Genomic DNA, 114,503 nt, shown 5'->3' with positions numbered 1-114,503 from the left:
GCGGACGGCCCCGGGCCAGGGCCCGCACCCGCCCGCCCCTGGGGTGAGCGGCCCCGCACCGAACCGGGCAGCCGCCCCCTCACAACCCCGCAGCCACCCGCGTCCCGCCATCGATCGCGCGCTTCGCGTCGAGTTCGGCCGCCACCTCCGCGCCGCCGATCAGATGGACGGAGTGCCCGGCCCGTACCAGCGCGTCGTACAGGTCGCGCCGCGGTTCCTGGCCGGTGCACAGCACGACCGTGTCCACCGGCAGTACCTGCCGCTGCCCGTCGACCGTCAGGTGCAGCCCCTCGTCGTCGATGTGGTGGTACGTGGCGCCCGCGACCATCGTCACGCCGCGGTGGCGCAGTTCGGTGCGGTGGATCCAGCCGGTGGTCTTCCCGAGGCCCGCGCCGACCTTGGTGGTGCTGCGCTGGAGCAGATGGACCCGGCGCCGCGGTGCGCTCCGCTTCGGTGCGGTCAGCCCGCCCGGGGCGCCGTAGCCGGTGTCGACGCCCCACTGCCGGAAGAAGACCTCCGGGTCGCGGCTCGCCGGTTCGCCCCCGTCCGTCAGGAACGCCGCCACGTCGAAGCCGATGCCCCCGGCGCCGATGACCGCGACGCGCTCGCCGACCGGTGCCCCGTCCCGCAGCACATCGAGGTAGCCGAGCACGCTCGGATGGTCGGTGCCGGGGATCGGCGGGGTGCGCGGGGTGACGCCCGTGGCCAGCACGATCTCGTCGTATCCGGCGCCGTCCAGCGTCTCGGCGGTGACCGGCGTACCGAGGCGGACGTCGACCTTCCACCGCTCCAGCGCATGGCGGAAGTACCGCAGCGTCTCGTCGAACTCCTCCTTGCCGGGGATGCGGCGGGCGATGTCGAGCTGCCCGCCGATCGTCGCGGCGGCGTCGAACAGCGTGACGGCGTGGCCGCGTTCCGCCGCCGACACCGCGCAGGCCAGCCCGGCGGGCCCGGCGCCCACCACGGCGATGCGTTTGCGCCGCCGCGTCGGCGACAGCACCAGCTCCGTCTCATGGCAGGCCCGCGGGTTGACCAGACAGGAGGTGATCTTCCCGCCGAAGGTGTGGTCGAGGCATGCCTGGTTGCAGCCGATGCAGGTGTTGATGGCCTCCGGCTCGCCCCGCCCGGCCTTCGCCACGAACTCCGGGTCGGCGAGGAACGGCCGCGCCATCGCGACCATGTCGGCCGCCCCGCCGGACAGCAACTCCTCGGCGACGTCGGGGGTGTTGATGCGGTTGACGGCGACCAGCGGCAGCGACACCGCGCCGCGCACCCGCCGGGTCACCCAGGCGTACGCGCCGCGCGGCACGGACGCCGCGATGGTCGGGATGCGCGCCTCGTGCCAGCCGATCCCGGTGTTGATCAGCGTCGCTCCGGCCGCCTCGACCGCCTCGGCCAGCGCGATCACCTCCGGCAGAGTGGAGCCGCCCGGCACCAGGTCGAGCATCGACAGCCGGTAGATGATCAGGAAGTCCGGCCCGACCCGCTCCCGCGCCCGGCGGACGATCTCCACCGGGAACCGCATCCGGTTCTCGTACGAGCCGCCCCACCGGTCCGTACGCCGGTTGGTGGCGGTCACCAGGAACTCGTTGATCAGATAGCCCTCGGACCCCATGATCTCGACGCCGTCGTACCCGGCGGACCGCGCCAGCTCCGCGGCGCGCACGAAGTCCTCGACGGTCCGCTCCACCTCGTCGTCGGCCAGCGCGTGCGGGGTGAACGGGCTGATCGGCGCCTGGAGCGCGCTCGGCGCCACCAGGTCCGGGTGGTGCGCGTACCGGCCGAAGTGCAGCAGTTGCAGGGCGATCCGGCCACCCTCGCGGTGCACCGCCTCGGTGATCTGCCGGTGCTCGGCGGCCTGTTCCTCGGTGGTCAGGGTGGCCCCGCCCTCGTACGGCCGCCCGGCGTCGTTGGGCGCGAACCCGCCGGTGACGATCAGCCCGACCCCGCCGCGCGCCCGCTCGGCGTAGAACGCGGCCATCCGCGCGAACCCGCCGGGCGCCTCCTCCAGGCCGAGGTGCATCGACCCCATCAGGACGCGGTTGGGCAGCGTCACGGAGCCCAGCGCGAGCGGGCTCAGCAGATACGGATACGGGCTCGGGCTCATCGGGCCTCCTGGCGCAGCGGCGGTCGTCAGGGACGTTCTAGGGCACCGGGGCAGGGTTGTGCAACAAGTTGCATAAAAGAGTGACCCAGGCGACGGCCCGCCCCCCCTCCCGTATCCGGCCCCGGCGCCGCCCGCGTGGTGCCTGCCTCTGGCGCCGCCCGCCCCGCACCTGGTTCCGCCCCGCACCGCCGCCCCACGCGCCCCCGGCGCCCGCGCCCCGCTCGCGCGCCCCCGCCCCGGCCGCCCGGGGCGGGGGCGCCGTGGGCCGTTTCACAGTGAACTTCCCGTGCACGCGACCCCAACTTGGTTACCTGTCAGTAGAGTTGCCGCACTCCGAGGGGCGGCCAGCGGCGCGCCCCATCCGGGAACGACGACGCGCGCCGTGATGCCCGCCCGCCCGCACACAGAAGGGACCGCATGAGCACACCGCCCACGACGCTCACGCTCGACCACGTGGTCGACACCGACCGCTACCCCCTCGCCGCCCCCGAGGCCCCCGCCGCCCGGACCGTCATCGACCGGGCCCGCCGCGACCTGCGCACCCACGGCTGCACCGTCCTCGCCGACTTCCTCCGCCCGCCGCAGCGCGACACCCTCCGCGAGGAGTGCGCGGACCTCGCGCCCCGCGCCCACTTCGCCACCGAGACCGTCAACGTGTACAACATCGCCACCGACGCCCCGCTGCCCGACGGCCACCCCGGGCGCCGCACCTTCCGGCGCGGCAACGCCTTCGTCCCCCGTGACCGCATCCCCGCCGACGCGCTCATCAGCCACCTCCACACCGACCCGGACTTCCAGCGCTTCCTCGCCGCCTGCTTCGGCCTGCCCCGGCTGCACCTGCTCGCCGACCCGCTCGCCGGACTCGTCCTCAACGTCGTCGAACCGGGCATGGACCACCCCTGGCACTTCGACACCAACGAGTTCACCGTCAGCATGCTCACCCAGGAGGCCACGGACGGCGGTGACTTCGAGTACTGCCCCGGCATCAGGTCCGCGGCCGACGAACGTTTCGACGACGTCCGCGCCGTCCTCGACGGCCACGGCGACCACCTGGTCCACCGCCTCCCGCTGCGCCCCGGCGACCTCCAGCTCTTCCGCGGCCGCTACTCCCTGCACCGGGTCAGCCCGGTGCGCGGCGCCCGGGCCCGCCACTCCGCGATCTTCGCCTACAGCGAGCGGCCCGGCGTCATCGGCAGCGTCGCCCGCACCCGCCAGCTCTTCGGCCGGGTCCTCCCCGCCCACCTGGCCGCCGCCCGCCGCACCGTCCGCGGCGACACCCTCCTGGACTGACCCAACTCCCGTACGATTCCGGCTCGTTGAGCCCGTTGTCCCGTACGCCCCTGTCGAAACGAGAGCCGCCATGCCCACACCCGAGGACACCGCACCCGGCACCACCTTCGCCCACGACGACCAGCTCCCGAAGGTGCCGCTGCCCACCCTTGAGGAGAGCTGCGCCCTCTTCCTGGAGTGGTGCCGCCCGCTGCTGACCGACGCCGAACGCGCCGCGACCGAGGCCGAGGTGGCGGCCTTCCTCGCCCCCGACGGCCCCGGCCCCGCCCTGCACGCCGCCCTCGCCGCCTACGACGCGCTCCCCGCCACCCACAGCTGGCTCGACACCTTCTGGCCCTACCGCTACCTGGGGCGCCGCGACCGCATCGCCCTCAATGCCAACTTCTTCTTCCTCTTCCGCGACGAGGAGCCCACCGGGCCCGGGGGCGACCCCCAACTCGACCGCGCCGCCGGTCTCATCGCGGGCGCCCTCCACCACAAGCGCCTCCTCGACGAGGAACGCCTCCCGCCCGTCGTCCAGCGCGGCCGCCCGCACTCGATGGACCAGCACCGCTACCTCTTCTCCACCACCCGTATCCCCGGCACCGTCCAGGACACCGTCCGCGCCCCGTACTCCGCCGAGTGGCCCGGCCCGTCCCGCGCCCGCCACATCGTGGTCTTCTTCCACGGCCGGATGTTCCGCCTCGACGTCCTCGCCCCCGACGGCACCCCCTACGGGCTCGACGACCTCCGCGCGGGGCTCGACGCCGTACGCGAGGCGGGCGCCGCCCCCGCCGCACCGGGCACCTCCGTCGGCCACCTCACCACCCTGGCCCGCGCCGAATGGGCCGACGCCCGCGCCGCCCTCCTCGCCGACCCCGGCAACGCCGCCGCCCTCGACACCGTCGAAACCGCCCTCTTCTGCGTCTGCCTGGAGGACGTCGCGCCCGACGGCACCCAGGAGGCGTGCGACGAGCTGCTGTACGGCGACCGCGGCAACCGCTGGTTCGACAAGGCCGTCTCCCTCATCGTCTTCGCCGACGGCCGGGCCGGCATCAACATCGAGCACTGCGAACTCGACGGCACCACCGTCCTCGCCTTCGTCGACGGCCTGCTCGCCACCACCCCCGAGGAACACGCCCGCCTCGCCGGTGCCCGTACCCAGGGCCCGCCCGCGCCGTCCCCGCTCACCTTCACCACCGACGACGCCACCCGCGCCCGTATCCGCGCCGCCGCCGACGCCTTCACCGCGTACGGCCGCGCCACCGCCACCCGCACCGTCGCCTTCGACGACTTCGGCGCCGACACCGCCAAGGCCCTCGGCGTCTCCCCGGACGCCTTCGTCCAGCTCGCGTACCAACTCGCCCACCACCGCGCCAAGGGCCGCCTGGGCGCCACCTACGAATCGATCGCCACCCGGCAGTGGCGGCGCGGCCGCACCGAGGCGATGCGGGTGGTCACCGAGGAGATCCCGCACTACGTGGCCGCCATGGAGGACCCGGCCACCGACCGCACCACCCGCCGCGCCGCCTTCCGCGCCGCCGCCGAGGCCCACGCCACCCGCGCCAAGGACTGCCAGGCGGGCCGCGCTCCCGAACAGCATCTGTGGGAACTGGAGCTGATCCAGCGCCGCCGCGGCCCGGAACTCGGCCTCCCCGACCAGCCCGCCCTCTACCGCTCCCCGGGCTGGCTGACCATGCGCGACGACTACCTCAGCACCAGCTCCGCCCCCTCCACCCACATCCAGTACTTCGGCTTCGGCTCCACCAGCAGCCGCTGCATCGGCGTCGCCTACGTCCTCCTCCCCGACCGCTTCCACCTCTACCTCAGCACCCCGGAGGCGGTCGCGGCCCCCATGCACGCGTTCGCGGAGGAGCTCAGGGGGGCGGTGGCGGAGCTGCGGGAGCTGATGGGGGAGGGGTGACCCGGGGCGGTCGCGCCGTGGCGCCTCCTCGGCCGGGGGGCTGACCGGGGCGGTTGACGGGGCTGGGTGGGTTACCGGTCCCGCCCGGCTTCCGGGGCCCGGCGCCAGGCCGGGCCGGTCACCTTTCGCCGGGCGCCGCATGTCGCCGCGCGGCGCCCGGCCGGGTGCCGGGGACGCTCCCGGCCCCCGGACGAGGCCGGGGCCCGGGGCGGCGCCGTCCCTCTGCCGATCTTGAGTGAGAGTGTTACCGGCTCCAGCCGGTAGGTGAATCGCCCCACCTACCGGCTGGAGCCGGTCCAGGCCGCTGCTGTGCCTCGATGTACCGCTCGACCACTGCCAGCGGTGTTCCACCGCAGGAACCAGCGAAGTAGGAGCCGGACCAGAACCGGCCGTGCAGGATGGACCGGTTGACGTTGTAGGTGAACTCCTGGCGCAGACGTCGCGAGGAGACGCCCTTGAGGCTGTTCACCAGGCGGGACAGGGCGACCTTCGGCGGGTAGTGCACCAGCAGATGGACGTGATCGTGCTCGCCGTTGAACTCCACCAGCTCGGACTCGAAGTCGGCGCAGACGGCGCGCATGATCTCTTCGCACCGCGTCAGCATCTCCGGCGTGAATACTTTCCGCCGGCGTTTCGTGATGAACACCAAGTGCGCGTGAAGGTTATAGGCGACGTGTGCACCCCTGCGCACGTCCGGGCTCTGTTCCCATCGTGGTGACATGAACACCCAAATGCATCACCAGACGCAGCCCCCCGACCCCCACATCCAGAAACTTCCCCCACCGCACGACGTCCCCGCACACCCGCCCCTCCAGCTCCGTCACCGCGGGCTCATACGTCTTGAGCACACTGACCGCCACCGGAAACACCCGGTCCACGGTCCTCCCCCCGACCCGCCCCCGCAGGTACCGAACAAGCGACTCAACTTCCGGCAATTCGGGCATGGGGCCAGTGTGCCGCGTACGGGGCCGTACGGCCCGGCCGTAGCGGCGCCCGGCCAAGGAATCACCGCCCGCCCGGGGCGACGGGCGCATGTGCCGCCGCCGTGTGCCCGCCGTGTACTCGGACATACTCATGCAGGAGTCGTCCGGGTGCAGCCGGAGACCGGTCGAAGGGGGCGCATGCCGGTGGACGAGCGAAGCGTTCACAACGACATCAGCGGGCAGGTCCTGGGCCCCAGCGTGCAGGCGGGGATCATCCACGGCGATGTGTACATCGGGAGCCAGGAGCCCGTCCTCCCGCCGATACCGTGGCAGTTACCACCCGCCGTGCCGCTCACCGACCGTTCGGACGAGCTGCTGTTCCTGAAGCGCCGCCGCGACCACTGCGTCCACCGCGGGCACCCCTTCCTGGCGGCGATCAGCGGCCTGGGCGGAGTCGGCAAGACCGCCCTCGCCCTGGACTGGCTGCACTCCCTGCGACCGTCCCTCCCCGGCGGACAGCTCTACGCCGATCTGGGCGCGCGGTCGCCGAGCGGCCCGGTCGACCCGGCGGAGACGCTCAGCCGCTTCCTGCGCGGACTCGGCACCCCACCGCAGCAGGTGCCGCACACCCTCGCCGAACGCGCGGCGCTGTACCGCTCCCTGACCTCCCGCCGCCCGGTCGCGGTGCTGCTCGACGACGCCGAGAGCGCGGCACACGTCCGCCCGCTGCTGCCCGGCGGGAACAGCGTCACCCTGGTCACCAGCCGCGGACACCTGACCGGCCTCACCCTCGAAGGCGGCCACCAGCTCCACCTCGAACCGCTCGCACCGGACGACGCCGTACAGCTGCTCGCGGACACCCTCGGGGACCGCCGCGTGGCCGAACGCCCCGACGAGGCCCGCGCCCTGGTCGGTCTCTGCGCCGGTCTCCCGCTCGCCGTACGCGTCGTCGGCGCACGCCTCGCCGCCCGGCCGCGGCGCAGCATCGCCATGATGGTCGGCGCCCTGTCCGAGGAACGCGGACGCCTCGACGCCCTGGCCATCGACGGGGACCGCAGCGTGCGCGCCGCCCTGGACCTGTCCTACCGGGGCCTGCCCGCCGAGGCCGCCCGGCTCTACCGGCTGCTCGGCACCCACCCGGGCAGACACTTCGACGACGGCCTCGCGGCGGCCCTGCTGGCCCCCACCGGGGCGACGGTCGGCGTGGCCGCGGACCTCCTCGACGTCCTCCACGACACCCATCTGCTCACCGAAACGGGTGAGGACCGCTACCGCTTCCACGACCTCGTACGGCTGCACGCCCTGGCACGGGCCGAGGAGGACGAACCGGCGGCCGAACGCGCCGGGGCGCTGCGCCGCATCGCCGGGCACTACCTCGCCCTCGCCACCCGCGCGGAGCACGCCATCGAGCCGCGGCGGCCCGCACTGGAGCGCGACCCGGCCTCCCGGGAGGTGCACTCCGCACCGTTCGGCGACCGGGACGCGGAGGCGGCGCTGGACTGGCTGGAGCGGGAACTGCCCGACCTCGTCGCGGTCATCCGGCGCGTCGGAACCACCGATTTCCCGTGGTTCGGCTGGCAGTTGGCCGACGCCCTGTGGCCGCTCTTCCCGCGCCGCAAGCACTACGACCAGTGGCGCGCCGTGCACGGCGAAGGGCTGGCGGCGGCCGAGGAGTGCGGGGACCGGGCGGCGCAGGCCAGGATGCTGACCTCCGGCGGCCTGGGCGAGCTGGGATGCGGCGAGCACGACCGGGCCCTGGAGATGTTCGAGGCGGCGGCGGGGATCCTGGCCCGGGACGGCGACGCCCTGGGGCACGCCCGGACGCTCAACTACCGCGGCCTCGCCCTCCAACGGCGCGGCGAACCGGAGGCGGCCGCGGCCCTGTTCGCCCGCGCCGCGGCCGAACTGCCCCGCCACGGAGATCCGCGCGCCGGTGGCCTGGCCCGCCTCAACGCCGCGGGCATCGCCCTCGACGCCGCCCGCCCGGAGGAGGCCGCGGCCGCCGCTCGGACGGCACGCGAGGTGCTGCGCGAGGCGGACGACCCGTACAACGCGGCCCGCGCGACGACCCTTCTCGGGCGGGCCCGCCTGCTCGCCGGGGCGGCGGAGGAGGCGGAGGTCCTGCTCTCCGAGGCACTGGCCGTGCTCCGCGGCGTCGACGCGGGCTACGAGGCCGCGCGGGCCCTGGAGGCCCTGGCCGAGATCGCCGGGGACCGCGGGGAGACCCCCGTGGCCAGGGCCCGCTACGCGGAGGCGCTGGACCTCTACGTCGGTGTGAACCGCACGGAACGCGCCGACGCCGTACGGGCCCGGCTGGCCGCGCTCGACGCCGCCGGATGACCGCCCGGAGCCGCCCGCACCGCCGCCAGCGCCCGCACCGGCAGACCGGCCACCAGCCAGGCGTGCGCCAGCGAGGCCCACACCTCCCACGGCGCCACGGCGGCGTGCCCGGAGCCCAGCTCCACCCAGGCGTTCCGCCGCGGGCCGCACCGCATCCGGCATTCCGTGGGCCCCTGGGGGAGGGCCAGTACGGCGGCCCCGGGCGCGAGGTGTGCCGCCCCGGCCCGTCCGGGGTCCCGTACCACCAGCACATCGGCGAGCAGCGGCCACGGGCGCGGCGCCGGAGGCGCGACGCGCAGATGGTGATCGGTCACCCGCCCGCCGTCCGGCAGCCGGAGCCGCACCGCCGTCCGCACCGCCGTCACGGTCTCGGGCACCGGCGTCTCCTCGACGGCGGCGAGCAGCACACAGCCGTCGGGTCCGTGGAGGTTCAGCCGCCGCGCCGTCATGTCTCCACCCCGCCCGGTACGCGGAAGTCCAAGGTGACCGGCAGCGACGCCGTCTCCGGCACCAGCCGCGCGGCCGGTGCCCGCAGCCGCAGCGTCCGGTAGATCAGCGACCGCATCCGCCGGGCGAACCGTCCGGGCTCCGACGTCAGCCGGGCGGCCACCCGGGCGTACAGTTCCGGCCGTGCCGCCGCGGCCGGAGCGCGCAGCTGCCGCCGCAGCGGACGGTCGGCCCGCAGCCGGGGCGCGAAGGACCGCAGTTCGGCCATGGGGGATCCCGGGTCCAGGTCCGCCTTCGCCGAGCCCGTGGTCAGCACCCGGGCGCCGGTCATCGTCCCGTAGAGGGCGGCGGAGCCGTGGTCCCCGACGATGATGTCGGACGCGGCGACGGCGCCGCACCAGTCCGAGTACTGGCTGATCACCTGCACCCCGGACCGTCCGAGCCAGGTCAGCCAGCTCTTGATCTGCCACTCCCCGTGCGCGTTCCAGACGTTCGGGTGCAGCATCAGCGCGATGCTGTACTCGTCGCGCGGAAGATCCGCCGCCAGCCGCTCCAGCAGCTCCCACTCCTCACCCAGCAGCGACTGCGGGCCCCACGTGGAACAGGCGAGCAGCAGCTCCTGGTGCGCCCCGGTGCGCAGCGCCTTCCGGTACAGCGCCCGCGACGGCATGCTCGCCCTGATCCGGTCGTAGCAGGGGTCCCCGACCACATGGGCCGCCGGTACCGCCTCCGGGCACTCGCGGCCGAGCCTGGCCAGCTCCTCGGCGTGGGAGAGCACGATCGCCGCCGGGATGACCGCGCCGTCCCGGACCAGCCGCTGCCTGCTGAGCCCGTAGACACCGCGCTCCGCCGGTCCGGCCGCCGGGGTGGCGTGCCCGGCCGGCGACGACACGACCTTGTTGTGTCCCACGCCGTGCGGCAGCACGATCACCGGCGCGTGCAGCTCGTGCAGGCTGCCGTGGCTGGCCGCCAGCGCCAGGTCGAACGGGATGTTCACCGCCTGCGCCCAGGGCAGCACCAGCGCCCGGGTGCCCTCCAGGAAGGCTTCCACGCCGTGGCTGAAGACGTCGGGTGCGACGGTGAAGATCACCTGCACCCGGGGGTCGCCGTCGAGCAGCCGCACCGCGTCCAGCAGCCGCTGCCCCGCGGTGACGGTGTGCACCACCGCGAGGATCTTCTTCCGGACCTTGCGGGTGGCCCACCGTTCGACGTCCAGCCGCAGCGGCACATGCCGCCACTCGAATCCCGATACCGTCACGCTCATCCGAACTCCCCCATGTCCCGGCCGAGTTGACCGGTCCCTGTGATGTGGTCGCGGTATCCGCCCCCGTCGGCCGGTCCCGCGTGTGCGACCCCTTCCGCCGCGGTGCCCACTGTGCGGGGGAGACCTGTCGCCGGGCCTGCAGAATCCTTGTGCGATTCCTGAACCGCCGGTCAGCGCCGTGCGGAAGCTGCCAACGGCACGTGCGCCCCTGGCGCGACGGTGCGCCCCTGCCCGCCCCGTCCGGTCTTTCCGGTGCCGGGCAACAGTGAGGAGAGCCTTGCCCAGGTGCCCGGTGACCTCCGGGCGGGGGTGGGAAGGCGAACCATCAGGGGGCGATGGTGGAACTTCTGTTGCTGGGGCCGCTCGAACTGTGGCACGACGGCCGCCAGTGGCCGATCGGCTCACCCAAGGCGCGCCATGTGCTCGCCTCCCTGCTGTACGCGCAGGGCGAGCCGGTGGGTGTGGAGACACTCCTGGACCGCGTCTGGGGTGAGGACGACACCCTGGAATCTCCCGTCGCCACCCTGCAGAGCTATCTGTCGCGGCTGCGCACCCGCCTCACCGAGGCGGTCGGCGACCGGGCCCGCATCGATCTCGCCTCCCCGCGCCGCTACCGGCTCCGCGTCGCGGACCCCGACGACGTCGACCTCTACCGCCTCCGGCGGATCCGCGCCGAGGCGCGCGCGGCGGTGGCCCACGGGGACCGGGAGGCCGCCGTCGCCCAGCTGCGGCGCGCCCAGGCGCTGTGGCGGGGGGAGCCGCTCGCCGAGTTCCCCGGAGCCTGGGCCGCGGCGGCGGGCGCCCGGCTCACCGAGGACCGCCGCTCCCTCCAGGAGGAACGCATCCGCCTGGAGCTGGAACTGGGCCGCCACACCGACCTCATCGGCGAACTCCGCGACCTCGTGGCGGAAAACCCCCTCGCCCAACGGGCCGTCGCCGCCCTGATGCTGGCGCTCTACCGCTCCGGCCGCGACGGCGAGGCCCTGGAGCTGTACGGCATCACCAGGCGCCAACTCAACGACCAACTCGGCATCGACCCCGGAGCCGACCTGCGGACCCTCCAGCGCCGCATCCTCGCGCAGGACACCACGCTGGACGCGCCCCCGCCGCCCGCGGTACCCACCCCACGCCTCGGACCGGCACCCGCCGCGGTGTCGCGCCCCGGGGCGAGCAGCACCCTGCCCCGCGACACCAAGGACTTCACCGGCCGCACCGGCGAACTGCGCACCCTGCTCGCCACCCCGACGCGCGAGGGCCACGCCACGGCCCTGCCGCTGTCCGTCGTGCACGGCATGCCCGGGGTGGGCAAGACCGCCCTCATCGTCCACGCGGCCCACCGCCTGCGCACCAGCTACCCGGACGGCCTGTTCTACGTCGACCTCCGCGCCTACAGCGACCAGCCTGCGTACGAGCCCGCCGAGGCGCTCGCCTTCCTCCTGCACAGCGCCGGTCTCCCCGATCCGCTCCCGGACACCCTCGACGAACGGGTGGCCCGCTGGCGGGAGTGGACCGCCCACCGGCGGGTGCTGGTCGTGCTGGACAACGCCAGGGACGCCGACCAGATCGTCCCGCTGCTCCCCGGCGCCGCGAGCTGCCGGGCGATCGTGGCCAGCCGCAACCGCCTCGCCGAACTCGACGGCGCCACCCCCCTGTTGCTCCACGAACTCTCGCTCTCCGAGGCGTCCGCCCTGTTCACCCGGGTCGCCGGACGGAGCAGCTCCTCGGACGCCGCGGCCCTCCGCCGCATCATGCGGATTTTCGGCGGCCACCCGCTCACCCTGCAACTCCTCGCCGCCCGATTACGGCACCGGGACACCTGGGACCTGGAGTACGTCGCCGGACGCCTGACCCGCGCCGACGACCCCCTGGACGAGGTCGGCGAACGCGTCACGGCGGCCTTCCAGCTCTCCTTCGCCGAACTCCGCCCCGCGGCCCGGCGGCTCTTCCGGTACGCGGCGCTGCACCCGGGCCCGGACCTCACCGTCGACGCGGCGGCGGCCCTGTGCGCCGCGCCGCCGGACGAGATCCGCCGCGCCGCCGACGAGCTGCTGGACCGGCACCTCATCGAGGAACCCGTACGCGACCGCTACCAACTCCACGACCTGTCACGGGCGTTCGGCCGCCGCCTGTGCCGCGTGGAGGTACCCCGGTACGCGCGCCGCCAGGCGATGGGCGGCCTCCTGTCGTACTACCTGACGGCCGCCGACCGCGCGGAGCGCGCCGCCCACCCGGGGCGGCGGGCCCTCGCCCTCGACCGGGAGTCCCCCTACGCGCCGGACTTCGCCGCGACCGACGACGGGGCCGCGGACCGCGCCACCGTATGGCTCACCGTGGAGCGCGCCAACCTCCTGGCCGCGGCGCGCACCGCGGCGGCCGAATTCCCGGAATTCGCCGTCCTGTTCCCGCTCGCCCTCGTCCACTCCCTCAAGCTGTGGGGCATCAGGGAGGTCGCGGCGGAGCTGCTGGACGTCGCCGTCACCGTGCTGCGGGGCACCGACGACCCGGCCGCGCTGGCCCGGTCCCTGGTGGCGCGCGCCGACGTCCTGGCCCAGACGGACCACGCACAGGCCCTGAGCTGCGCCGCCGAGGCGTACGTGCTCTTCGAGACCGTCCGCGACGACCACGGTCGCGCCGACGCCTCCCTGCAGACCGGCCGGGCACATCTGGCGGCCGGCCGCGACGGCGACTGCCTGCGCGCACTGGAACAGGCGCGGGAGCTCTACCGGGGAACCGGCGACCGGTACGGGGTGGCCGAGAGCCTCAACGTCCAGGGCGCCTCGCTGATCTTCGGGGCCGACTACCCGCGGGCGATGCGCTGCTTCGTCGCGATGCTGGACATCCACCGTGGTTTACGGGACCTGCACGGGCAGGCGAAAGCGCTGAACAACATGGGCGAGATCTATTCGCATGAGGGGAGGACGGAACAGGCTCTGCACCACTACGAACAGTCCCTGAAGCTGGTCCAGAGCTTCGGCGGACGACAGGAGGCCGCGATCCTCGACAACAACCTCGGCGACGTGTATCGGGACATGGACCAGATCGATCAGGCTTCTGCCTTCTTCCGCCGGGCGCTGTCCAGCAACCGCGCCCGGGGCGACGCCGTCGGGGAGATGAACTCGCTGATCGGGCTGGGCCGGGTGCACGCCGCGGCCGGGCGGACGCAGGAGGCGATGCGTCACCTCCGCGCCGCGGAGGCACTGTCCCTGCGGCTCGGCAACGTCTACGAGCGGCAACGCGCCCTGGTGGGACGGGCCGACGCCCACCGGATGGCCGGGGAGTACGCGGCGGCTCTGGAAACCTACGACGACGCCCGGCGCCTCGCGGAGGACTTCACCTTCCCGCTCGGCACCGCCCGCGCCCTGGCGGGAACCGCCCGCACCCACCTGCGACTGCGGGACAGCGAAACGGCCCGCTCCTACGCGGAACGGGCCTTGATGCTCTTCCACCGCCTGGGCGCCCGAGGCGAGGTCGAATCCCTCCGCCACCTCCTCGGCCGCCAACGCCCCTCGGCTCCCGGCCCGACGTCACACGGCCGGGAGCCGATGACCGACGGGGCTTAGCTGGTTGTCTGTTCCTGCTTCGGGCCGGTCAGCCACATCACTTGGCCTGGGGCGGCCGCGAGGACAGCGGTTGCGACGATGCCGAACAGCGCCACCGTTGCGGCGCGGCGGAGTATGTACTTCAAGAGTGGGCGTCTTTCGATCTCGATCGACCAACGAACGTGCCGAGAGTAGAAGCTTGAGGGCTCCGACGATCACCGGCGGACGGGGCTAGATATACATGATCTTCTGCCTCTTGTCGAAAAAGTGTTCGAAATATGTCTCAAGCATATGCCCCCACCCAAACAGTGGAGGGCCACCCCCATCCGGGGTGGCCCTCCGCCATGAAACCGTTACCCGCCGAGGCTCATCGAAGCCCCCGGCAGCCGCTCACAGGTCGTAGTAAAGCTCGAACTCGTGCGGGTGCGGGCGGAGCTGGATCGGGGCGATTTCGTGGGTGCGCTTGTAGTCGATCCAGGTTTCGATCAGGTCGGGGGTGAAGACGCCGCCCTGCTGGAGGTACTCGTTGTCGGCCTCCAGGGCCTCAAGGACGGCCGGGAGGGAGGTCGGGACCTGCTGGACGCTCGCGTGCTCCTCGGGGGCCAGCTCGTAGAGGTCCTTGTCGATCGGCTCGGCCGGCTCGATCTTGTTCTTGATGCCGTCCAGGCCCGCGAGGAGGAGTGCGGAGAACGCCAGGTACGGGTTGGACGACGGGTCCGGCGCGCGGAACTCGACGCGCTTGGCCTTCGGGTTGGCGCCCGTGATCGGGATGCGCATCGCGGCGGAACGGTTGCGCTGCGAGTAGACCATGTTGACTGGGGCCTCGAAGCCGGGGACCAGGCGGTGGTAGGAGTTCACCGTCGGGTTGGTGAAGGCCAGCAGCGACGGGGCGTGCTTGAGGATGCCGCCGATGTAGTAGCGGGCGGTGTCGGAGAGGCCCGCGTAGCCCTGCTCGTCGTAGAAGAGCGGGGTGCCGCCCTGCCACAGGGACTGGTGGACGTGCATACCGGAGCCGTTGTCACCGAAGATCGGCTTGGGCATGAAGGTCGCGGTCTTGCCGTTGCGCCAGGCGACGTTCTTCACGATGTACTTGAAGAGCATCAGGTCGTCGGCGGCGGCGAGCAGCGTGTTGAACTTGTAGTTGATCTCCGCCTGGCCGCCGGTGCCGACCTCGTGGTGCTGGCGCTCGATCTCCAGCCCGGCGGCCTCCAGCTCCAGCGACATCTCGGCGCGCAGGTCGGCGTGGTGGTCGACCGGCGGGACGGGGAAGTAGCCGCCCTTGTAGCGGACCTTGTAGCCGCGGTTGTTCTCCTCGGAACCGGTGTTCCACGCGCCGGACTCGGCGTCGATGTGGTAGAAGGACTGGTTCGCGGAGGTGTCGAAGCGCACCGAGTCGAAGACGTAGAACTCCGCCTCGGGGCCGAAGTAGGCGGTGTCGGCGATGCCGGTGGAGGCGAGGTACGCCTCGGCCTTCTTGGCGATGTTCCGCGGGTCGCGGCTGTACTGCTCGCCGGTGATCGGGTCGTGGATGAAGAAGTTGATGTTGAGGGTCTTGTCGCGGCGGAACGGGTCCAGCCGGGCCGTCGACAGGTCGGCGCGGAGCGACATGTCGGACTCGTGGATCGCCTGGAAGCCGCGGATCGAGGAGCCGTCGAACGCCAGCTCCTCGTCCGGGTCGAACGCCTTCGCCGGGATCGTGACGTGCTGCATCACACCGGGCAGGTCGCAGAACCGCACGTCGATGAACTTGACGTCCTCGTCGGCGAGGTATTTTTTCGCGTCGTCGGCGTTCTGGAACATACCTACTCCTCCTAGCCCGGTCACCGGTCGGCGGACACGGGGCTGATGCACGGAGCGCGACCCTCTGGAGTGGCGCGCTAGCCCGACCATAGGCAGCCGTGATTTCCCAAGCATGACCCATTTGTTTCGTCGGGGTTAACCGGGGCGCGGCCTGCCTCACTACCGATCATGCCTGGTCATGCCGCATCCGGCCCCTCGGCGGCGCCCCTCGGCCGGGGAACGTACGTGGCCGCAGTACCGTGGGCGGGTGGACAACAGGCAAGCAATCGGATCGTGGATCTCCGGGCCCCGCGCGGCCGCCGAGGACATGGGCGTCGAGTTCGGTCACCGTGGGGCGCAGCTCGGTCTGCCCGAGGAGGGCCCCGGGTCGATCGCCCGTCCGGGCCGCCGCTTCGCCGCCCTCTTCATCGACTGGGCGCTGTGCATGCTCATCGCGTACGGGCTGCTCAGCGGCGGTCACGCGCAGGCGGCGAGCAACTGGGCGCTGGCCGTCTTCGCGGTCCTGAGCGTCCTGACCGTCGGCACCGTCGGCTTCACGCCCGGCAAGCGGCTGCTGGGCCTGCGGGTCGTCGCCGAGGGCGGCGGCCGCCTCTCGCTGCCGCGCGTGGTGGTGCGCACCGTCCTGCTGGCGATCGTCATCCCCGCCGTCATCTGGGACCGCGACGGCCGGGGCCTCCACGACCGCCTGAGCCGCGCGGTGCAGATCCGCATCTGAGCCCCGGGCGGGCGCGCGCCGCCCGCCGCGCGGACACCTCCGCGTATACGAAACGGCGGCGACGGCCGCACGGCCCGTGACCGTCGGCCATATGCAGAACGCCCCGGAGCCCAAGGCTCCGGGGCGTCGTGGTCGGTGGGGGAGGCGGGCCGGGACGCTCAGCGCATCTTGCCGCGGGGCGGGCGGGTGCCCATGGGCCCCTTCGGCACCGGCATGTTGCTCATCAGGTCGCCGAGCGCGCGCAGCCGGTCGTTGACGGCGGTGACCTGCGCACCGGGCAGCACCCGCGGCAGCTTCATCAGCCGGGTCCGGAGCTTCTTCAGCGGGACCTCGCCCTCGCCCTCGCCGACCACGAAGTCGTGGACCGGGGCATCGGCGACCGTACGGGCCATCCGCTTCTTCTCGGCGGCCAGCAGACCGCGCAGCCGGTTCGGGTTGCCCTCGCCGACCAGCACGATGCCCGCCTTGCCGACGGCGCGGTGCACCACGTCCTGGTTACGGTTCATCGCCACCGCGGGGGTGACCGTCCAGCCGCGGACGTTCTCCAGCACCGCGGCGGCCGCGCCCGGCTGGCCCTCCATCTGCCCGAAGGCCGCCCGCTCGGCGCGGCGCCCGAAGACGATCGCCATCGCGAGGAAGGCCAGGACGAAGCCCAGGATGCCCGCGTAGAGGGGGTGGCCGATCGCGAAGCCGACGGCGAGGAGTACGCCGAACACGACGATGCCCACGCCAGCGACGACAAGACCGACCTTGGAGTCGACCTGACGGGTCATCTTGTAGGTCTGGGCGATCTGCTTCAGCCGCCCGGGGGTGCCGGCGCCAGCGCCGTCTGTGTTTGCCTTCCTCGCCATACCAAGAAGTTTACGTGGCCCGCGGGCGGCGGGTCGCCGCGGCCTCCAGTACGTACTGCGCCTCCTGCCGGTCACTGGCCCGGCGGCGGTCCTCCAGGACCGAGTTCCAGGCGTTGCGGCGGGCGGTGCGCTGCCCGCCGCCGAGCAGCAGCGCCTCGACGGCGCGGAGCGCGCCGGTGACGGACGGGACGGGACGTGCGGTGGCGCGGAGCGGCGCGGCCTGCATGGTGTGGGTCTCCCTCGGGGAGGTCGGCGGGACGCCCGGGACGGACGCGGTGCGTGGGTCCATCGTCACCGACGGGTGTGACCGCCGGATGACCCGCAGGTCACACCTGGGCGTGACGACGGAGCGGCCCGCGCCACCCCCGGCCTGGGGGAGTGCGGGCCGCGTCCTCCCAGCATGTGCCAGGATTCACACATCGGCGCGCCGGGGCGGGTCAGACCGCCTGAGTGGAGGCGTCGACCTCGCGCCGCTCGATCGCCTGCTGGTAGAGGCGGCCCGCGCGGTACGAGGAGCGGACCAGCGGGCCGGACATCACACCGGCGTAGCCGATCTCCTCGGCCTCCTCCTTCAGCTCCACGAACTCCGCGGGCTTGACCCACCGCTCGATGGGGTGGTGCCGCACCGACGGCCGCAGGTACTGGGTGATCGTGATCAGCTCGCAGCCCGCGTCGTAGAGGTCCTGCAGCGCCTCGCTGATCTCCTCGCGGGTCTCGCCCATGCCCAGGATCAGGTTGGACTTGGTGACCAGCCCGGCCGCGCGGGCCTCGGTGATGACCTTGAGGGAGCGCTCGTAGCGGAAGCCGGGGCGGATGCGCTTGAAGATCCGCGGGACGGTCTCGACGTTGTGCGCCAGCACCTCGGGGCGGGACGAGAAGACCTCGGCCAGCTGCTCGGGCACCGCGTGGAAGTCGGGGATCAGCAGCTCGACGCCGGTGTCCGGCATCGCGGCGTGGATCTGGCGGACCGTCTCGGCGTACAGCCAGGCGCCGCCGTCCTCCAGATCGTCGCGGGCGACGCCGGTGATCGTGGCGTAGCGCAGCTCCATGGTCTGCACGGACTCGGCCACGCGGCGCGGCTCGTCGCGGTCGAGGGCCTGCGGCTTGCCGGTGTCGATCTGGCAGAAGTCGCAGCGCCGGGTGCACTGGTCGCCACCGATGAGGAAGGTCGCCTCGCGGTCCTCCCAGCATTCGAAGATGTTGGGGCAGCCCGCCTCCTGGCAGACCGTGTGCAGGCCCTCGCTCTTCACCAGGCCCTGCAGATGGTTGTACTCGGGGCCCATCTTCGCCCGGGTCTTGATCCACTCGGGCTTGCGCTCGATGGGGGTCTGGCTGTTCCGGACCTCCAGGCGCAGCATCTTGCGTCCGTCGGGTGCGACAGCGGACACGTCGGCGCCCCTTTCTGCTATCGCGGCATTCGATTCAGCGGCGTACACCAGGGTACGCCCGGGATTTCGCACGTCTTTACGCGCTCACCAACCCCCGATACGAGGCCGGCATTCCTTGACGGCGCTCAGACCGCGCGGGGGAGGAGCTCCACGCCCTCCAGGACGTCCCGCAGGTGCTTCTCGACCGAGGGCAGCACCTCGGCGATGGTGAGGTCGCGCCCCAGCTCGCCGGAGAACGAGGCGACGCCGGCGTCCCGGATGCCGCACGGCACGATCTTGTCGAACGAGGTGTTGTCCGGGTTCACGTTCAGCGCGAAGCCGTGCATCGTGACGCCCTTGGCGACGCGGATGCCGATCGCGGCGAGCTTGCGGTCCTCACCGCGCTGACCGGCGTTGGACGGCGCGTACTGGGGACCGCGCAGCCGCGCGTCGTACGTCTCGTCCGCGTCCGCACCGGCCTGCGGGGCGAGGTCGAGCTGGAGACCGCCGAGCGACGGGCGCTGCTCGACCGGGTCGCCGAGGATCCACACCCCGCTGCGCCCCTCGATGCGGGTGCCCTCGATGCCGAAGTCGGCGCAGACCCGGATCAGCGCCTCCTCCAGGCGGCGGACGTGCGCGACGACGTCGACCGGGCGCGGCAGCTTCTGGATCGGGTAGCCCACCAGCTGGCCCGGGCCGTGCCAGGTGATCTTCCCGCCGCGGTCCACGTCGATGACGGGCGTGCCGTCCAGCGGGCGTTCGTCGTCGGCGGTGCGGCGGCCCGCGGTGTAGACCGGCGGGTGCTCCAGCAGCAGACAGGTGTCGGGGACCTCGTCGGCGAACCGGGCGGCGTGCACCCGCCGCTGCTCCTGCCAGGCCGCCTCGTAGGGCACGGCGTCGGAGCCGAAGCCCAGATGCACAAAGCGCAGCCCCTCGGGTGCGGGGGTGTCCCCCCGAGAGATCGCAGTCACGGCAGCTCCTCTTCGCACTTCTGTCGCAGCGGGCTGCGACGTTTGATGCAGTACCTCCGCATCCGTTCGATACGGGGCTCCTGCATGTCGATGCCACTTCGCGCCCAGGCCACTGTACGGCCGGGGGGCAGGTCGGCCGGTGGCCGGGGGACCCTGCGCGGCCGGGCCGGGAAACCGGTCGACGGGTCGGGAAGGCGGGGGCGTGAGCCGGGTGAACCTCGGTGTGGAGCGCATGCGCCCTGCTCACACGATCGGATGAACGCGGTGCTCAGGCGGCCAGAAGAGCCCCGAAGGCCGTTACATTCGCGCCGTTCCACAAGGGCGACGAGCGTGCCGGACAGGGTCAGCCGGGCCCGGCGGCCCGGCCCGGAAGGCAGGAGACCGGTAAAGCTGATGACGGAACGACCCCCGCACCGCACGCCCAATCGCCGGCTGGCCGCCCTCATCGCCGAGGCAGGGTTCTCCAACGCCGGACTCGCCAGGCGCGTCGACCAGCTCGGCATCGAGCACGGCCTCGACCTCCGCTACGACAAGACATCCGTGACCCGCTGGCTGCGCGGCCAGCAGCCCCGGGGCACCACCCCGGCGCTGATCGCCGAGGTCTTCACCCGCAAGCTGGGCCGCCGCCTGTCGGCCCAGGACCTCGGCCTGGACGCCTGCGCACCGGTCTACGCCGGACTCGAATTCGCCGGGACGCCCACCGAGGCCGTCGACATCGTCAGCGGTCTGTGGCGCAAGGACTCCGGCAGCCATGTCGAGCTGCGCAAGATCGCCTTCACCCCGGCGGGGCTGGTGGTGCCCAGCCGGGACTGGCTCATCGGCCGCCCCGACGAACGGGTGGCCCGCGGCGAGCTGGGCCCCGACGGCACCGGCCGGGTCCCGCTCCAGGGCCGGATCACGGTCCCCCGCCAGCGCCGCACCGACCACGTCGACCGGGTCGGCGGCGCCCGCGTCACCGCCGGGGACGTCGCGGCGCTGCGCTCGGTCGGTGAGCTGTTCCGCGCGCTGGACCACGCCTACGGCGGCGGCCACGCCCGTCAGGCCCTGGTGCGCTATCTGGAGCACGAGGCCGAGCCGATGCTGCGCGGCACGTACGGCGAGGCGACCGGCCGCAAACTCTTCGCCGCGGCCGCCGATCTGACCCGGCTGGCCGGGTGGACGTCGTATGACATCGTGGCGCACGGTCTGGCGCAGCGGTACTTCGTCCAGGCGCTGCGGCTGGCGCAGGCGGCGGGCGACCGCGCGTACGGCTCGTACGTGCTGGTCACGATGAGCCGGCAGGCCGTCTACCTCGGACACGGCCGGGAGGCGGTGCAGCTGGCGCGGGTGGCGCAGCAGGGCGTCGGGGCCGCGGCGCCGCCCGCGGTGCTGGCGCTGTTGCACGCGGCGGAGGCGCGCGGCCACGGCCTGATGGGTGAGGTGCGGGCCTGCACGGCGGCGCTGTCGCGGTCCGAGCGGGCGCTGGAGTGCGCCCGGCCCGGCGACGAGACGCCGCACTGGGCGCGCTTCTTCGACGAGGCGCAGCTGGCCGACGAGCTGGCGCACTGCCACCGCGATCTGCGGCAGTTCCGTGCCGCCGCCCAGCACGCGGAGCGCTCCCTGGAGCTGCGGGCACCGGGCTTCGCCCGCAGCCGCCTCTTCTGCCGGGTGGTGCTGGCCACCTCCCGGCTGGCCCTGGGCGAGCTGGAGCAGGCGTGCTCGCTCGGTGCCGAGGCGGCGCTCCAGGCGGCCGATATGCGGTCGGTGCGCGCCCATGAGTACGTCGCCGAGTTCGAACGGCGGCTGGAGCCGTACCGCGATGCGGCGCCGGTGCGGGGGTACCGGGACCGGGTGGCGGCGTTGGGGTGAGGCGCCGGGGCCTCGGCTCCTGTGGGGCCGTGCCTCGGACCCTGTGCCTTGTGCCTCGGGCCCCGGGGCTGCGGGGCCCCGGCCGCGTCCGGTGGAAGCCCGTTCCCCGTCCGGCGCCCCGGCCCGCACCCGCCCTCTCCGAGCCGGTGCGGGCCCGCCGTATCAGGCGGCCGTGTGCAGGGCGGCCGGTTCGGCGGTGGGCAGGCCGAGGTCGGTCAGGAGGGCGCGGGCGGCGCGGCGGCCGGAGTCCAGGGCGCTCTGGACGGTGCTGAGGCCGCGGTGGTCGCCGCACACGTACAGCCCGGAGAGCACCCGGACCGGCCGCTCCGGGTCGTGCGGCGCGGGCATCGCCGGGATCGCCGCCGGGGTGTGCCGCACCGTCAGCAGCTCCCAGTCGGTGGTGGCGGTGCCGTACACCCGGGCCAGCTGGGGCCGGACCGCCGCGTCCAGGGCGGCGGCCGGAAGCGCCGCGGGGGCGCCCAGCACCACCGTCGTCAGCAGCGTCCGGCCCGCCGGGGCGCGCGACGGGTCGATGGCCCCGGCCGCGTAGCTACAGGCCAGCGGGGACTGCGTGGTCAGCAGCAGCGGCGTCTCGCGCGGCCCGGCCGGGTGCGGGCCGTGGCCGGGCGGGGTGGTGTGGTGCAGCACCGTCGCCGGATGGAACGGCGGTACCCGTAGCCCCGGCAGCAGCGCCGCCGCGTCCCGCGCGCCGGTCGCGACGATCACCGCGCGGCAGGTCACCTCGCCGTGGTCCGCGGTGGTGGCGGAGGTGGTGGCGACGGACGTGACGCGGACGCCGGTGCGGACGGTGCCGGGCGGCAGGCCCGCGGCGAGCGCGGTGGGCAGCGCGGCGGCGCCCCCGGCGGGCAGGCAGAGCCGCCCCTCCGCGAACGCCCGCAGGGTCAGCGCGGCGCCGCGGCTGGAGCCGCCGAGCCGCGGATCGCCCAGCAGCACGCCGAGCAGCGGCCGCAGGAAAGCGTCGTGGGCGCGCGGCGCGAAGACCGGACGGACGGACAGCGCGTCGGCCGCCGGGCGGTCGGGGGCCGTACGGTCGCCGAGGCGGTCCATGCGCCGGTCCTGGGGGCGCGCCGGATGGCGATCGGCGCGCGAAAGGGCGCGCGCGGCGGCGAGTGCGCCCCTTGTGCTCCGAAGTGCGCTGACCCGCTGCGCGCGCCGCCCGTTGTGCAGCCCGATCCACGGTGCGAACCGGCAGAGTTTCAGCGTCTCCAGGCCGGGAGTGCGCAGCAGGCCGGGCGTGGCGACGAGCGGCCTGCCGCCGTGGTCCAGGAGGAAGCCGTCGACGTCGTCGGTGGCCGACCGCCCGCCGATCCGCTCCGCCGCCTCCAGCACGGTGACCGTGAGTCCCGCGGCGGTCAGTTGACGGGCGGCGGCCAGCCCCGCAGGGCCGGCCCCCACGATGACCGCGTCCACGGCCGATGAGGTGCGCTGCACGTGCCCCTCCTCAGATCGGTCCCGCCCGCCCGCGCCGGGCCGGTACACGGGACGCCGGATGATGTGTGGAGGCACGGTAGGGACGGCCCGCCCCGGACGGCCAGGGATCGCGCGGGGCGCGTCGGAGCGGGGCGGGCGCCGTTTTCCGCCGGACGCGGGGTCGTGCCCACGGGCGGGGGCCGGGGCCCGGTGCCCCCTCGCGCGGGCGAGGCGCGGTGCGAGACCGCCGCGCGGGGCCCGGCGCCACGCCTCGGCACCCGGGTGCCGTACGAGGTCCGGTGCCGCCCCGTGCGGCCGGGCGCGGGCCGTACGGGGCGGCGCCCGCCGCGCGAGGCCGCCGACGCCCGGCCCGCAGGGCCCGCCGCGCGAGGCCCGCCACGGCCTTCCGCCCGCGTACCCCGCCCCGGGCCGCGCTCCGCATCCCCCCTCAAGCCGCCCGAATAGCCCCCTCGATGCCCGGATGCGCGAAGGTGAACCCGCTCTTCAACAGGCGACGCGGGATCACCCGCTGACTCCCGAGGACATCCCCGGCGAACTCGCCGAGGGCCAGCTTCAGGGCCGCCGCCGGTACCGGGAACGGCGTCGGGCGGTGCAGCACCCGGCCCATCGCGGCCGTCACCTCACGGTTGGTCACCGGCTCGGGGGCGGTGAGGTTGACCGGACCGGCGAGGTCGCCGTCGATCAGGTGGCGGAGCGCGGCGATGTGGTCGTGCAGGGAGATGAAGCTCCAGTACTGGCTGCCGTTGCCCAGGCGGCCGCCAAGCCCCAGCCGGAACAGCGGGAACAGCCGTCCCCAGGCGCCGCCCGAGCGGGCCACCACCAGGCCGGTGCGGGCGAAGGCCGTCCGGATACCGGCCTCCGCGGCGGGCGCCGCCGCGTCCTCCCAGTTGACGCAGACTTCCGGCAGGAACCCTTCACCGGCCGGTGCCGTCTCGTCCGTACGCCGGCTGCCGGTGTCGCCGTAGTAGCCGATGGCGCTGCCGCAGACGAAGACCCGGGGCGGGGCGTCCAGCGACGCGAGGGCCGTGGCGACGGCGGCGGTGCCCCGTACCCGGCTGTCGCGGATCTCGCGCTTGTACGCGGCGGTCCAGCGGTGGTCGCCGACGCCCGCGCCCGCCAGGTGCACCACCGCCTCGCACCCGGCGAGCCCGGCGACGTCCACCTCCTGACGGCGCGGATCCCAGCGCACCTCGTCCGGTGCCGCGGGCGGCCGCCGCACCAGCCGGACGGGGGTGTGCCCGTCCGCCCGCAGCGACCGGACGAGAGCTGAGCCGATGAGACCGGTCGAGCCGGTGATCGCGATCCGCATGGCGCCATACTGCCCGCCGCGCGCCCGCCCCGTACGGACGCGCGCCCCGGGGGACGCGGCTATGCGCGAAAGCGTTCCCACAGCCGGGGCAACCGGGTCTCCAGGGCCGCGTCGTCGTCGACGTCGACATAGCCGCCCAGCGGTTCGGCGGGCTGCGGTGGCAGGCCGAGGCCGGGCAGTTCGGCGCCGGTCAGCTGCTCGTAGGCATCGTCGGCGGCGTACCCCAGCTCCTCGCCGTCGCCGTCCGTATCCTCATCGAACTCACCGACCAGCACGGCGAGTTCGTCGGGATCGTGCAGCGCGCCCTCGAAGACCTCCCGGCCCTGGCCGATCAGCCAGCAGCGGAACGCGTCGAAGACATCGTCGCTCGCGCCGTCCAGCAGCACCGCCGCCGCGGCCCACAGGTCCCAGGTGTACGCGCGGTGGTAGCGGGCCTCGAAGTGGCGGGCGAAGTCCAGGACGGATTCCGGGTCGCGGCTCAGTAGCCGCTCGGTCAGCTCGTCGGCGTGGTCCACCGGATCGCCCCCGGCGGCCGCGCGGGAGGCGTCGATGAGCTCCCAGAACTCCGTCTCGTCCATCACCGCTCCAGCATCGGGCCTGCCGGGGCCGTACGCATGTGGAACGGTCCGCCGCCACCCGCGCGGCGGCGCCCGTCCGGACGCGCAGGTGGAATGCCCCGGATGCGGCGTACGCGGCTCCCGGGCACCGGAGTTGTTGATCAACAGCGGGGTGACCGGTGCAAGAATCACTCGTTGGAAGGCTGGCCCCCTACGGCACCTTCCCGTACCCGATCGGCAGACCCCATTCCTGAAGGGCGCTTCCACGCCATGCCCATGGACGAACGAACCCGCGCCGATGTCGAGCGGGCCGAGGCGGCCATCGTCGAGCACTACCCGCGTCTGGTGCGCCTCGCCCACCTCGTCCTGCCGCCCGCGATGGGCCGCCACCGCCGGGTGCTGACCGCACACGGGATCGTCCAGCGCGCCCTGCCGTCCACGGGCCGCGAGCGCGCCCGCGCCGTTCTGCCCGGCCAGCGCGGCCCGCGGCCCGAACCGGGCTATCCGCTCGTCCGCTCGCGCGTCCTGGAGCTGGCGCTCGCCCAGGCGAAGCCGCCGCGCTGGCGGTCGCCGCTGCCGGTCGTGTGGGGGCTGCGGCTCTTCCCCCGAGCCGGTGGCGCCGACGAACTCGCCCTGGACCAGGCGCTGTCCGCGCTCTCCGCCCCCGCCCGTGCCGCCGTCGCCCTGTGGCATCTGGAGGAGCTGAACGAGGACGAGGTCCTCGCGGTCCTCGACGCGGCGGGTGTCGCCGACCCCGGTGCCGCGCAGCGCGCCGCCGTCGCCCTCGGCCGCGACCTCGGCCCGGGGACCGCCGCGCTGCTGAACTCCGGCGAGTTCGACCCGTGCACCGTCCAGGCCCGCCCCACCGATCTGCTCCGGCGCCGCCAGGGCAGGCGGGCGGCGGTCGCCACCGCCGTGGTACTGACGGCCGGTGCGGCGCTGCTCACCGCCGCCGGCGGGCCGGACGGCACCCCGCCGCCCGCCCAGCCGGACCCGGCCACCGTGCGGGCCCGCCAGGCCCTGGACCCGCAGCGGCTGGTGCGCGCCCCCGACGATGCATGGGCCGACACCTCCCGGGTGGACTTCACCGCCTGGTCGCCGCGGGGCGAGTACGCCGGGGACACGGCGCTGCTCGGGCGCGCCCTGCGGGTCTGGGGCGCACCGGGCCGCGACGTCCGCGTCACCGCCGCCGACGGCACCTCCACCCGGCCGCCGGACCAGCCGCCCCGGCTGCTCTACGGCGGGGTGATCGACGGGGTGAGGGTGGTCGTCCTCCACGACGGTGACCGGCTGGTGCGGTACGCGGAGCCCGAAGGGGCCCCGGCGGAACTGGAGTTCGCCCGCGTCGACAACGCCGATCTGACGACCGCCGGGGCGCTGGTCATCGGGCGCGGCACCGGGTGGATGCGCTACCTCATCGCCCCGTGGATCACCGACACCACCACCCGCGACCTGCTGCGGCCCGCGGCGCCCGAGAAGGCGCTGCACGTCGCCCCGGACGGTGTCACCGACCGCGTTCCGGAGCCGCCCGCGGACGGCGCCGTCTGCGGGCAGTGGCCGGTGGCGCGCCTGCGCTCCTCGGCGCGGGTCACGGCTCAGCACAGCTTCCTGCTCACCGACCTCGGCGACCTCACGCCCGTCCACCTCACGTACGGCCCGGCCGCGAGCGGCGGGCCCTCGGCCGCACCCCCGGCCGAGGCCACCACCCCCGCGGCGCTGCTGAGCTGGGCCCACACCGCCTGCTCGCTGCGCGGGGAGCGGGGCGCGGGCGTCCGGTCGGTGAACAACTGGGCCTACGCCCGCCAGCGGCTGCCGGAGAGCGGCGCCGGCGCCACCTGGGTGTGCAGCCGCGCCGACACCTGGCGCGGGCCGGGCCGGGTCACCGTGCAGTTCCACCCGACCGTGGCCCGGCCCGAGCGGCCCGCCCGGGTCGTCGGCCGCGCCCGGGACACCGCCGCGTGCAGCCCGTACGGCCCGGAGGTCGTCGGCGAGACCCGCTGGCGCGCCGGTTCCGGCCACTGGTACCTGCTCGCGGCGGGCAGCCCCGCGGTGCGCGGCCTCGACGTCACCGGCGCGGTGCGCCGCACCACCCGCGCCACCACCCTCGCCGTCGGCGTCCCGGCGTCCGCCCCGGTACGGGTCGCCGGGGTGCTGGCCTCCGGGGGGTTGCTGCACGCGATGCGGAGGTGAGGGGGGATCGGTGAGCCGGGCCCGGCGGACACCGGGGCCGGATCCGGCGGCGGCCGGGCCGCGCGGGGCCGCCGCGCCGGACGCCCGGCCACCGCTTGCGGCCCTGTACGCCCTCCCCGTGAACGTCCGCCAGGTCCGCAGGAAACCTGACAGAAGATGTCGGGTATCGCTGGCACGGTCGCCGTGTACGTACACCGCACACGGCGAGGAGTGGCACGGATGACGACGGAACGGAACGGTACGGCGGGCGCGGGGAGCCTGGCGGGGCGGGTGGCGCTGGTGGCCGGGGCGACCCGGGGCGCGGGCCGGGCGATGGCCGTGGAGCTGGGCCGGGCGGGGGCGGTCGTCTATGTCACCGGCCGCACCACCCGGGACCACGTCAGCGAGGTGGGCCGCCCCGGCGAGACGATCGAGGGGACCGCGGAACGGGTCACGGCCGCGGGCGGCACCGGCATCGCGGTCCCCTGCGACCACCTCGTACCGGAGCAGGTCGCCGACCTCGTCGCCCGTATCGACCGGGAGCAGGGCCGCCTGGACGTCCTGGTCAACAGCGTGTGGGGCGGCGACCACCTCCTCCAGTTCGACACCCCGCTGTGGGAACTGGACCTCGCCGGGGGCCTGCGGATGCTCCGCCTCGGCGTCGAGACGCACCTCATCACCAGCCACCACGCGCTGCCGCTGCTGCTGCGCGCCCCCGGTGGCCTGCTGGTCGACATGACCGACGGCACCGCCGCGTTCAACCGCACCTACCGCGGCAACCTCTGCTTCGACCTCGCCAAGAACGCCCCGCACCGCATGGCGTTCGGCCTCGCCGCCGAGGTGGAACCGTACGGCGCGACGGTCGTTTCGCTCACCCCCGGCTTCCTGCGCTCCGAGGAGATGCTGGACCACTTCGGCGTCACCGAGGAGAACTGGCGGGACGCCATCACGCAGGAACCGCACTTCGCGGTGGCCGAATCCCCGGCCCTCGTCGGCCGCGCCGTCGCCACCCTCGCCACCGACCCCGACCGCGCCCGCTTCACCGGCCGGTCCCTCTCCAGCGGCCAACTCGCCAAGATCTACGGCTTCACCGACGCGGACGGCTCCCGCCCCGACGGCTTCGGCTACTTCGAGGACGTCGTCCTCGGGGGGAAGGAGGGGAGGGCGGAGGACTACCGGTAGGAGTACCGGTAGTCCGGTGTGGCGCGGGCAGGCCGCGGAAGGGGGCGCCTGCGGCCGGTCCCGCCCGCGGCACCTGGCGGCCGTCCGCCGTACGGGGCCGCCGCGCGGCGAGCGGTGCCGGTCCCGGCCGGTGGTCACCCGCCGTACCGCTCGGCCATCCGGCGGGCCGCCGCCGTGAACCGGGCGCGCAGCGGCTCGGGCGCCAGCACCTCGCACTCGGGGCCCAGCCCGAGCAGCTGCGCGTAGGCGACCTCGGCGTTCTCCACCGCGAGGGTGAGCGTCCACCGGCCGTCGGCCTCGGGGCCCTGCGCGTCCGCCACCGCCTCGCGCGCCGCGGCGGGCTCCGTGACGTACGGCAGTCGGCGTATACCGCCCTCCGTGAGCCGGAGCACCACCTCCGCCCGCAGCAACGACCGCGCGAACTGCGCGGCCCGCTCCGCCCAGAACGCGGGCAGATCGAACCCGGGATCCCGGACGAAATGCCCGTCCTCCGCCGCCGTCACGGCGGTGAAGCGGTCGACGCGGTAGATACGGAACGGGGGGACGGGCGGGGCGGGGGAGTCCGGGGAACCCGCGGAATCCGGCGGGGCCGAGCCCGCACCCTTCGGCGGCCCCGAGGCCTCCGGCGGCCCGCCGCCCGCACCACCCGGCGGGCCGGGCATGCCCGCACCGCCGGGCATGCCCGCGCCCGCACCGGACGCCTCCGCCGCACCCGCTCCACCCCTCGCAGTCGCCGCCGGGCCCTCCCGCCGCGCACAAGCCGCCAGATACCAAACCCCGGCCTTCAACACCAGCCCGTACGGCTCCAGCTCCCGCTCCACCTCGCGGTCCTTGCGCAGATAGCGGGCGCGTATCGGGCGGTCGTCCCACACCGCCTCGGCGAGGGCGGGCAACTCGGCGGGGGTCTCCGGGCTGCGGTACCAGGCCGGGGCGTCCAGGTGGAAGCGCTGGGCGGCGCCGCTCGCGGCCTCCCGCAGCTCCGGGAGGAGCGCCGCCGACACCTTGAGCCGCGCCGCGGACGCCGCGTCCGCCAGGCCCAACTCCCGTAGCGCGGACGGCATCCCGGACAGGAACAGCGTCTCCGCCTCGCTGCGTCCCAGGCCCGTCAGCCGGGTGCGGTACCCGCCGAGGAGGCGGTAGCCGCCCGCCCGGCCGCGGTCGGAGTAGACCGGCACGCCCGCCTCGGAGAGCGACAGGACGTCCCGTGCGATCGTGCGCTCGCTGACCTCCAGCTCCCTTGCCAGGTCACCGGCGGTCATCGACGGCCGGGACTGGAGGAGCAGCAGCATCTTGATCAGCCGGGCAGCACGCATGGATCCATCATGCCGGGCACCACTGACAACGCCCCGCAGCGCGAGGGCCGTTGACCGGCGGCCCCTGTGACCGACGGTCGTTGACCGCCCCCCCCGATGACCGATGACCGACGGCCCGGCCCGCCGCGCCCGAAGGCGCGACCGGCCGGGCCGGAAGGGTTCCCGTGCGAAGACCCCGGGCGCGGTGGGTGATCTCCGCACGGGAGCCGGGGGAGCGGCTCGTGGCGCCGGATGGTGCACCACGGACCGCCCGGTCCGAGAGACGGCACCCGGCGGAAGCCGGACCGCCCGGAAGCGGGGCCGGACGCCCCGCCCCTGGTCACAGGCCGTAGCGCGCCTTGGCCTCCTTGACCGTCTCCGGCTTGACGTCGCCCCGGCGGGCCAGCGCGGCCAGCGCCTGGACGGTCACCGACTGCGGGTCCACGCCGAAGTGACGGCGAGCCGCGTCGCGGGTGTCGGACAGGCCGAACCCGTCGGTGCCGATGGAGACCCAGTCCTGCTCGACCCAGGGCGCGATCTGGTCGGGCACCGCCCGCATCCAGTCGCTGACCGCCACCACCGGACCGGGCGCCCCCTCCAGGGCACGGGTCACGTACGGGACGCGGTCCTCCCCGTCGAGCCGGGCGGCGTCGCAGGCCAGCGCGTCGCGGCGGAGCTCCGTCCAGGACGGCGCCGACCACACGTCCGCTGCCACGCCCCAGTCCTCGGCGAGCAGCCGCTGCGCGTCCAGCGCCCAGTGGATGGCCGTGCCGGACGCCAGCAGCTGGAGCCGCGGGGCGTTGTCCGCCGGGGCCGCCGCCTCCTGGAAGCGGTACAGACCCCGCAGGATCGCCTCCTCGTCCAGCCCGTCGGGCATGGCAGGCTGCACCTTGGTCTCGTTGTAGACCGTCAGGTAGTAGAAGACGTCCTCGGCGTCCGGACCGTACATCCGGCGCAGGCCCTCCTTGACGATCACCGCGACCTCGTACGCGAACGCCGGGTCGTACGAGAGCGCCGCCGGGTTGGTGGAGGCGATCAGGTGCGAGTGGCCGTCGGCGTGCTGGAGGCCCTCACCGGTCATCGTGGTGCGGCCCGCGGTCGCGCCGATGACGAAGCCGCGGCCCAGCTGGTCGGCGAGCGCCCAGAACTGGTCGGCGGTCCGCTGCCAGCCGAACATCGAGTAGAAGATGTAGAAGGGGATCATCGGCTCGCCATGCGTCGCGTACGACGTGGCGGCGGCGGTGAAGTCCGCGAGCGAACCGGCCTCGGTGATGCCCTCGTTGAGGATCTGGCCGTCCTTCGCCTCCTTGTAGTACAGGAGCTGGTCGCGGTCGACCGGGTCGTACGTCTGGCCCTTCGGGGAGTACAGCCCCGCCGACGGGAACAGCGACTCCATGCCGAAGGTGCGGGCCTCGTCGGGGACGACCGGCACCCAGCGCTTGCCGGTCTCCTTGTCCCGCATCAGGTCCTTGACCAGCCGGACGAACGCCATGGTGGTGGCGATCTCCTGGCTGCCCGAGCCCTTCTTCAGCGCGTCGAACGCCTTCTGCGACGGCATCGGCAGCGGCTTCGGCGTGACCTTCCGGGCGGGGGCGGGGCCGTCCAGGGCCGCCCGGCGCTCCCGGAGGTAGACCATCTCCGGGGAGTCCTCGGCGGGCCGCCAGTAGGGAACGGTGTCGCCCTCCAGGGCGCTGTCCGGAATCGGCAGCTCCAGCAGGTCGCGCATGGCGCGGAACTCCTGCCCGGTGAGCTTCTTCATCTGGTGGTTGGCGTTCCGCGACTCGAAACCGGCGCCGAGCGTGTAGCCCTTGACGGTCTGCGCCAGGATGACGGTCGGCGCGCCCTTGTGCTCGACGGCCGCCTGGTACGCGGCGTACACCTTGCGCGGCTCGTGGCCCGCGCGGGAGGTCTGGAACAGCTCCAGCAGCGTGGCGTCGTCGAGCGAGTCGCCCAACGCGCGCAGCCCCGGCGTGGCGCCGAAGAAGTGCTCACGGATGTAGGTGGCGTCACGGGTGGCATACGTCTGGAACTGCGCGTCCGGCGTCTCGCGCAGGCGGCGCACCAGCGCGCCGTCGGTGTCGAGCGCGAAGACCTCGTCCCACGCCCGGCCCCACAGCGACTTGACGACGTTCCAGCCGGCGGCACGGAACTGCGCCTCCAGCTCCTGCACGATCTTGAAGTTCGGGCGGACCGGGCCGTCCAGGCGCTGCAGGTTGCAGTTGATGACGAAGGTGAGGTTGTCCAGACCCTCACGACCGGCCAGCGCCAGGGCGGCGGTCGACTCGGGCTCGTCCATCTCACCGTCGCCGAGGAACGCCCAGACATGGCTGTCCGCGGTGTCCTTGATACCGCGGTGCTCCAGGTAGCGGTTGAAGCGCGCCTGGTAGATGGCGGAGAGCGGGCCCAGGCCCATCGAGACGGTGGGGAACTCCCACAGCCAGGGCAGGCGCCGCGGGTGCGGGTACGACGGGAGGCCCTCGCCGCCGGCCTCCTGCCGGAAGTGGTCCAGCTGCTCCTCGGTCAGGCGGCCGTCGAGGAAGGCACGGGCGTAGATGCCGGGGGAGGCGTGGCCCTGGATGTAGAGCTGGTCGCCGCTGCCCGTGCCCTCCTTGCCGCGGAAGAAGTGCTGGAAGCCGGTCTCGTACAGCCACGCCGCCGACGCGAAGGTGGCGATGTGGCCGCCGAGACCGAGCCGGGAGCCACGGGTGACCATGGCGGCCGCGTTCCAGCGGTTCCACGCCGTGATCCGGGCCTCCATCGCCTCGTCGCCGGGGAATTCCGGCTCGGCGGAGGTCGGGATGGTGTTGACGTAGTCCGTCTCCAGGGGCGCGAGCGCCGGGTCGGCGGTGTGCTCCAGGGCGCGGCGCATCAGATACGCCGCGCGGTGCGGGCCCGCCGCCGCGGTGACGGCGTCGAGCGACTCGCGCCACTCGGCCGTCTCCTCCGGATCCCGGTCCGGGAGCTGGTCGAGCTGGCTGTACGGCAGGCGCACGGGATCGGGCATGGATGGCCCCTTTCCGGACAGAGGGGGAATGCGTTCGGCAGGCATTCGGGAGGCATTCGGCAGGCAGGGATGTCGCGCCCCGCGGGCGACCATACGCCCCTGATCGATGATCGATCAACGCTCCCCGGAAGAATCACCGCAGGTCGGCACGGGGTGCCGCATACCCGGGCACCGCGTGCCAGACGCAGAAGGGGGCGGAAGCGCCGCCGTACGGCCGCTCCCGCCCCGATGAGATCCGCAGGTCAGACCCGCGGCGCGCAGCTCAGCACATGGGTCCGCAGCAGGGCACCGATCCGCGGGTCCCGGCGCCGGAACGCGTCCACGATCTCCTGGTGGTCCTGCGCGTGCGACCGCGGCTCGGGGCTGAACCAGCGGATCGACAGCGTCGTCCACACCTCCACCCCCAGCGACTCCCAGGTGTGCAGCAGCACGCCGTTCCCGGCCGCCCGCACGATCTCGCGGTGGAACGCCACCGTGTGCCGCACCTGCGCCTCGCCGTCGCCCGTCCGGTCCGCCTCCCGCAGCCGGTCCACCTCGCGCTCCAGCGCCTCGGTGTCCTCGGCCAGCTGACCGGCCGCCAGCTCCGCCGCGACCTGCTCCAGACCGGCCCGTACGGGGTAGCTCTCCTTGAGGTCGGCGGGGGAGAGGTCCCGCACCCGGACGCCCTTGTTCGGCGCCGACTCGATCAGCCGCAACGACTCCAGCTCCCGCAGCGCCTCCCGCACCGGCGTCTGGCTGACCTCCAGCTCGACCGCGATCCGCCGCTCCACGATCCGTTCGCCGGGCTGCCACCGGCCGCGGACGATCCCCTCAAGGATGTGCTCGCGGATCTGCTCGCGCAGCGAATGGACGACGGGCGGGGTCATGACGGTGCTCCTCGCGGGTGGGGTGGTGACGGAGACGATACGGGGCGTGGTCGTCGCCCGGCGGTGCCGCGGGACCGGAATCACACGTGGTGCCGCTCACGGGTTCCCGGCCCCGGCGCGGGCCCCGGGACCGGGAACGCGAGCGGCCCCGCCCGGAGAACCCGGACGGGGCCGTGTGCACGCGCTGGTCGGCGCCTCGCTCAGAGACCGATCTCGGTCTCGAACTCGGCGGCCTCCAGGATCTGCTTGACCGTGGTCAGGTAACGGGCGGCGTCCGCGCCGTCCACCAGACGGTGGTCGTAGGAGAGCGCCAGGTAGGTCATGTCCCGGACGGCGATGGTCTCGCCGAGGTCGGGGTGGTTGATGACCACGGGGCGCTTGACGGTGGCGCCGATACCGAGGATGCCGACCTGGTTCGGCGGCACGATCACGGTGTCGAAGAGCGCGCCGCGCGAGCCGGTGTTCGAGATGGTGAACGTGGCTCCGGCGAGGTCGTCCGGGGTGATCTTGTTGGAGCGGACCTTGCCGGCGAGGTCGGCGGTCTTCTTGGCGATACCGGTGATGTTGAGGTCACCGGCGTCCTTGATGACCGGGGTCATCAGGCCCTTCTCCGCGTCCACCGCGATACCGATGTTCTCGGTGTCGAAGTAGGTGATCGTGCCCTCGTCCTCGTTGATCCGGGCGTTGACGACCGGGTGGGCCTTCAGCGCCTGGACGGCGGCCTTGACGAAGAACGGCATCGGGGAGAGCTTGACGCCCTCACGCTGCGCGAAGGCGTCCTTGGCCTTGTTGCGCATCCGCATGATCTTGGTGACGTCCACCTCGACCACGCTGGTGAGCTGCGCCTGGCCGTGCAGGGCCTTCATCATGTTGTCGCCGATGACCTTGCGCATCCGCGGCATCTTGACGGTCTGACCGCGCAGCGGCGACGCCTCGATGGCCGGGGCGGCGGGCTTCGACGCGGCCGGGGCGGCCGGGGCGGCCGGGGCCGGGGCGGCGGCCTTGGCGGCCTCCGCGGCGGCGATGACGTCCTGCTTGCGGACGCGGCCACCGACGCCGGTGCCCTTGACCGTGGCGAGGTTGACGCCGTTCTCCGCGGCGAGCTTGCGCACCAGCGGCGTGACGTACGCGCCGTCGCCCTCACCGGCGGCCGGGGCCGCAGCGGAGGGCGCGGCGTAAGCCGCTCCGGTGGAGCCGGTGCTTGCAACGGTGGGAGCCGGGGCCACGGGGGCCGGGGCCGGAGTGGCAGGCGCGGCCGGAGCCGGGGCCGGGGCAGCCGGAGCGGCGGGCGCGGGCGCCGGAGCCGCGGGGGCGGCCGGGGCCGGAGCGGCCGGAGCCGGGGCGGCGGGGGCAGCCGGGGCGGCAGGCGCCGCGGCCTGGACGGCCGAGCCGATGACGGCGAGCTTGGCGCCGACCTCGGCGTTCTCGTCCTCGGCCACCAGGATCTCCAGCAGGGTGCCGGAGACCGGCGCCGGGATCTCGGTGTCGACCTTGTCGGTGGAGACCTCGAGCAGGGGCTCGTCCTCCGAGACCTCCTCGCCGACCTCCTTCAGCCAACGGGTGACGGTGCCCTCGGTGACCGACTCGCCCAGGGCGGGCAGCACGACGTCGGTACCGGAGGCGGCGCCGGCCGGAGCGGCGGCGGGCGCCGGAGCGGCCTCGGCCACGGGGGCGGCCACGGGCTCGGGCTGTGCGGCGGGGGCCTCGGCGGCGGCGGGGGCCGCGGCGGGGGTGCCGGAGCCGTCGTCGATGACGGCCAGCTCGGCGCCGACCTCCACGGTCTCGTCCTCGGCGACCTTGATGGCCGCCAGGATGCCGGAGGCGGGGGCGGGGATCTCGGTGTCGACCTTGTCGGTCGACACCTCCAGCAGGGGCTCGTCGGCCTCGACGCGCTCACCCTCGGCCTTGAGCCAGCGGGTGACGGTGCCCTCGGTGACGCTCTCGCCGAGCGCCGGAAGGGATACGGAAACCGCCATGGTTTCTGTTGCTCCTAACGGATGGTTCCCCCGCGCGCACGGTGTCGGCGCGCGGGGAAGTGCGGATGTGGTCGCGCCCGGGACTGAGGGTCAGTCGTGGGAGTGGAGGGGCTTGCCGGCCAGCGCCAGGTGGGCCTCCCCGAGAGCCTCGTTCTGCGTGGGGTGCGCGTGAACGAGCTGCGCAACCTCGGCCGGCAGGGCTTCCCAGTTGTAGATCAGCTGGGCCTCACCGACCTGCTCGCCCATACGGTCACCGACCATGTGGACGCCGACCACGGCACCATCCTTGACCTGGACGAGCTTGATCTCGCCCGTGGTCTTCAGGATCTTGCTCTTGCCGTTGCCCGCGAGATTGTACTTCAGCGTGACGACCTTGTCGGCGCCGTACAGCTCCTTGGCCTTCGCCTCGGAGATACCCACCGAGGCGACCTCGGGGTGGCAGTACGTCACGCGCGGCACGCCGTCGTAGTCGATCGGCACGGTCTTCAGACCCGCCAGCCGCTCCGCCACCAGCATGCCCTCGGCGAAGCCGACGTGCGCGAGCTGGAGGGTGGGGACGAGGTCGCCGACGGCCGAGATCGTCGGAACGTTGGTCTGCATGTACTCGTCGACCAGGACGTAGCCGCGGTCCATGGCGACGCCCTGCTCCTCGTAGCCCAGGCCCGCCGAGACCGGCCCGCGGCCGATCGCGACCAGGAGGACCTCGGCCTCGAAGGTCTTGCCGTCGGCGAGGGTCACCTTGACGCCGTCGGCGGTGTACTCGGCCTTGTCGAAGAAGGTGCCGAGGTTGAACTTGATGCCGCGCTTGCGGAAGGCCCGCTCCAGCAGCTTGGAGCTGTTCTCGTCCTCGACCGGGACGAGGTGCTTGAGGCCCTCGACGATGGTGACGTCGGTGCCGAAGGACTTCCACGCCGAGGCGAACTCGACGCCGATGACGCCGCCGCCCAGCACGATCGCGGACTTCGGCACGCGGTTCAGCTTCAGCGCGTGGTCCGAGGAGATGATGCGGTCGCCGTCGATGTTCAGGCCCGGCAGCGACTTCGGCACGGAGCCGGTCGCCAGCAGGACGTGGCGGCCCGTCACGCGCTGGCCGTTCACATCGACGGAGGTCGGGGAGGAGAGCTTGCCCTCGCCCTCGATGTACGTCACCTTGCGGGAGGCGATCAGCCCCTGCAGGCCCTTGTACAGGCCGGAGATGACATCGTCCTTGTACTTGTGGACGGCGTCGATGTCGATGCCCTCGAAGGTGGCCTTGACACCGAACTGCTCGCTCTCGCGGGCCTGGTCGGCGATCTCACCGGCGTGCAGCAGTGCCTTGGTGGGGATGCAGCCGTTGTGCAGGCAGGTACCGCCGACCTTGCCCTTCTCGATCAGGGCGACGTCCAGGCCCAGCTGCGCCCCGCGCAGGGCCGCGGCGTAACCGCCACTGCCGCCACCGAGGATCACTAGGTCGAAAACGGTGCTGGCGTCGTTCGCCACGTCACGTCCTCCATGCATGGGTACGCCGGAGCCGGTCTCCGATGACCGGTCGGCGGCTGTGGTTCGGCCGCTCTTCACGTCGGCCCTGGGTAAGGGGGGCCCTGTCCTGCCGAGGACCCATCTTCGCACTTGTTCGGTGAAGCTGGGACGGCGGGCCGGGCCTGGCGGCGGTACGTACGCCGCCTCTCAAGGGTTACTCGGCCGTAGGCAGCGGCGCCGCGGCGCGAAGCGCCACCTGGGAAGGGCGGGGGGACGCCTGCGGATTTCGTTGAGGGCGAACGCCGCCCCCGAAGGACGCCCGGATCGCGGTCACCGCTGGCGCACCGGCGGCCCCGGACGGTGAGCCCGGGGCCGTCGGACGTGCGGGGGGAGCGGGGGCTCAGCCCAGGTCGCCCGAGGCGGTGCGCTCGGCCAGCCGCAGCAGGGTGCGGACCGACGAGCCGGTGCCGCCCTTGTGCGTGTAGCCGTACGGCGCGCTCTCGTGGAACGCCGGGCCCGCGATGTCGAGGTGCGCCCAGGGGATGCCCTCGCCGATGAACTCCTTCAGGAACAGACCGGCGACCAGGCCGCCGCCCATCCGCTCGCCCATGTTGGCGATGTCGGCCACCGGGGAGTCCATGCCCTTGCGCAGCTCGGCGGGCATCGGCATCGGCCAGGACTGCTCGCCGACCTCCTCCGCGATCTCGTGGATCGTGGTGCGGAACGCGTCGTCGTTGGCCATGATCCCGAAGGTGCGGTTGCCCAGCGCCAGCACCATCGCGCCGGTCAGCGTCGCGACGTCGATGATGGCGTCCGGCTCCTCCTCCGACGCGCGGGTCAGCGCGTCGGCCAGCACCAGACGGCCCTCGGCGTCGGTGTTGAGCACCTCGACCGTCTTGCCGCTGTACATCGTCAGCACGTCACCGGGGCGGGTGGCGTTGCCCGACGGCATGTTCTCGGCGAGCGCCAGCCAGCCGGTGACGTTCACCTCCAGGCCCAGCCGCGCCGCGGCGACGACGGTGGCGAACACCGCGGCGGCGCCGCTCATGTCGCACTTCATCGTCTCGTTGTGCCCGGCCGGCTTCAGCGAGATACCGCCCGAGTCGTACGTGATGCCCTTGCCGACCAGCGCGAGCGTCTTCGTCGCCTTGGCGTGGGTGTGGGCGATGCGCACCAGCCGCGGCGGGGCGTCCGAGCCCTGGCCGACGCCGAGCAGACCGCCGTAGCCGCCCTTCTTCAGCGCCTTCTCGTCCAGCACCTCGACCTTGAGGCCGAACTCCTTGGCCGCGGCCTGCGCCTCGGCGGCGAAGGACTTCGGGTCGAGCGCGTTGGGCGGGGTGTTGATCAGGTCGCGGGCGCGGTGGATCTCCGCCGCCAGCACCAGGGCGCGCTCGGTCGCCGCCTTGAACTCCTTGTCCCGCGGCTTGCCGCCGAGCAGCGCGACCTCCGCGAGCGGCGCCGAGCCGCCGTTGCCGCCCTTCGCGCCCTTCTTCGCGTGGGCCGGGGCGCCGTCGCTGCGGAACGCGGTGAAGGCGTACGCGCCGAACAGCGCGCCCTCGGAGACCGCGGCGGCCGCCTCGGCGTCCTCCAGCGGCAGCGCGAAGGCCGCCTTCTTCGTGCCGTTCAGCGCGCGGGCGGCGCTGCCCGCAGCGCGCCGCAGCGTCTCGTTGTCGTACGTCTCGCCCTTGGCCGGTGCGGCGCCGAGGCCGACCGCCAGCACGACCGGCGCCTTGAGGCCGTCGGCGGCGGGCAGCTTGGTCACCTCGCCCTCGGCACCCGTCGCGCCGAGAGTCTCCAGGACGGCGGCGAGCTTGCCGCCGAACGCCTCGTCCACGGCTTCGGCGCCGGTGGCGGGCACGGGGCCCTTGGCGCCCTTGGCCACGCCGACGACGACGGCGTCCGCGCGCGCCGCTGCGGCGGAGGAAGTACTGAGGGTCAGTGCAGTCACGGTGATGAAAGTCCTGTTCCGTCCGGGAATCCGTTCGCGCTCAGGGAGCAGCGTGCGGCCGAGCCTACGCTCGGGGCGCCCGCACGGAACGGGGAGCGGCCTGGACGGCCCGCTCCCCGGCGCCCTCCCGAGCGATGCCCGGACGGCCCAACGACCCGTTCTCAGCAGGGTAGTTGGAGGTTTTTCGACGGGTACGGGCCGCCGGGGCAAAGGGGGCGAACGGCTTGTTCCGCACGCCGAATGAGAGCGGCGCCACAGTGACGCCACGCGTTCGGGCGGCGCCAACGGCCCCTGAAAGGCCGTCCCGCGCGGGCTCAGCCCAGCGCCAGCACCACCAGCGCGGTGAGCGCCGCCGTCTCGGCGAGCGCGCCGAACACATCGCCCGTCACCCCGCCCAGCCGCCGCCGGCAGTGCCGCAGCACCCCCTCGGCGACGGCCAGCGCCACCACCACCGCCAGCGCGGTGTGCACCGCGCCGAACACCCCGCCGGTGGCACCGGCCGCGGCCGCCGCACAGACCAGCGCCGCGCACCCCGCCGCGGCGCGGCGCGGCACCACCCCGGCGACCGCGGCGCCCAGCCCCTCCGGCCGCGCGGCGGGCACGCCCCGGCGGCAGGCCCAGGTCAGCGCGGTACGGGCGGCGGTCGCCGAGACGACGGCGGCCACCGCGCCGCGGGCCCAGCCGTCCGCGTACAGCCCGGCCAACGCCGCCACCTGCGCCACCAGCGCGAACAGCAGCGTGATGACGCCGAACGGGCCGATGTCGGACTGCTTCATGATGCGCAGCGCGTCCTCGGGCGGTTTTCCGCTGCCCAGGCCGTCTGCGGTGTCCGCGAGACCGTCCAGATGGAGGCCGCGGGTGAGCGCGGCGGGCACCACCGCGGAGCCGGTCGCGGCGAGCAGCGGGGAGCCGCCCAACGCGAGCAGCACCGCACCGACCGCCGCGGCGAACCCCCCGACGACCAGCCCGGCCAGCGGCGCACAGAGCATCCCGCCCCGCGCCGCCACCCGGTCCCAGCGCCGCACCCGCACCGGCAACACGGTCAACGTCCCGAAGGCGAACCGCAGCCCGTCCCCGGCACCGGCCCGGCCGCCGGGCGGCGTCGGTGCAGGTACGGGTGCGGGGGCTGCGGAATCGGGCGCGTCGGTCATCGCGGCAGGCTAACCCGGGGGGCGGGGCGACGCGCTCGCCGCCCTCCTCACCGCAACCACCCCGCCTCACCGGCACAAGCCGCCCCCGCCGCCCGGCGCCGCCGCGCGGCCACCTCCCAGCCCAGGCACACCAGCAGCGTCGCCGCGACGGCCGCGATGTGTTCCTTGCCCGCGAGGTTGTTCTTGACGAACACCACCTCGCCGACCATCGCCACCACCACCAACGCGCACGTCACCCGCGCCCGCAGCCGCCAGCACACGAACACCGCCAGGCCCACCACCGCGGCCGACGGCCCGGTGTCCACCACCCAGGCGTCGCCCGGCGGCAGGCCGATGGGGCTGTCCGGCCCGAGCCGGATGCCCAGCCGCGCGTAGAGCGTCCCGGCGAGGGTCGCGGTGTACGCCATCGCCAGCGTCCGCCACCGGCCCAGCGTCACCTCCGCGATCCCGAACACCACCAGGACCTGCGCCAACGCGCCCCACACCGGCAGATCGAGCGCCGGGACGAAGAGCGACAGCGGCGTCCGCAGCAGCGCGAGCCAGAGCGGCGTCCCGGCGGTCGGCGCCCCGGCCGCCTGCACCGGCCCGTACCCCCACGACTGGTTCTGCACGATCTGGAGGACCAGCGTCAGCATCACCGACGCCAGCGTCAGCGGGATCGCCCGCGGCCCGCGCGCCGCCAACGGCCCCCGCACGGCCCGCCACAGCGGACCCCGCTCGGCCGCCACGGCACGGCGCACCACACCGCCCCGGACCGGCTCGCTCATCGATTGCTCCCCTGCTGCTCACGGCGCGCCGCGCCCGTACCGCCCCCGCCCGGAAGGCCGCGCGGCCCCGCGGCGCGCGCTGCCCCGAGCATGGCCCGGCCGACGTGCGGCCTGCGGCATTTCACCGGGGCGCGGACGAGCGAATCGACGCGCCGCCACCCCTCGCGCGAGCGCGAGCGGACCCGTACGGGCGCGGCCCCCGTACGAGGCCCCGGCAGGGGGACGGCGGCCCGCCCGCGCTCCGGGACGTCACCGGCCCGCCCCGGGGACGGCGCCCGCTCTGCCCACGGCGCACGGCGCCCTCCCGCACGGACCGGATGACCGGCCGTCACCCGGCCGGGAGGGCCGCGGTCAGTCGCGGACCGGCAGCTGCGCCGCCAGGTCGGCGGCGGCCCGCACCAGCGGCAGCGCCAGCAGGGCGCCCGTACCCTCACCGGCTGTGACGCCGTGGTCGAGCAGCGGGTTGAGCGCGATCCGGTCCAGCGCCTTGGCCTGCGCCGGTTCGCCGCTGAGCTGCCCGGCCAGCCACCAGTCCGGCGCGCGGAACGCCACCCGCTGCGCCACCAGCGCGCACGCCGCCGACACCACCCCGTCGAGGATCACCGGCGTCCGGCGCACCGCGCTCTGCAGCAGGAACCCGGTGATCGCCGCCAGATCGGCGCCCCCGGTGGTGGCCAGCAGCGCCAGCTGATTGCCGAGGACCGGACGGGCCCGGCGCAGCGCGTCCCGGATCGCCGCGCACTTGCGCATCCACGCCAGATCATCGATTCCGGCGCCGCCCCGGCCGGTCACCACCGACGCGTCGGTCCCGCACAACGCGGCGATCAGCGTGGACGCCGCGGTCGTGCCGCCGACGCTCAGATCGCCCAGCACCACCAGGTCCGTCCCGGCGTCGGCCTCCTCGTCGGCGACCGCCATCCCGGCCCGGAACGCCGCCTCGGCCTCCTCGGCCGTCAGCGCGTCCTCGATGTCGATCCGCCCCGAACCGCGCCGCACCCGGTGCCGGGTGACGTCGGCGGGCAGCTCCTCCGCGTCGCAGTCCACCGCCATGTCGATCACCCGCAGCCCGGCCCCGGCGCCCCGGGCCAGCACCGCCGCCGGGCTGGTGCCCTCCAGCGCGGCCCGTACGAGGTCCTTCGTGCCCTTGGCCGGGCGCCCGGAGACGTTCAGCTCCGCCACCCCGTGGTCACCGGCGAAGAGCAGCACCCGGGCGCGCTCCAGCGGCCGCACCGGCACCTGCCGCTGCGTGGCGGCCAGCCATTCCCCCAGCTCGTCCAGGCGGCCCAACGCCCCGGGCGGCAGGGCCAGCCGCGCCCGCCGCTCCTCGGCGTCACGGCGCGCGCTGCCGTCGGGGCGCTCGATCAGGTGGGCGAAGTCATCGAGATTCAGGGCGCTCATTGGGCGCAGGTTACCGGCAACCGCGCCCCGCCGACGCGCCCGGAGCGCACCCCGTGCCGCCGGGGGCACGCCACCCGCCGCCACGGCACGCACCGCAGGCCGGAGCGCCGCCGCGCCCGTCGGCTCCGCCGCGTACGGCAGGCACGTGGCGGACCTCGGCCGCGCACGACGGGCGGGCGCCACCGGCCGGACGTCCGGACCCGCGCCCGACGCGCCCCGAGGGGCGCACGCCACCTCCGCCCACGCCCCTACCGCGCGAACCGCACCTCGCACACCACCGGCGTCCACGCGCGCAGCACCGGGAACCGCTGCCCGTACCCGCCCGCGGCCCCCGGCAGCGCCAACCGGCCGCCCGGCGGCGGCAGTTCCCGTACGGAGGTGATCGCCGGATGTACCGCGGTGAGGGCCGCCAGCTGGCCGCGGTCCAGGCTCCAGCGCACCGCGCCCGGCAGCGGCCCGGCGGAGAGCGCCGGGTACCGGCGGGCCACCGCCGCCGCCCGCCGCGGCAGCGCGTCGAAGACCAGCGCTCCGCCGGGCAGCCGCTCCGCGCACGCCGCCAGCAGCGCCCGCACCTCCCCGGGAGCCTGCCGCATCAGCAGCCCCGGCGCCGTCACGATCACCCCGCGGGACGGCTCACCGACCGCGTCCAGCCAGCCGAAACCGTGCGCCGGGCGCACCACCGTGCGGCGCCGCGCACCGTCCGGCAGCAGCATCCGCCGCACTGCCGCCGTCTCCGGCGACAGCACCGACAGCCAGTGCAACCGCCCGTTGTCCAGCCGCCAGTAGCCGGTGCCCAGCCCCTCGCCGAGCGCCACCACCGTCGCCTCCGGATGCCGCGCCACATACGCCTGCACCGCCGCGTCGACGCACCGGGCCCGCCGCCCCGCCGCCCGCACCCCGGGCGGATCGACCGCACCGGGACCGTCCGGCGCCCGCCGCCGCACCGGAGGCACCTCCGGCACGGCGGTACGGGCGTGGGTCCGCGGCGCGGCCCGGTGGCAGGCCCCGACGGGCGCGGCGGACCCCGGCGCCGCGCCCGGCCCCGTCCGCCCGGTCGGCTCGGTCAGCTCCGTCAGCTCGGATTCGGTCACCGTCCAAGAGCACCCGCCGCCGGGCCGCCGGGCAAGCGGACACGTGCCCCGGCGGCCCCGCGTCATCCGCGCAGCGCAAGCGGCTGCCCGGCGACGACCAGCAGCACCTGCTCGCACTCGGCGCCGAATGCCGCGTTCAGCCGCCCCAGTTCGTCCCGGAAGCGCCGCCCGGCCGGGGTCGCCGGCACCACCCCGGACCCGACCTCGTTGCTGACCGCCACCACCTGCCTGCGCGTCGCCCGGACGGCCGCCACCAGCGCGTCCGTCCGCTCCCGCAGCGCCCGCCGCCCCCCGGCCTCCCACGCCGCGTCGTCCCACGCCCCGACCTCGTCCATGGCGTGCGTCAGCCACAGCGCCAGACAGTCGATGAGCAGCGGCGACGCGTCGAAGACCCGGTCGGCCGCGTCGTCGCCGCCCAGCCCCGCCCGCCGGTCGGCGCCCGGCTCCCGCGCCGGACCGAGCAGCGGCCCGCCCGCCGTGTCCCGCTCCCCGCCCGACAGCAGCGGCACCAGGTCGCAGGTCTCGGCGGTACGCCACCCCGGGGGCCGCCGCTCGCGGTGCAGCGCCACCCGCTGCGCCCACTCCGTGTCGCCCTCGCGGGTGCCGCCGGTCGCGACGTACAGCACGTCCGGGAAGGCCGCCAGCCGCCGCTCGGCCTCCGCCGACTTGCCGCTGCGCGCGCCGCCCAGCACCAGCGTCCGCCGCGGCAGCTCCGGCGGCGTCCCGACCGGGAACTCCCCGGCCACCAGCGTCGTCCCGTCCGGCACCGCCCGCGCGCCCGCCGCCGCCAGCCTGCGGTGCAGCTCCGCGCCGGGCGGCACCGTGTGGTCGAGATGGACGGCGATCACATCGGTCGCCGCATCCACCGCGCCGCTCGCCCGCAGCCGCGCCAGCGCGTCCGGCCGCCCGATGACGTCCAGCAGCACCAGGTCGTACGGGCCGGTGCCGCCCATCGCCTCGTAGCCGCCACCCGCCGCCCCGTTGACCGGGCCCGCGGGCGCGGCGCCCGGCGGCAGGTACAGCAGCCGCTCGCCGCCCCCGCCGCCGATCTCGTAGCCGGTGCCGGGGATGTCCACCGCGATGGCCCGCACCCGGTGCCCGTCGAGCAGCGCCAGCTCCCGCCCGTCCGCGACCCGCCCCGGCTGCGGCAGCCCGGCGGGCACCTCCAGCGCCGGACCGTCGTGCGGATGCGACAGCAGCACCTGCCGTACGCCCGCCAGTGACTGCCCCGCGCGGGCGGCGGCGAACGCCGGGCCGGGCGTGAGGTCGATGAGCAGCGCGCCGTCGATCAGCAGCGCGGTGGCCGCCCGCGCCTCGTCGCCGACGGCGGTGGCGCAGGCCGCGCAAGGGCAGCCGGGGCGCGGCAGCCCCTGGGGGGCTCCGGTGCCGAGCAGTGTCAGTTCCACGCGGCGATTTTCCCCCGGGCCCGGCCGCACAGCGCGCCGGGGACCTCTCGACACGCCCGATAGGCTGCTGACCGGCACCAGGTACGACCAGCAGGACAACGCGCTCACCAGCACATCACGGCACGGCGGACCGGGCCCCGGCACGGCCCCGGAGCCCAGGCACCCAGGAGGCGGACATGGCGTGGACGTGGCGGTTCGAGACGGCGGACGGTACGCAGACGGCGCCGTCGGTGCAGCCGGAGGAATTCACCACCCAGGGGGACGCCGAATCCTGGATCGGCGAGGAGTGGCGGACCCTCCGCGACGGCGGCGTCGACCAGGTCCGCCTCTTCGAGGACGGCACCGAGGTCTACGCGGGGCCGATGAGCCTCCACGCCGACGACGACTGACCGGCCGCCCCGGTCCCGGAAACGACGAGGCCCGCGCCCCCTCCACCGGGGCCGCGGGCCTCACGTCGTCACACCGGGGCCGTCAGCCGCCCCGTACCCCGCACAGATGCAGCAGCCCGGCGACCGTACGGTACGGATCGGTCCGCCCGGCCCGCTCCTCGGCGCTCAGCAGCAGCTCCCGCCGCCGCGCACCGTCCGCGCCGCCCTGGGTGGGCACCTGCGGCGCCGCGTCGGCCGAGGCGTCCGTGAAGACGCCGACGCCGTACCACTCCTGGAGCGGCGCGCCGATCCCGGCGAGCGACGCGGTCAGCGCGTCCAGCCCGGACCGCGCCGCGCCCCGCTCGCCGTCCGGCGCCTCGAACGCGGCGAGGACACCGTGCCAGTCCCCGGCGAGCCCGGGCCGCATCGCCGCGGCGCCGGTGTTGCGTACGACGAGGGACAGCAGCCCGCCCGGGGCCAGCACCCGCGCGAGGCCCGCCAGATGCGCGTCCGGATCCCGCGCGCCGCTCAGCAACCCGTGGCAGAGCACCACGTCGAACGAGCCCGGCAGGAAGTGCGCACCGGTGTCCCGGCCGTCGCCCTCGACCAGCCGCACCCGCTCACGGATCCCGTCCGGCTCCGCCGCCAGCGCCGCCCGTACGCCCTCCAGGGCACCCGGGTCCTGCTCCAGCGCGGTGACGTGGTGCCCGCCGCGCGCCAGCCGCAGCGCCTGCACACCGTCACCCGTCCCGGCGTCGAGCACCCGCAGCCGCTGCCCCACGGGGAAGCGGCCGGCGATCTGCTCCTCGATCTGCCGTCCCAGCAGCTGCTGCCGCACGGACGGCCGTACCACGGGCGCGGCGGGCCGGACCGGGGCGACGGGCGCCACGGGCTCGACCGGTCGGTCGGGCACGGAAGGTGTGGGTGCGACAGCTTCGGGGACGGGTACCGCGGGGGCGGCGCCGGTCGCGGTCAGGGCCGCTCTCCGCGCTTGACCTGCGGCTTCGGCAGGCGCAGGCGGCGCATCTGGAGCGTGCGCATCACCGCGTACGCCTTGACGCCCTTGTGGCTCTCGTTCGGGAAGCGCTCGTTGAGCTGCTTGCCCATGCGGAGCCAGATGCCGAGGGAGTCCAGCACGATCAGCACGATGATCACGAGCCAGAGCAGCAGCGCGACGTTCTGGATCTGCGGCACCCGGATCATGGTGAGCACCAGGATGATCACGGCCATCGGCAGGAAGAACTCGGCGACGCACCACCGCGAGTCGACGTAGTCACGGGCGAAACGGCGCACCGGACCCTTGTCGCGCACGGGCAGATAACGCTCATCGCCGCTGGCCATGGCCTCGCGCTGCTTGGCCATGTCGACGCGGCGCGCCTCGCGCTGGGCCTTTGACGCCTCCTTGCGGTTGGCCGGCGTGTGCGCACGCGTACGGCGGTGCGCCTGCGCCTCACTGCGCTTCGGCGTCGGGCGGCCCTTGGGGGCCTGCGGGTCGCGGGGCTGCTGGGGCTGGTCCGCGGTCACCTTGGCGGTCGCGGCCTGCTCATCCTTCGAACGGCTTCGGAACACAACACCCAAGGGTACGGGGTCGGCGGGTGCGAGCGGCGGTCCGAGGGGGCACGATCCGGCAACGGTACGGACCGGCCACACGCGCCGTAACGGGACCAAGCGGACACGGTGACGGTGCCCCGGGGCGCCTCCTCCACCCTGGGCCGGAGGAATCCTCGTCCTGGAGGAGGAGCACATCCGGCCCCGAACAGTGCGGTAATGGAACCAGGGCCCGTACTGTGGGGTCTGTAGGTGTGCTGGAGTCCAACGCCCGAGGTAATTCGGTCAGAAGGGGGCGCGCGAGGCCCATGAGCGGTGTCATGAAGCGGATGGGGATGATCTTCCGCGCGAAGGCCAACAAGGCCCTGGACCGGGCCGAGGACCCGCGCGAGACCCTCGACTACTCGTACCAGAAGCAGCTGGAGCTGCTCCAGAAGGTGCGCCGCGGCGTCGCCGACGTGGCGACCTCCCGCAAGCGCCTGGAGCTGCAGCTCAACCAGCTCCAGGGCCAGTCGTCCAAGCTGGAGGACCAGGGCCGCAAGGCCCTTGCGCTCGGCCGCGAGGACCTCGCCCGTGAGGCGCTCTCGCGCCGCGGCGCGGTGCAGCAGCAGGTCACCGACCTGCAGGCGCAGCACCAGACCCTCCAGGGCGAGGAGGAGAAGCTGACCCTTGCCGCCCAGCGGCTGCAGGCCAAGGTCGACGCCTTCCGTACCAAGAAGGAGACGATCAAGGCGACGTACACCGCCGCCCAGGCGCAGACCCGGATCGGCGAGGCGTTCTCCGGCATCTCCGAGGAGATGGGCGACGTCGGTCTCGCCATCGAGCGCGCCGAGGACAAGACCGCGCAGATGCAGGCGCGGGCCGGTGCCATCGACGAGCTGCTCGCCTCCGGCGCCCTCGACGACCCGACCGGTATGGCCAAGGACGACATCACGGCCGAGCTGGACCGCCTCTCCGGCGGCAGCGACGTCGAGCTGGAGCTCCAGCGGATGAAGGCCGAACTGGCCGGTGGCTCCTCCGCAGGACAGCAGGCCATCGAAGGCGGCCAGGGCGGTCAGGCGCAGCCCTCCGCCCCCCAGGACCAGCCGCGTTCCGACAAGCAGTGACCGTCACCGGCGGTTAGCCTCACAGGGATCGCCGGACCGCAGACGAGGGAGACCGTCGTGATCGTACGGATCATGGGGGAGGGCCAGGTGAAGCTGGACGACGCCCACTTCACCGAGCTCAACGCGTTGGACGACGAGCTGCTCGCCGAGATGGAGAGCGGCGACGAGCAGGGCTTCCGGAAGACCCTGGGCGCCCTGCTCGACGCGGTGCGCCGCCTGGGCACCCCGCTGCCCGACGACGCCCTCGAACCGTCCGAGCTGATCCTCCCCGCGGAGGGCGCCACGCTCGACGAGGTCCGCGAGATGCTCAGCGACGACGGCCTCATCCCCGGCTGACCCCGGTCGGCGCCCGGCCCCCGGGCGCCCGCTCCAGCGCAGACGGACAGCGCCCCGGTCCCTCACAGGACCGGGGCGCTACCGTGTGCTCTCGTGACTCCTCCCGACACCGGCCGGGAAGCCCCGCGCCCCGGCCGCTTCCAGTGGTACCGGACGCACCCCCTGGTGTTCGACGCCGTGGTCGCGGTCTGCGCCCTCGCCGCGATCCTGTGCGGTTCGGTCGTCAACCGGCACGTCCCGGGCGGTCCGCGCCTCGCCGCCCACCCGCCGGAGCCCGCCGCCGTCGTCCTGGCCGTCCTGGCCTGCGCCGCGCTGGTGCTGCGCCGCCGCGCCCCGCGCACCGTCCTCGCCGTCACCGCCGCGCTCGCCCTCGTCGAGCTGGTCACCGAGGCCGGGCACTCCCGCGCCCCCGTCGCCGGGGCCGCCGTCCTCGCGCTCTTCACCCTCGCCGCCCGCACCGACCGCCCCACCACCTGGCGGATCGGCGCGCTGACCGCCGTCGGCCTCACCGCCGCCGCGATGCTCTACGGGCCCCGCCCCTGGTACGTGCAGGAGAACGTCGCGATCTTCGCCTGGATGGGCATGGCCGCCGCGACCGGCGACGCGGTCCGCAGCCGCCGCGCCTACATCGACGCCATCCGCGAACGCGCCGAACGCGCCGAACGCACCCGGGAGGAGGAGGCCCGCCGCCGCGTCGCCGAGGAGCGCATGCGCATCGCCCGGGACCTGCACGATGTCGTCGCCCACCACATCGCGCTTGTCAACGTCCAGGCAGGCGTCGCCTCACACGTCATGGACACCCGGCCCGACCAGGCCAAACAGGCGCTCGCCCATGTCCGGGAGGCGTCCCGCTCGGCGCTCGGCGAGCTCCGCGCCACCGTCGGACTGCTGCGCCAGTCCGACGACCCCACCGCCCCCACCGAACCCGCGCCCGGCCTCGGCGTGCTCGACCATCTCGTCGACGGCTTCGTCCGCGCCGGGCTCCCCGTCGACCTCCAGGTGCCGCCGTCCGCCCAAGGGCTGCCCGCCTCCGTCGACCTCACCGCGTACCGCATCGTCCAGGAGGCGCTGACCAACGTCCGCAAGCACGCGGGCGACGGCGCCCGGGCCGTGGTCCGTATCGTCCGCAGCGAGGCCACGCTGACCGTCACGGTGCTGGACGACGGCGCCGGGCGGCCCCCGGTGCCGCGCGGCCGGGGCGCGGCCGACGACGGGGAGCCCGGCGGCGGCCACGGCCTGATCGGCATGCGCGAGCGCGCCCAGGCGCTGCGCGGCACCGTCGTCACCGGGGCCCGGCCTTCCGGCGGTTTCCAGGTGCGTGCCACGCTTCCCCTCCAGCCCGCCCGTACGGAAGAGACCCCGCTGTGACGATCAAGGTGCTGCTCGCCGACGACCAGGCGCTGCTGCGGAGCGCGTTCCGTGTGCTGGTCGACTCGGAACCGGGCATGGAGGTCGTCGGCGAGGCGTCCGACGGTGCCCAGGCGTACGAGCTGGCCCGCGCCACCGTGCCCGACGTGGTCCTGATGGACATCCGCATGCCCGGCACCGACGGCCTCGCCGCCACCCGCATGATCAGCGAGGACCCGCAGCTGGACGGTGTCCGCGTGGTGATCCTGACGACCTTCGAGGTCGACGACTACGTGGTGCGGGCGCTGCGGGCCGGGGCCGGCGGCTTCCTCGGCAAGGGCGCCGAACCGGACGAGCTGATCGCCGCGATCCGCATCGCCGCCGCCGGCGAGGCGCTGCTCTCCCCGGCCGCGACCAAGGGCCTGATCGCGAAGTTCCTCGCCCAGGGGGAGGACGGGCCCGCCTCCGGCGGCCGTTGCGGCGACGACGACGCGCGGCGGCGGCTGGCCACCCTCACCGGCCGCGAACGGGAGGTCCTGGTGCTCGTCGCGGGCGGCCTGTCGAACGACGAGATCGGCGCCCGGCTGGAGGTCAGCCCGCTGACGGTGAAGACGCACGTCAATCGCGCGATGGCCAAGCTCGGCGCCCGCGACCGGGCCCAGCTGGTGGTCACCGCGTATGAAACCGGACTCGTACGCCCACGGGTGCAGTGAGCGCGCGGGGGCGTACTCCGATCGCGGTACGCCCCGCCTGCGGAAACCGACCTGGGAGCGAGGAAAACCGGCGGTTTCGTGGCCGAGGGTGTGAGTGGGCCGCTTCTGCGTGCCCGCCGACGCCCGCGCGGCTGGGCGCGGCAGCCCGGTGACCGCGGCTGCCGTCCGGCCGTCCCCCGACCCGTTCCGCCGCCCCCCCAGAACAGAAGAAGGTCCGTCACCCATGTCCTGGCTGTCCCGCATCAGCCTCGTGCAACGCGGCCTGATAGCGCTGATGTCGATCGTCGCGATCGCCTTCGGCGCCCTCGCGATCCCGCAGCTCAAGCAGCAGCTCCTGCCCTCCATCGACCTGCCGATGGTCTCCGTGATCGCCCCGTATCAGGGCGCCTCGCCCGATGTCGTCGAAAAGCAGGTCGTCGAGCCGCTGGAGAACGGCATCCAGGCGGTCAACGGCATCAAGGGCGTCACCTCGACGTCGAGCGAGGGCTCCGGCGTCATCATGGCGCAGTTCGACTACGGCAACGACTCCAAGACCCTGGTCGCCGACGTCCAGCAGGCCGTCAACCGGGCCCGGGCGAAGCTGCCCACGGGCGTGGACCCGCAGGTGGTCTCCGGCGGCACGGACGATCTGCCCACGGTCGTCCTCGCCGTCTCGTCCACCACGAAGGACCAGCAGACCCTCGCCGACCAGCTGAACCGCACGGTCGTCCCGGATCTGAAGAACATCGACGGCGTCGGCCAGGTCAACGTCGGCGGGGTGCAGGACCGGATCGTCGCGGTCACCCCGGACGACAAGAAGATGGCCGCCGCGGGCCTCAACGCCGCCGCGCTCGGCCAGGCGCTCCAGGCCGGTGGCACCTCGGTGCCCGCCGGTGCCTTCGCCGAGGGCGGCCGCAGCCGGACCGTGCAGGTCGGCGCGGGCTTCACCTCCGTCGCGCAGATCAAGGACCTGATGGTCGCCCCCGCGGCCGGTGCGGCGGGCGGCGGGCAGGGCGGCAAGCCGGTCCGGCTCGGTGATGTCGCCACCGTCGCGGAGACGCCGGCGACGGCGACCTCGATCACCCGCACCAACGGCAGGCCCAGCCTCTCCGTCACCGTGACGATGAGCCAGGACGGCAGCGCCGTCGCCATCTCCGACGCGGTCAAGGACAAGCTCGACACCATCCGCGCGGACCTGGGCGCCGGTGCGAGCGTCACCATCGCCTCGGACCAGGGCCCGCAGGTCTCCAAGTCCATCGAATCGCTGACCACCGAGGGCCTGCTCGGCCTCGTCATGGCCGTGATCGTGATCCTGGTCTTCCTGCTGAGCCTGCGCTCGACCCTGGTCACCGCGGTCTCCATCCCGCTGTCCGTGGTCCTCACGCTGATCGTGCTGTGGACCGGCGACCTCTCTCTGAACATGCTCACCCTGGGGGGTCTGACCATCGCGATCGGCCGGGTCGTCGACGACTCGATCGTCGTCCTGGAGAACATCAAGCGGCACCTGGGCTACGGCGAGGAGCGGCGCGAGGCGATCCTCAAGGGCGTCAAGGAGGTCTCCGGCGCGATCACCTCCTCCACCCTCACCACCGTCGCGGTCTTCCTCCCGATCGGTGTGGTCGGCGGCATGGTCGGCGCCCTCTTCGGCTCCTTCTCCCTCACCGTCACCGTCGCCCTGCTCTCCTCGCTGCTGGTCTCGCTGACCGTGGTGCCGGTGCTGTCGTACTGGTTCCTGCGCGCCCCCGAGATCCCCGAGGGCACCGACCCCGAGCAGCTGCGCCGCGAGGCCGAGGAGAAGGAGGCGAACAGCGCGCTGCAGCGGCTGTACGTGCCGGTGCTGCGGTTCGCCACCCGCCGCCGCGGGATCAGCCTGCTGATCGCCGTGGTCGTCCTCCTCGGCACCTTCGGCATGGCCCCGCTGCTGAAGACCACCTTCTTCGACCAGGGCCGGCAGGACACCCTGAGCATCAAGCAGGAGCTGACGCCGGGCACCAGCCTGAGCGCGACCGACGCGCAGGCCAAGCGGGTCGAGAAGGTCCTCGCCGCCAACAAGGACGTGCAGGACTACCAGGTCACGGTCGGCTCCTCCGGGATGATGGCGGCCTTCGGCGGCGGCTCCGGCGCCAACCAGGCCAGCTACCAGGTCAAGCTGAAGGACGCGGCCGACTCCGACAAGGTCACCGACGACCTCCACGCCGCTCTGGCGAAGCTCGGCCGGGCCGCCGGGACCACCTCCGTCGGCGCGGGCGGCGGCGGCTTCGGCAACCAGGACCTCAGCGTGGTCGTCAAGGCCGGTGACGCCGACGTCCTGGCGAGCGCCACCGAGCAGGTCCGCAAGGCCGTCGCGGGCCTGGCCGACGTCACCGACGTCAGCAGCGACCTCTCGCAGTCCGTGCCGCGGATCTCCGTGACGCCCAACGACAAGGCCGCCGCGGCCGGTTACACCCAGGCCACGCTCGGCCAGGCCGTCGCCCAGGCCGTGAGCGGCACCCCCAGCGGCAAGGCTGTGCTCGACGACACCGAGCGCGACGTGGTGATCAAGTCGGCGCACCCGGCGACCACCGAGGCCAAGCTCAAGGACCTGCCGCTGCCGACCCCGTCCGGGATGGCCCGCCTCGGCGACCTCGCCACCGTCAAGACCGTGGCCGGTCCGGTCCGGATGACCCGGATCGACGGCGCCCGCTCGGCGACCGTCACCGCCACTCCGACCGGCGACAACACCGGCGCGGTCTCCACCAAGCTCCAGAGCGGGATCAACGCGCTGAAGCTGCCGTCCGGCGCCACCGCGACCATCGGTGGTGTCTCCCAGGACCAGTCCGACGCGTTCGGCAAGCTGGGCCTGGCGATGCTCGCGGCCATCGCGATCGTCTTCCTGCTGCTGGTGGCCACCTTCCGTTCGATCGTCCAGCCGCTGATCCTGCTGATCTCGATCCCGTTCGCCGCCACCGGCGCGCTCGGCCTGCTGGTCGCCACCGGCACCCCGATGGGCGTCCCGGCGATGATCGGCATGCTGATGCTCATCGGCATCGTCGTCACCAACGCGATCGTGCTGATCGACCTGATCAACCAGTACCGGGCGCAGGGCTACGGCGTCGTCGAGGCGGTCGTCGAGGGCGGCCGCCACCGGCTCCGCCCGATCCTGATGACCGCGCTCGCCACGATCATGGCGCTGCTGCCGATGGCGCTCTCGTTCACCGGCGACGGCGGCTTCATCTCCCAGCCGCTCGCGGTGGTCGTGATCGGCGGCCTGATCACCTCCACCCTGCTCACCCTCCTCCTCGTCCCGACGCTCTACGCGGTCATCGAACTCCGCAAGGAGCGCCGGGCGAAGAAGAAGGCCGACAAGCGGGCCCACAAGGACGGCAACCCGCCCGCCGCGGACGACCGCGACGGCGACCGGACACCGGAGCAGGCGGGCGTGTGACCCGCCTGCCCGGAGCGGCCCGCCGCCCCGGACCCGTACACCGCACGCCCGGCCGGGCTCCCCGGCCGGGCGTGCGCCCGTTACGGGGACGCGGGCACCGGCCCCTCCGCGGGCCCGGCTCCCGTACGGACGGCCGCCACCGGGCCGTGGCTACCATGGCGCGATGAGCGACGACACCTCCGACGACACCTCCGAGAGCAGCTCCGGCGCGTCGCGCGGCTCCGGAGGGAGCCTGCCGGGCCTCGACACGCTGCGCCTCCTCGCCCGCTGGGAGCCCTGGGCGCTGCTGCTCGTGCTGGCCGTGCTGGCCTTCGTCTTCTCCTGAGCCGGGCGGCCGCGGCCCGGCCCCTCTCACCACCGCAACGCCGTGAAGTCCACCGGCCGCGGCCGCATCTGCTGCGCCCGGTCCGTCAACTCCCGCATCCGCCGGGCCATCTCCGCCTCCGGCAGATGCCTCCGGTCGCCGTGCCCGGGGAGCAGCCAGGAGAAGCGCAGCCGGTCGACGGTCCGGGCCAGCGACGCGGCCAGCTCCGTGACGGAGTACCAGGTGACGCTCTCCGCCACTTCGAGGTCCCCGGTCGTCCGCGACCAGTAGAAGCTGTCGCCGCTGAAGCAGTACCGCTCGTCCGCGACGTAGAGCACGCTGCCCCGGGTGTGGCCCGGCAGCGGATGGGCCACCACGCCGTCGGCGACCGTCACCGGGCCGGTGCCGCGCAGCACCCGGTCCGCGTCCGGCGCCGCGTCCAGATCGCCCTCGTGGATCCACAGCCGGGCCCCGAAGCGGTCGGCGTAGCGGCGGCCGTGCGCGGCGTGGTCCCGGTGGGTGAGCAGGACGTCGGTCACCGGCCCGTCCACCTCGAACCGGACGGCCAGCGCCTCGCTGAACCGCGGCGTGTCGATCATCAGCTGCGTACCGCCCGGCCGCCGCAGCAGATACGCGTTGGCGCCCGCGGTGTGCGGCGAGTTGTGCCCGCACAGGCTCACCGCGTCGTCCAGCCGCAGCGGGAACGGGTCCCGCTCCGCCGCCACCCGCCCGCCGCGCCGCCGTACCGATCGCGTCGGGCAGGCGAACGCCACCGCGTGCAGCTGCCGTTCCTCCGCCGCATTGCGCGGCTGCCGCACCACCTCGGACCGGCGGCCGATCTCCTCGATCAGCTCCGGCGCGAGCTGCCGCGCCACATCGCAGTTGGTGCACCGGCCGTCCACGTACCAGTCCCCGTCGCCCGCCTCCGGGCGCGCCGCCCTGTCGTCCGCCGTACTGTCCACGTCCGCCTCCCTGACCGCTGTGACCCGTCGGTCCCTCACCTTCCCGGGCCACGAGGCTCCCGCACCTCACCGGAAAAGAGGAAGGGGGACGGGCTCTTGTTTCTGCTGGTCACAGGGGCTCTCACAAGGGGGCACATTGTCATGCGCAGAACATATTCGGTACGCGAAAGAACCCCGCGGGAAGAGGTTCCCGCGGGGCTCCGACGCGCATGCGCTCCGGCTACGGCAGCGCCAGCATCCGCTCCAGCGCCAGCTTGGCGAAGTGCGCGGTCTCCTCGTCGACCTCGATACGGTTGACGGTCTTCCCGGCGACCAGCGACTCCAGCGTCCATACGAGGTGCGGCAGGTCGATGCGGTTCATCGTCGAGCAGAAGCAGACCGTCCTGTCGAGGAAGACGATCTCCTTGCCCTCGGGGGCGAAGCGGTTCGCCAGGCGGCGGACGAGGTTCAGCTCGGTGCCGATCGCCCACTTCGAACCGGCCGGGGCCGCCTCCAGCGCCTTGATGATGTACTCCGTCGACCCCACCTGGTCCGCGGCGGCCACCACCTCGTGCTTGCACTCGGGGTGGACCAGGACGTTCACCCCCGGTATGCGCGCCCGGACGTCGTTCACCGACTGCAGCGAGAACCGCCCGTGCACCGAGCAGTGGCCGCGCCACAGGATCATCTTCGCGGCCCGCAGCTCCTCGGTGGTCAGACCGCCGTTCGGCTTGTGCGGGTTGTAGACCACGCAGTCGTCCAGGGACATGCCCAGGTCACGGACGGCGGTGTTGCGGCCCAGATGCTGATCGGGGAGGAAGAGCACCTTGGTGGACGAGGGCTCCCTCTGCGCGAAGGCCCACTCCAGCGCCCGCTTCGCATTGGACGAGGTGCAGATCGTCCCGCCGTGCTTCCCCGTGAACGCCTTGATGTCGGCGGAGGAGTTCATGTACGCCACGGGCACGGTCCGCTCGGCCACGCCCGCCTCGGTCAGGACGTCCCAGCACTCCGCGACCTGCTCGGCGGTGGCCATGTCGGCCATCGAGCAGCCGGCCGCCAGGTCGGGCAGGATCACCCGCTGGTCGTCGCCGGTGAGGATGTCGGCGGACTCCGCCATGAAGTGCACACCGCAGAAGACGATGTACTCGGCGTCCGGCCGGGCGGCGGCGTCCCGCGCGAGCTTGAACGAGTCGCCGGTGACATCGGCGAACTCGATCACCTCGTCGCGCTGGTAGTGGTGGCCCAGCACGAACACCTTGTCGCCGAGCGTCGCCTTGGCCGCGCGGGCGCGTGCGACCAGATCCGGATCGGACGGGGCCGGGAGGTCGCCGGGGCACTCCACGCCGCGCTCGCTCTTCGGGTCGGCCTCGCGGCCGAGCAGCAGCAGCGCCAGCGGGCTCGGCGTTACGTCCAGGGGCTGGGCGGTGGTCACGACACGCACCCTCTCTTCTCCTCGATGGGTGCGGTGTGGCCGCACCGGGGCTCCGGGCGGATGTCCCGCCGGAACCCTTTTCGTCTATTTGACGTTATCCATGATATCCGCTTCACGTCACTTTGACGATGGCCATAGTGTCGATGTGACGCATCCGTACCCGCCGTTTCCCGGGCGTCACAGCAGTCCCGTGCGCGGGTGTGCGAGCATGAGGAGGGAAGGTCAGCGGAGCCCGGCCGGAACGGTCCGGAAGGGCCCGACCCACCACGCGTGCAGCCGGAATTAATCCGGGACGACGCCGGTTGCAGTTGGTTGCATCCGTTGACAAGCGGTCCGTACAACCCGGGAGAGATGTAGATGAGCGTTCAGGACGAGAAGGCCGCCGTCAGTGACGGCATCATCCTGTCCGACGCGGCCGCGTCGAAGGTGAAGGGCCTGCTGGAGCAGGAGGGCCGCGACGACCTCGCGCTGCGGGTCGCCGTGCAGCCCGGCGGTTGCTCCGGTCTGCGCTACCAGCTCTTCTTCGACGAGCGCTCGCTCGACGGCGACGTGGTCAAGGACTTCGACGGCGTCAAGGTCGTCACCGACCGGATGAGCGCCCCGTACCTGGGCGGCGCCTCGATCGACTTCGTCGACACCATCGAGAAGCAGGGCTTCACGATCGACAACCCCAACGCCACCGGCTCCTGCGCCTGCGGCGACTCCTTCAGCTGACGGCTGCGGGACGACAGACGGCGGAAGGCGGCACCCGTGCGGGTGCCGCCTTCCGCCGTTTCCGTGCCCGGCCGTTTCCCGGGCCGCTCCGGCCGCCCGGCTCCGCCGCGCGGACCGGCCGGACGGGGAGATCCGGCCGGCCCGCACGGCCGGGGCCCACGCGGGTGCCGCGGGCCTGCCCGCCGGGGCGGAAAAGCCAGGACTACCGCGCGGGAACCGGCTCACCGGTCGAGGCGTCGATCACCTTCCGGCCGTCCAGCGGCGCCTTCAGCGTCACGGTCCGGGTGAACTCCTTCGCGATCTTCACGCAGACCTGGCCCGGCTTCTTGTCCTTACCGGTGATCTCCGTCCGCACCGCCGCGTCCGACTCGTGCACCCGCACCGTGTACGTGCTGCACACCCCGCCCCAGAAGTGCAGCGTCAGCTTCCGGCCACCGTCGGAGACCGCGTACGCCTCCAGCGCCATCGCGCCCGGCTCCCCGGACGGCGAGCCGGACCCCTTCGCGGGGCCGTCGCCGGGATGCGTCAGGTACTGCGGCTGCACCGCCGGGTGCGCCACCGTCGACGTCGCGTCCGGGCCGTCGCCCGCGCCCGGCTGCACCACTGCGAACAGCCACGACGGCACCAACGCCCGACCGCCCGAGACGTACTGCACCGACAGCCCGAAGACCGCGCCGGTCACCTCGGCCGGCCTCTGCGCCCGCGTCGGCGCGGGCTCACAGGGCGCGATACCGCCGGACTTCCCCGGCGCCGCATCCGAGGACGGGCAGCCGCCCGGAGTGTGGCTCCCGTCGCGGGAGTTGAGCCGCGCCAGCGTCCGGTCCGCGCTCAGCACCGGATACTCCGCGCCCTTCACCGGCTTCGCCGACTGCCCGCTGCCGCCGACCACCTGACCGTCCGCGCCGACCTGGAGATCGCTCTGCCAGCCGTACGTAGGCAGCCCGCCGAGCACCGGATCGGCCCGCACCGTGCGCACCGCGCCGGACAGCCCGTGCGCGTCCAGCCGGGCGTCGGACTGGCCCAGCGCCGCCAGCACCGGCCGCACCGCCCGCTCCGCCTCCTTCTGCGACACCGCGCCCGCGCCGCTGCCGTCGTCCCGTGTCGCGGCGTCCGGCCCGCCCCGGTACGACGGGCACCCCGGCCGCTCCGACGCGCCGCCGTCCGCCCCGCCCTTGGGGGAGGCGGGCAGCGCGCAGTTGGTGCCGCCGGGCGTGCCGTACGCGGAGTACGTCCAGGAACCCGAACCGGCCTTGGTCACCTGGAGCACCGGGCCCCGGCCGTCGCGCGTCGGCCCGCCCACCTTCCAGACGGTGCCCTCGGACCGGACCTTTCCGGCCACATCCAGCGCCTTCGCCAGCCGCTTCACCACGTCCGGCGAGACACCGCCGCGCGGCCGGTACAGCGGCGCGGAACCGGGCCCGTCCGGCAGCGCCTTCACCGCGCGGTACGCGGCGCCCTGCGGATTGGGCTCACCTGCGGCGATCTGCCCCCGGCCCTGGTACCCGTCGAGCACCAGGGGCGGCGGCCCGCCCGCGGTGCCGTGCCCCTCGCCGCCCCCGGCGGCCGAGGCCCAGTACGCGGCCCCGCCACCGGCCAGCAGCACCGCCGCGGCCACCGAGACGACCGCGACCCGGCTCCGCCGCGACCGCGCGGGCTCCGTCGGTTCGGGGGTGGTGTCCTCGCTGTTCACCGCATCGCTCCTTCGGCTCCGCTGTCCGTGCGTCGTGCCGCCCTCCGCGGGGAGGACACCGATGGGACGGCGCGGGCGCGCGGGTGGTTCCCCTGGGCGGGCGGTACGGGAGGCCCGCCCCGGCGCCGGCCGGAGTTCCGGGGCACAGCCGTCCCGGCCCGGCCCTACCCCGTCTCAGTCCCCGTACTCCGCCATCCCGTCCACCAGCGCCGCCGACGCCGGGGGCACCCGCACCCCGTGCAGCTCGGCGGCGTGGTCCGGCGGGGGAGTGCGGTGCCCGGACTTCCAGCGCGGCGCCATCCGCGCGCAGTCGCCGCGCAGCTGGTCCAGCGACTCGGGATCGGCGGCGTCCGGACGCCGGGCGCGGTCGGGAGATGTGAGGGGCTTCACAGGCTTGGTCATAGGGGAACCGTACGCATCCGGTGCGAGTCGGGAAAGCCCTACTATGCGGTAGTTTCGGCAGGTGGGAGGGGCCCGGGGAACCGGGTAGCGTGGTGCAACGCCCGCCCCTCCCTACGCCTCCGCAGGAGTAGACAGCCGTGCGTATCGCAGTCACCGGCTCCATCGCCACCGACCACCTGATGACCTTCCCCGGCCGCTTCGCCGACCAGCTGGTCGCCGATCAGCTGCACACGGTCTCCCTCTCCTTCCTCGTCGACCAGCTCGACGTCCGGCGCGGCGGCGTCGCCGCCAACATCTGCTTCGGCATGGGCCAGCTCGGCACCGAGCCGATCCTGGTCGGCGCCGCGGGCAACGACTTCGACGAGTACCGCGCCTGGCTCGACCGCCACGGCGTCGACACCCACTCGGTCCGTATCTCCGAGGTGCTGCACACCGCCCGCTTCGTCTGCACCACCGACGCCGACCACAACCAGATCGGCTCCTTCTACACCGGCGCGATGAGCGAGGCCCGCCTGATCGAGCTCCAGACCGTCGCCGAGCGCGTCGGCGGCCTCGACCTCGTCGTCATCGGCGCGGACGACCCCGAGGCGATGATCCGCCACACCGAGGAGTGCCGCAGCCGCCGGATCCCGTTCGGCGCCGACTTCTCCCAGCAGATCGCCCGCATGGACGGCGAGGCCATCCGCACCCTCATGGAGGGCGCCGCCTACCTCTTCTCCAACGAGTACGAGAAGGGCCTCATCGAGTCCAAGACCGGCTGGACCGACGAGGAGATCCTCGCCAAGGTCGGCACCCGCGTCACCACCCTCGGCGCCAACGGCGTCCGCATCGAGTGCGCCGGTGAGCCGGTCATCGAGGTCACCACGCCCGAGGAGACCACCAAGGCCGACCCGACCGGCGTCGGCGACGCCTTCCGCGCCGGTTTCCTCTCCGGCCTCTCCTGGGGCGTCGCCCCGGAGCGTGCCGCCCAGGTCGGCTGCATGCTCGCCACCCTCGTCATCGAGACCGTCGGCACCCAGGAGTACGAGCTGCACCGCAGCCACTTCATGGACCGCTTCACCAAGGCGTACGGCCACGAGGCCGCCACCGAGATCCAGCAGCACCTGGCCTGACCGGACCGGGGGAGACCCCGCGTCAGGGCCCGGTCCGCGGCCCGTGCCGCGCCCCCGGACGTACGGCACGGCCGCCCCGGCCCGTCCGCCTACACGCGGCGCCGCACCACATACGCGGCGCCGCGTTCCCTTTCCAGGGAGCGCGCGCCGACGTACTCCTGACCCTGCGACCAGCACCAGGCCGGAATGTCCAGCGCCGCCACCTCGTCGTCCGACCGGACCGTCACGGTGGCGCCCACCGGCACCCGCTCGATCGCCTTCGCCAGTTCGATCACCGGCATCGGACACCGCGCGCCCAGCGCGTCCACCACCAGCGACCCCGGCTCCCCACTCTCCGGCGCCGCCGCGACCACCCCCGGCGCGCCCAGTGCCTCCCGCACCTCGCGCACCGCCCCCGGCAGCACGTCCAGGAACCGCTCCACCTCGTCCGCCCCGGTCCCGACCGGCAGCGACACCCGTACGTTCCCCTCGGACAGCACCCCCATCGCCTTGAGCACATGGCTCGGCGTCAGCGTGCTGGAGGTGCACGACGAGCCGGACGACACCGAGAACCCGGCCCGGTCCAGCCCGTGCAGCAGCGACTCGCCGTCCACATAGAGGCAGGAGAACGTCACCAGATGCGGCAGCCGGCGCTCCGGATCGCCCACCACCTCCACATCCGGCACCGACGCCGCCACCCGCTCCCGGATCCGCGCCACCAGCCCCCGCAGCCGTTCGGCCTCCGCCGCCGCATCCGCCCGCACCGCCCGCAGCGATGCGGCTGCCGCCACGATCGCCGGGACGTTCTCGAAACCGGGCGCCCGGCCCGCCTCCCGCTCATCGGCCGGACCCCGCGGCGCGAACCGCGTCCCCTTCCGCACCGCCAGCAGCCCCACCCCGGGCGGCCCGCCCCACTTGTGTGCACTGCCCGCCAGCACCGACCACGGCCCCGCCACCGGCCCCCACAGCAGCGACTGCGCCGCGTCCACCAACAGCGGCACGCCCGCCGCCGCACACGCCTCGGCCACCTCGGCCACCGGCTGCTCCGTCCCCACCTCGTGGTTGGCGGACTGGAGCACCGCCAGCGCGGTGTCCGGCGTCAGCGCCGCCGCGAACTCCGCCGCCGCGACCCGCCCGGTACGGTCGCACCCGACCTCCGCCACCGACCCGCCGTCCGCCTCGTGCACCTCCGCCGCGTGCAGTACGCAGGAGTGCTCCACGGCCGACCGCACCAGCCGCCGTCCGGCCCGCCGCCGCCCTGCCAGCACGCCGGAGATGCCCGAATGCGCCGCTTGCGTACCCGAAGGGGTGAAAACCAGCTCGTCGGCCCGGCAGCCCACGGCCTCCGCGGCCGCCTCCCGCGCGGCGTCCAGCAGGATCCGCGCCCGCCGTCCCTCCTGGTGCAGCCGGGCCGGATCGGCCCAGCCCTCGTCCAGCGAGGCGAGCAGCGCCTCCCGGGCGACGGGATGCAGCGGGGCGGAGGACGCGGCGTCGAAGTAGGGCACGTACGAGACGGTAGAGGACGGCCGCGGCCCCGTGGCGGGTGGCCGCACCCGGCCCGGCGACCGGTCCCGGGCGGGGCGTCAGATCCCGCGGAAAGGCGGGTATTCGGGGGCGGAACGGAGGCCGCGGACCTGCTGCGACCACCCCTTCGGGGAGTGACGCGCCGCGTTGGGCACCCTCCCCGCGCACCCTCAAATAGCGTCCAGTAGGGTTTGGTCCGCATAAACATCCAAACCCCTGCCCGCGCCAGGGCCGGCGACCGACCAGCGAGACGGCCGCAGCCGGTCTCGCGGGCGAGACTCTCGGGAAGGCGCTACGTGAGTCCCAACGGCTCCGACCGCTCGTCGCGGCGCCCGATGCGGCGGAAGCTGCCGCAGGTGCTTGCTGCGGGCCTGGTCCTGGCGACCGCGACTGGTTGCACATCAAAGGACTTCCCCCGCCTCGGTATGCCGACGCCCGTCACGGACGAGGCGCCGCGGATCCTCTCTCTTTGGCAGGGCTCCTGGGCCGCCGCCCTCGCAACGGGCGTGCTGGTGTGGGGCCTGATCATTTGGAGCGTGATCTTCCACCGCCGCAGCCGGACCAAGGTGGAGGTCCCCGCACAGACCCGGTACAACATGCCGATCGAGGCGTTGTACACGATCGTTCCGTTCATCATCATCGCGGTGCTCTTCTACTTCACCGCGCGCGATGAGAGCGAACTCCTCAAGACGTCCAAGAAGCCCGCCCACGTCGTCAACGTGGTGGGCTTCCAGTGGAGCTGGGCGTTCAACTACGTCGAGGACGTGGACGGCAACAAGTCCACCCACGCGGACAAGACCGAGCTGGATCAGCTCGCCGCGATTCCTGACAGGCTGAAGAAGGGCTTCCCGGCCGGCGCCGACGGCGTCCACGACTCCGGCACCCCCGCCACCCGGGACCCCGACACCGGCAACCCCGGTCCGACGCTCTGGCTCCCCAAGGGCGAGAAGGTCCAGTTCATCCTGACCTCGCGTGACGTCAGCCACTCCTTCTGGGTGGTCCCCTTCCTGATGAAGATGGACGTCATCCCGGGGCACGCCAACGTCTTCGAGGTGACCCCCAACAAGGAGGGCACCTTCATGGGCAAGTGCGCCGAGCTCTGCGGCGTCGACCACTCCCGGATGCTCTTCAACGTCAAGGTCGTCTCCCCCGAGAAGTACCGGGAGCACCTGAAGGACCTGGCGAAGAAGGGCCAGACCGGCTACCTGCCGTCAGGCGAGAAGCAGACGGATCACGCCAGGAACGCGGAGATCAAGACCAAGTGAGCATCCTCAACGAACCCCAGGGTGCCGCCGCCGATTCGGCTCCGGCAGCACCGCCCGCACGCAAGAAGCAACCAGGCATCGCCGTGGTCAAGTGGCTCACCACCACCGACCACAAGACGATCGGCACGATGTACCTGGTCACTTCGTTCGCGTTCTTCTGCATCGGCGGCGTCATGGCGCTCCTCATGCGCGCCGAGCTGGCCCGTCCGGGCACGCAGATCATGTCGAACGAGCAGTTCAACCAGGCGTTCACGATGCACGGCACGATCATGCTGCTGATGTTCGCGACGCCGCTGTTCGCCGGATTCGCGAACTGGATCATGCCGCTGCAGATCGGCGCGCCCGACGTGGCGTTCCCGCGGCTGAACATGTTCGCGTACTGGCTGTACCTCTTCGGCTCGCTGATCGCGGTGGCCGGCTTCCTCACCCCGCAGGGTGCGGCCGACTTCGGCTGGTTCGCCTACTCCCCGCTGTCGGGCGTCGTCCGCTCGCCGGGCGTCGGCGCCGACATGTGGATCATGGGTCTGGCCTTCTCCGGCTTCGGCACGATCCTCGGTTCGGTCAACTTCATCACCACGATCATCTGCATGCGTGCCCCCGGCATGACGATGTTCCGCATGCCGATCTTCGTGTGGAACGTCCTGCTGACCGGTGTGCTGGTCCTGCTGGCCTTCCCGGTCCTGGCCGCCGCGCTGTTCGCCCTGGAGGCGGACCGTAAGTTCGGTGCCCATGTATTCGACGCGGCAAATGGCGGCGTACTGCTCTGGCAGCACCTCTTCTGGTTCTTCGGACACCCCGAGGTGTACATCATCGCGCTGCCGTTCTTCGGCATCATTTCCGAGGTCATTCCGGTCTTCTCCCGGAAGCCGATGTTCGGTTACATCGGTCTGATTGCCGCGACGATTTCCATCGCCGGTCTTTCGGTGACGGTCTGGGCGCACCACATGTATGTGACGGGCGGCGTACTCCTACCGTTCTTCTCCTTCATGACCTTCCTCATCGCGGTGCCGACCGGTGTGAAGTTCTTCAACTGGATCGGCACGATGTGGAAGGGCTCACTGTCCTTCGAGACACCGATGCTCTGGGCGGTCGGCTTCCTGATCACCTTCACCTTCGGCGGTCTGACCGGCGTCATCCTGGCGTCGCCCCCGATGGACTTCCACGTCTCCGACTCGTACTTCGTCGTGGCGCACTTCCACTACGTCATCTTCGGTACGGTCGTCTTCGCGATGTTCTCCGGATTCCACTTCTGGTGGCCGAAGTTCACCGGCAAGATGCTGGACGAGCGCCTCGGCAAGATCACGTTCTGGACGCTGTTCGTGGGCTTCCACGGCACGTTCCTCGTGCAGCACTGGCTGGGCGTCGAGGGCATGCCGCGTCGTTACGCGGACTACCTCGCGGCCGACGGCTTCACGACGCTGAACACCATCTCGACGATCGCGTCCTTCCTGCTCGGCCTGTCGGTCCTGCCGTTCTTCTACAACGTCTGGAAGACCGCCAAGTACGGCAAGAAGGTCGAGGTCGACGACCCCTGGGGCTACGGCCGCTCCCTGGAGTGGGCGACGTCCTGCCCGCCCCCGCGGCACAACTTCCTCACCCTGCCGCGCATCCGGTCCGAATCCCCGGCGTTCGACCTGCACCACCCGGAGATCGCCGCCCTGGACGCCCTCCAGAACGGCCACGGTCCGGCGGATGACAAGGCCCTCGCCGGCGGCAAGGAGGCTGGCAAGTGAAGATCCAGGGCAAGATGTTCATCTGGCTCTCCGTCTTCGTCCTCGCCATCGCGATCACCTATGGCGTGTGGTCGAAGGAGCCGGCGGGTACCACCGCGCTGTTCCTCGCGTTCGGTCTGTGCATCATGATCGGCTACTACCTGGCCTTCACGGCCCGGCGGGTCGACGCGGGCGCGCAGGACAACGAGAACGCCGAGGTCGCGGACGACGCGGGCGAACTGGGCTTCTTCAGCCCGCACAGCTGGCAGCCGCTCTCGCTGGCCGTCGGCGGCGCCCTCGCCTTCATGGGCGTCGTCTTCGGCTGGTGGCTGATCTACTTCTCGGCACCGGTCATCCTCGTCGGCCTGTTCGGCTGGGTCTTCGAGTACTACCGCGGCGAGAACCGCACGCAGTGAGCACGGCCCTCACGCCGTGAAGGGCGGGCCCGGACACCTCAACTGGTGTCCGGGCCCGCCCCGTTTGCAGTCCTCCAGCGCGCCGCTCCCGGGATTTCTCCATATTTTTGGTACATGAGTCCCAGACCCCGAACCCGGACGGTGCTGAGCTGCGGCCTCCTGCTCGTGCCCCTTGCGGTGTCCGCCACCGCGTGCGGGGGCTCGTCGTCGGAACCGCTCTCCGCAAACCCCTACGACGCGGCCGACCAGATCACGTCCAACACCCCGGACGGAACACGGACGGCGGACCCCGACAAGCCGCTCGAAGTGTCCGTCACGGACGACGAGGCGCGCCTCACGGACGTGACCGCCACCGATGCCTCCGGCCGCTCCATCCGCGGCGAACTGACCGCCGACGGCAAGCACTGGCGCACCACCGTGCCGCTGGCCGCCGGCGTCCGCTACACGGTGCAGGTGAGCACCGAGGACAAGGACGGCAACCCTGGCCGCAAGACGCTCCACGTCGCCACCAAGGGCGGCGGCGACCGGCTCCAGGTCACCTTCGGCCCGGACAGCGGCGAGTACGGCGTCGGCGAACCGGTCACCGCCAAGCTCAGCCGGGAGGTCAAGGACCCCCAGGCGCGCGCGGTCGTCGAGAGCGCCCTGAAGGTCGACTCCACGCCCCGTGTCCAGGGCTCCTGGTACTGGGTCGACGGCAAGACCCTGCACTTCCGCCCCAAGGAGTACTGGCCCGCGCACGCCGCGATCGAGGTGCACAGCAACCTGGAGGGCCTGAAGATCTCCAAGGGCCTCTACGGCGGCCCCGCCAAGCCCGTGAAGCTCACCACCGGCGACGAGGTCGTCGCCATCACCGACGCGTCCTCACACACCATGACGGTGCTGCGCAACGGCCGGCAGGTCAACACGCTGCCGGTCACCACCGGCAAGCCCGGCTTCGACACCCGCAACGGCGTCAAGGTCGTCCTCGCCAAGGAGAGCTTCGTCCGGATGACCAGCGGCAGCATCGGTATCCCGGACGGCAGCTCGGACTCGTACGACCTGCCCGTCTACTGGGCGACGCGGGTCACCACCAGCGGCGAGTACGTGCACGCCGCGCCCTGGTCCGTGGGGTCGCAGGGCGCGGCCAACGTCAGCCACGGCTGTACGGGCATGTCCACCGGCGACGCCCAGTGGTTCTTCAACACCGTGCGCGTCGGTGACATCGTGAAGGTCGTCAACAGCGGCGGCGCCACCATGGCGCCCTTCGGCAACGGCTTCGGCGACTGGAACATGCCCTGGCAGGAGTGGCGCGAGGGCAGCGCCCTCAGGAACGGCGCCGCCACCACAGGGGCGGCCGAGCGGCAGCGGGAGCCCGCCGACGCGGCCCGGCTGCGCCCCGAGGTCTGAGCGCGCCTCAGGCGGCCGCTCAGCCGCGTGCGAGGACCCGTCCGCGCAGCAGAGAGGCGAGTGAGTCGGCGAACGCCACCGGATCCACCGGATGCGTCACCGCGGCGTCCGCACGGCTCCAGGTGGCCAGCCAGGCGTCCTGCGGCCGCCCGATGAGCAGCAGCACCGGCGGGCAGCCGTAGATCTCGTCCTTGATCTGCCGGCACACGCCCATCCCGCCGGCCGGTGCGGTCTCGCCGTCCAGCACGCAGGCGTCGATGCCGCCCTGCTCCAGCGCCTCCAGGACGGCGGGCAGGGTCGCGCACTCCAGGATCTCCACCGGCGGGACATCGGCCGCGGGCCGGCGCCCGACGGCCAGCCTCACCTGCTCGCGGGTGGTGGCGTTGTCGCTGTAGACCAGCACCGTGGCAGTCGCCTGCATCGTTCCTCCACGCTTCGAAGCGGTACGGACCGGGACGGCACCTGTGCAGGGGACGCCCCCACCGTAGGTAGGGCTCGGATGCTACTCCCGCAAGGGCCGCCGACAGGAGGGGCCGGGCGCCACCAAGATCCGTCCGACGGCCCGTCAGGACTGGACCACGGTACGACACCGAGGCGCTCCGGCACCCCGCGCTTCCCCCCTTCGGGGTAAGCCGGAAGAGGCCCGTACGAGCAGGGCATACGGCCTTGACACACCGAACGGCACCCCCCGGAGTGAGGGCGGGATAAGCGACCGACATAATGTCGGTCGTGGCGACAGCAACGACAGTAGAAACCGGGCACGCGCACCCGTCGGTCAATCGACCGAATCTCACCAGCGTCGGAACCATCATCTGGCTGAGTTCCGAGCTGATGTTCTTCGCGGCCCTCTTCGCGATGTACTTCACCCTTCGATCGGTGACCGGTGCCGAGTATTGGAAGGAAACCTCCGATGCGCTGAACCTTCCGTTCTCCGCGACGAACACAACGATCCTGGTGCTCAGCTCGCTGACCTGCCAGCTCGGTGTTTTCGCGGCGGAACGCGGCGACGTCAAGAAGCTCCGCACGTGGTTCGTGATCACGTTCATCATGGGCGCGATCTTCATCGGCGGGCAGGTCTTCGAGTACACCGAACTGGTCAAGCACGAGGGCCTCTCGCTCTCGTCCGGCCCCTACGGCTCGGTGTTCTACCTGACCACCGGCTTCCACGGCCTGCACGTGACGGGCGGTCTGATCGCCTTCCTGCTGGTTCTGGGCAGGACGTACGCGGCCAAGAGGTTCACCCACGAACAGGCCACCGCGGCCATCGTCGTGTCCTACTACTGGCACTTCGTCGATGTCGTCTGGATCGGCCTCTTCGCCACGATCTACCTGATCCGGTAACCGGTCCGACCGGGAACCGCAGTTCAGACAGACATAGTCAAAGCATCGACGCAGAAGATCCTGACACCGGGGTAATCCGTGAAAAAGCTCTCCGCACGACGGCGCCATCCGCTGGCGGCGCTCGTCGTCCTACTCTTCGCGCTGGCGGTCACTGGGGGGCTGTACGCCGCGTTCGCGCCGGCGGACAAGGCTCAGGCCGATGACACCGCCCAGTCTCTTGCCATCAAGGAGGGCAAGAAGCTCTACGCCGTCGGCTGCGCCAGCTGCCACGGCACCGGCGGTCAGGGCTCGTCCGACGGCCCGAGCCTGGTCGGTGTCGGCGCCGCAGCCGTCGACTTCCAGGTGGGCACCGGCCGTATGCCGGCCCAGCAGCCCGGCGCCCAGGTGCCGCGGAAGACGCCCATCTACAACCAGGCGCAGATCGACCAGCTGGCGGCGTACGTCGCGTCGCTGGGCGCCGGTCCCGCCGTGCCCGGCAAGGACCAGTACAGCCCGGACGGTGCCGACGTCGGCAAGGGTGGCGAGCTGTTCCGCACCAACTGCGCGCAGTGCCACAACTTCACCGGCAAGGGCGGCGCCCTGACCGACGGCAAGTTCGCACCGACGCTCGAGGGCGTGGACCCGAAGCACATCTACGAGGCCATGCAGACCGGCCCGCAGAACATGCCTTCCTTCGGTGACGGCACGCTGTCCTCGGAGAACAAGAAGGACATCGTCGCGTACCTCGACGCCGTCAACGGCGATGACACCGCGAGCCCCGGCGGCCTGGACCTCGGTGGTCTCGGTCCGGTCAGTGAGGGTCTCTTCGGTTACATCTTCGGCCTGGGCGCGCTGGTCGCGGTCGCCATCTGGGTCGCTGCCCGGACTACGAAGGCCAAGAAGTCATGAGTGAGACTGGACGACACGCAGACGTGCCAGAAGAATCCCTTCCGAGTGAGCGCACCGCTCACGACAGTGCGCCGGTGAAGGCGGACAATCCCTTCGCCGACCCGGGTCTGCCCGCGCACGAGCATCGCATCCAGGACATCGACGAGAAGGCCGCCCGGCGCTCCGAGCGCGTCGTGGCCTACTTCTTCCTCCTGTCGATGCTCGCGACCGTCGCGTTCATCGCGTCGTATGTGATCTTCCCGATCGACAAGATCGTCTTCATCTTCCCGCTCGGGCACATCAGCGCGCTGAACCTCTCCCTGGGTCTGACCCTGGGTATCGCCCTCTTCGCCATCGGCGCCGGTGCGGTCCACTGGGCCCGCACGCTGATGTCGGACGAGGAGGTCGCCGACGACCGGCACCCGATCGAGGCGGAGCCCGAGGTCAAGGCCAAGGTGCTCGCCGACTTCGCGCAGGGCGCGAAGGAGTCCGGCTTCGGTCGCCGCAAGCTGATCCGCAACACGATGTTCGGCGCGCTGGCCCTGGTGCCGCTCTCCGGCGTCGTCCTGCTGCGTGACCTCGGGCCGCTGCCCGAGAAGAAGCTGCGCGGCACGGGCTGGAAGAAGGGCATCCGCCTGGTCAACCAGTCCACCAACCTGCCGTTGCGTCCCGAGGACATCGCGGTTGGCTCCCTGACGTTCGCCAAGCCCGAGGGCCTGGAGGACGACGACGAGGAGTTCAACAACAAGATCGCCAAGGACGCCCTGATGATCGTGCGGATCCAGCCGCAGAACATCAAGGACAAGCAGGAACTTGAGTGGTCGCACGAGGGCATCGTGGCGTACTCGAAGATCTGCACCCACGTCGGTTGCCCGATCAGCCTGTACGAGCAGCAGACCCACCACGTGCTCTGCCCGTGCCACCAGTCCACCTTCGACCTGTCCGACGGCGGTCGCGTGATCTTCGGCCCCGCGGGCCACGCCCTGCCGCAGCTGCACATCACGGTGAAGGACGGCTACCTCGAAGCCGTCAGCGACTTCGCGGAGCCCGTCGGCCCGAGCTTCTGGGAGCGCGGATGAGTAACGAGACGAGCGCGACCACCACGCGTCGCGGCCAGGCGCCGCGGGGCGAGCGGATCGCCGACTGGGCGGACGGCCGGCTGGGCATCTACAGCCTCGCCAAGGCCAACATGCGCAAGATCTTCCCGGACCACTGGTCCTTCATGCTGGGTGAGGTCGCGCTCTACAGCTTCATCATCATCATCCTGACCGGTGTCTACCTGACGCTGTTCTTCCACCCGAGCATGGCCGAGGTCGTCTACCACGGCTCCTACGTGCCGATGCACGGGATCCGGATGACCCAGGCATTCGAGTCGACGCTGAACATCAGCTTCGACATCCGCGGTGGTCTGCTGATCCGGCAGATCCACCACTGGGCGGCGCTGATCTTCCTGGCCGCGATGATGGTCCACATGATGCGGGTGTTCTTCACCGGCGCCTTCCGCAAGCCGCGCGAGGTCAACTGGCTGTTCGGCTTCCTGCTGCTGGTGCTGGGCATGTTCACCGGCTTCACCGGCTACTCCCTCCCCGACGACCTGCTCTCCGGCACCGGCGTGCGGTTCATCGAGGGTGTCGTCCTGGCGATGCCGCTGATCGGCTCGTACCTGCAGATGTTCATCTTCGGCGGGGAATTCCCGGGGCACGACATCATCCCGAGGTTCTTCACGGTGCACGTGCTGCTGCTGCCGGGCATCATGCTCGGCCTGCTGGTGGCCCACCTGATCCTGGTCTTCTACCACAAGCACACGCAGTTCCCGGGTGCCGGCAAGACCAACAAGAACGTCGTCGGCATGCCGCTGCTGCCGGTCTACATGGCCAAGGCCGGAGGCTTCTTCTTCCTGGTCTTCGGTGTCATCTCGGTGATCGCGGCCATCGCGAGCATCAACCCGGTGTGGGCCATCGGCCCGTACCGCCCGGACCAGGTGTCCACCGGCGCCCAGCCCGACTGGTACATGGGCTTCGCCGAGGGTCTGGTCCGTGTGATGCCGGGCTGGGAGTGGAACTTCTGGGGCCACACCATCAACTTCGGTGTGCTCATCCCGATTCTGATCTTCCCGCTGGTGCTGGTGGCCATCGCGGTCTACCCGTTCATCGAGTCCTGGGTGCGGGGTGACAAGCGCGAGCACCACATCCTGGACCGTCCGCGCAACGCCCCGACCCGTACCGGTTTCGGTGTGGCCTGGCTGGTCGCGTACTTCGTGATGCTGATCGGTGGCGGTAACGACCTGTGGGCGACCCACTTCCACCTGTCGATCAACTCGATCACCTGGTTCGTGCGTATCGCGTTCTTCGTCGGTCCGGTGCTGGCGTTCATCGCCACCAAGCGGGTCTGCATGGGTCTGCAGCGCCGCGACAAGGACAAGGTGCTGCACGGCCGCGAGTCGGGCATCATCAAGCGCCTGCCGCACGGTGAGTTCGTCGAGGTCCACGAGCCGCTCAGCCAGGAGCAGCTGCACGTCCTCACCCAGCACGAGCAGCCCACGCCGCTGGAGCTGGGGCCCGAGCTCGATGAGAACGGCGTCGAGCGCAAGGTCACGCGGTCGCAGAAGCTGCGTGCCAAGCTCTCGAAGGCGTACGACGGCGAGGACAACATCATCCCGAAGCCGACAGTCGAGGAGTACAAGGAGATCAGCAGCGGCCACGGCCACCACTGATCACCGAGCCGCTGTGACCGCACGGCGGAAGTGACGCCACCCAGAGGGCCCCGTCCGGACACCGGACGGGGCCCTCCGGCATCCCCGGGGCTCGATAGGGTTTCCCCATACGCAGGCACGAACCAGGAGTGTGGACCATGAACGTTGCGACCCCGGCAGGCGGCGACAGCGTGGCGGCCCACACCTGGCCGGGCATCTTGAACGCCCTCCTCGACGGCCGGGACCTCGCCGCCGACGACACCGCCTGGGCGATGGACCGGATCATGCGGGGCGAGGCCACCGATGCACAGATCGCCGGGTTCGCGGTGGCGCTGCGGGCCAAGGGCGAGACCGTCGCGGAGATCTCCGGGCTGGTCCGCGCGATGTACGCGCACGCCCGGCTGATCGATGTGCCGGGTCCCGGCGTGGACATCGTCGGCACCGGCGGCGACGGCGCCAAGACCGTCAACATCTCCACGATGTCGTCGATCGTGGTGGCCGGTACGGGCGCGAAGGTCGTCAAGCACGGCAACCGCGCCGCGTCGTCGGCGAGCGGCTCCTCCGACGTCCTGGAGAAGCTGGGCGTGAAGCTGAACCTCGCACCGCGGCGCGTCGTGGAGGTCGCCGAGGAGGCGGGCATCACGTTCTGCTTCGCGGTCACCTTCCACCCGGCGCTGCGGCACGTCGCCGCCGCCCGCGGCCAGCTGGGCATCCGGACCACCTTCAACGTGCTCGGTCCGCTCACCAACCCGGCGCGGGTGCAGGCGCAGGCGACCGGCGTCGCGGACGCGCGGATGGCGCCGATCCTCGCCGGGGTGCTCGCCGAGCGCGGCTCGTCCGCGCTGGTCTTCCGCGGCGACGACGGGCTGGACGAGCTGACGACGACGGCGACGTCGCGGGTGTGGATTGTGCGGGACGGCGCGGTGCGTGAGGAGACGTTCGACCCGCGCGACGTCGGCATCCCGCTGGTGCCGGTGGAGGCGCTGCGCGGTGCGGACGCGACGTACAACGCCGAGGTGGCGCGGCGGCTGCTGGACGGGGAGAAGGGCCCGGTCCGCGAGGCGGTGCTGCTGAACTCCGCGGCGGCGCTCGTGGCGCTGGAGCCGACCGCGGCGCCGCTGACCGAGCAGATCCGCGCCGGGATGGAGCGGGCCGCGGAGTCGATCGACTCCGGGGCGGCCAAGCGGGCGCTGGAGCGCTGGGTTGCCGCCAGCAACGCCTGAGCGCCGTACGGCCGTTGCGGGGCGTTCCGTGCGGGCCCGGTCCTGTTGATCTCAGCAACCGGACCGGGCTTGCACCGCTCCGTTCATATGGCATGATGCTGCGCAGGTCACGAGTGACAGCGATATAGGCCCCGGCCCGCTGTCCGGCAACCCTCCTTCCGTGGCGGGGTGCCCCGGGTGATGACCAGGCCGCAGGCAGCGAGGTCTGCGGCAAGCGCGGATCCCTCGCCAGGGATCCTGGTCCTCAGAGGGAGAACTTCCGTGAACCAGCGAATGCGATAGGGCTGCACAAGCCCCTCTCCAGCTTTTCGCTTCTCAGTAATGCAGCGCTCCGCCGCTGCTTTTTCCTGCCGAATTCGCCTGCGCCCCTTCGCTCTTCCGCATGCCCGCGCGCGGTGAATTCGCCTTTCTCTCACGGGAGTTCGCCATGTCTGCCTCCACCGTTGCCACCGACCGCCCTGTTTGTGCCCCGCTGGATGTTTTGGGGCGAGATGTCCTGGTGCCGCTGGTCACCGGCGGGGAGGTCGACTACGCCGCCCTCGACTACGCGGCGAGCGCCCCCGCGCTCCAGCGGGTCTGGGACGACGTGGCCGCCTACGCCCCGTACTACGGCAGCGTGCACCGCGGCGCCGGGTACCTCTCGCAGCTCTCCACCGACCTCTTCGAGAACGCCCGCACCACCATCACCCGCTTCCTGGGCTGCCGCGACGACGACCAGGTGATCTTCACCCGCTCCACCACCGACTCCCTCAACCTGCTGGCCGCCGCGTTGCCGCACTCCACCCGGGTCTTCGTCTTCGAGACCGAGCACCACGCGTCGCTGCTGCCGTGGGAGCAGCGCGACGACGTCGACGTCACCTACCTCGACGCGCCGCGCACCTCCCGCCAGGCCGTCGACATCCTGGAGAAGGCCCTCGCCTCCCGTGAGCCTTCCCCGAGCTCTCCACTTCGTTCGAGCAGGGGAGGCCCCATTGGGCCCGCCCTGGTGTGCGTCACCGGCGCGTCCAACGTCACCGGCGAGATCTGGCCGATCAAGGAGCTGGCCGCCGTGGCGCACGCCCACGGCGCGCGGATCGTGCTGGACGCCGCCCAGCTGGCGCCGCACCACCCCGTCGACCTCGCCGAACTCGACGTGGACTGGGCCGCGTTCTCCGGCCACAAGCTGTACGCGCCGTTCGGCTCCGGCGTGCTGGCCGGGCGCGCCGACTGGCTGCGGGAGGCGGACCCGTACCTGGCCGGCGGCGGCGCCAGCCGGACCGTCGCGCGGCGTCCCGACGGTGGCGTCGACGTCGCCTGGCACACGACCGCCGCCCGTCACGAGGCCGGTTCGCCCAACGTCATCGGCGCCTACGCGATCGCCTCCGCGTGCCAGGCGCTGACCGACGCCGGTTTCGACGCGCTCGTCGCCCGCGAGCAGGAGCTCATCGCCCGCGTCCGGACCGGCCTCGCGGAGGTCCCCGAGGTCCGGATCCTGTCGCTGTTCGGCGACGACGCGCCCCGCGTCGGCGTGCTGTCCTTCGTCGTCGACGGGTGGAACAGCTCGCACTTCGCGGCGGCGCTGTCCGCCGAGTACGGGATCGGGGTCCGGGACGGGCTCTTCTGCGCCCACCCGCTCGTCCGCACGTTGCTGGGCGGGGCCCCCGACGCGCCCGCCGAATGTGGTGCGCCGGAGGCCGCGCCCGGCGAGCGCGCGCTCAACGCCGTCCGTGTCAGCTTTGGCGCCGGTACGCCGGACGAGCACGTGGACCGCTTTGTGCGTGCGGTCAAGGAACTCGTCGCGGACGGCGCGCGGTGGAGCTACCGCACGGAGGATGGGCGGTGCGTTCCGTACACGGCGTGACCGCTTGCGCGGTGCCTTGTGTTGCGGGGTGCGGTCCGTGGCCTGCTGTCCGTTCGTTGCGCCTGCGGCGGGCGTTGTCGCTGCGCGAGGCGTGACCGCTTGCGCGGCGCCTTGAGTTGCCGAGTGCGGTCCGTGGCCTGCTGTTCGTTCGTTGCGCCTGCGGCGGGCGTTGTCGCTGCGCGAGGCGTGACCGCTTGCGCGGTGCCTTGTGTTGCGGGGTGCGGTCCGTGGCCTGCTGTCCGTTCGTTGAGCCTGCGGCGGGCGTTGTCGCTGCGCGAGGCTGTTCGGCTGCGGTGCCGGACCTCCGGACTTCGTCCTGCGGTCCGGCCCCTTCCGTGGGTGGGTGGGAAAAGATGGTGGGGGTTGGGGTTGTGAAGTGAGGCGCACCTGAGTGGGGGGCCACAGCGGACCGTGTTCGAGGGGGAAGACGAGGACGGCGGCGCTCCCATCGACCCCACTTGTCGGGGCGGACGAGGATGGTGGCGCACCCCCACCGGCCCCTCACCATCCACCCACGGGAGGGGGCCCTCCGGAGGACGAAGTCCGCAGGAGGGCCCCCGCTCCCGACAACCCACGCCCGCCGCAGGCGCAACGGCGCGTCACCACGACGGCGGGAAGGCCGCAGGCGAACGGCCCGCCGCAGGCGAACGGCGCGTCACCACGACGGCGGGAAGGCCGAACGACCACGCGGCCCGCCGCAGGCGAACCGCCCGCCGCAGGCGAACCGTCACAGATAACAGCCCAGCGCAGCGTTCAGGTATCGAGCCCGATGGCGAACGCCGCCTCCAGGTCATGCTGCGAATACGTGCGGAACGCAATATGCGTCTCGGTGGAGGCGACGCCGGGGACCTTGCTGATGCGGCCGGGGATGACATCGGCCAGATCGTCATGGGCGGCGACGCGCACCATCGCGATGAGGTCGTGCGCGCCGGTGACGGAGTAGACCTCGCTGACGCCTTCGAGCGCGGCGATCTGTTCGGCGATCTCCGGGATTTGGTCCACGCTGGTCTTGATGAGCACGATCGACGTGATCACGGCTGGCTCTCTCCCTCGGTCGCCGGTGCGTTCGCCCTGGTGACCTCCACAGTAGCGGGCCGGTGGCGGGCCCATGCGTAGAGGAAGCCGAGGGCGAAGCCGATCACGTGGGCGAGGTAGGCGACTCCGGGGCCGGCGGGGTCGCGCTGGGCGGCCAGCCACTGGAGGGCGAACCAGAAGAGCAGCACCGCCCAGGCGGGGAACCGCAGCGGCAGGAAGAAGAGGAAGGGGAGGAGGCTGGTGACGCGGGCGCGGGGGAAGAGGTAGAGGAACGCGCCCAGGACGCCGGAGATGGAGCCGGAGGCGCCGACCAGCGTCTGGCCGGAGGCGGCGTGCGCGGTGGCGTAGCCGAGGAGCGCCAGGTAGCCGGTGACGACGTAGAAGACGGTGTACGCCGTGCGGCCCATGCGGGCTTCGGTCATGCCGCCGAAGACGTGGAGGAAGAGGGCGTTGCCGAGCAGGTGCAGCCAGCTGCCGTGGACGAAGAGCGCGGTGAGCGGGGCGAGCCAGGCTGCCGGGTGACCGGCCCACAGGTCGCGGGGGATGACACCCCAGCGTTCGAAGTACGCGGTCTGCGCCTGGACGAGGGCGTCGCCGGTGCCGTACAGGGGGTTGAGGCCGGAGGCGGGGCTGAGGACGAAGAGGGCGCAGCACAGGGCGATGAGGAGGTTGGTCACGGAGTACGTGCTGCGGGCGGGGCGGTCCGGATGGCGGGCGTCCGGTGGGGTGTGCGGCCGCCGGGGCCGGGGGGAATGGGGCGGTGGGGGAGGCAGGGGCGGCGCCGTCATGAAGGGGATCATGCCGTAATGCGGGCAATCGGGGCGGACTGCCTCGCCGCGTTCCGCCTCCTGGGCGGTGCCCGCGCGGCCATGCCGTCAGGCCGTAGGGTTACGGTCGGTACTTTGCGTACTTCCCGCAGTCCGACGGCGCACCGCGTGAGGCCGCAGCACCCGCACCGCACGAGTAGGAAGAAGGACGATCACGATGGCTGTTCCCCTGCCGACGGACCGGACCCGGTGGCGCTGCACCCTGTGCGGCAACCTCACCCGCTTCGACGTGACCCGCACGTCCAAGGTGGTGGAGTATCTGCACCTCGATCTGGCCGGGGAACCGAAGGTCGAGGAGCGTGAGGTGCTCAGCGATTCCGTCGATTCCGTGCGCTGCCGCTGGTGCAACGCGGTCGACCAGATCGAGCTGGTCGACCGTCCGGGCGCGGACGCCTGAGGATCGGGGCGAGAAGACCGTGGTGGAGCGTCCAGCAGGGGGGCCGGGGGCGAGCGGGGCGGCGTCCGGCGGTGAGGGCGAGGAGGCCCTCGACCGCCCGCTGCCCGAGGGCGTCCGGCGCCGTGTCGTGGCGCTCACCGCGGACGCGTTCGGTGCCCTGACGGTCGCCGAACTCCCGCTGCCGCTGCGGCAGTACGCCCGTTTCACGCCCTCCCGGCGCGCCAAGTTCGCGGGGAACGCCATGGCCGCCGCGCTGGAGAGCGACGCCGTCTTCCGGCAGCGCATCGCCGGGAAGGTCCGCGAGGCGCAGCCGGAGGTCGCCGACGCGCTGGAGCGGGGCACCCCGCCCGCCGCCGCCGATCCGCTGGACATCGCGGCGGCGGCGTACGTACTGCGCCCCGACGGCTGGTCGAAGCTGGTCGCCGCGGCGGGCGAGGAGGCGCAGCGGGTCCGCGCCGAGCGGGCGGGCGAGGAGACCGAGCGCGAACTGACCCGGCTGCGCGAGGAGCTGGCGCGGGCCCGTGCGGACGCCCGCGCCGACGCCGACCGGGTCCGCGCCGAGCTGGACGCCGCCCGCAAGGAGAACGACGCGCTCCAGCGGAAGCTGCGCAGCGCGCTCAGCGACGTCAAGCGGGGCGCCGCGACGGTCCGTAAGGCGGAGGCGGCGCTGGAGTCGGAGCGGTCCCGGGCGGCGTCCGAGAAGGCGGCGGCCGACAGTGAACTGCGCCGCCTCAAGGCGCGGATCGGGGAGAGCGAGGCGGCGCTGGAGACCAGCCGCCGCGCCGCCCGGGAGGGCCGCAGCGTCGAGGACATGCGGGTGCGGCTGCTGCTGGACACCGTGCTGGACGCGGCCCAGGGACTGCGCCGGGAGTTGGCGCTGCCGCCCGCCGGGGTGCGGCCCGCCGACACCGTCGAGGCGGTGGAGCCCGGCCGGATGACGCCGAAGGACGTCGCCAACCGCGCGCTGTCGGAGACCGATCCGGCCCTGCTCGACCAGTTGCTGGCGCTGCCGCAGGCCCATCTGGTGGTGGACGGCTACAACGTCACCAAGACCGGCTATCCGACGATGCCGCTGGACAAGCAGCGGCTGCGGCTGCTGGGTGGCCTCGCGGTGCTCGCCGCCCAGACCGGTGCGGAGATGACGTGTGTCTTCGACGGCGCGGAGCTGGCGGCGCCGGTGCTGCTCGCGCCGCCGCGCGGGGTGCGGGTGCTGTTCAGCAAACCGGGCGTGACGGCGGACGAGTTGATCCGGCAGCTGGTGCGCGCGGAGCCGCCGGGGCGGCCGGTGGTGGTGGTCTCCACCGACCGCGAGGTGGCGGACGGCGTGGCGAAGGCCGGGGCGCGTCCGGTGGCATCGGCTCTGTTGCTCAAGCGACTTGCGCGGGTCTGACGACGACGTGCCCGGGAGCGACGGCTCGACGATTTGTCCGTTCTCTGCTCTCTGACCGTCAAGTGCCCACTACAGCCCGTGTGATGTTGGTAAAACCTGGCCTCGGCGGGGTGTTTTTTACCCGGGAGGATTTGAAGCGATCACAACTCGGTTACTAAGGTCGGGCCTCGAACCTTCATGCAGTTGATCATCCAACCGGGATGAACAGTGAAGGAACCGCCGAGTCCGCGGCGTACGCGCGGAGCCGGGGTCACCACCCCCCCACTTCCCGGTAGGCGGCTGAAGGAAGAAGGAGCTCGCCCCCGTGGCGTCCCACCGTCGACCCAAGCAGCCGAGCCGTACTCGTGTGACCGTGCTCACCGCGACCGCCGCGGCGGCCGTCGCCCTCTCCTCTCAGGCCGCGCAGGCCGCCCCGTCGAAGAAGGACGTCAAGTCCGAGGTCGACAAGCTCTACGAGCAGACGGAGCAGGCCACCGAGAAGTACAACGGTGCCAAGGAAGATCAGCAAAAGCTCCAGAAGGAGGTCACCGACCTCCAGGACAAGGTGGCCCGCGGCCAGGGCGAGCTGAACGACCTGCGTAAGGGCCTGGGCGCCGTCGCCTCCGGCCAGTACCGCAGCGGCAGCATCGACCCCTCCGTCCAGCTGTTCCTCTCGGGGGACCCGGACACCTATCTGGAAAAGGCCGCCACCCTCGACCAGTTGAGCGGCAAGCAGGCCGATCAGCTCAAGGTCATCGCGGACAAGCAGCGCCGCCTCGCGCAGGAGCGCGCGGAGGCCGCCAGCAAGATCCAGGACCTCTCCGAGACCCGTAGGGCGCTCGGTGAGAAGAAGGACGAGATCCAGGGCAAGCTCGCCAAGGCGCAGGAGCTGCTCAACACCCTCACCGCCAAGGAGAAGGCCGCCCTCCAGGCCAAGGAGAACCGCGCCAACCGCTCCAACGACCGCGTCGACCTCGGCCACGACGTCCCCGCCTCGCAGCGCGGCGCCGCCGCCCTCGCCGCCGCCCAGTCGAAGATCGGTTCGCCCTACGTCTGGGGTGCCACCGGCCCGTCCTCCTTCGACTGCTCGGGCCTGACCTCCTGGGCGTACCAGCAGGCCGGCCAGTCGCTGCCGCGTACCTCGCAGGCGCAGGCCAGCGCCGGTACCCGCATCGGCATGAACGAGCTGAAGCCGGGCGACCTGGTGCTCTTCTACGGCGACCTGCACCACATCGGTCTCTACGCGGGCAACAACACCGTGCTGCACGCGCCGAAGCCCGGCGCCGCGGTCCGTTACGAGTCGATCAACAACATGCCGTTCCAGTACGGCGTCCGCGTCTGACGTTCCGGGCCACCCGCCCGGCGGCAGTGCCGCGCACCTTCCGCCCCGTCGGTGATCTCCTGGATCGCCGACGGGGCGGTGCCGTTGCCGCCGCCCGGCCGGCCCCCAGCGGTTTCGTCGCCGCACGCCCCGGCTTACGATCGGCCGCATGGCAGGTCAGGGTGTACGGCGACCGTCCCGGGCCACGGCCGCGGGGAGCGCCGTGCTGCTGACCGCGCTGCTCGCCGGGGCGACCGGCTGCGCGAAGGAGCCGCCGCCGCGGGCCCGTTTCCCCGAGGTGCAGCGGATGCTGGACGCCCGCGCACGGGCGGTACGGCAGCACGACGAGGCCGCGTTCCTCGCCTCCGTCGATCCGGTGCGGCCCGGCTACCGCGACCGGCAGCGCCGTGCCTTCCGCACGCTCAAGGGGCTGCCGCTGACCGGCTGGCGCTACGACCTCGTCGCGACCGACGCCTTCCCGCTGGCGTCCGGCGGCGGGGATGCGATGGCCGCCAAGGTCGAACTGCGCTACCGGCTCAAGGGCTTCGACGCCGAGCCGGTGACCTCCGTGGAGTATCTGACGCTGACCCGTACGGACGGCCGCTGGCGGATCGTGTCGGACAGCGACGCCGCCGGATCCGGCCATACCGGCACCCGCCAGCTGTGGGACCAGGGGCCGGTGGCGGCGGTGCGGGGGCGGCATGCGCTGGTGCTGGGCGCTGCCGGGGACCGCGGGCGGTTGAAGGATCTGGCGCGGCGGGCGGACGCGGCGGTGCCCGCCGTCACCGCCGCCTGGAAGGGCCGCTGGAGCGGGCAGGTGGTGATCGAGGCGCCGGGCTCGGTCGCCGGGATGGCCCAACTGCTGGGCAGCGGCGATGCGTCCGCGTACGCGGGCATCGCGGCGGTGACGACCGGTGAGGCGGGCGCGCAGGCGAAGGCCCCGGCCGACCGGGTGATCGTCAACCCGGAGGCGTACGCGGACCTCAACGACGCGGGCCGCGCGGTGGTGCTGTCCCACGAGATCACCCATGTCGCCACCCGCACGGCCACCACCGGGGACACGCCGCTGTGGCTCTCGGAGGGGTTCGCCGACTGGGTGGCGTACCGGGGGCGGCGGCACGCGGCAGCCGCGGCGGCGCCGGAGCTGTCGCGGGCGGTCGCCACCGGGCATGCGCCGCGCCAGCTGCCCGCCGACGGGGACTTCGGCTTCACCGGCGGCGCCGACCGGCTGGCCAAGGCGTACGAGTCCGGCTGGCTGGCCTGCCGGATGATCGCGGACACCTGGGGCGAGGCGAAGCTGCGCGCGTTCTACCGGGCGGCGGGCGGCGTGACGGCGGGGGAGGGGCATGCGGGGCCGGGGGCGCGGTCGGCTTCGCCGTCGTCGGGGGCCGGGGTGGCGTCGTCCGGCCCGTCAGCCGATGACGCGGCGTCCGACGGGCCGTCCGACGGGCCGTCCGACGGGCCGTCCGACGTACCCACCGGGGCGCCGTCCGGGGCCGGGCCCTCCGCCGGAGCGTCGTCCGCGGCGGCTGCGGGCGGGGACGGCGGCACGCGGGACGACGCCGTGGGCGGGACCGGGAAGCGGGCCGTCGCCGGGCATCCGGCAGCGCCCGCGCCCGGGGCGGCGGGTGACCGCCGTCCGGCCGTCCGTGACGCTCACCTCGATGCCGCGCTCCGCTCCCAACTCGGCCTGGGGATAGGGGAGTTCACGAAGAAGTGGCGGGCCTACCTCAAGGGCGCGCTGACCTGACGGAGGAGCCCGGGGGCGGTACGGGGCGCGCCTGGAGGGCTGCGGTACGGCGGGCGGGTCGCCGTCGTCGTCCGGACCGGCGCCCGGTGCCGGGCCCGTTTCCGGTACGGGCGGGGCGCCGGGCCCGGTCGCCGGGGCCTCCCCGTCCGCACCGCCCGGCGCGTCCGCCTCGTCCGCCCCGCTCCGTACCATCATCCGCCACAGCCTGCGGGCGGCGAGGAGCGCGGCCCGGACCAGCAGGGCGTCGCGGAGCAGCAGGACCGCGAGGCCCCGTGCGTCGCTCGCCACGACATGGTCGAACCAGACCGGGAACGCCCCGCACGTCAGGCCCGTCGCGGCCGGTACCAGCGCCACCGGCGGGGTCCGGCGGCTCGCCCGTACGGTCAGACAGACCGCGCCGAGCCCCACCGGCCACAGCAGATACTGCGGGCTGATGACCCGGCTGGTGACGGTGGTCAGCAGCACCCCGGTGAACGCCGCATCGCACCACACCGCGGGCCGGGGCGCGGACCGGACCCCGCTCCGCAGCCGCCAGAGCAGCACCCAGCCGAGGGCCGCGCCCGTCCACAGCGCCCGCGCCCGGCCTCCCGCCCCCGGCGCGTCCCGGGCCGAAGCCGCCCCGGTCCCGCCCCGGTCCCGCCCCGGGACCGACCCGGTACTGTCGGCGGGAGGCGAGGCCACCGGGTCGCGCCCGCCGAGCCGAGCCGACGCCGAGAGAGCAGCGTGCACAAGACCCTCATCGTCACCAACGACTTCCCGCCGCGCCCCGGTGGCATCCAGGCGTTCCTGCACAACATGGCGCAGCGCCTGGACCCCACCCAGGTCGTCGTGTACGCCTCCACCTGGAAGCGCGGCGCCGAGGGCCGCGAGGCCACCGCCGCCTTCGACGCCGAGCAGGAGTTTCCGGTCGTCCGCGACCGTACGACGATGCTGCTGCCCACCCCGGTCGTCACCCGCCGCGCCACCGCGCTGCTGCGCGAGCACGGCTGTACGTCGGTGTGGTTCGGGGCCGCGGCGCCGCTCGGGCTGATGGCGCCCGCGCTGCGCGCCGCCGGGGCGCGCCGGATCGTCGCCACCACCCACGGCCACGAGGCCGGCTGGGCGCAGCTGCCCGCCGCCCGGCAGCTGCTGCGCCGTATCGGTGAGGGCACCGACACCCTCACCTACCTCGGCGAGTACACCCGCCGCCGGATCGCCGCGGCGCTCACCCCCGAGGCCGCCGCCCGGATGGTCCCACTCCCGCCCGGCGTCGACGAGAAGACCTTCCACCCCGGCTCCGGCGGCGACGAGATCCGCGCCCGCCTCGGCCTCACCGACCGGCCCGTCGTCGTCTGCGTCTCCCGGCTGGTGCCGCGCAAGGGACAGGACACCCTCATCGAGGCGATGCCCGCGATCACCGCCGCGGTGCCGGACGCCGTCCTGCTGATCGTCGGCGGCGGCCCGTACGAGAAGGAGCTGCGGGCGCTGGCGGAGCGCACCGGCGTGGCGGAGTCGGTGCGGTTCACCGGCGCGGTGCCGTGGGAGGAGCTGCCCGCCCACCACGGCGCGGGCGATGTCTTCGCGATGCCGTGCCGCACCCGCCGCGGCGGCCTCGACGTCGAGGGCCTGGGCATCGTCTACCTGGAGGCGTCCGCCACCGGACTGCCCGTCGTGGCCGGTGACTCCGGCGGCGCGCCGGACGCGGTGCTGGACGGCGAGACCGGCTGGGTGGTGCCCGGCGGCTCCCCGCAGGCCACCGCCGAACGCGTCGTCGCGCTGCTGGACGATCCGGAGCTGCGCCGCCGGATGGGTGAGCGGGGCCGCGCCTGGGTCGAGGAGAAGTGGCGCTGGGACCTGCTCGCCGAACGGCTGAAGGAACTGCTCTGAGCCCGGGGGCCGGCCGCATCCCCCGGCGGGACGCGGCTGCCCCCGGACACGCCGACGGGGCGCGCCCGATGGGCCGCGCCCCGTACGCCCTTCGCGCCGACTCCCGCGTCAGCCGCGGTAGAGGGCCTCGATCTCCTCGGCGAAGTCCTTCGCCACCACGTTCCGCTTGAGCTTCAGCGACGGCGTGACATGCCCGGAGTCCTCGGTCAGCTGGGTCGGCAGGATGCGGAACTTCCGGACCGACTCGGCCTTCGAGACCGCGGCGTTGCCGTCGTCGACGGCGCGCTGCACGGCCGCCAGCAGCTCCGGGTCCTCGGCCAGCGACACCGCGGTGGAGTCCGCGGGACGGCCGTGCTCGGCGGCCCAGCGCGGCAGGAACTCCTCGTCGAGGGTGAGCAGCGCGCCGATGAACGGACGGCCGTCGCCGACGACCATGCACTCCGCGATCAGCGCGTGCGCCCGGATCCGGTCCTCGATCACGGCGGGCGCGACGTTCTTGCCGCCCGCCGTCACCAGGATCTCCTTCTTCCGCCCGGTGATGGTGAGGTACCCGTCCTCGTCGAGGGTGCCGAGGTCGCCGGTGTGAAACCAGCCGTCGGAGAGCGCCTCCGCGGTGGCCGTCTCGTTGTTCCAGTACTCCGTGAACAGGTGCTCGCCGTGGAGCAGCACCTCGCCGTCGTCGGCGATCCGCACCACCGAGCCGGGCAGCGGCTGGCCGACGGTGCCGATCTTCTGCCGGTCCCAGGGGTTGAACGCGGTCGCCGCACAGGACTCCGTCAGGCCGTACCCCTCCAGGGCGGTGAAGCCGATGCCGCGGTAGAAGTGGCCCAGCCGCTCGCCGAGCGGGGCGCCGCCGGAGATGGCGTGCGTGGCGCGGCCGCCGAGGACGGCGCGGAGCTTGCCGTAGACCAGCTTGTCGAAGAGCTTGTGGCGCAGCCGAAGGCCGAACTTCGGGCCCGCCGCGGTGTCCAGCGCCTGGCTGTAGGCGATGGCGGTGTCCGCCGCCCGGTCGAAGATCTTGCCCTTGCCGTCGGCCTGCGCGGTGGCGCGCGCCCCGTTGTAGACCTTCTCGAAGACCCGGGGCACGCCCAGGATCAGCGTCGGCCGGAACGAGGCGAGATCGTCGGTGAGGTGCTTGATGTCCGGCGCGTGCCCCAGCTTGATCGGCGCCATCACACAGGCGATCTGCACGAGACGGCCCAGGACGTGCGCGACCGGCAGGAAGAGCAGCACCGACGACTCACCGGTGCGGAAGAGCGGCCGCAGCCGCTCGACGACGTTGCCGACCTCGGCGAAGAAGCTGCGGTGGGTGAGCACACAGCCCTTGGGGCGGCCGGTGGTGCCGGAGGTGTAGACGATCGTGGCGGGCGAGTCGGCGTCCGCGAGGGCGCTGCGCTCGTCCACCTCCTCGTCGGTCAGGGCGGCGCCCGCGGCCGACAGCCGGGCGACGGCGTCCCGTTCGATCTGCCAGATGTGGGCCAGCGCGGGCAGCCGGTCGCGTACGGAGGCGACGGCCGTCTCGTGCGCGGGCGTCTCCACCAGGCAGGCCACCGCGCCGGAGTCGCCGAGGATCCACTGGATCTGCTCGGCGGAGCTGGTCTCGTACACCGGCACGGTGATAGCCCCGGCGCTCCAGATGGCGAAGTCCAGCAGCGTCCACTCGTAGCGGGTGCGCGACATCAGGCCGATGCGGTCGCCGGGCTGGATACCGGAGGCCATCAGGCCCTTGGCGACGGCGCGGACCTCGGCCAGGAACGCGGTGGCCGTGACGTCCTGCCACGCGCCGTCGACCTTCCGTCCCACGACCGCGACATCCGGGTGCTGCGCGGCGTTGCGGCGGATGAGATCCGTCAGATTGCCGTCCGAAGGGACCTCGTACAGAGCCGGAAGGCTGAACTCGCGCAAGACTGCTGCTCCTCATTGGCGCCGGTGCCACGACGCTGTGTGCTGCACCGGTTCGGTCCATGACTGGCAGGGGGACTGGACTGCCCGGACGTTACCCACCGGTATTGCTTTGGGGTAGGGGTCACGGCCAGATGTTCGATGCGTCACATGTCAAGGGGGCGCCGTGGAACGTACGGCCTCACCTGCGAGGGGCAGGCCGTCAACGCAGAGTAGACCAGCGTTTCGGTGACCGGAAAGTAACCGGAAGGACGGCGCCCTCCCGGTCGGTGGCCCCCGCGTCCTAGGCTTCGGGGCATGCGACTGCACGTGGTCAGTGACGTACACGGCAACAGCCGGGACCTCGCCCGCGCCGGGGAGGGCGCCGACGCCCTCGTCTGCCTCGGCGACCTCGTGCTCTTCCTCGACTACGCCGACCACGCGCGCGGCATCTTCCCCGCACTCTTCGGCGCCGACAACGCCCGCCGCCTCATCGAGCTGCGCACCGCCCGCCGCTTCGACGAGGCACGCGCCCTCGGCCGCCGCCTGTGGGGCGAGCTGGACGCCGCCGGGGAGCCGCGCGAATCCGTCATCGAGGCCGCCGTCCGCGGCCAGTACGCCGAACTCTTCGCCGCCCTGCCCACCCCCACCTACGCCACCTTCGGCAACGTCGACATCCCCCGGCTCTGGCCGGAGTACGCCCGCGAGGGCACCACCGTCCTCGACGGCCAGCGGGTCGAGATGGGCGGCCGCGTCTTCGGCTTCGTCGGCGGCGGCCTGCCGTCCCCGATGCGCACCCCGTACGAGATCGGCTACGAGGAGTACGCCGCCAAGATCGAGGCGGTCGGCGAGGTCGACGTGCTCTGCACCCACATCCCGCCGGACGTCCCCGAGCTCTGCTACGACACCGTCGCCCGCCGCTTCGAGCGCGGCAGCGCCGCCCTGCTCGACGCCATCCGCCGCACCCGCCCGCGCTACTCCCTCTTCGGCCACGTCCACCAGCCGCTCGCCCGCCGGATGCGCATCGGCGCCACCGAGTGCGTCAACGTCGGCCATTTCCGCGCGACCGGCAGGCCGTACGTCCTGGAGTGGTGAGGCAGCGGGCCCGCGCCGACCCGGCCCGCTGGTGTCCGGCGGCGCCGCACCGCGCGGTAGCCTTCAGCAGCAGAGACACCGGGTTCGACGCGAGCCGGAGGCCGGGCGGTACCGGCGCAATCGGCATGGAGGAGTCACGGCGATGGCCGAACACACCAGCTCTAGCATCACGATCGCGGCGCCGCCCGCCGAGGTGATGGGAGTGATCGCCGACTTCGACCGTTACCCGCAGTGGACCGGTGAGGTCAAGGAGGCCGAGGTGCTGGCCAAGGACGACCACGGCCGCGCCGCGCAGGTCCGGCTGCTGCTCGACGCCGGTGCCATCAAGGACGATCACACCCTCGCCTACACCTGGACCGGTGACGACGAGGTCAGCTGGTCGCTGGTCAAGTCCCAGATGCTGCGCGCCCTCGACGGCTCCTACCGCCTCGTCCCGGTCGGCGGCGGCGCGGCCACCGAGGTCACCTACCAGCTCACCGTCGACGTCAAGATCCCGATGCTCGGCATGATCAAGCGCAAGGCCGAGAAGGTCATCATCGACCGTGCGCTCGCGGGCCTGAAGAAGCGCGTGGAGTCCGGCCCGCAGGGCCCCGCCGACGCGGCGGAGACCCGCTGACCGTGCGGACCGTCCTCGTCACGGGCGCGGGCGGCACCGGCCGCACCACCCTCGCCGCGGCCACCGCGCTGGCCGCGGCCCGGCAGGGCGCGCGGGTGCTGCTGCTCACCGGCCAGACCAGCGCCCCGCAGACCGTTCTCGGCACCCCGCTGTCCACCACGGCCACCGAGATCGCCCCCGGACTGCACGCCCGCCGCATCGACCCCGGCGACCGCTTCCGCACCGAATTCCTCGCCTTCCAGGACCGCGCGGGCGTCGCCCTCGACCTGCTCGGCGCCACCCCGCTCGACGCCGACGAACTCACCGAACTCCCCGGCGCCGAATCCTTCGCGCTGCTGCACGCACTGCGCGCCGCACACGCCTCGGAGGCATGGGACACCGTCGTCGTCGACGCGCCGCCCGCCGACGAAACGATCCATCTGCTGGCGCTCCCCGCCCAGGTCCGCCGCTATCTGCGACGGCTGCTGCCCGCCGAACGCCAGGCGGCCCGCGCCCTGCGCCCGGTCCTCGCCCAGCTCGCCGGCGTCCCGATGCCCGCCCAGAAGCTGTACGAGGCCGCCGAGGGCTGGGAGCGCGAACTCGCCGCCGTCCAGGCCGTGATCGACGCACCGGGCACCACCGTCCGGCTCGTCACCGACGCCGGACCCGTCGCCGCCGGGACGCTGCGTGCCGCCCGCGCCGGGCTCGCGCTGCACGGCCGCCGCACCGACGCGGTCCTCGTCAACCGGCTGCTGCCGACCGGCTCCGCCGACCCGTTCCTCGCCGCGCTCTCCGCCGCCCAGCAGGACGCGCTGAAGACGCTCCGCGAGGAGGCGGCGGGCGTCCCGGTCCATCAGGTCGCCCACCTCGGCCGCGATCCGCAGGGCCTCGACGCGCTCGCCGCCCTCCTCGACGCGGATGCCGCCCGCATCGGCGCCGCCCCGGACGCCGCACCGCGCGCCGCCGACCCCTGGACCGTCGAGGACCGGCTCGCCGACGACGGGCTGCTGGTGTGGCGGGTGCCGCTGCCCGGCGCCGCCCGCGAGGGTCTGGGGCTGGTGCGCCGCGGCGACGAGATCGTCGTCACCGTCGGCCGCCACCGCCGGATACGGACCCTGCCCTCGGCGCTGCGCCGCTGCACCGTCACCGGCGCCGGACTGCGCGAGGGCGTGCTGCAGATCCGCTTCACCCCGGACCCCGCGCTGTGGCCCGAGGGAAGCTGATCCGCGTACCCCCGTTCGGGTACCGTCAAAGGTGAGTCCCGTCCCGGCCGCCGGGCGCCCCGGCGCGCCGCGGCCACCCGCCGCAGGAGTCCACGGAGCCCGTCATGAGTGATGCCACCGAACGTCCGGCCGAGCCGTCGGCCGCTCCCGACGCCGACGCCTGGGAGACGGCCTGCGCCGAGGACCTCGCCGCCGAGAAGGAGCGCCGCCGCGCCGAAAAGGGCGTCCCGCCGGGCAGCGCCGCCGATGAACTGCGCAAGCTCGCCGACGCGGTGACCGACAAGCTCGCCGGGATCCAGCTGCCCGGCGCGCTCGGCGGCGCCGCCGCGTCCACCGCCGTCAGCAGCCTGTTCCGCCAGGCCAAGGCCGCCGTCGAGCCGGTCGTCGAGCGCCACCCCGACGTCTTCGACCACCTCGCCGCCGCCGGTTCCGAGCTGCTCGCCGCCTACCGCTCCGCCGTCGAGCACGGCGAGGCCCGCTGGACCCGCAGGGAGACCGGCGACCACCCGAAGCCCGCCGGACGTCCCGACGACCCCCGCGACGACGACGGCCCGGCCGGCACCGAGCGGATCGATCTCGACTAACGGCCTGGGGAGCGAGGCCCTCGGCGTCGCGAGGACCACCCTGGACGCCACTCTCGCCCTCTCCCGCTCCGGTACGGTGGATCACGGCGGGGTTCGAGAGACAACTGAGGGACACATGGGACTCACCATCGGCGTCGACATCGGCGGCACGAAGATCGCGGCCGGTGTGGTCGACGAAGAGGGCGCGATCCTGGACACCTGCACGGTGCCGACCCCGCCGACCGCCGACGCGCTGACCGACGCCATCGCCGACGCGGTCCGCTCCGTGGGCGCCGCCCACCACGTGGAAGCCGTCGGCATCGGCGCGGCCGGATACGTCGACGAGAAGCGGGCCACCGTCCTGTTCGCGCCGAACATCGACTGGCGTCACGAACCGCTCAAGGACAAGGTCGAACAGCGCGTCGGCCTGCCCGTCGTGGTCGAGAACGACGCCAACGCCGCGGCCTGGGGCGAGTACCGCTTCGGCGCCGGGGCGGGCCACAGCGACGTCATCTGCATCACGCTCGGCACGGGCCTGGGCGGCGGCATCATCATCGGCAACAAGCTGCGCCGCGGCCGCTTCGGCGTCGCCGCCGAGTTCGGCCACATCCGGGTCGTCCCGGACGGTCTGCTGTGCGGCTGCGGCAGCCAGGGCTGCTGGGAGCAGTACGCCTCCGGCCGCGCCCTGCTCCGCTACGCCCGGCAGCGCGCCTCCGCCACCCCCAAGGACGCCACGGTCCTGCTGGGCCTGGGCGACGGCACCCCCGAGGGCATCGAGGGGCGGCATGTCAGCGAGGCCGCGCGCCACGGTGATCCGGTCGCCGTCGACTCCTTCCGCGAGTTGGCCCGCTGGGCCGGTGCGGGCCTGGCCGACCTCGCCTCGCTCTTCGACCCGTCCGCCTTCATCGTCGGCGGCGGCGTCTCCGACGAGGGCGAGCTGGTCCTCGACCCGATCCGCAAGTCGTTCCGCCGCTGGCTGGTCGGCAGCCAGTGGCGGCCGCACGCCCAGGTCCTCGCCGCCCAACTCGGCGGCAAGGCCGGGCTGGTCGGCGCCGCCGACCTCGCCCGCCAGGGCTGATCCGCCGCCCGCCGCGTCCCGGACGCGGCGGGCGCCGCCGTATCCGGGCCCCGTCGCCGGCACAAGGAGCCGCCGTGATGTCCGCGCTTCCCGCATCCCGTACCGCGCCGGACGGTTCGGCCGTCGTGCGGGTGCTCAGCTACAACGTCCGCTCGCTGCGTGACGACGAGGCGGCGCTGGCCCGGGTGATCCGCGCCTGCGCGCCCGATCTCGTCCTGATCCAGGAGGCGCCGCGGTTCTTCCGCTGGCGCAAGGCCGCCGAACGGCTGGCCCGGGCGAGCGGTCTGACGCATGTCACCGGCGGCGCCACCACCACCGGCCCGATGATCCTCGCCGCGCTCCGCGTCCACGTCGAGCGCACCGCCGACGTCCTGCTGCCCCGCACCCCGGGCCTGCACCGGCGCAGCTTCGCCACCGCCGTCGTCCGCGTCGGCGGCGCCCGGTTCGGCGTCCTCAGCTGCCATCTCAGCCTCGCCGCCGACGAGCGGTACGCGCAGGCCGGACGGCTGCTGGCGGAGCTGGCGGCGCTGGATGTGCGGTACGCGGTGGCCGGCGGGGACCTCAACGACCGCCCCGACGGCCGGAGTTTCCGGCGGCTGTCCGGTGCGCTCACCGACGCGTGGGCGGCGCACCCCTGGGGCGGGGAGTTCACCTCCACCCCGCGCGAGCCGCACCAGCGCATCGACGCGCTCTTCACCACCGACGGCATCGAGGTGCTGGGCTGTGGCGTCCCGCACGGGCTGCCCGGTGTGCACGCCGCGGATCTGACGGCCGCCACCGACCATCTGCCGGTGCTCGCGGCGCTGCGGATCCCGGCGGACGCGCCGTAGGCGGCCTCAGACCACCGCGCCGCTGCCGGGCGTCGGCCCGTCGTCGTCCTCGTCGTCGCCCTTCATCCGGGCGATCAGCGTCGCGAAGCCGCCGAGGAAACCGCCGATGCCCAGGACCGTGATCCACCACGTCACCGGCTGCTGGAACAGCACCATCAGAACCAGCAGCAGCGGGCCGCCGAGCACCGCGATCCAGGCGAACTTCGTCGTGACGTCGGCCTGCGGCAGCGGGGGCGGCTCGGGCGGGGTGAAGTGACCCTCGTCGTCCTCGTCGGATTCATCGAAATCAGCCTCGGACGGTTCGGCGGAGCTCCAGTCGCGTGGGCCGACGCCCGGCGCGTACACCACGAAGCTGCCGGGGGAGCCGGAGCCGGGCGCCGCGGGGCCGGAGGGCGCCTTCGGCACGTCGTCCGTGGCCTCCTTCCCGGGCCCGCCGTCCGCCCCGGTGGCGGTCTCCGCGTCGGACGCCTTCGTACGGGGGCCCGGCCGCTCGTCGTCGGTCCTGGTCTCGCCGGGATCCGTGGTCTCGGCCCGTACCTCCCGGCGGGCGTCGTCCCACGCCGGTTCCTCGCCGTAACCCGCGACGATCTGGGCCCAGGCGGCCTCTTCGTCCAGCGGATCCTGGGGATCGCGAGGGCTACGCTCCGCCACGGGCCGTCGTCCCCTCGTCCGCCGGGTCGGTCAGCGCGCCCGGGGCCAGCCGCTCGATGAAGGCGGCGGTGTCGCGGAAGATCTGCTCGGCGTCGTGGTCGAGCGTGGCGACGTGGTAGCTGCGCTCCAACAGCGTCCGGTCCATGTCCGTGGACGACACCCGGGCCAGGATCCGCTCCGAGTCGACGGGCGGGACGACATGGTCCTGCGGGCTGGTCATCACCAGCAACGGCTGGGTGACCTGCGGGAGTTCGGTGTCCACCAGCCGGAAGAACTGCCGCACGGAGTGCGCCGCGTGCAGCGGTACGCGGTCGTAGCCGACCTCCTCCGCGCCGGGCTTGGCGATGTCGCTCGCCAGCCCCTTCGTCGTCGGGACGAGGTGCCGCAGCACGGGCAGCAGCGCGGCCACCGCGTCGTGCACCTTGTTGGCGGGGTTGACCACCACGACCCCGCTGATCGCGTCGCCGTGCCGGGCGGCGAGCCGCAGCGCCAGCGCGCCGCCCATCGACAGCCCGCAGACGAAGACCTTCGCGCACCGCTCGGACAGTGCCCGCAGCTCGCGGTCGACCTCCGCGTACCAGTCCTGCCACGTCGTGACCGCCATGTCCTGCCAGCGGGTGCCGTGGCCGGGCAGCAGCGGCAGCGCGACGGTCGCCCCGCGGTCGGCGAGATACTCGGCCCAGGGGCGTACGGACTGGGGGGAGCCGGTGAAGCCGTGACACACGAGGACGCCGACCTCTCCGCCGTCACGGCGGAACGGTTCGGCTCCGGGAAGGAGCGGCACCGGGGAACTCCGATCGATGGGGGTATGGCTCGTCACCTGCAGCGTACGCGGAGTGACGCCGGTCGGGTAAGGGCGATCCCGCGATCCCGGGGTGGCCCGGGGAGTGCCGTGCCCCGGACGGCGGGCCGGACGCGACGAGCCGGGGCCCGGGCCGGGTTAAGGTCTTTGCGTCACACACAGGAGGCAGTCGGTTGATCTACGGCGCAATGAAGTTCTCCCTCGGCGGTTCGCTCAAGCTGGCGTTCCGTCCCTGGGTGGAAGGCATCGAGAACGTTCCCACCGAGGGGCCGGCGATCCTCGCGAGCAACCACCTGTCCTTCTCGGACTCCTTCTTCCTGCCCGCGGTCCTCGACCGCAAGGTCACCTTCATCGCGAAGGCCGAGTACTTCACCTCGCCCGGTGTGAAGGGGAAGCTGACCGCCGCGTTCTTCAAGGGCGTGGGCCAGCTGCCCGTCGACCGCTCGGGGGCGCGCGGTGCGGGCGAGGCGGCCATCAAGAGCGGCATCGAGGTGCTGGAGCGCGGTGAGCTGTTCGGCATCTACCCGGAGGGCACCCGCTCGCCCGACGGCCGCCTCTACCGCGGCAAGCCGGGCGGTCTGGCCCGCGTCGCGCTGGCCACCGGCGCACCGGTCATCCCCGTCGCGATGATCGACACCGAGAAGGTGCAGCCGCCCGGCAAGATCGTGCCGAAGATGATCCGGCCCGGCATCCGCATCGGCAAGCCGCTGGACTTCACGCGCTACCAGGGCATGGAGGGCGACCGCTTCATCCTGCGCTCGGTCACCGACGAGGTGATGTACGAGATCATGAAGCTCTCCGGCCAGGAGTACGTCGACATCTACGCGACGGCCGCCAAGCGGCAGATCGCAGACGAGAAGAAGAAGGCCGAGGGCGAGGCGAAGAAGGCCGAGGGCCCCGGCAAGGGCAAGGGGCACGGCACGGACGGACCGGGTAAGGCCGAGGCCGGGGCGTAGGCGCGCCCGGCGAGGGGTGGGGGCCGGGGATGGCGGACACCGACAGCAGGACGGAAGTGGGCGGGGAGGCGACGGGCACGGCGCCCGTCGCGCCACGGCCGGGGCTGCGTATGTCCGTGGAGCTGCCGCTGTGGCGGGCGCTCACCGGCTACCGCGTCCTGACGCTGATCTACACGTGCTGCCTGGTCGCCTCGCAGTACGAGAAGTACGTGCATCCGCTCGGCGCGGTCGGCTACATGGCGGCGCTCGCCGTCTGGACCGCGCTGACCTGGCGCCACACCACCTCGGCGGAGCGCTGCACCCGCCGCTTCCTGGTCGGCGATCTCAGCTTCGCGGTGGGCGGCATCCTGCTGACCATGGTCGTCGAGTCCCATGAGCGGATCATGGGCGGCGCGGCCACGCTGCCGTCGATCTGCACCGCGGGCTCCGTCCTCGCCTTCGCGATCAAGGGCGGCTGGCGGTGGGCGATGCTCGGGTCCAGCACGGTGGCCGTCGCCAACCTCGTCGAACGCGAGGCGCTGGCCGGGAACACCATCCACAACGTCGTCCTGGTCTGGGTGGCGAGCGTGGCGATCGGCTATGTCGTCGAGGTGGCCCGCGACAGTGAGCGCACCCTCGCCCGCGCGCTGCAGATCGAGGCGGCGACCCGGGAGCGGGAGCGGCTGGCCCGCGACATCCACGACAGCGTCCTCCAGGTCCTCGCGATGGTGCAGCGCCGTGGCGCCGCGATCGGCGGGGAGGCGGCGGAGCTGGGCCGGATGGCCGGTGAACAGGAGGTCGCGCTGCGGACGTTGGTGGCCGGCGGCCTGGTGCCGCCGCCCCGCGCGGGCGGACCGGCACCCGCCGCCGCACCGCCGGTGCCCGATGACGTGGCGGGCGGCCGGTGCGATGTGCGGGCGCTGCTCGCCCCGTACGCCGGGAGCGGGGTGACGTTCTCCGAGCCGGGCGCCGCCGTGGAGCTTCCGGCGCACGCCGCCGGGGAGCTGGCCGCCGCGGTCGGCGCCGCGCTGGACAACGTACGGGTGCACGCCGGGGAGGACGCCCGCGCGTGGGTGCTGCTGGAGGACGAGCCGGAGGCGGTCGTGGTGACGGTCCGGGACGACGGGCCGGGCATCCCCGAGGGGCGGCTCGACGACGCCGAGCGGGAGGGCCGTCTCGGGGTCGTCCTGTCGATCCGCGGGCGGCTGCGGGACCTGGGCGGCAGCGCCGAGTGGCTGTCGGTCCCCGGGCAGGGCACCGAAGTGGAGTTGACCGTACCCAAGGGCGCACCGCCCGAGGGCCGACGCGGGGGACGGCGCGCGCATGAGTGACCAGGACGGAACGGGGCCGGTGGGCGGTCCCGGCGACGGGATACAGGTGATGGTGGTCGACGACCACCCGATGTGGCGGGACGCCGTCGCCCGGGACCTGGCGGCCGCCGGGTGCGAGGTGGTGGCCACCGCGGGCGACGGCCCGCAGGCGGTCCGCCGGGCCCGCGCCGTCGTGCCCCAGGTGCTCGTCCTCGACCTCAACCTGCCCGGAATGCCCGGCGCGCAGGTCTGCAAGGAGGTCGTCAGCTCGCACCCCGGCGTGCGGGTCCTCGTGCTGTCGGCCAGCGGGGAGCACGCCGATGTGCTGGAGGCGGTGAAGTCCGGCGCGACCGGCTATCTGCTGAAGTCGGCGAGCACCGAGGAGCTGCTGGACGCGGTGCGCCGCACCGCCGCCGGGGAGCCGGTCTTCACGCCGGGGCTGGCCGGGCTGGTCCTCGGCGAGTACCGGCGGCTCGCGACGGAACCGGCGCCCGCCACCCCGGACGAGCCGGGCGCCCCGAGCCTGACCGACCGGGAGACCGAGGTGCTGCGGCTGGTCGCCAAGGGCCTCTCGTACAAGCAGATCGCCGAGCGGCTGGTCATCTCGCACCGCACGGTGCAAAACCACGTCCAGAACACCCTGGGCAAGCTTCAGCTGCACAACCGCGTCGAGCTGGTCCGGTACGCCATCGAGCGCGGGCTCGACGACGCGTGACGGCGGGGCGCGGCCCGCGGGCCGCGTCATCGCCGCGCCTCCGTCCCGCCCGTACGGGTGATCGTCGGGCGCCAACTCGCCCTCGGCGCAGCGGAGTCGGCCGTGCCCCATCCCGGAGTGACCCGTATCACGTCTAGCGTGGCCGCATCGGTGCACGCAGGGCCGCACGCGGCCCTCTGACGGGATGTAGGTGAAGGCGATGCGGGTCGGAGTGCTGACCGGCGGTGGCGACTGCCCCGGTCTGAACGCGGTGATCAGGGCCGTCGTCCGCAAGGGCACCCAGGAGTACGGACACACCTTCGCGGGCTTCCGCGACGGCTGGCGCGGGCCGTTGCGGGGCGACGTCCGCCCGCTGGACATCGCCGCGGTCCGCGGCATCCTGCCCCGCGGTGGCACGGTCCTCGGTTCGTCGCGGACCAACCCGTTCCAGGAGGAGGACGGCGTCCGCCGGATCAAGGAGACGCTGGCCAAGGAGGAGGTCGAGGCGCTGATCGCGATCGGCGGGGAGGACACCCTCGGTGTCGCCGCGCGGCTCTGGGAGGAGCACGGCATCCCCTGCGTCGGCGTCCCGAAGACCATCGACAACGACCTCTCGGCCACCGACTACACCTTCGGCTTCGACACCGCCGTCGGCGTCGCCACCGAGGCCATCGACCGGCTGCACACCACCGCCGAATCCCATATGCGGGTCCTGGTCGTCGAGGTGATGGGCCGCCACGCCGGATGGATCGCGCTCCACTCCGGGCTGGCCGGCGGCGCCAACGTCATCCTCATCCCGGAGCAGCGCTTCGACGTCGAGCAGGTCTGCGCCTGGATCGAGTCCCGCTTCCGGGTCCGCTACGCGCCGATCGTCGTCGTCGCGGAGGGGGCGATGCCCCAGGACGGCCAGATGGTGCTGAAGGACGGCAGTACCGACGCGTTCGGGCACGTCCGGCTCTCCGGGGTGGGGGAGTGGCTGGCCAAGGAGATCGAGGCGCGGACCGGCAAGGAGGCGCGGACCACGGTCCTCGGCCACACCCAGCGCGGCGGCACGCCCAGCGCCTTCGACCGCTGGCTGGCCACCCGCTTCGGGCTGCACGCCGTCGATGCGGTGCACGCCCGCGACTTCGGCTCGATGGTGGCGCTGCGCGGTACGGACATCGTGCGGGTGCCGCTGGCCGAGGCGACGGCGCAGCTGAAGACGGTCGATCCGGCGCTGTACGCGGAGGCGGGGGTGTTCTTCGGCTGACGGCGTGGGGGCGGGCGGTCGCGCTTCGGGGGCGCGCGCCGACGCCCGGTGCGCCCCGTCCCGCGTCGCTCCACCGGGCCCCGAACGCCCGCGCCGCAGCGGTGCCCGGTACCTCGCCCCGTATATTCGGCCCGGCGGACAAAAGCCGCGAAACGGCCGGGTGTGAGGCGAGGAGGAGAGCGGTATGGAGATCGTCGCGTTCGGGGTGCAGACCGATGAACGGCCGCTGATGGAGCGGGCGTTCGCCGACCGGCACCAGATCCGCTGCCTGGACGTCAACCTCGACCGCGACACCGCACCCATCGCCCACGGCTACGAGATCGTCACCACCGACGTCAACTCCGAGCTGTCCGCCGAGGTCCTCCAGACCCTCTTCGTGGGCGGTACGAAGCTGATCGCCCAGCGCGCCACCGGCTACAACAACATCGATCTCCAGGCCGCCGCCGACCTCGGTATGACCGTCGGCCGGGTCGCCGCCTACTCGCCCTACGCTGTCGCCGAGTTCGCCTGGGCGCTCGCCCTCGCCGTCGACCGCCGGGTGATCCGCGCAGCCCAGCGCACCCGCCTCTTCGACTTCCGCCTCGACGGGCTGATGGGCCGCGACCTGCGGGGACGTACCGTCGGTGTGGTCGGCACCGGCCGGATCGGCGAGGCGTTCACCCGTATTGCGCACGGCTTCGGCATGCGCCTGCTGGGCTGGGACCTCGTCGAGAACCCGGCCTGCTGCGACCTCGGGATGCGCTACGTCGACCGTGACCATCTCTTCGCCGAGTCCGACCTGATCACCTTGCACGTCCCGCTGACCGACACCACCCGCCGCCTCGTCGACGCCGCCGCGCTGGCCGCCATGAAGGACGACGTCCTGCTGGTCAACACCAGCCGCGGCGGACTCGTCGACACCGCCGCCCTCGTCGAAACCCTCAAGTCCGGCCGTCTCTCCGGCGTCGCCCTCGACGTCTACGAGGAGGAGGCCGGGATGTTCTTCCACGACCGTTCCCTCGACGTCGTCCGCGATGACGTCCTGGCCCGTCTGATGACCTTCGGCAACGTCCTCGTCACCTCGCACCAGGCGTACTTCACCGCCGACGCGGTCGGCCAGATCATCGACGCCACCCTCACCAACGTCGAGGACTATCTGGCCGGCCGCGGCGGCGCGAACCTCCTCGTCACACCAGGACGGCCGCCAGCAGCTGAGCGGTGAGCCGCGCCCCGTCCAGCGTCAGCACCGACTCCGGGTGGAACTGCACCCCGGCGAACCCCGGCCCGCGCAGCGCATGCACCTCGCCGCTCACCTCGTCCCTGCTCAACTCCACGCGGTGCATGGCCAGTTCGGCGGCGGTGACGTCGTCGCAGCGGGCGGTGAAGGTGTTGTAGAAGCCGACGGTCTCCGGCCGCCCGAAGAAGTCGATCCGCTCCTGCGCCCCCTGGAACGGCACCTCCTTGCGGACGATCTCCAGCCCCAGCTCCGCCGCCAGCAGCTCATGGCCGAGACAGACCCCGAGGACCGGCCGGTCCGCCTCCCGGCCGCTCACCAGCTCGGCGGTGAGCGACCGCAGGAACCGCATCTTCGGGTCGGCGGCGTCGGACGGATCGCCCGGCCCGGGGCCCAGGACCACCGGCCCCCGGTGCGCCCGCACCGCCTCGCGCAGCCCCGGTTCATCGAACCGGCGCACCGTCACCTCAAGGCCCGACGTCCGCAGCAGATGCGCCAGCATCGCGGTGAAGGTGTCCTCCGCGTCCACGACCAGCGCATGGCCGCGCAGCGCGGCGGTCGGCTCGCCGGACCGCATCCGCAGCCAGAACGGCGCCAGGTCCGCCCGCCGCGCGTCCAGCGCCGCCCGCACCCGCGGATCGTCCGCCAGCTGCGGCACCGCACCGCCCGCCGCCGGACGCTCCGGCGCCGGGCGCACCCCCAGCGCGGTGAGCACGCCCGCCGCCTTCGCATGCGTCTCGGCGACCTCACCGTACGGGTCCGACGCCCGCACCAGCGTCGCCCCGACCGGCACCCGCAGCCGCCCGCCCGCGTCGATGTCGGCGGTACGGATGAGGATCGGTGAGTCCAGCGTCTGCGCCCCGGACGCGTCCCGGCCCAGCAGCGCCAGCGCGCCCGCGTAGTAGCCGCGCCCCCGGCCGTCGGCGGCGCGCGGCTCGTGGCGCTCGATGACCCGGCAGGCGTTCTGCACCGGCGAGCCGGTGACGGTCGCCGCGAACATCGTCTCCTTCAGCACCTCCCGCACATCCAGCGAGGTCCGGCCGCGCAGCTCGTACTCGGTGTGCGCCAGGTGCGCCATCTCCCGCAGCCGCGGCCCGACGACCACACCGCCGCCGTCGCCGACGGTGCACATCATCTTCAGCTCCTCGTCGACGACCATCGACAGCTCCTCCACCTCCTTGCGGTCGCCCAGGAACGCCAGCAGCCCCTCGGCGGTGGGGCCGCCCGCCGGGTAGCGGTAGGTGCCGCTGATCGGATTCATCACGACGGTGCCGCCGCCCGGGACGTCCGGCCGCGCCCCGGTCATCCGCACATGCACCTCCGGGCTGGCACCGACCAGCGTCCGTACCCCGGGGCGGTGCACGACATACGTCCAGTACGCGCCGCGCTCCCCGGCCAGCAGCCGCCGGAACAGCGCCAGGGCGTCGGCGGCGCCGAACCCGTTGATCGCGCCCTCGAAGGTGCGCCGGATCACGAAGTTGGCGCCCGCGCCGCTGCCGATCTCGTCCCGCACCACCCGCCCGACGATCTCGGCGTACGCGTCGTCGGCCACGTCGAACGCCCCGTCGCGCACCGCCACGTCGTGCGCCGGGAGCGCGTCCAGCACGGCGTCCAGGGGCAGTTCGTACGCCGTGTGCGGGCGCAGTACGGCGAGCGGGGTGCCGTCGTCGTGGGCGGTGAAGCCGCGCTCGCGGATCTGCCGGAACGGGACCAGCGCCAGCGCCTCGGTGACCGGTGCGCCGGGGGCGTCCGGCCTGTCACCGAGCGGGATGTCGGCCAGCTGCTCGACCTCGGTGACCTCGCCGATCAGCACCTCGACCGACGAGCCGTCGCGCCCCGGCGACCTGCGGCGCAGCAGCGCGAACGGCGGGCAGCCGGGGGCGAGCAGCCGCCGCACCAGGGCGGCGGCGTCGTGCGGTGCGGGGGAGGGGTCGGGGTGGTGCATGCCGGGTTCCTTCCGGGAGGGAGGAACGGCCGGTGGAGACACCGAAGGCCGCCCCTCGGGCGGCCTTCGCGAAGTTCGAGTGAGTACGCGCGTATCAGCGGGCCGCCGGATGAGCGGTCCACCACCAGTTCGTGACATGCGGCGCGTACATGCCGGGCACCCTACCGGACCCGGCCGGGACCCGGTGGCGCCGTCCGCCCTCCGGACGGTCCGGAGCCGGACGGGAACCGGTACGGAGCCGGTACCCGGGGCGGCCCGGGGTGCCCGGATACCGGGTGCGGTCCGTCTCATACTCCGGGCGGCGCCCGATCGCCCTCCGCGGACCCCGTAATGTGGACGGTGTGACCGTGAACGCTGAAACCCACGCCGGTGGCAACACCTGGCGAGACCTGCCCGCGGCGCAGCAGCCCGACTGGCCGGACCACGAGGCTCTGCGCGATGTGATCGCGGAGCTCGAGTCCTATCCGCCGCTCGTCTTCGCGGGCGAGTGCGACCAGCTGCGCGAGCGCCTGGCAGCGGTCGCCCGCGGTGAGGCGTTTCTGCTGCAGGGCGGCGACTGCGCGGAGGCGTTCGACGCCGTCTCCGCCGAGCACATCCGCAACAAGCTCAAGACGCTTCTCCAGATGGGCGCCGTCCTGACCTACGCCGGGTCCGTCCCGGTGGTCAAGGTCGGCCGGATCGCCGGCCAGTACAGCAAGCCGCGCTCCAAGCCCACCGAGACCCGCGACGGCGTGACGCTGCCGACCTACCGCGGCGACTCCGTCAACGGCTTCGAGTTCACCGAGGCGGCCCGGATCCCGGACCCCGAGCGGCTGAAGCGGATGTACCACGCCTCCGCGGCGACGCTGAACCTCGTCCGCGCCTTCACCACCGGCGGTTACGCCGACCTGCGCCAGGTGCACGCCTGGAACCAGGACTTCGTGAAGTCGTCGCCCTCCGGCCAGCGCTACGAGGCGCTCGCCCGCGAGATCGACCGCGCGATGAACTTCATGAACGCCTGCGGGGTCGACCCGGAGGAGTTCCGCACCGTCGAGTTCTTCTCCTCGCACGAGGCGCTCATCCTCGACTACGAGTCGGCGCTCACCCGCACCGACTCGCGCACCGGCCAGCTGTACGACGTCTCGGGCCACATGGTCTGGCTCGGCGAGCGCACCCGCCAGCTCGATCACGCGCACGTCGAGTTCGCCTCGCGCATCCGTAACCCCGTCGGCGTGAAGCTCGGCCCGAACACCACGGCCGAGGACGCGCTGGCGCTCATCGAGCGGATCGACCCGGACCGCGAGCCGGGCCGGCTGACCTTCATCACGCGGATGGGCGCGGACAAGGTCCGCGACCGCCTTCCCGAGCTGGTCGAGAAGGTCACCGCCTCCGGTGCGCAGGTCGCGTGGATCTGTGACCCGATGCACGGCAACACCTTCGAGGCGGCATCGGGCCACAAGACCCGCCGCTTCGACGACGTGCTCGACGAGGTCAAGGGCTTCTTCGAGGTCCACAAGTCGCTGGGCACCCACCCGGGCGGCATCCACGTCGAGCTGACCGGCGACGACGTCACGGAGTGCGTGGGCGGCGGCGACGAGATCTTCGTCGACGATCTGCACCAGCGCTACGAGACCGCCTGCGACCCGCGGCTCAACCGCAGCCAGTCGCTGGACCTGGCCTTCCTGGTCGCGGAGATGTACCGCGATCAGTGAGTCCGTCCGTCGCGACGGCATGCGACACACCTGTGGGGCGCGGATCTGTGATCCGCGCCCCACAGCATTGTGCCCCTCCGGCGTTGTGTGGCACCTTCGACGACAGGTAAGGTAAGGGTTACCTCACTGACGATCAACGGGATCGACGAGGCCGACTTTCGCGGAGGTGGACCGGGTGTACGTGTGCTCCTGCTTCGGCATCACCGAACAGCAGGTCCGCGAGCATGCGGACACCGGCGCCTGCACGCCCCGCCAGATCGCCTCCGCCTGCAAGGCGGGTACCGACTGCGGCGGCTGTGTGCGCCGCATCCAGGCGCTGCTGGGCCGTGGCGACTGCCCGCGCCGTGAGCTGATCGGCAAGGGCGCCGCCGAGCCGCTGGACGCCGGGATCCCGCCGGTTTCCGCCGAGGTCCCGCCGGTGGCGGCCGAGGTCCTGCCGGTGCCTCCGGAAGTCCCGTCGGCGGCCGAGGCGGCTCCGGCGCTGCTCCCGGTGGTGCAGGTGCCCCCGGCATACCGCGAAGCGGCCTGACCGCCTCGCGTCCGTACCGGACTCAGGTGCTGGGCTGCTCGATGACCTGGGCGATGTACAGCGCCTCGCCGAGCTTCTCCACCAGCTCCAACTGTGTGTCCAGATAGTCGATGTGGTGCTCCTCGTCGGCGAGGATGCTCTCGAAGATGTTGGCCGAGGTGATGTCGCTCTTGGCGCGCATCAGCTCGATCCCGCGCTTGAGGCGGTCGATCGCCTCGACCTCCACCTGCCGGTCCGCCTGGAACATCTCCGTCACCGTCTGACCGACACGGACATGGAACAGCCGCTGATAGTTCGGCAGTGCCTCCAGGAAGAGGATGCGGTCGGTGAGAATTTCCGCGTGCTTCATCTCGTCGAAGGATTCGGCACGGGTGTACTTCGCGAGCTTCGGCCAGCCGAAGTTCTCCTGCATCTTCGCGTGCAGGAAGTACTGATTGATCGCGGTCAGCTCGGCGGTCAGCTGCTCGTTGAGGAATTCGATGACCTCGGGGTCGCCCTGCATGGCAGCGGGCTCCTTCCGCACGGTTACGGGCAAGTGCGGCGCATCCTCGCATCGCCCGGAGCGTAACGTCCAGTAAGTGCACACTTACTGTAGATTGCCCGTTTCGTCTGGCGTGGGTCAGGGGCACCCCTTCCGGTCTGACACCATGGAGGCATGGGTCAGCCGGAAAGCCGCGAAGCGGAGCATCCTCAGCTGCCTCCCGGGCAGCGACTGCAGCGGGGCTGGCCCGTCACGCACTACGGCCCGGTGCCGAAGTTCCGCCCCGAACGCTGGGAGTTCCGCGCCTTCGGCGCCACCGCGGACGGCGAGAAACACTGCTGGACGCACGAGGAATTCGCCGCGCTGCCGTATACGACGGTCGTCGCCGATATGCACTGCGTAACGAAATTCAGCATGCTGGGCGCGGAATGGGGCGGCGTCCGCACGGCGACGATCCTCGAACTCGCGCCGCCCGCACCCGAGGCCACCCACGTGATGGTCTGGGCGGAATACGGATTCAGTTCGAACCTGCGCCTGGAGGATTTCGCGGCGGAGAACTGCCTCTTCGCCACCCACCGCTCCGGCGAACTCCTCACCGCCGAACACGGCTTCCCGCTCCGGCTGATCGTCCCGCACCTCTACGCCTGGAAGGGCCCCAAGTGGGTCCGCGGCATCGAGTACATGACAGCCGACCGCCGCGGCTTCTGGGAGGAGCGCGGCTACCACAACCTCGGCGACCCCTGGCGCGAACAGCGCTACTCCTACCAGGAGGAACCGGGGGACGGGCCGGAGCTGTGAGACGGGCGTGAGGCCGGGCGGCCGCGTGGCGCGTGGCCGGGCCGTCCGCGCGGGCCCGGGTGACCGCCGCCTCCGTGGCGCGTGGCCGCGCGACCGGCTCCCGTCTCAGCAGCCCGCGGTCGCCCGCAGCTCCTTCAGCCGGGTGACGTCCGCCGCATGTCCCTCCGGGCCGCCGGGCGTCTCGATCACCAGGGGCACGCCGTCCGTCGCGGGGTGCGTGAACAGCTCGGCGAACGGCTCCGCGCCGATGTGCCCGGCGCCGATGTTGGCGTGCCGGTCCTTGTGGGCGCCGACGACGTCCTTGGAGTCGTTGGCGTGGATCAGTCGCAGCCGGCCCTCGCCGGTGACCTCCACCAACGCGTCCAGCAGCGCCTTCATCCCGCCCGGCGCGGCCATGTCGTGGCCCGCGGCGAACGCATGGCAGGTGTCCAGGCAGACCCCGAGCTTCGGATGGCGCTCCAGCACCTCGAAGTACGGCCCGAGATCCTCGGCGAGCGCGCACAGCGACGCCCCCTGCCCGGCCGTCGGCTCCAGCAGCAGCCAGGGGTCGTCGTCGTGCACCAGTTCCGCCAGCAGCGGCCGCATCCACTCCCCGGCCTGCGCCAGCGCCTCGGCGCGCGGGCGCCCGCCGGTCGCCGAACCGGTGTGCACCACCACGCCGCGCGCCCCGATCTCCCGGCCGCGGCGCAGCGAGTGCCGCAGCGACGCCACCGACTTCTCGACGGTCGCCTCGGTGTGCGAACCGAAGTTGATCAGGTAGGGCGCGTGGACGTACGCCGGTATGCCCGCCTGCGCGCAACCGGCCCGGAACGCCTCGTCCTGTGCGGGGTTCCCCGCCGGTGTCGCCCAGCCGCGCGGGTTGGCGACGAAGACCTGGACCGCCTCACCGCCCATCGTGCGGGCATAGGGAAGACCGGTCTTGGCCAGGCCACCGGCGACCGGCACATGGCCGCCGACCGGATTACGGAGCCGGCCGCGCGCGGCGGCGTCTGCGGGGGAGGGATGACTGCTCACCCCACCAGGGTGCCAGGCCCCACCGACAACCCGGCCGGGGCCCGGCTCCGGCCGCGGGCCGGCCGGACGGCGGCGGGCCGGGCGGGGCCGGTGGCGCCGAGCACCGCGAGGGCGCCCGGGAAGGCCCCCTACAGCGCCCCCTTGAGCTTGATCGTGATCGTGCTGCCCTTGGGCGCCTGCTCGCCCGGGTCGACCGACTGGGACTCGACGGTGTCCTGCGGGAACAGGAAGGGCTTCTTGACCTCCACGGCGAACCCGAGGTCGCCCAGCCGCTTCTTCGCGTCGTCGACGTTTTGGCCCGTCACCTTCGGCACGGTGACCATCTCCGGGCCCAGCGACAGCGTCAGCGTGACCGTCTCGCCCTTGCCGAGTTGGCCATCGGCCGGGGACTGGAGGGCGACGGTGCCCTTGTCCTCCGGGGAGTGGACCGCCTGGTCGGCGAACTTCACCACGAAGCCTTCGTCCCGCAGCGTCTGGGCCGCGTCGTCGCGGTCGTCACCCGTCACATCCGGCACATCCAGCGCCGCGCCCCGGCTCACCGTCAGCGCCACCGCCGTGTCGGGGTGCCGCTCGCTGCCCGCCACCGGGTCCGTCCGGATCACCGACCCCTTGGCGACCTCGTCGCTGAACTCGCGGCGCGTCGCCCCGGGCACCAGCCCGCGGTCGCGCAGTGTGCGCCGGGCGTCGGCCACCGGGGTGCCCGACAGATCCGGGACGGTGACGATCTCCGGGCCGCGCGAGACGGTGAGCGTGACCGTCCCGGTGCCGCGTATGCGGTCGCCGGTGCCCGGGTCGGTGGCCATGACATGACCGCGCCGCACAGTGGGGCTGAAGTCGCGCACCACCTTCACGCGCAGCCCCTCGTCCCGCAGCGTCCGCTCGGCCCTCGCCTGCGCCATGTCCAGCACCGCCGGGACGGACGTGAACTGCCCGGTGGTGACGTACCAGACGCCCGCGCCGCCCCCGAGGACGAGCAGCACCGCGGCGACGATCGCCACCAGACGGCGCCGCGGACCGGCGAACGGCCCGCGCCGCGCGGGCGGCGCCGGGCGCAGCCGGGTGGTCGGCTCGGACGCCGGGACCTCCAGGCGGCTGGTGCGGTTCAGCCCGTCCTCCCCGGGCGCCGCCTCGATACCCGCGAGACCGGGCAGCGGCGGCTGCACCACGGCCCGCGGCAGCACGCTCGTACGCTCCGTGCCGTCGCCCGCCGCGACCTCCCTGGCCTGCGGCGGGACCGCGTCCAGCTGCGCCTCGGTCAGTCCGTCCCGCGCCTCGCGCGCCGCCGACAGCAGCGCCACCGCGTCCTCGGGGCGGCCCCGCGGATCGCGGGCGGTGGCCCGCGCGACCAGCGCGTCCAGCTGCCCGGCGAGGCCCGGCACCGCCTCCGACGGCGGCGCGACGTCCTCGTGCAGATGGCGGTAGAGGACCTGGGCCGCCGTGCCGCCGGTGTGCGGTTTGGCGCCGGTGAGCATCTCGTAGAGCACCACACCGCAGGCGTAGACGTCGACGCGGGTGTCGGCGGTGCCGTCCTCGATCTGCTCGGGCGCGAGATACGAGACGGTGCCCAGGACCGCGCCGGTGGTGTCGGTGTGCGCGCCGACCGTCCGCACCAGACCGAAGTCGGCGACCTTGACCCGGCCGTCGTCGCCGATCAGGACGTTCTCCGGCTTCATGTCGCGGTGCACCAGACCCGCCCGGTGGGCGGCGCCCAGCGCGGCGAGGATCGGCTCCAGCACGTCCAGCGCGGCCCGCGGCTGAAGCGCGCCCCGCTCCCGCAGCACATCGCGCAGCGTGCACCCGGCGACGTACTCCATCGCCAGATAGACGTACGTCCCGTCCGTGCCCTGGTCGAAGACGCCGACCACATTGGGGTGCGAGAGCTTGGCGACGGACTTCGCCTCGCGGATGAAGCGGTCCACGAACGCGCCGTCCACGGCCAGCGACGGATGCATCACCTTCAGGGCGAGCACGCGGTCGAGCCGGGTGTCCAGGGCGCGGTAGACCGTCGCCATGCCACCGGCGGCGATGCGCGCCTCGACGCGGTACCGGCCGTCGAGCAACTGCCCGACCAGGGGGTCCTGAAGGGTCGTATCCACGGCAGACGAGTCTACGAGGACCCACCGACACCGCCGCCCGCCCGTGGCCCGCACGGGCGCACCGAAGCCGAACGGTGACCGGAAACGGACGCGGGGCGACGGGACGCGGCCCGCCGCCCCCGGGGATCAGAACGCCGGGCGCTCCGGATCCAGCTCCGCGCGCCCGTCCTGAGGTGACGACGCCAGCGCGAAATGGCGGCGCGGGATGCGTCCGGCGCGGAACGCCAACCGCCCCGCGTCGACCGCGTACCGCATCGACCGCGCCATCAGCTCCGGCTCCTGGGCGCGGGTCACGGCCGACGCCAGCATCACCGCGGCGCACCCCAGCTCCATCGCGAGCGCCGCGTCCGAGGCGGTCCCGGCGCCCGCGTCGAGGATCACCGGGACCCCGGCGCGCTCGGTGATCAGCTGGAAGTTGTGCGGGTTGCGGATGCCGAGACCGGAGCCGATCGGCGAGCCCAGCGGCATGATCGCGGCGCAGCCGACGTCCTCCAGCTTCCGGGCCAGCACCGGATCGTCGCTGGTGTAGGGCAGCACGGTGAAACCGTCGTCCACCAGGGTCTCCGCCGCGTCCAGCAGCTCCACCGGGTCGGGCAGCAGCGTCCGCTCGTCGGCGACCACCTCCAGCTTGACCCAGTCGGTGCCCAGCGCCTCCCGGGCGAGCCGGGCGGTGAGCACCGCCTCGCCCGCCGTGAAGCAGCCCGCGGTGTTCGGCAGCACCCGGATTCCGTGCCGGTCGAGGACGGAGAGGACCGAGCCCTGGACGGTCGGGTCCAGCCGCCGCATGGCGACCGTCGTCAGCTCCGTACCCGAAGCCAGCAGCGCCCGCTCCAGGACGTCCAGGCTGGGCGCGCCCCCGGTGCCCATGATCAGGCGGGAGGTGAAGTCCGTACCGCCCAGGGTGAGGAGATCGTCGGCCACCGGTCAGCCCCCCTGGACCGCGGTCAGCACCTCGACGCGGTCACCGGCGCCGAGCGGGGTCGCCGGCCACTGGGACCGTGGGACGACGGTCTCGTTGACCGCCGCCGCGACCCCGGACGGGGCGGTCGACAGCGTCGCCACCAGGCGGTCCAGGGTCAGACCGCCGGAGATCTCCCGGGCGGCGCCGTTGACCGTGACCGTGACCGGGGCGGCGGACGAGGCGGGTGGGGTGGGCGTGGTCATGCCTGCTGCTCCTGGAGGACGCGTCCCGGGGCGGCCGGTGCACCGGCGCCCGGGGCGAAACGGTCGGGGGAGAAGGGGCGGGCCTCCTCGGGCAGCCGCCCCGTGGTGAGCGCCTCGGCCAGCGCGTCACCGGTGATCGGCGTCAGCAGCACGCCGTTGCGGAAGTGCCCGGTGGCCAGCAGCAGACCGGGCAGCGCCGTCGGGCCGAGCAGCGGCGCGTTGTCCGGCGAGGCGGGCCGCAGCCCCGCGCAGGTCTCCACCAGCGGCAGCTCCGTCAGGCCCGGCACCAGCTCGTGCGCGTCCCGCAGCAGCTCGTAGACGCCGCCCGCGGTGACGGTGGTGTCCCAGCCCAGCTCCTCCGTGGTGGCGCCGACGACCAGCTCGCCGTTCTCCCGCGGCACCAGATAGAGCGGCCCCCCGCGCACCACGGCCCGTACGGTGCGGGACAGGAACGGGGGGCTCCCCTGGGGCATGCGCGGCAGCCGCAGCCGCAGCACCTGGCCCTTCACCGGGCGCACCGGCGGGCGCACCTCGTCCGGTACGCCCGCCAGCCGTCCGCTGAGGCTGCCCGCGGCCAGGACGGTGCTGCCCGCCGACACCCGGGTGCCGTCGGCCAGCTCGGCGCCGGTGGCGCGCCCCGCGGTGACCGTCAGCCGGGCGGCACGGGCCCGATGGAAGACCACCCCGGCCCGCTCGCAGGCCACCAGCAGCGCCGCGGTCAGCCGCCGCGGATCGGTCTGGTGGTCGCCGTCGACCCGCAGGCCCCCGCGCACGCCGGGCGCGAGCATCGGCTCCAGCCGTCGGCATTCGCGCCCCGACAGCCATACCGATTCCAACCCGCACCGCAGCTGGAGGGCGTGGAGTTCGCGCAGGTGGGCGCGGTCGTCGGCGTCCAGCGCCACGGCCAGCGTGCCGCAGGCGCGGTAGCCGACCTCCAGGCCGCTCGCCTCCTCCAGCTCCGCCACGAAACGCGGGTAGCGGCGGGCCGATGCGAGGTTGAGGCCGAGCAGCGTCTCCTCGCCGTAGTGCAGTTCGGTGACGGCGGCGAGCATCCCGGCCGCGACCCGGCCCGCGCCGCCGCCCGGCTCCGGATCGGCGAGCGCGGTGCGCAGCCCGCGCCGCGCGGCCCGCCAGGCGGTGACCAGCCCCATGAGGCCGCCGCCGATCACCAGCACATCGGGGTGCGGCGACGGATCCGTCGGGCTCGGTGGTGTGGCAGATGGAGGCATGGGCGTCCAGCCCCTCCCTTCGCCGGCATGACCCGGATCAGGTTCGTACGGTCGGAGGCCGGTCAGCCTCCCTCTCAGCCCGGTACGCCGGGCTCCCGCGAGTGCGTGTCCGCCTCACCCTAGTACCCTCCCCCGAAGGCCCGTAAGGGAGCGCCCCCGGAGCGGCCGGGCCGCGGCGACCGGTCGTGACGCTGTGTCAGAGATCTCCTTGCGCGGTGCTGCGGACGGCCTCGCGCGCCGTCCTAGAGTGACCGGGTGAGCGAGCAGAGGAAGTCCTCCCAGGCCCCTGACCACACGCCGCGCGTGGTGATCGCCGGTGCGGGTATGGCGGGCGTGCAGACCGCCGTCGCGCTGCGCGAGAACGGCTGGCGCGGCGCGATCACCCTCTTCGGCGACGAACCGCACCCGCCCTACGACCGGCCGCCGCTGTCCAAGGCGGTCCTGCTGGGCAAGGCCGACGGCGCCGCCTTCGACGTCGACTTCCGCTCCCTCGGCATCGAGCTGGAACTGAGCCACCCGGTGACCGGCATCCGCCCCGGGGAGCACCTGCTGGACACCGTGCGCGGCCCCGTCCGCTACGACCACGCCGTCCTCGCCACCGGGGCGGCACCCCTCCGGCTGCCCGGCACCGAGGGGCACCCCGGTGTGTACCTGCTGCGCACCCTGGACGACGCACAGCGGCTGCGGCCCGTCCTGGCCGGGCGCAGCGACATCGTCGTGGTCGGGGCGGGCTGGATCGGCGCCGAGTTCGCCACCGCCGCGCGGGAGGCGGGCTGCACCGTCACCGTCGTCGAGGCCGCCGACCGCCCGCTGGCCGGGGCGCTGCCCGCCGAGGTCGCCGCCCATATGACGCCCTGGTACGCCGCGGCCGGTGCCGAGCTGCGCACCGGGGCGCGCGTCGCCGCCGTCGAGGAGCGCGGCGTCGTGCTGGACGACGGCACCGCGCTGCCCGCCGACGCCGTCCTCGTCGGTATCGGCGCCCGCCCCGCCACGGGCTGGCTGGCGGGCTCCGGTATCGCGCTGTCGCCCGAGGACGGCTCGGTCCTCGCCGACGACCGGCTGCGCACCTCCGCCCCGGACGTCCATGCCGTCGGCGACTGCGCCTCCTTCCCCTCCGCCCGTTACGGCCGCCGACTCCTGATCCACCACTGGGACAACGCCCTCCAGGGCCCCCGTACCGTCGCGCAGAACATCACCGGCGACCCCGCGGAGGGCACCGTCTACGACCCGGTGCCCTACTTCTGGTCGGAGCAGTTCGGCCGCTTCGTGCAGTACGCGGGCGACCACGGCGGCGCCGACGAGCCGGTCTGGCGCGGTGACCCGGACGGCGCCGCCTGGTCGGTCATCTGGCTGCGCGACGGCGTCCTGGTGGCGCTGCTGGCGGTCGGCAGGCCCCGCGACCTGGCCCAGGGCCGCCGCCTCATCGAGCGGGGCGCCGTCCTGGACCGGGTGCGGGCGGCCGACGCGTCCGTCCCGCTCAAGTCCGCGGTGCGCTGAGCCGCGCGGGGCGTACGGGGACGGGCCCGGCGCCCCTCGTGGGAACCGCGCGCCGGGGCTCCGGCGCCCCCGCGCGGCCCTCTCATGGCGATGCCCGGCTACCGACTGTCAGTGCGAGGTGGCACGCTTGTCCTGTGACCGAGATTGACGCAAACATCGATGGACTCGTCCCCGCCTGGCTCACCCTCCCCGACATCGCCGAAGAGTTCGGCGTCGAGGTGACGCGCGTACGGCAGCTGGTCAAGGAGGGCCAGCTGATCGCGGTGCGCCGCGGCGAGAACAGGGCACTGCACGTGCCGGCCGATTTCATCCAGGACGGCAAGGTCGTCAAGGGCCTCGTCGGCACCCTGACGCTCCTGCGTGACGACGGCTTCGCCGACGACGAGATGCTGGAGTGGCTCTTCACTGTGGACGACACCCTGCCCGGCACCCCCGCGCAGGCCCTGCGGGAGAACCGCGGCACGGAGGTGAAGCGCCGGGCGCAGGCGCTCGCCATGTGACGCCCCGGGGCGGGCCGCGCCCCGGCCCGCCCGCACCCCTCCGCATCCGTAACCGCTACCGAGGTGGCGTACGCGCCGGACCGTCCGGCCGTACGCCACCGCCTTGGGGGAGCACCCGATGACGACCCGGATCCACGCCGCCCGCGCCGCGGCCCTCGCCGACGCCCGCCTCTACCTCTGCACCGACGCCCGCACCCGCCAGGGCGACCTGCCGCAGTTCCTGGACGCGGTGCTCCCCTCCGGGGTGGACATCGTCCAGCTGCGCGACAAGGGCATGGAGGCGGCCGAGGAGCTGCGCCATCTGGAGACCGTCGCGGACGCCTGCCGCCGCCACGGCACGCTCCTCGCCGTCAACGACCGCGCCGACGTCGCGCACGCCGCCGGAGCCGCGGTGCTCCACCTCGGCCAGGGCGACCTCCCGGTGCCCGCCGCCCGCGCGCTCCTCGGCCCGGACGTCCTCATGGGCCGCTCCACGCACGCCGAGGCCGAGGTCGACGCCGCCCTCGCCGAGCCGGGTGTGGACTACTTCTGCACCGGACCGTGCTGGCCCACGCCCACCAAACCGGGCCGCCATGCCCCGGGCCTCGACCTCGTCCGGTACGCCGCCGCGCGGGCCCCCGAACGCCCCTGGTTCGCCATCGGCGGCATCGACTCCGGCAACCTCGACGCGGTGCTCGACGCCGGTGCCCGCCGGATCGTCGTCGTCCGCGCCCTCACCGAGGCGGACGATCCTGCCGCCGCGGCCGCCTCGCTCGCCAAGCGCGTGCGCGAGCGGGACGCCTGATCCGGCGGACGCCGGGTGCGCACGGGCGACCGTGCCCGCCACGCGCCGATCGCGTTCCCACCGACCGGGCCCGGCCCGCTGTCCACTCCGTGGACGGGAAACGGGCCTATTCAGGCATTCCACCGGAGTCGGTTGGTGCCCGACCCGCGGGTGGATAACCTTCCCGTATGGCCCTAGGTACCGCTTCCACCAGGACTGATCGCGCACATACCGTCCGTGAGCTGCTCGCTTCCGGCAAACAGTCGTATTCGTTCGAGTTCGCCGCCCCGAAGACCGAGAAGGGCGAGCGGACGCTGTGGAACGCCATCCGCCGCATCGAAGCCGTCGCGCCGACCTTCGTCTCCGTGACCTACGGCGCCGGCGGCACCTCCCGTGACGGCACCGTCCGCGCCACCGAGCGGATCGCCACCGACACCACCCTCACCCCGGTCGCCCACCTCACCGCCGTCAACCACTCCGTGGCCGACCTGCGCAACATCATCGGCCAGTACGCCGACGCGGGCATCCGCAACATGCTCGCGCTCCGCGGTGACCCGCCCGGCGACCCGATGGGGGACTGGGTCCGCCATCCGCAGGGCATCACCTACGCCGCCGAACTGGTCCGCCTGATCAAGGAGTCCGGCGACTTCTGCGTCGGCGTCGCCGCCTTCCCCGAGATGCACCCGCGCTCCACGGACTGGGACACCGACGTCGCGCACTTCATCGACAAGTGCCGCGCGGGCGCCGACTTCGCCATCACCCAGATGTTCTTCTACGCCGAGGACTACCTCCGGCTGCGTGACCGGGTCGCCGCCGCCGGGTGCACGACGCCGATCATCCCCGAGATCATGCCCGTCACGAACATCCGGCAGATCGAACGTTTCGCGCAGCTGAGCAACGCCGCGTTCCCACCTGAGCTCGCGGACCGCATCCTGGCCGTCAAGGACGACCCGTCCGCTGTACGCTCCATTGGCATCGAGTACGCCACGGAACTGTGCGCGCGCTTGAGGGCCGAGGACGTGCCCGGGTTGCACTTCATCACCCTGAACCACTCCACGGCGACCCTGGAAATCTACGAGAATCTGGGGCTGCACCAGCAGCCCTGATCACGGTGCCGCAGCGCGGCGGAAGAGGGGCGTACATGGGCTGGGCGGTCCTGTACATCGCATTCGGTTGCGTCGCGCTGTGGCTTCTGGGTGAGGTCCTCTTCCAGTACAAGGCCCGGCTCCGGTGGCGGTTGTTGGCCTTCACCGGGTTCCTCGGTGTGGTGACGGGCGTCCTCCTCCCGTCGGTGATCGTCATCGCGCTCGGTGCCGCCGCGTTCGCCACCGGACAGACCTACGTGACGCTCTCCTTCCGCCGCGGCTTCACCAGCGGCTGGTCGCTGCGCGGCGCCCCGCGGGAGAACCGGCGCCGCCGGGCGAAGTCCGGCGGCCGCCGGCCCGCCCTGCACATCTCCGACGTCGAGGAGACGACCGGGCCCGCCGACACCCCGGACGGCCCGCAGCCCACGGACGGCACCGACGCCCCCGGCGCGTACGGCACCGCCCCGCCCCACGGCGCCCCGGACGGCTACGCGCCCCACGACGGCTACGGCGCCCCGCTGCCGGACCAGGGCGGCGGCTGGGCCCCCAGCGGTCCGGACGGCCACGGCACCGCCCCGGTCTTCGGCGGCCAGGACGGCTACGCCCAAGACGCCGTCTACGCCCCGCAGCCGCTCCCCGACGAGACCGGGCAGTACGGCGTCTACAGCCCCGACGCCCGCACCGCACCGCACGGCTCCGACGCCTACGCCGCGGCCTTCGGCCACCAGCCGACGGACCCCGACCCCTATGGCCACGGCGGCGGTTACGCCCCCGGCGCCCAGGACGCGTACGCCGATCCCTACGGCTCCTACGCCCCGTACGGCACCGACCCGGGCGCGGCCGCCGGGTCCTACTCCGGCACCCAGGGGTACCCGCCGCACGACCCCTACGCGCCGGCGGACCCGTACGCCCAGCAGCCCTACGGAGCGGTGGGGTACGGAACCTCGCTCCAGGACTACGGCGACACCCCGCCCGGCGGGGTCTGGGTGCCGCAACAGCGCGACGGCGCCCACCCGTCCGGCGAGCCGCCGTATCCGCCGACGCAGCACCACGGCCACGAGGAGCAGCAGTACCGCTACTGACGGCGCGTCATCTCCGCCTGGAACAAGGGGGATACAGGCCCCGGACCGCATGGCCCGGGGCCTGCCGCATGCGGTGACCGGCGCATCCGGGAGCAGGCGTCGTGGGCCGTCGGCGCCGGTACGAAGGTGGGCGGATCCTCGCTGAGCCACCCGCGAGGCGCGGAGCGCGACGGCGGCAGCCGCCTCGGGGCGCCCGGCGAGCTGGCCGTCTCCCAGAGCGTCCCCGCGAAGTCGCGCACCGGGCACGGCTCTTATGGGCCCGACTCAGGTCGAGCCGTGCCAGTCCTCGCCGTTGACGATCAGCCCGGCGACGATCGCCCCGGACATCCCGGCGTGCGCCGGACCGCCACCCGGATGGGACCAGCCGCCGACGGCGTGGAGCCCGGGTATCCGGGTGCGGTTGGCGGGCCGCAGGAACCGGCCGCCGCCGCCCGCCAGCGCGGGGCCGGTCAGCCGCGCCTCCGCCGCGGGCGGCAGTACCTCGCGCCACAGCAGCCGCTCCCGCAGCCCCGGCACCGCGGCCTCGGCGCGCTCCGTCATCCGCTCGGCCAGCGCCTCGGCATCGGCCGCGGCGAACCCGCCGGGGCCGGGAGCCGCCACCGTCGCCGTCAGCGTCACCGCCTCATGGGCATCATCGGGCCGGGTGGCCGGATCGTCGGGCCGCAGCACCGTCACCGTGGGCCGCGCGGCCGGGGCGCCACCCCCGCCGAACACCGCGGCCAGCTCCGCCGCGCGGTCGTCGGTGTGCACCACCGTGCGGTGCGCGGCACCGTCCGGCCGGGCACCGCGCAGCGCCAGCGCCACCGTCATCCGGGCGGGCACCGGGCCCGGCGGCGGACCGGCCGGGGCGTCCGACGCCTCCCACGGCGCACCGCCGGGCACCAGCCCCGCCAGCGCCTCCGGGGTGACCCCGGCGATCACATGCTCCGCCTCCGTCACCTCGCCGTCGGCCGTGACGACACCCGCCGCCCGGCCGTCCGCCACCACGATCCGCTCGACCGGCGCCCCGAAGCGGAACTCCACACCGCGCGCCACGCACCGCGCGTGCAGCGCGTCCGCCAGCGCCCGCATGCCACCGGCCGGATACCAGGTGCCGAAGGTCTGCTCCATGTACGGCAGCACCGCCGCGCTCGCCGGGACGGCGCGCGGATCGAAGCCGTACGCCATGGCATGGCTCTCCAGCAGGGCGATCAGCCGCGGGTCGGACAGCTCCCGGCGGGCGGTCTCCGCGAGCGTCGCGGTCGTCGGGCCCTTGCCGCGGCCGAACAGGCCACGGCGGCGCACCGCCGGATACGGATCGCGCCCCAGCACCTGCCACTCCGCCCACAGCGGCTCCTCCAGCAGCGGTCTGCGGGTGGCGTCCCAGGCGTCGCGGGCACGGCCCAGGAAGGCGCTCCAGCGCTCCCCGGCGCCCGCGCCCAGCGCGCCGTCCAGCGCCGTGAGGACGCCGCCGCGCGAGGCGTTCGGCAACGACACCGCCGTGCCGTCCGGGAAGACATGGCGGCTCGCGGGATCGACCTGGGTGAGCGTCAGCACGCTCTCCAGCGGCTCCCGTCCGGTCTTGACGAAGAGGTCGCGGTAGACCGCCGGGAGGTGCAGCAGCGCGGGCCCGGTGCCGAACCCGAACCCCTCCCGCTCGAAGCGCCCCAGCGCCCCGCCGTACGTTGTCTCCCGCTCGCACACCACCACCCGGTGGCCCGCGACGGCCAGCCGCGCGGCGGCCGCCATCGCGCCCGCACCCGCCCCGATCACCGCAATCCGTGCCATGTCCGCGACTGTATCCGCACCCACCGACAACGCCCGCACCACGGCCCGGCGGACGGCCTCAGCGCGGGACGGGGTCCGCTTCCGCGGCGGCCCGCAGGCGCTTCTCCTCGCGGCGCTCGCGCCGCC

Annotated in this window: 99 protein-coding genes and 2 riboswitches (1 of these 101 only partly in view); of the genes, 51 read left to right on the top strand and 48 right to left on the bottom strand. The window is 73.3% G+C overall.

Annotated features, from left to right (window positions below; translation table 11 throughout):
* Positions 1-79: 79 nt before the first annotated feature.
* A complete protein-coding gene (locus OG422_RS08015) occupies positions 80-2,107 on the bottom strand; it encodes an FAD-dependent oxidoreductase (protein WP_405741350.1) in 2,028 nt (675 codons plus the stop codon).
* Between the two features lie 417 nt (positions 2,108-2,524).
* Here OG422_RS08015 and OG422_RS08010 point away from each other — a divergent pair, with 417 nt between their 5' ends.
* On the top strand, positions 2,525-3,397 hold the full coding sequence (locus OG422_RS08010; RefSeq protein ID WP_405741347.1) for an arpA protein: 873 nt from the start codon (positions 2,525-2,527) through the stop codon (positions 3,395-3,397).
* A 70-nt stretch (positions 3,398-3,467) separates the two neighbouring features.
* Positions 3,468-5,300, top strand: a complete 1,833-nt coding sequence (locus OG422_RS08005) for a choline/carnitine O-acyltransferase (protein WP_405741344.1) — start codon at positions 3,468-3,470, stop codon at positions 5,298-5,300.
* 244 nt (positions 5,301-5,544) lie between these two features.
* On the opposite strand, the gene tnpA is transcribed toward OG422_RS08005, so the two are convergent.
* Together tnpA and OG422_RS07995 are read right to left on the bottom strand one after the other, a co-directional pair.
* The gene (tnpA, locus tag OG422_RS08000; RefSeq protein ID WP_143944743.1) at positions 5,545-6,021 is read right to left on the bottom strand and encodes an IS200/IS605 family transposase; all 477 of its coding nucleotides are present in this window, start codon (positions 6,019-6,021) and stop codon (positions 5,545-5,547) included.
* Positions 5,963-6,244 (bottom strand): DNA-formamidopyrimidine glycosylase family protein, encoded by a 282-nt coding sequence (locus OG422_RS07995; RefSeq protein ID WP_405741341.1) that lies wholly within the window; start codon positions 6,242-6,244, stop codon positions 5,963-5,965. The genes tnpA and OG422_RS07995 overlap by 59 nt, the downstream gene beginning before the upstream one ends.
* A gap of 177 nt (positions 6,245-6,421) precedes the next feature.
* Here OG422_RS07995 and OG422_RS07990 point away from each other — a divergent pair, with 177 nt between their 5' ends.
* Complete coding sequence (locus OG422_RS07990) at positions 6,422-8,563, top strand: ATP-binding protein (RefSeq protein WP_405741338.1); 2,142 nt, start codon at positions 6,422-6,424, stop codon at positions 8,561-8,563.
* Here OG422_RS07990 and OG422_RS07985 read toward each other — a convergent pair.
* Both OG422_RS07985 and OG422_RS07980 read right to left on the bottom strand, forming a co-directional pair.
* Positions 8,488-9,012: a hypothetical protein gene (locus OG422_RS07985; protein ID WP_405741335.1), complete on the bottom strand. Its 525-nt coding sequence runs from the start codon at positions 9,010-9,012 to the stop codon at positions 8,488-8,490. The genes OG422_RS07990 and OG422_RS07985 overlap by 76 nt on opposite strands.
* A complete protein-coding gene (locus OG422_RS07980) occupies positions 9,009-10,274 on the bottom strand; it encodes a hypothetical protein (protein WP_405741332.1) in 1,266 nt (421 codons plus the stop codon). The genes OG422_RS07985 and OG422_RS07980 overlap by 4 nt, the downstream gene beginning before the upstream one ends.
* 335 nt (positions 10,275-10,609) lie before the next feature.
* Here OG422_RS07980 and OG422_RS07975 point away from each other — a divergent pair, with 335 nt between their 5' ends.
* Positions 10,610-13,834 (top strand): BTAD domain-containing putative transcriptional regulator, encoded by a 3,225-nt coding sequence (locus OG422_RS07975; protein ID WP_405741329.1) that lies wholly within the window; start codon positions 10,610-10,612, stop codon positions 13,832-13,834.
* Here the strand turns inward: OG422_RS07975 and OG422_RS07970 are convergent.
* Positions 13,831-13,959 carry a hypothetical protein gene (locus tag OG422_RS07970; protein WP_285229415.1) on the bottom strand — a complete coding sequence of 43 codons (129 nt, stop codon included), beginning with the start codon at positions 13,957-13,959 and terminating at the stop codon, positions 13,831-13,833. The genes OG422_RS07975 and OG422_RS07970 overlap by 4 nt on opposite strands.
* A 244-nt stretch (positions 13,960-14,203) precedes the next feature.
* Complete coding sequence (gene glnA, locus OG422_RS07965) at positions 14,204-15,613, bottom strand: type I glutamate--ammonia ligase (protein WP_143943191.1); 1,410 nt, start codon at positions 15,611-15,613, stop codon at positions 14,204-14,206.
* A gap of 247 nt (positions 15,614-15,860) precedes the next feature.
* On the opposite strand from glnA, the gene OG422_RS07960 reads away from it, so the two are divergent.
* On the top strand, positions 15,861-16,328 hold the full coding sequence (locus OG422_RS07960) for an RDD family protein (protein WP_405741324.1): 468 nt from the start codon (positions 15,861-15,863) through the stop codon (positions 16,326-16,328).
* Between the two features lie 158 nt (positions 16,329-16,486).
* Here the strand turns inward: OG422_RS07960 and OG422_RS07955 are convergent, their stop codons facing one another.
* The 4 genes from OG422_RS07955 to lipB form a co-directional block, all read right to left on the bottom strand.
* Positions 16,487-17,179 carry a DUF4191 domain-containing protein gene (locus OG422_RS07955; RefSeq protein ID WP_143943139.1) on the bottom strand — a complete coding sequence of 231 codons (693 nt, stop codon included), beginning with the start codon at positions 17,177-17,179 and terminating at the stop codon, positions 16,487-16,489.
* A gap of 10 nt (positions 17,180-17,189) precedes the next feature.
* Entirely contained in the window at positions 17,190-17,405 is a 216-nt protein-coding gene (locus OG422_RS07950) for a hypothetical protein (RefSeq protein ID WP_384590310.1), read from the bottom strand.
* A gap of 211 nt (positions 17,406-17,616) precedes the next feature.
* Positions 17,617-18,567 carry a lipoyl synthase gene (gene lipA / locus OG422_RS07945; RefSeq protein ID WP_143943140.1) on the bottom strand — a complete coding sequence of 317 codons (951 nt, stop codon included), beginning with the start codon at positions 18,565-18,567 and terminating at the stop codon, positions 17,617-17,619.
* Between the two features lie 125 nt (positions 18,568-18,692).
* Entirely contained in the window at positions 18,693-19,517 is an 825-nt protein-coding gene (gene lipB, locus OG422_RS07940; RefSeq protein ID WP_405741320.1) for a lipoyl(octanoyl) transferase LipB, read from the bottom strand.
* A 393-nt stretch (positions 19,518-19,910) separates the two neighbouring features.
* Here lipB and OG422_RS07935 point away from each other — a divergent pair, with 393 nt between their 5' ends.
* On the top strand, positions 19,911-21,365 hold the full coding sequence (locus OG422_RS07935) for a regulator (RefSeq protein WP_405741317.1): 1,455 nt from the start codon (positions 19,911-19,913) through the stop codon (positions 21,363-21,365).
* Positions 21,366-21,527: 162 nt separating this feature from the next.
* On the opposite strand, the gene OG422_RS07930 is transcribed toward OG422_RS07935, so the two are convergent.
* From OG422_RS07930 to OG422_RS07920, 3 genes are all read right to left on the bottom strand, one after another.
* A complete protein-coding gene (locus OG422_RS07930) occupies positions 21,528-22,817 on the bottom strand; it encodes an FAD-dependent oxidoreductase (protein WP_405741314.1) in 1,290 nt (429 codons plus the stop codon).
* Between the two features lie 427 nt (positions 22,818-23,244).
* Positions 23,245-24,126 (bottom strand): TIGR01777 family oxidoreductase, encoded by an 882-nt coding sequence (locus OG422_RS07925; RefSeq protein WP_405741311.1) that lies wholly within the window; start codon positions 24,124-24,126, stop codon positions 23,245-23,247.
* A gap of 59 nt (positions 24,127-24,185) precedes the next feature.
* Positions 24,186-24,704, bottom strand: coding sequence for a DUF4240 domain-containing protein (locus OG422_RS07920; RefSeq protein ID WP_143943145.1), 519 nt, complete (start codon positions 24,702-24,704; stop codon positions 24,186-24,188).
* A gap of 255 nt (positions 24,705-24,959) precedes the next feature.
* Here OG422_RS07920 and OG422_RS07915 point away from each other — a divergent pair, with 255 nt between their 5' ends.
* Both OG422_RS07915 and OG422_RS07910 read left to right on the top strand, forming a co-directional pair.
* A complete protein-coding gene (locus OG422_RS07915; protein ID WP_405741308.1) occupies positions 24,960-26,873 on the top strand; it encodes a hypothetical protein in 1,914 nt (637 codons plus the stop codon).
* A gap of 219 nt (positions 26,874-27,092) precedes the next feature.
* Positions 27,093-28,034: an SDR family oxidoreductase gene (locus tag OG422_RS07910; protein ID WP_405741305.1), complete on the top strand. Its 942-nt coding sequence runs from the start codon at positions 27,093-27,095 to the stop codon at positions 28,032-28,034.
* A gap of 134 nt (positions 28,035-28,168) precedes the next feature.
* Here OG422_RS07910 and OG422_RS07905 read toward each other — a convergent pair whose 3' ends face one another.
* From OG422_RS07905 to OG422_RS07855, 11 genes are all read right to left on the bottom strand, one after another.
* Complete coding sequence (locus OG422_RS07905) at positions 28,169-29,347, bottom strand: helix-turn-helix transcriptional regulator (RefSeq protein WP_405741302.1); 1,179 nt, start codon at positions 29,345-29,347, stop codon at positions 28,169-28,171.
* Between the two features lie 319 nt (positions 29,348-29,666).
* Positions 29,667-32,330: a pyruvate dehydrogenase (acetyl-transferring), homodimeric type gene (aceE, locus tag OG422_RS07900; protein WP_405741299.1), complete on the bottom strand. Its 2,664-nt coding sequence runs from the start codon at positions 32,328-32,330 to the stop codon at positions 29,667-29,669.
* 242 nt (positions 32,331-32,572) lie between these two features.
* A complete protein-coding gene (locus OG422_RS07895) occupies positions 32,573-33,196 on the bottom strand; it encodes a GntR family transcriptional regulator (RefSeq protein ID WP_143943838.1) in 624 nt (207 codons plus the stop codon).
* A gap of 200 nt (positions 33,197-33,396) precedes the next feature.
* Positions 33,397-35,172, bottom strand: coding sequence for a 2-oxoglutarate dehydrogenase, E2 component, dihydrolipoamide succinyltransferase (gene sucB, locus OG422_RS07890; RefSeq protein ID WP_405741295.1), 1,776 nt, complete (start codon positions 35,170-35,172; stop codon positions 33,397-33,399).
* Positions 35,173-35,262: 90 nt separating this feature from the next.
* Positions 35,263-36,651 (bottom strand): dihydrolipoyl dehydrogenase, encoded by a 1,389-nt coding sequence (lpdA, locus tag OG422_RS07885; RefSeq protein WP_143943454.1) that lies wholly within the window; start codon positions 36,649-36,651, stop codon positions 35,263-35,265.
* Between the two features lie 379 nt (positions 36,652-37,030).
* The gene (locus OG422_RS07880; RefSeq protein WP_405741292.1) at positions 37,031-38,578 is read right to left on the bottom strand and encodes a leucyl aminopeptidase; all 1,548 of its coding nucleotides are present in this window, start codon (positions 38,576-38,578) and stop codon (positions 37,031-37,033) included.
* A 314-nt stretch (positions 38,579-38,892) separates the two neighbouring features.
* Complete coding sequence (locus OG422_RS07875) at positions 38,893-39,729, bottom strand: adenosylcobinamide-GDP ribazoletransferase (protein ID WP_405741289.1); 837 nt, start codon at positions 39,727-39,729, stop codon at positions 38,893-38,895.
* 47 nt (positions 39,730-39,776) lie between these two features.
* Positions 39,777-40,496 (bottom strand): hypothetical protein, encoded by a 720-nt coding sequence (locus OG422_RS07870; RefSeq protein WP_405741286.1) that lies wholly within the window; start codon positions 40,494-40,496, stop codon positions 39,777-39,779.
* 351 nt (positions 40,497-40,847) lie between these two features.
* A complete protein-coding gene (gene cobT / locus OG422_RS07865; protein ID WP_405741283.1) occupies positions 40,848-41,894 on the bottom strand; it encodes a nicotinate-nucleotide--dimethylbenzimidazole phosphoribosyltransferase in 1,047 nt (348 codons plus the stop codon).
* A gap of 248 nt (positions 41,895-42,142) precedes the next feature.
* Complete coding sequence (locus tag OG422_RS07860) at positions 42,143-42,985, bottom strand: class I SAM-dependent methyltransferase (RefSeq protein WP_405741280.1); 843 nt, start codon at positions 42,983-42,985, stop codon at positions 42,143-42,145.
* Between the two features lie 62 nt (positions 42,986-43,047).
* Positions 43,048-44,391 (bottom strand): bifunctional adenosylcobinamide kinase/adenosylcobinamide-phosphate guanylyltransferase, encoded by a 1,344-nt coding sequence (locus OG422_RS07855; protein ID WP_405741277.1) that lies wholly within the window; start codon positions 44,389-44,391, stop codon positions 43,048-43,050.
* A gap of 176 nt (positions 44,392-44,567) precedes the next feature.
* Between OG422_RS07855 and OG422_RS07850 the strand changes: the two genes are divergently transcribed.
* Positions 44,568-44,780, top strand: a complete 213-nt coding sequence (locus tag OG422_RS07850; protein ID WP_143940786.1) for a hypothetical protein — start codon at positions 44,568-44,570, stop codon at positions 44,778-44,780.
* Positions 44,781-44,862: 82 nt separating this feature from the next.
* Here OG422_RS07850 and OG422_RS07845 read toward each other — a convergent pair whose 3' ends face one another.
* Together OG422_RS07845 and OG422_RS07840 are read right to left on the bottom strand one after the other, a co-directional pair.
* Complete coding sequence (locus OG422_RS07845) at positions 44,863-45,582, bottom strand: bifunctional 2-polyprenyl-6-hydroxyphenol methylase/3-demethylubiquinol 3-O-methyltransferase UbiG (RefSeq protein WP_143940789.1); 720 nt, start codon at positions 45,580-45,582, stop codon at positions 44,863-44,865.
* 149 nt (positions 45,583-45,731) lie between these two features.
* Entirely contained in the window at positions 45,732-46,328 is a 597-nt protein-coding gene (locus tag OG422_RS07840) for a DUF3043 domain-containing protein (RefSeq protein ID WP_143940785.1), read from the bottom strand.
* A gap of 287 nt (positions 46,329-46,615) precedes the next feature.
* On the opposite strand from OG422_RS07840, the gene OG422_RS07835 reads away from it, so the two are divergent.
* From OG422_RS07835 to OG422_RS07810, 6 genes are all read left to right on the top strand, one after another.
* Positions 46,616-47,413 carry a PspA/IM30 family protein gene (locus OG422_RS07835; protein ID WP_143940784.1) on the top strand — a complete coding sequence of 266 codons (798 nt, stop codon included), beginning with the start codon at positions 46,616-46,618 and terminating at the stop codon, positions 47,411-47,413.
* A 57-nt stretch (positions 47,414-47,470) separates the two neighbouring features.
* Positions 47,471-47,749, top strand: a complete 279-nt coding sequence (locus OG422_RS07830) for a PspA-associated protein PspAA (RefSeq protein WP_143940783.1) — start codon at positions 47,471-47,473, stop codon at positions 47,747-47,749.
* 93 nt (positions 47,750-47,842) lie between these two features.
* On the top strand, positions 47,843-49,117 hold the full coding sequence (locus tag OG422_RS07825) for a sensor histidine kinase (RefSeq protein ID WP_405741272.1): 1,275 nt from the start codon (positions 47,843-47,845) through the stop codon (positions 49,115-49,117).
* Entirely contained in the window at positions 49,114-49,809 is a 696-nt protein-coding gene (locus tag OG422_RS07820) for a response regulator transcription factor (protein ID WP_143940781.1), read from the top strand. The genes OG422_RS07825 and OG422_RS07820 overlap by 4 nt, the downstream gene beginning before the upstream one ends.
* 223 nt (positions 49,810-50,032) lie before the next feature.
* Positions 50,033-53,212 (top strand): efflux RND transporter permease subunit, encoded by a 3,180-nt coding sequence (locus tag OG422_RS07815; RefSeq protein WP_405741269.1) that lies wholly within the window; start codon positions 50,033-50,035, stop codon positions 53,210-53,212.
* A 163-nt stretch (positions 53,213-53,375) separates the two neighbouring features.
* On the top strand, positions 53,376-53,537 hold the full coding sequence (locus OG422_RS07810) for a hypothetical protein (RefSeq protein WP_405741266.1): 162 nt from the start codon (positions 53,376-53,378) through the stop codon (positions 53,535-53,537).
* A gap of 26 nt (positions 53,538-53,563) precedes the next feature.
* Here the strand turns inward: OG422_RS07810 and OG422_RS07805 are convergent, their stop codons facing one another.
* Positions 53,564-54,478, bottom strand: coding sequence for a 4Fe-4S domain-containing protein (locus OG422_RS07805; RefSeq protein WP_405741263.1), 915 nt, complete (start codon positions 54,476-54,478; stop codon positions 53,564-53,566).
* Between the two features lie 220 nt (positions 54,479-54,698).
* A complete protein-coding gene (gene nadA / locus OG422_RS07800) occupies positions 54,699-55,898 on the bottom strand; it encodes a quinolinate synthase NadA (RefSeq protein ID WP_405741260.1) in 1,200 nt (399 codons plus the stop codon).
* A gap of 348 nt (positions 55,899-56,246) precedes the next feature.
* Between nadA and OG422_RS07795 the strand changes: the two genes are divergently transcribed.
* Positions 56,247-56,603, top strand: coding sequence for a HesB/IscA family protein (locus tag OG422_RS07795; RefSeq protein WP_405741257.1), 357 nt, complete (start codon positions 56,247-56,249; stop codon positions 56,601-56,603).
* A 202-nt stretch (positions 56,604-56,805) separates the two neighbouring features.
* Here the strand turns inward: OG422_RS07795 and OG422_RS07790 are convergent, their stop codons facing one another.
* Entirely contained in the window at positions 56,806-58,293 is a 1,488-nt protein-coding gene (locus OG422_RS07790; protein ID WP_405741254.1) for a hypothetical protein, read from the bottom strand.
* Positions 58,294-58,467: 174 nt separating this feature from the next.
* Positions 58,468-58,695: a hypothetical protein gene (locus OG422_RS07785; RefSeq protein ID WP_143940775.1), complete on the bottom strand. Its 228-nt coding sequence runs from the start codon at positions 58,693-58,695 to the stop codon at positions 58,468-58,470.
* 137 nt (positions 58,696-58,832) lie between these two features.
* Between OG422_RS07785 and OG422_RS07780 the strand changes: the two genes are divergently transcribed.
* On the top strand, positions 58,833-59,807 hold the full coding sequence (locus OG422_RS07780; RefSeq protein ID WP_405741251.1) for a carbohydrate kinase family protein: 975 nt from the start codon (positions 58,833-58,835) through the stop codon (positions 59,805-59,807).
* Positions 59,808-59,896: 89 nt separating this feature from the next.
* Here OG422_RS07780 and OG422_RS07775 read toward each other — a convergent pair whose 3' ends face one another.
* Entirely contained in the window at positions 59,897-61,291 is a 1,395-nt protein-coding gene (locus OG422_RS07775; RefSeq protein WP_405741249.1) for a cysteine desulfurase/sulfurtransferase TusA family protein, read from the bottom strand.
* 315 nt (positions 61,292-61,606) lie between these two features.
* Between OG422_RS07775 and coxB the strand changes: the two genes are divergently transcribed.
* From coxB to OG422_RS07755, 4 genes are all read left to right on the top strand, one after another.
* Complete coding sequence (gene coxB, locus OG422_RS07770; protein ID WP_405741246.1) at positions 61,607-62,575, top strand: cytochrome c oxidase subunit II; 969 nt, start codon at positions 61,607-61,609, stop codon at positions 62,573-62,575.
* Positions 62,572-64,308, top strand: coding sequence for a cytochrome c oxidase subunit I (gene ctaD / locus OG422_RS07765; protein ID WP_405741243.1), 1,737 nt, complete (start codon positions 62,572-62,574; stop codon positions 64,306-64,308). Before coxB ends, ctaD begins: the two co-directional genes overlap by 4 nt.
* Positions 64,305-64,703, top strand: coding sequence for a cytochrome c oxidase subunit 4 (locus OG422_RS07760; protein ID WP_405741240.1), 399 nt, complete (start codon positions 64,305-64,307; stop codon positions 64,701-64,703). Before ctaD ends, OG422_RS07760 begins: the two co-directional genes overlap by 4 nt.
* A gap of 114 nt (positions 64,704-64,817) precedes the next feature.
* Positions 64,818-66,089, top strand: coding sequence for an Ig-like domain-containing protein (locus OG422_RS07755; protein ID WP_185993957.1), 1,272 nt, complete (start codon positions 64,818-64,820; stop codon positions 66,087-66,089).
* 19 nt (positions 66,090-66,108) lie between these two features.
* Here the strand turns inward: OG422_RS07755 and OG422_RS07750 are convergent, their stop codons facing one another.
* Positions 66,109-66,510: a hypothetical protein gene (locus tag OG422_RS07750; protein ID WP_143940769.1), complete on the bottom strand. Its 402-nt coding sequence runs from the start codon at positions 66,508-66,510 to the stop codon at positions 66,109-66,111.
* Positions 66,511-66,809: 299 nt separating this feature from the next.
* Between OG422_RS07750 and OG422_RS07745 the strand changes: the two genes are divergently transcribed.
* From OG422_RS07745 to OG422_RS07720, 6 genes are all read left to right on the top strand, one after another.
* Positions 66,810-67,430, top strand: a complete 621-nt coding sequence (locus OG422_RS07745) for a heme-copper oxidase subunit III (RefSeq protein WP_143940768.1) — start codon at positions 66,810-66,812, stop codon at positions 67,428-67,430.
* 78 nt (positions 67,431-67,508) lie between these two features.
* A complete protein-coding gene (locus tag OG422_RS07740; protein ID WP_143940767.1) occupies positions 67,509-68,318 on the top strand; it encodes a c-type cytochrome in 810 nt (269 codons plus the stop codon).
* Positions 68,315-69,376: a Rieske 2Fe-2S domain-containing protein gene (locus OG422_RS07735; protein ID WP_405741236.1), complete on the top strand. Its 1,062-nt coding sequence runs from the start codon at positions 68,315-68,317 to the stop codon at positions 69,374-69,376. The genes OG422_RS07740 and OG422_RS07735 overlap by 4 nt, the downstream gene beginning before the upstream one ends.
* A complete protein-coding gene (locus OG422_RS07730; protein ID WP_405741233.1) occupies positions 69,373-71,010 on the top strand; it encodes a cytochrome b N-terminal domain-containing protein in 1,638 nt (545 codons plus the stop codon). The genes OG422_RS07735 and OG422_RS07730 overlap by 4 nt, the downstream gene beginning before the upstream one ends.
* Positions 71,011-71,147: 137 nt before the next feature.
* Entirely contained in the window at positions 71,148-72,212 is a 1,065-nt protein-coding gene (trpD, locus tag OG422_RS07725; protein ID WP_405741230.1) for an anthranilate phosphoribosyltransferase, read from the top strand.
* 105 nt (positions 72,213-72,317) lie between these two features.
* Positions 72,318-72,435, top strand: a riboswitch (SAM riboswitch).
* A gap of 204 nt (positions 72,436-72,639) precedes the next feature.
* Positions 72,640-74,052: an aminotransferase class V-fold PLP-dependent enzyme gene (locus OG422_RS07720; protein ID WP_405741228.1), complete on the top strand. Its 1,413-nt coding sequence runs from the start codon at positions 72,640-72,642 to the stop codon at positions 74,050-74,052.
* Between the two features lie 753 nt (positions 74,053-74,805).
* On the opposite strand, the gene OG422_RS07715 is transcribed toward OG422_RS07720, so the two are convergent.
* Together OG422_RS07715 and OG422_RS07710 are read right to left on the bottom strand one after the other, a co-directional pair.
* Positions 74,806-75,087, bottom strand: a complete 282-nt coding sequence (locus tag OG422_RS07715) for an Lrp/AsnC family transcriptional regulator (protein WP_143944179.1) — start codon at positions 75,085-75,087, stop codon at positions 74,806-74,808.
* Positions 75,084-75,764: a rhomboid family intramembrane serine protease gene (locus tag OG422_RS07710; protein ID WP_405741225.1), complete on the bottom strand. Its 681-nt coding sequence runs from the start codon at positions 75,762-75,764 to the stop codon at positions 75,084-75,086. Before OG422_RS07710 ends, OG422_RS07715 begins: the two co-directional genes overlap by 4 nt.
* A 307-nt stretch (positions 75,765-76,071) precedes the next feature.
* Here OG422_RS07710 and OG422_RS07705 point away from each other — a divergent pair, with 307 nt between their 5' ends.
* The 5 genes from OG422_RS07705 to OG422_RS07685 all read left to right on the top strand — a co-directional run bounded on the left by OG422_RS07705 (position 76,072) and on the right by OG422_RS07685 (position 82,617).
* Entirely contained in the window at positions 76,072-76,311 is a 240-nt protein-coding gene (locus OG422_RS07705; protein WP_143944181.1) for a hypothetical protein, read from the top strand.
* A 19-nt stretch (positions 76,312-76,330) separates the two neighbouring features.
* On the top strand, positions 76,331-77,701 hold the full coding sequence (locus tag OG422_RS07700; protein WP_405741222.1) for an NYN domain-containing protein: 1,371 nt from the start codon (positions 76,331-76,333) through the stop codon (positions 77,699-77,701).
* 304 nt (positions 77,702-78,005) lie between these two features.
* Positions 78,006-79,022, top strand: coding sequence for an NlpC/P60 family protein (locus OG422_RS07695; RefSeq protein WP_405741219.1), 1,017 nt, complete (start codon positions 78,006-78,008; stop codon positions 79,020-79,022).
* A gap of 148 nt (positions 79,023-79,170) precedes the next feature.
* Complete coding sequence (locus OG422_RS07690; RefSeq protein WP_405741216.1) at positions 79,171-80,751, top strand: hypothetical protein; 1,581 nt, start codon at positions 79,171-79,173, stop codon at positions 80,749-80,751.
* A gap of 723 nt (positions 80,752-81,474) precedes the next feature.
* A complete protein-coding gene (locus OG422_RS07685) occupies positions 81,475-82,617 on the top strand; it encodes a glycosyltransferase family 4 protein (RefSeq protein ID WP_405741214.1) in 1,143 nt (380 codons plus the stop codon).
* A gap of 108 nt (positions 82,618-82,725) precedes the next feature.
* On the opposite strand, the gene OG422_RS07680 is transcribed toward OG422_RS07685, so the two are convergent.
* Complete coding sequence (locus tag OG422_RS07680; RefSeq protein WP_405741211.1) at positions 82,726-84,522, bottom strand: AMP-dependent synthetase/ligase; 1,797 nt, start codon at positions 84,520-84,522, stop codon at positions 82,726-82,728.
* 294 nt (positions 84,523-84,816) lie between these two features.
* On the opposite strand from OG422_RS07680, the gene OG422_RS07675 reads away from it, so the two are divergent.
* The 6 genes from OG422_RS07675 to OG422_RS07650 all read left to right on the top strand — a co-directional run bounded on the left by OG422_RS07675 (position 84,817) and on the right by OG422_RS07650 (position 89,882).
* Complete coding sequence (locus OG422_RS07675; RefSeq protein ID WP_143943087.1) at positions 84,817-85,593, top strand: metallophosphoesterase; 777 nt, start codon at positions 84,817-84,819, stop codon at positions 85,591-85,593.
* A gap of 142 nt (positions 85,594-85,735) precedes the next feature.
* Positions 85,736-86,209, top strand: a complete 474-nt coding sequence (locus OG422_RS07670) for an SRPBCC family protein (RefSeq protein WP_143943086.1) — start codon at positions 85,736-85,738, stop codon at positions 86,207-86,209.
* 2 nt (positions 86,210-86,211) lie between these two features.
* Positions 86,212-87,411, top strand: coding sequence for an ArsA family ATPase (locus OG422_RS07665; RefSeq protein ID WP_405741207.1), 1,200 nt, complete (start codon positions 86,212-86,214; stop codon positions 87,409-87,411).
* A 104-nt stretch (positions 87,412-87,515) separates the two neighbouring features.
* A complete protein-coding gene (locus OG422_RS07660; protein ID WP_143943084.1) occupies positions 87,516-87,995 on the top strand; it encodes a DUF5304 domain-containing protein in 480 nt (159 codons plus the stop codon).
* Positions 87,996-88,110: 115 nt separating this feature from the next.
* On the top strand, positions 88,111-89,052 hold the full coding sequence (locus OG422_RS07655; RefSeq protein ID WP_143943083.1) for an ROK family glucokinase: 942 nt from the start codon (positions 88,111-88,113) through the stop codon (positions 89,050-89,052).
* A 77-nt stretch (positions 89,053-89,129) separates the two neighbouring features.
* Positions 89,130-89,882: an endonuclease/exonuclease/phosphatase family protein gene (locus OG422_RS07650; protein WP_405741203.1), complete on the top strand. Its 753-nt coding sequence runs from the start codon at positions 89,130-89,132 to the stop codon at positions 89,880-89,882.
* Positions 89,883-89,888: 6 nt separating this feature from the next.
* Here OG422_RS07650 and OG422_RS07645 read toward each other — a convergent pair whose 3' ends face one another.
* Both OG422_RS07645 and OG422_RS07640 read right to left on the bottom strand, forming a co-directional pair.
* The gene (locus OG422_RS07645; RefSeq protein WP_405741200.1) at positions 89,889-90,533 is read right to left on the bottom strand and encodes a hypothetical protein; all 645 of its coding nucleotides are present in this window, start codon (positions 90,531-90,533) and stop codon (positions 89,889-89,891) included.
* Positions 90,520-91,317 (bottom strand): alpha/beta hydrolase, encoded by a 798-nt coding sequence (locus OG422_RS07640; RefSeq protein WP_405741197.1) that lies wholly within the window; start codon positions 91,315-91,317, stop codon positions 90,520-90,522. Before OG422_RS07640 ends, OG422_RS07645 begins: the two co-directional genes overlap by 14 nt.
* 191 nt (positions 91,318-91,508) lie before the next feature.
* Between OG422_RS07640 and OG422_RS07635 the strand changes: the two genes are divergently transcribed.
* The 5 genes from OG422_RS07635 to OG422_RS07615 all read left to right on the top strand — a co-directional run bounded on the left by OG422_RS07635 (position 91,509) and on the right by OG422_RS07615 (position 96,724).
* Positions 91,509-92,291, top strand: coding sequence for a lysophospholipid acyltransferase family protein (locus OG422_RS07635; RefSeq protein WP_405741194.1), 783 nt, complete (start codon positions 91,509-91,511; stop codon positions 92,289-92,291).
* A 110-nt stretch (positions 92,292-92,401) separates the two neighbouring features.
* On the top strand, positions 92,402-93,601 hold the full coding sequence (macS, locus tag OG422_RS07630) for a MacS family sensor histidine kinase (RefSeq protein ID WP_143942661.1): 1,200 nt from the start codon (positions 92,402-92,404) through the stop codon (positions 93,599-93,601).
* Positions 93,594-94,295, top strand: coding sequence for a response regulator (locus tag OG422_RS07625; protein WP_405741191.1), 702 nt, complete (start codon positions 93,594-93,596; stop codon positions 94,293-94,295). Before macS ends, OG422_RS07625 begins: the two co-directional genes overlap by 8 nt.
* A 199-nt stretch (positions 94,296-94,494) precedes the next feature.
* Positions 94,495-95,523, top strand: a complete 1,029-nt coding sequence (locus OG422_RS07620; protein WP_143942657.1) for a 6-phosphofructokinase — start codon at positions 94,495-94,497, stop codon at positions 95,521-95,523.
* Positions 95,524-95,707: 184 nt separating this feature from the next.
* The gene (locus OG422_RS07615; protein ID WP_405741187.1) at positions 95,708-96,724 is read left to right on the top strand and encodes a 2-hydroxyacid dehydrogenase; all 1,017 of its coding nucleotides are present in this window, start codon (positions 95,708-95,710) and stop codon (positions 96,722-96,724) included.
* Here the strand turns inward: OG422_RS07615 and OG422_RS07610 are convergent.
* Both OG422_RS07610 and OG422_RS07605 read right to left on the bottom strand, forming a co-directional pair.
* Positions 96,690-98,681 (bottom strand): anthranilate synthase family protein, encoded by a 1,992-nt coding sequence (locus OG422_RS07610; protein WP_405741185.1) that lies wholly within the window; start codon positions 98,679-98,681, stop codon positions 96,690-96,692. The genes OG422_RS07615 and OG422_RS07610 overlap by 35 nt on opposite strands.
* A 94-nt stretch (positions 98,682-98,775) precedes the next feature.
* Complete coding sequence (locus tag OG422_RS07605; RefSeq protein ID WP_384598785.1) at positions 98,776-98,832, bottom strand: trp operon leader peptide; 57 nt, start codon at positions 98,830-98,832, stop codon at positions 98,776-98,778.
* Between the two features lie 190 nt (positions 98,833-99,022).
* Between OG422_RS07605 and OG422_RS07600 the strand changes: the two genes are divergently transcribed.
* Positions 99,023-100,372 carry a class II 3-deoxy-7-phosphoheptulonate synthase gene (locus tag OG422_RS07600; RefSeq protein ID WP_143942653.1) on the top strand — a complete coding sequence of 450 codons (1,350 nt, stop codon included), beginning with the start codon at positions 99,023-99,025 and terminating at the stop codon, positions 100,370-100,372.
* 175 nt (positions 100,373-100,547) lie between these two features.
* Complete coding sequence (locus tag OG422_RS07595) at positions 100,548-100,901, top strand: bacterioferritin-associated ferredoxin (RefSeq protein ID WP_405747673.1); 354 nt, start codon at positions 100,548-100,550, stop codon at positions 100,899-100,901.
* 22 nt (positions 100,902-100,923) lie between these two features.
* Here OG422_RS07595 and bfr read toward each other — a convergent pair whose 3' ends face one another.
* Positions 100,924-101,403 carry a bacterioferritin gene (gene bfr, locus OG422_RS07590; protein WP_143942652.1) on the bottom strand — a complete coding sequence of 160 codons (480 nt, stop codon included), beginning with the start codon at positions 101,401-101,403 and terminating at the stop codon, positions 100,924-100,926.
* 153 nt (positions 101,404-101,556) lie between these two features.
* Here bfr and OG422_RS07585 point away from each other — a divergent pair, with 153 nt between their 5' ends.
* Positions 101,557-102,180 carry a sulfite oxidase-like oxidoreductase gene (locus OG422_RS07585; protein ID WP_405741180.1) on the top strand — a complete coding sequence of 208 codons (624 nt, stop codon included), beginning with the start codon at positions 101,557-101,559 and terminating at the stop codon, positions 102,178-102,180.
* A gap of 105 nt (positions 102,181-102,285) precedes the next feature.
* Here OG422_RS07585 and OG422_RS07580 read toward each other — a convergent pair whose 3' ends face one another.
* From OG422_RS07580 to thiO, 5 genes are all read right to left on the bottom strand, one after another.
* Complete coding sequence (locus OG422_RS07580) at positions 102,286-103,194, bottom strand: deoxyribonuclease IV (RefSeq protein WP_405741177.1); 909 nt, start codon at positions 103,192-103,194, stop codon at positions 102,286-102,288.
* Positions 103,195-103,322: 128 nt separating this feature from the next.
* A complete protein-coding gene (pknB, locus tag OG422_RS07575) occupies positions 103,323-105,290 on the bottom strand; it encodes a Stk1 family PASTA domain-containing Ser/Thr kinase (protein ID WP_405741174.1) in 1,968 nt (655 codons plus the stop codon).
* A 126-nt stretch (positions 105,291-105,416) separates the two neighbouring features.
* Positions 105,417-106,211, bottom strand: a complete 795-nt coding sequence (locus tag OG422_RS07570; RefSeq protein ID WP_405741171.1) for a thiazole synthase — start codon at positions 106,209-106,211, stop codon at positions 105,417-105,419.
* A 3-nt stretch (positions 106,212-106,214) separates the two neighbouring features.
* Positions 106,215-106,454, bottom strand: coding sequence for a sulfur carrier protein ThiS (gene thiS / locus OG422_RS07565; protein ID WP_405741168.1), 240 nt, complete (start codon positions 106,452-106,454; stop codon positions 106,215-106,217).
* Entirely contained in the window at positions 106,451-107,683 is a 1,233-nt protein-coding gene (thiO, locus tag OG422_RS07560; protein WP_405741165.1) for a glycine oxidase ThiO, read from the bottom strand. The genes thiS and thiO overlap by 4 nt, the downstream gene beginning before the upstream one ends.
* Positions 107,681-107,792, bottom strand: a riboswitch (TPP riboswitch). It overlaps the preceding gene by 3 nt.
* A gap of 146 nt (positions 107,793-107,938) precedes the next feature.
* Here thiO and OG422_RS07555 point away from each other — a divergent pair.
* From OG422_RS07555 to OG422_RS07535, 5 genes are all read left to right on the top strand, one after another.
* Positions 107,939-109,180: an NAD(P)/FAD-dependent oxidoreductase gene (locus OG422_RS07555; protein WP_405741162.1), complete on the top strand. Its 1,242-nt coding sequence runs from the start codon at positions 107,939-107,941 to the stop codon at positions 109,178-109,180.
* A gap of 134 nt (positions 109,181-109,314) precedes the next feature.
* Entirely contained in the window at positions 109,315-109,680 is a 366-nt protein-coding gene (locus OG422_RS07550; protein WP_143943148.1) for a helix-turn-helix domain-containing protein, read from the top strand.
* Positions 109,681-109,798: 118 nt separating this feature from the next.
* Positions 109,799-110,464 (top strand): thiamine phosphate synthase, encoded by a 666-nt coding sequence (gene thiE, locus OG422_RS07545; RefSeq protein WP_143943149.1) that lies wholly within the window; start codon positions 109,799-109,801, stop codon positions 110,462-110,464.
* A 167-nt stretch (positions 110,465-110,631) separates the two neighbouring features.
* On the top strand, positions 110,632-111,549 hold the full coding sequence (metF, locus tag OG422_RS07540; protein WP_143943150.1) for a methylenetetrahydrofolate reductase [NAD(P)H]: 918 nt from the start codon (positions 110,632-110,634) through the stop codon (positions 111,547-111,549).
* Positions 111,550-111,584: 35 nt separating this feature from the next.
* Positions 111,585-112,610: a hypothetical protein gene (locus tag OG422_RS07535; protein WP_405741157.1), complete on the top strand. Its 1,026-nt coding sequence runs from the start codon at positions 111,585-111,587 to the stop codon at positions 112,608-112,610.
* Between the two features lie 264 nt (positions 112,611-112,874).
* Here the strand turns inward: OG422_RS07535 and OG422_RS07530 are convergent, their stop codons facing one another.
* Complete coding sequence (locus OG422_RS07530) at positions 112,875-114,377, bottom strand: phytoene desaturase family protein (RefSeq protein ID WP_405741154.1); 1,503 nt, start codon at positions 114,375-114,377, stop codon at positions 112,875-112,877.
* A 58-nt stretch (positions 114,378-114,435) separates the two neighbouring features.
* A protein-coding gene (locus OG422_RS07525; RefSeq protein WP_143943153.1) for a DUF4126 domain-containing protein crosses the window boundary here: on the bottom strand, positions 114,436-114,503 show its end. 553 nt of this gene lie beyond the right edge of the window; the window shows 68 of its 621 coding nt (coding positions 554-621); its start codon lies beyond the right edge, outside the window; it ends in the stop codon at positions 114,436-114,438.

The organism is Streptomyces sp. NBC_01525, from assembly GCF_045040405.1.
GTDB lineage: Bacteria > Actinomycetota > Actinomycetes > Streptomycetales > Streptomycetaceae > Streptomyces > Streptomyces benahoarensis.
Note: the sequence above shows the minus strand (reverse complement) of the source record. Positions and strands in the feature narration are given on the sequence as shown.

Excerpts from the sequence above, each read along its gene's own strand:
- OG422_RS07535 (WP_405741157.1), top strand. The coding sequence starts at position 111,585 with ATGGGCTGGGCGGTCCTGTACATCGCATTCGGTTGCGTCGCGCTGTGG.
- OG422_RS07815 (WP_405741269.1), top strand. The coding sequence starts at position 50,033 with ATGTCCTGGCTGTCCCGCATCAGCCTCGTGCAACGCGGCCTGATAGCG.
- thiE (WP_143943149.1), top strand. The coding sequence starts at position 109,799 with ATGACGACCCGGATCCACGCCGCCCGCGCCGCGGCCCTCGCCGACGCC.
- OG422_RS07610 (WP_405741185.1), bottom strand. The coding sequence starts at position 98,681 with ATGCACCACCCCGACCCCTCCCCCGCACCGCACGACGCCGCCGCCCTG.
- OG422_RS07755 (WP_185993957.1), top strand. The coding sequence starts at position 64,818 with ATGAGTCCCAGACCCCGAACCCGGACGGTGCTGAGCTGCGGCCTCCTG.
- OG422_RS07925 (WP_405741311.1), bottom strand. The coding sequence starts at position 24,126 with ATGCGGATCGCGATCACCGGCTCGACCGGTCTCATCGGCTCAGCTCTC.
- metF (WP_143943150.1), top strand. The coding sequence starts at position 110,632 with ATGGCCCTAGGTACCGCTTCCACCAGGACTGATCGCGCACATACCGTC.
- OG422_RS07650 (WP_405741203.1), top strand. The coding sequence starts at position 89,130 with ATGTCCGCGCTTCCCGCATCCCGTACCGCGCCGGACGGTTCGGCCGTC.
- OG422_RS07675 (WP_143943087.1), top strand. The coding sequence starts at position 84,817 with ATGCGACTGCACGTGGTCAGTGACGTACACGGCAACAGCCGGGACCTC.
- OG422_RS07625 (WP_405741191.1), top strand. The coding sequence starts at position 93,594 with ATGAGTGACCAGGACGGAACGGGGCCGGTGGGCGGTCCCGGCGACGGG.
- OG422_RS07980 (WP_405741332.1), bottom strand. The coding sequence starts at position 10,274 with ATGAGCGTGACGGTATCGGGATTCGAGTGGCGGCATGTGCCGCTGCGG.
- OG422_RS07620 (WP_143942657.1), top strand. The coding sequence starts at position 94,495 with ATGCGGGTCGGAGTGCTGACCGGCGGTGGCGACTGCCCCGGTCTGAAC.
- OG422_RS07660 (WP_143943084.1), top strand. The coding sequence starts at position 87,516 with ATGAGTGATGCCACCGAACGTCCGGCCGAGCCGTCGGCCGCTCCCGAC.
- OG422_RS07915 (WP_405741308.1), top strand. The coding sequence starts at position 24,960 with ATGGACGAACGAACCCGCGCCGATGTCGAGCGGGCCGAGGCGGCCATC.
- OG422_RS07985 (WP_405741335.1), bottom strand. The coding sequence starts at position 9,012 with ATGACGGCGCGGCGGCTGAACCTCCACGGACCCGACGGCTGTGTGCTG.
- OG422_RS07720 (WP_405741228.1), top strand. The coding sequence starts at position 72,640 with ATGTCTGCCTCCACCGTTGCCACCGACCGCCCTGTTTGTGCCCCGCTG.
- sucB (WP_405741295.1), bottom strand. The coding sequence starts at position 35,172 with ATGGCGGTTTCCGTATCCCTTCCGGCGCTCGGCGAGAGCGTCACCGAG.
- cobT (WP_405741283.1), bottom strand. The coding sequence starts at position 41,894 with ATGAGCGCCCTGAATCTCGATGACTTCGCCCACCTGATCGAGCGCCCC.
- OG422_RS07835 (WP_143940784.1), top strand. The coding sequence starts at position 46,616 with ATGAGCGGTGTCATGAAGCGGATGGGGATGATCTTCCGCGCGAAGGCC.
- OG422_RS07670 (WP_143943086.1), top strand. The coding sequence starts at position 85,736 with ATGGCCGAACACACCAGCTCTAGCATCACGATCGCGGCGCCGCCCGCC.
- aceE (WP_405741299.1), bottom strand. The coding sequence starts at position 32,330 with ATGCCCGATCCCGTGCGCCTGCCGTACAGCCAGCTCGACCAGCTCCCG.
- OG422_RS07895 (WP_143943838.1), bottom strand. The coding sequence starts at position 33,196 with ATGACCCCGCCCGTCGTCCATTCGCTGCGCGAGCAGATCCGCGAGCAC.
- OG422_RS07905 (WP_405741302.1), bottom strand. The coding sequence starts at position 29,347 with ATGCGTGCTGCCCGGCTGATCAAGATGCTGCTGCTCCTCCAGTCCCGG.
- tnpA (WP_143944743.1), bottom strand. The coding sequence starts at position 6,021 with ATGTCACCACGATGGGAACAGAGCCCGGACGTGCGCAGGGGTGCACAC.
- OG422_RS08005 (WP_405741344.1), top strand. The coding sequence starts at position 3,468 with ATGCCCACACCCGAGGACACCGCACCCGGCACCACCTTCGCCCACGAC.
- OG422_RS07990 (WP_405741338.1), top strand. The coding sequence starts at position 6,422 with ATGCCGGTGGACGAGCGAAGCGTTCACAACGACATCAGCGGGCAGGTC.
- OG422_RS07655 (WP_143943083.1), top strand. The coding sequence starts at position 88,111 with ATGGGACTCACCATCGGCGTCGACATCGGCGGCACGAAGATCGCGGCC.
- OG422_RS07850 (WP_143940786.1), top strand. The coding sequence starts at position 44,568 with ATGGCGTGGACGTGGCGGTTCGAGACGGCGGACGGTACGCAGACGGCG.
- OG422_RS07910 (WP_405741305.1), top strand. The coding sequence starts at position 27,093 with ATGACGACGGAACGGAACGGTACGGCGGGCGCGGGGAGCCTGGCGGGG.
- OG422_RS07870 (WP_405741286.1), bottom strand. The coding sequence starts at position 40,496 with ATGAGCGAGCCGGTCCGGGGCGGTGTGGTGCGCCGTGCCGTGGCGGCC.
- OG422_RS07920 (WP_143943145.1), bottom strand. The coding sequence starts at position 24,704 with ATGGACGAGACGGAGTTCTGGGAGCTCATCGACGCCTCCCGCGCGGCC.
- trpD (WP_405741230.1), top strand. The coding sequence starts at position 71,148 with ATGAACGTTGCGACCCCGGCAGGCGGCGACAGCGTGGCGGCCCACACC.
- OG422_RS07995 (WP_405741341.1), bottom strand. The coding sequence starts at position 6,244 with ATGCCCGAATTGCCGGAAGTTGAGTCGCTTGTTCGGTACCTGCGGGGG.
- OG422_RS07615 (WP_405741187.1), top strand. The coding sequence starts at position 95,708 with ATGGAGATCGTCGCGTTCGGGGTGCAGACCGATGAACGGCCGCTGATG.
- OG422_RS07690 (WP_405741216.1), top strand. The coding sequence starts at position 79,171 with ATGGCAGGTCAGGGTGTACGGCGACCGTCCCGGGCCACGGCCGCGGGG.
- OG422_RS07955 (WP_143943139.1), bottom strand. The coding sequence starts at position 17,179 with ATGGCGAGGAAGGCAAACACAGACGGCGCTGGCGCCGGCACCCCCGGG.
- OG422_RS07785 (WP_143940775.1), bottom strand. The coding sequence starts at position 58,695 with ATGACCAAGCCTGTGAAGCCCCTCACATCTCCCGACCGCGCCCGGCGT.
- OG422_RS07730 (WP_405741233.1), top strand. The coding sequence starts at position 69,373 with ATGAGTAACGAGACGAGCGCGACCACCACGCGTCGCGGCCAGGCGCCG.
- OG422_RS07795 (WP_405741257.1), top strand. The coding sequence starts at position 56,247 with ATGAGCGTTCAGGACGAGAAGGCCGCCGTCAGTGACGGCATCATCCTG.
- thiO (WP_405741165.1), bottom strand. The coding sequence starts at position 107,683 with ATGCCTCCATCTGCCACACCACCGAGCCCGACGGATCCGTCGCCGCAC.
- macS (WP_143942661.1), top strand. The coding sequence starts at position 92,402 with ATGTCCGTGGAGCTGCCGCTGTGGCGGGCGCTCACCGGCTACCGCGTC.
- OG422_RS07585 (WP_405741180.1), top strand. The coding sequence starts at position 101,557 with ATGGGTCAGCCGGAAAGCCGCGAAGCGGAGCATCCTCAGCTGCCTCCC.
- OG422_RS07735 (WP_405741236.1), top strand. The coding sequence starts at position 68,315 with ATGAGTGAGACTGGACGACACGCAGACGTGCCAGAAGAATCCCTTCCG.
- OG422_RS07950 (WP_384590310.1), bottom strand. The coding sequence starts at position 17,405 with ATGCAGGCCGCGCCGCTCCGCGCCACCGCACGTCCCGTCCCGTCCGTC.
- OG422_RS07975 (WP_405741329.1), top strand. The coding sequence starts at position 10,610 with ATGGTGGAACTTCTGTTGCTGGGGCCGCTCGAACTGTGGCACGACGGC.
- OG422_RS08010 (WP_405741347.1), top strand. The coding sequence starts at position 2,525 with ATGAGCACACCGCCCACGACGCTCACGCTCGACCACGTGGTCGACACC.
- OG422_RS07705 (WP_143944181.1), top strand. The coding sequence starts at position 76,072 with ATGGCTGTTCCCCTGCCGACGGACCGGACCCGGTGGCGCTGCACCCTG.
- thiS (WP_405741168.1), bottom strand. The coding sequence starts at position 106,454 with ATGACCACGCCCACCCCACCCGCCTCGTCCGCCGCCCCGGTCACGGTC.
- OG422_RS07530 (WP_405741154.1), bottom strand. The coding sequence starts at position 114,377 with ATGGCACGGATTGCGGTGATCGGGGCGGGTGCGGGCGCGATGGCGGCC.
- OG422_RS07745 (WP_143940768.1), top strand. The coding sequence starts at position 66,810 with ATGTCGGTCGTGGCGACAGCAACGACAGTAGAAACCGGGCACGCGCAC.
- bfr (WP_143942652.1), bottom strand. The coding sequence starts at position 101,403 with ATGCAGGGCGACCCCGAGGTCATCGAATTCCTCAACGAGCAGCTGACC.
- OG422_RS07750 (WP_143940769.1), bottom strand. The coding sequence starts at position 66,510 with ATGCAGGCGACTGCCACGGTGCTGGTCTACAGCGACAACGCCACCACC.
- OG422_RS07810 (WP_405741266.1), top strand. The coding sequence starts at position 53,376 with ATGAGCGACGACACCTCCGACGACACCTCCGAGAGCAGCTCCGGCGCG.
- OG422_RS07935 (WP_405741317.1), top strand. The coding sequence starts at position 19,911 with ATGACGGAACGACCCCCGCACCGCACGCCCAATCGCCGGCTGGCCGCC.
- glnA (WP_143943191.1), bottom strand. The coding sequence starts at position 15,613 with ATGTTCCAGAACGCCGACGACGCGAAAAAATACCTCGCCGACGAGGAC.
- OG422_RS08015 (WP_405741350.1), bottom strand. The coding sequence starts at position 2,107 with ATGAGCCCGAGCCCGTATCCGTATCTGCTGAGCCCGCTCGCGCTGGGC.
- OG422_RS07875 (WP_405741289.1), bottom strand. The coding sequence starts at position 39,729 with ATGACCGACGCGCCCGATTCCGCAGCCCCCGCACCCGTACCTGCACCG.